This window comes from Enterobacter sp. 6722112 (genome assembly GCF_058661685.1).
Genome location: NZ_JBZWGR010000007.1, coordinates 972561 through 1086369, shown reverse-complemented (window position 1 = coordinate 1086369; position 113809 = coordinate 972561). Strand labels below are relative to the sequence as shown.

Sequence of the window (113809 nt, the reverse complement as noted above, 5' to 3'; positions counted from 1 at the left end):
GTACTGATGAGCCTGCGTCAGCGTCGTAAATAACCTTACCTTCTGTTGCCGGGTGGCGGCTACGCCTTACCCGGCCTACTCTCCGCCGCCCCCACCCGACAATTTCCTCCCAAACTTCAATTCTGGCACGCCTGTTGCTTTGTTTATTCATATCAACGCTGTCTGGCTTAACGTGCAACTTTGTCGCACCAGCGTAGATCATCGGTAGCACCGAAACGGTGCAACGAGGGATTATTGCCTCTGAATGGTGCGGCGCGCTTCGCAAAAATAAACAATAACGCAGCAAAATCTTTACATTAAGCCAGACTAAATGTTAACAAGCTTGCATAACACTGCACTCGCATTGCGCGAGATATAACAACATCACAATGGGTATCTATGCGTCACTGGCGCTGATAAGAAAGGAGTTGGGTATGCAATTACGTAAACTGGCCACAGCAATGCTGGTTATGGGAATGTCTGCGGGGGTTGTCCACGCTGAAGACGCTCCGGCAGCAGGAAGCACTCTCGACAAGATTGCCAAAAACGGCGTGATCGTGGTCGGCCACCGTGAATCTTCTGTCCCGTTCTCTTACTACGACAACACGCAAAAAGTCGTGGGCTATTCACAGGATTACTCCAACGCCATCGTTGAAGCCGTGAAGAAAAAGCTGAACAAACCTGACCTGCAAGTGAAGCTGATCCCCATCACTTCACAAAACCGTATTCCTCTGCTGCAAAACGGCACATTTGATTTTGAATGTGGCTCAACCACCAACAACCTTGAGCGTCAGAAACAGGCCGCTTTCTCGGACACCATCTTCGTTGTGGGCACCCGCCTGCTGACGAAGAAAGGCGGCGACATCAAAGATTTTGCTGACCTGAAAGGCAAAGCGGTTGTCGTGACCTCCGGTACCACGTCCGAAGTGCTGCTGCACAAGCTGAACGACGAGAAGAAAATGGACATGCGCATCATCAGCGCGAAAGACCATGGCGACTCCTTCCGTACCCTGGAAAGCGGCCGTGCTGTCGCGTTTATGATGGATGACGCCCTGCTGGCGGGCGAACGCGCGAAAGCGAAGAAACCAGACAACTGGGAAATCGTCGGTACCGCCCAGTCGAAAGAAGCCTACGGCTGTATGCTGCGTAAAGGTGACGAGGACTTCAAGAAACTGATCGATGACACCATCGCTCAGGCGCAAACCTCCGGCGAAGCGGCAAAATGGTTCGACAAATGGTTCAAGAACCCAATTCCACCAAAAAACCTGAACATGAACTTTGAACTGTCTGACGACATGAAAGCGCTGTTCAAATCACCAAACGACAAAGCTCTTAACTAATTAGAACGACAGGGGCGGGATCTCCTGCCCTCTCGATTGTCGGGAAGCATGGACAGACATACGTTGAGTGGTCGTTCCCCACTCAGCGCAAAAATTGAGCTTCTCACCAATCTTCGAGGGTAGCGCTGCTACCCTTTTTTTTCTGGAGTTTACTATGTCAATTGACTGGAACTGGGGCATCTTTCTGCAACAAGCCCCGTTCGGCAACACCACCTATCTCGGCTGGCTGTGGAGCGGCTTTCAGGTTACCGTTGCGTTATCGATAACGGCGTGGATTATCGCGTTTCTTGTCGGTTCGCTGTTCGGTATTCTGCGTACCGTCCCTAACCGTTTTCTCTCTTCGATTGGCACGCTCTATGTGGAACTGTTCCGTAACGTTCCGCTGATCGTGCAGTTCTTTACCTGGTATCTGGTGATCCCGGAACTGCTGCCGGAAGATCTCGGCATGTGGTTTAAGGCCGAGCTGGATCCTAACGTACAATTTTTTGTCTCCTCTATGCTGTGTCTGGGGCTGTTCACCGCTGCGCGCGTCTGCGAGCAGGTACGTGCCGCCATACAGTCACTGCCGCGCGGGCAAAAGAATGCGGCACTGGCAATGGGCCTGACTCTGCCCCAGGCCTACCGTTACGTACTGCTGCCTAACGCTTACCGCGTCATCGTTCCGCCGATGACGTCCGAGATGATGAACCTGGTAAAAAACTCGGCTATCGCCTCAACCATCGGTCTGGTGGATATGGCGGCACAGGCGGGCAAACTGCTGGATTACTCCGCTCACGCCTGGGAATCCTTCACGGCGATCACGCTCGCCTATGTTCTGATTAACGCTTTCATCATGCTGGTGATGAACCTGGTTGAACGCAAAGTACGCCTGCCGGGCAATCTGGGGGGCAAATAAATGTACGATTTTGACTGGAGTTCCATTGTTCCCTCCATGCCCTATCTGCTGGATGGACTGGCAATCACCTTAAAGATCACCGTTATCGCCATTATCGTCGGTATCGTCTGGGGCACCCTGCTGGCAGTGATGCGCCTGTCGAGCTTTAAGCCGCTCGCCTGGTTTGCCACGGCTTACGTTAACGTATTCCGCTCCATTCCACTGGTCATGGTGCTGCTGTGGTTTTATCTGATTGTTCCCGGCTTTTTACAGAACGTACTGGGACTGTCGCCAAAGACCGATATCCGCCTGATCTCTGCCATGGTGGCGTTTTCCATGTTTGAAGCCGCCTACTACTCAGAGATCATCCGCGCAGGTATTCAGAGTATCTCTCGCGGGCAGTCCAGCGCTGCGCTGGCGCTCGGTATGACGCACTGGCAGTCCATGAAGCTCATTATTCTGCCGCAGGCGTTTCGCGCCATGGTTCCGCTGCTGCTGACGCAGGGCATCGTCCTGTTCCAGGATACCTCCCTGGTCTACGTGCTGAGTCTGGCAGACTTCTTCCGTACCGCCTCCACCATTGGCGAACGTGACGGAACGCAGGTTGAGATGATCCTCTTCGCGGGCGGGGTCTATTTTGTGATTAGTTTAAGCGCATCGCTGTTGGTCAGCTGGCTGAAGAAAAGGACGGTATAATGATTTCCCTGAAAAATGTTTCTAAATGGTATGGGCACTTTCAGGTGCTGACCGACTGCTCAACAGAAGTAAAAAAAGGCGATGTGGTAGTGGTATGCGGCCCGTCCGGTTCCGGTAAGTCCACGCTTATCAAAACCGTTAATGGGCTGGAACCTGTCCAGCAGGGCGAGATTGTCGTTAACGGCACCAAAGTAAATGACCGCAAAACCAACCTTGCCCAGCTTCGCTCCCACGTAGGGATGGTGTTCCAGCATTTTGAGCTGTTCCCTCACCTGTCCATCATTGAGAACCTGACGCTGGCGCAGGTCAAAGTGCTGAAGCGCGACAAAAAAGCGGCGCGCGAAAAGGGGCTGAAGCTGCTGGAACGCGTCGGGCTGTCTGCGCATGCGAATAAGTTCCCGGCCCAGCTTTCGGGCGGCCAACAGCAGCGTGTGGCAATCGCGCGTGCGCTGTGCATGGATCCGGTGGCAATGCTGTTTGATGAGCCGACGTCCGCGCTCGACCCTGAGATGATCAACGAAGTGCTGGACGTCATGGTGGAGCTGGCGCACGAAGGGATGACCATGATGGTGGTGACGCACGAAATGGGCTTCGCCCGTAAAGTGGCCAACCGCGTGATCTTCATGGATGAAGGGAAAATTGTTGAAGACTCACCAAAAGAAGAGTTCTTCGCAAATCCTAAATCTGAACGTGCAAAAGACTTCCTCGCCAAAATCCTGCATTAATCTTTTTAGTGCGCAATCTGCGGATTGCGCACTGCTTCACGCTTTAGATCTCTTTTTCTATTCGGCGTCACATCGCAGCGTTAACCTTGTCACAAATAATGCTGAGAATGGAGAACGCTATGGCACAGCCAATTATTCTCGACTGCGATCCGGGTCATGATGACGCGATCGCACTCGTCCTTGCTCTTGCTTCCCCTGAACTGGACGTAAAAGCTGTCACCTCCTCCGCCGGGAACCAGACGCCGGATAAAACCTTGCGAAACGTGTTGCGCATGTTGACGCTGCTGAAACGCACCGATATTCCGGTCGCAGGTGGCGCCGTTAAGCCACTGATGCGCGAGCTGATCATTGCGGATAATGTTCACGGTGAAAGTGGGCTGGATGGCCCGGCGCTACCGGAGCCGAATTTCACACCGCAAAACTGCACTGCCGTCGAGCTCATGGCGAAGGTGCTGCGTGAGAGCGCAGAGCCCGTGACGTTGGTGGCGACCGGCCCGCAGACCAACGTAGCGCTGCTGCTGAACAGCCATCCTGAACTGCACAGCAACATCGCCCGTATCGTCATCATGGGCGGGGCAATGGGGCTGGGGAACTGGACGCCAGCAGCAGAGTTCAACATCTTCGTTGACCCGGAAGCCGCGGAAATCGTCTTCCAGTCGGGCCTGCCGATTGTGATGGCGGGGCTGGACGTGACGCATCGGGCACAGATTATGACAGACGATATTGAACGCTTCCGCGCCGTGGGCAACCCGGTTGCAACGACCGTGGCCGAGCTGCTCGACTTCTTTATGGAGTATCACAAAGCCGAGAAGTGGGGCTTCCACGGCGCCCCGCTGCATGACCCATGCACCATCGCCTGGCTGCTGAAGCCGGAAATGTTTACCACGGTCGAGCGTTGGGTTGGTGTGGAAACACAGGGGAAATATACCCAGGGAATGACGGTGGTGGACTATTACTCATTGACGGGAAACAAGCCGAATACCACGGTAATGGTGGATATCGATCGGGAAGCGTTTGTGGATTTACTGGCGGAGCGGCTGGCTTATTATTCTGCGGCCTGATGCCCTCACCCCGCCCCTCTCCCACAGGGAGAGGGTGCAAACAGTTTTGCTTTTACCTACGGCTCAAATGGCCGACGCTGGAACTGGTCGTGCCCGCACTTCGGACACAGCGACAACACCTCCGGCGTATAAACGGCGATATGATGGTGGCACTTCTCACACACCAGGTTCCCCAACCCCACTACTTCGCCGCTGTGATAGACACCGTGGTGGTTTAAATCCTGAAACACCTCACGCCATTCCAGCTGAGTTTTATCGGTAATATCCGCCAGCTCCTGCCACAGGCTCTCTTTGATGACCCGCATAAAAACGCTGTCGGCGATCTCGTCCTGGCTCTCTTCATAGCTTCGCGCAAACTCCTCCAGGTCACGGCGCACGGCGCGCGTCACCTCTTCCACTTCGGTTCGCGTTAACTCACCCGTTTGCGTCACGCGTGCGCGTGCCTGTTCGACCAGCGCGTCGATATCACGCTCGCCGTTACGCAGCCGTTCCGTCAGAGTCGCTACCAGTTCACGGTAAAATTGAGCAACCTTGTTCATCATTTTGCCTCCCGGGTAAGTAACTGTCTCTAATAATAGACCTTATTTCGCCGCCGCTTTGTCAGGTGAAGCACAGACCCGGTAAATTCCTGCAAAGTGCATTTGCGTGAAAGGCTGTTTTGACGCGGGCGTTTGGGCTATGCTATGCGGATCTGAATTACCACATCCATTGGCTACATTTGTAGCTGTATTGAACACAGGACCACTGGCTGCCATGCAAGAGCAATACCGCCCGGAAGAGATAGAATCAAAAGTCCAGCAACACTGGGACGAGAAGCGCACCTTTGAAGTAACCGAAGACGAGAGCAAAGAGAAGTATTACTGCCTGTCGATGCTTCCCTATCCTTCTGGTCGACTACACATGGGCCACGTGCGTAACTACACCATCGGTGACGTGATTGCGCGCTACCAGCGTATGCTGGGCAAAAACGTTCTTCAGCCAATCGGCTGGGATGCGTTCGGCCTGCCTGCTGAAGGCGCGGCGGTGAAAAACAACACGGCACCGGCTCCGTGGACGTACGACAACATTGCGTACATGAAAAACCAGCTGAAAATGCTGGGCTTTGGCTATGACTGGAGCCGCGAGCTGGCAACCTGTACCCCGGAATACTACCGCTGGGAGCAGAAATTCTTCACCGAGCTGTATAAAAAAGGCCTGGTGTACAAGAAGACCTCTGCCGTTAACTGGTGCCCGAATGACCAGACCGTTCTCGCGAACGAGCAGGTTATCGACGGCTGCTGCTGGCGCTGCGACACCAAAGTAGAGCGTAAAGAGATTCCGCAGTGGTTTATCAAAATCACCGCCTACGCTGACGAACTGCTGAACGATCTGGATAATCTGGACCACTGGCCAGATACCGTTAAGACCATGCAGCGCAACTGGATCGGCCGTTCCGAAGGTGTGGAAATTACCTTCAACGTTGAGAACTACGACCAGACCCTGACCGTCTATACCACCCGTCCGGACACCTTCATGGGCGCGACCTACCTGGCCGTGGCCGCAGGTCACCCGCTGGCGCAGAAAGCGGCAGAAAACAATCCGGAACTGGCGACCTTCATCGACGAATGCCGCAATACTAAAGTGGCCGAAGCCGACATGGCGACGATGGAGAAAAAAGGCGTTGATACCGGCTTTAAAGCCATTCACCCGCTGACGGGCGAAGCGATCCCTGTCTGGGCCGCCAACTTCGTACTGATGGAATACGGCACAGGCGCAGTGATGGCCGTGCCGGGTCACGACCAGCGCGACTACGAATTTGCCACCAAATACGGCCTGACCATCAAGCCTGTTATTCTTGCTGCTGACGGCTCTGAGCCCGATCTCTCTGAGCAAGCGCTGACTGAAAAAGGCACCCTGTTTAACTCCGGTGAGTTCAGCGGCCTGAGCTTCGAAGAAGGCTTCAACGCCATCGCCGACAAGCTGGCCTCCCTGGGCGTGGGCGAGCGTAAAGTGAACTACCGTCTGCGCGACTGGGGCGTTTCCCGTCAGCGTTACTGGGGTGCGCCAATCCCAATGGTGACTCGGGAAGATGGCACCGTGATGCCAACACCGGAAGATCAGCTGCCGGTGATCCTGCCGGAAGACGTGGTCATGGACGGCATCACCAGCCCGATCAAAGCCGATCCTGAGTGGGCGAAAACCACCGTCAACGGTCAGCCAGCGCTGCGTGAAACCGACACCTTCGACACCTTTATGGAATCCTCCTGGTACTATGCGCGCTACACCTGCCCGCAGTACAAAGAAGGCATGCTGGATTCCGATGCAGCAAACTACTGGCTGCCGGTAGACATCTACATCGGTGGCATTGAACACGCCATCATGCACCTGCTCTACTTCCGCTTCTTCCACAAACTGATGCGTGACGCAGGCCTCGTCAACTCCGACGAGCCGGCAAAACAGCTGCTGTGTCAGGGTATGGTGCTGGCAGATGCGTTCTACTACGTTGGCGCGAACGGCGAGCGTAACTGGGTTTCTCCGGTTGATGCGATTGTGGAGCGCGACGAGAAAGGCCGTATCGTGAAGGCGAAAGACGCCGAAGGTCATGAACTGGTGTATACCGGCATGAGCAAGATGTCCAAGTCGAAAAATAACGGTATCGACCCGCAGGTAATGGTTGAGCGTTACGGCGCTGACACCGTGCGTCTGTTCATGATGTTCGCCTCCCCGGCAGATATGACGCTGGAATGGCAGGAATCCGGCGTTGAAGGGGCAAACCGCTTCCTGAAACGCGTCTGGAAACTGGTGTACGAGCACACCTCTCAGGGTGATGCGCCAGCGCTGAACGTGGCTGCACTGAGCGAAGATCAGCAGGCGCTGCGTCGTGATGTTCATAAAACCATTGCGAAAGTCACCGATGATATTGGTCGTCGTCAGACCTTCAATACCGCAATTGCGGCTATTATGGAACTGATGAACAAGCTGGCGAAAGCCCCGCAGGACGGCGAGCAGGATCGCGCCTTAATGCGTGAAGCGCTGCTGGCGGTCGTTCGCATGCTTAACCCGTTCACGCCGCACGTTAGCTTCACCCTGTGGCAGGAGCTGAAAGGCGAAGGCGATATCGACAACGCGCCGTGGCCAGTGGCGGATGAATCCGCTATGGTGGAAAACACCACGCTGGTGGTGGTGCAGGTTAACGGTAAAGTGCGCGGTAAAATTACCGTCGCGGTCGACGCAACCGAAGAACAGGTTCGCGAGCGCGCAGGCCAGGAGCATCTGGTCGCGAAATACCTTGAGGGCGTTACCGTACGTAAAGTGATCTACGTACCTGGTAAACTGCTGAATCTGGTCGTTGGCTAAGCGCGGGAGGAAACGTGCGACAACTGGCAACAATACTCTTATCTCTGGCGGTGCTGGTCACCGCTGGCTGCGGCTGGCACCTGCGCAACACCACGGCAGTGCCTGCTCAGATGAAAACAATGATCTTCGACTCATCCGATCCGAACGGACCGCTGAGCCGGGCCATTCGTAACCAGCTGCGTTTGAACGATGTTGAGCTGATCGAGAAGGGAACCCTGCGTCAGGATGTTCCTTCGCTTCGCGTCCTGAAATCAACGCTGGCAAAAGACACTGCGTCAATTTTCCAGGATGGGCGGACGGCGGAATATCAGATGGTGCTGACCGTTAGCGCGGCTGTTCTGATACCGGGTAAAGATATTTACCCTATCAGTACCAAAGTCTACCGTTCGTTCTTCGATAACCCGCAGACGGCGCTGGCGAAAGACGCCGAAGAGCAGATTATCATCAAAGAGATGTACGATAAGGCTGCGGAGCAGCTGATCCGTAAGCTGCCTACCATTGCCGCGTCGACGAAAAAAGGCGCTGACGTCATCGAAACACCGGATGCCCGCACGCCGGATATGCCAACGTCTCTGGGTAACTGATGATCAGGTTGTATCCTGAACAACTCCGCGCGCAGCTCAACGAAGGGCTGCGCGCGGCCTATCTGCTACTCGGCAATGACCCCCTGTTACTTCAGGAAAGCCTTGATGCGGTTCGCCATGCGGCAGCCGCACAGGGTTTCGATGAGCATCATACGTTCCAGATCGATAACAGTACCGACTGGAACGCTATCTTCTCGCTTTGTCAGGCCATGAGCCTGTTTGCCTCTCGTCAGACAATCCAGATCCTGCTGCCGGAGAATGGTCCTAACGCTGCCATCAATGAACAGCTGGCTATGCTGGTGAGTTTGTTACACGGCGATCTGCTGCTTATCGTACGCGGCAACAAACTCACAAAAGCGCAGGAAAACGCGGCCTGGTTTACCCGGCTAGCCCCCAGTGCGGTGCTGGTCACCTGCCAGACGCCAGAGCAGGCGCATCTGCCAAAATGGGTTGCCGCGCGAGCAAAGCAGCACAATTTGCAGCTGGATGAGGCCGCCAGTCAGCTCCTGTGCTACTGCTACGAAGGCAACCTTCTGGCACTGGCGCAGGCGCTGGACAGGCTCGCCCTGCTGTGGCCCGATGGTAAGCTGACGCTGCCGCGCGTGGAACAGGCGGTGAATGATGCCGCGCACTTTACCCCCTTCCACTGGGTTGATGCGCTGCTGTCGGCGAAAAGTAAGCGTGCTCTGCACATCCTGCAACAGCTGCGCCTGGAAGGGAGTGAGCCGGTCATCCTGCTCCGTACGCTCCAGCGCGAATTACTGCTGCTGAACAACCTTAAACGCCAGTCAGCACACACGCCCCTGCGCGCCTTATTCGACAAACATCGCGTCTGGCAAAACCGTCGGGCGATGACCACGGAGGCGATAAACCGCCTGAGCCAGGAGCAGTTGCGTCAGGCAGTACAACTTCTGATGCGCGCCGAACTGACGTTAAAACAGGATTACGGCCAGTCTGTCTGGGCGGAGCTGGAGAGCCTCTCTTTGCTGCTCTGCCATAAGGCGCTGGCAGACGTATTTATCGATGGGTGATATGCATTCTTTACAGGCAATGTATGGCGGGACCTTCGACCCGGTACACTATGGGCATCTTAAGCCGGTAGAAATCCTCGCGAATTTGATTGGGTTGCAGCGGGTAATCATCATGCCCAACAATGTTCCGCCGCACCGTCCTCAGCCAGAAGCAACCAGCGAGCAGCGTAAAGCGATGCTCGCGCTGGCTATCGCCGATAAGCCTCTCTTCACGCTGGATGAGCGTGAACTGCGCAGGGATACCCCTTCCTGGACATCGCAAACGCTGCGGGAGTGGCGCGCTGAGCAAGGGCCCATGAAACCGCTGGCGTTTATCATCGGCCAGGATTCCTTGCTCAACTTTCCCAGCTGGTACCAGTACGAAACCATTCTGGAAAACAGTCATCTGCTGGTCTGCCGCCGTCCGGGCTACCCGCTGACCATGCGCGACGCACAGCATCAGCAGTGGCTTGACGCGCATCTGACGGACAATATAGAAGACCTGCACAGTCTCCCCGCCGGGAAAATTTATCTCGCTGAAACGCCGTGGTTTGATATTTCCGCAACCCTCATCCGCGAGCGTCTCCAGCAGGGTTTAGACTGTGACGATCTCCTCCCCTCGCCCGTGCTGGCCTATATCCATGCGCACGGTCTGTATCAGAAAAGTACAGATGCCTGAGCATCGCCGGCGAAATTGTCCGTTAATGATTATCCTGCCTTGACAGGCTAAGCCATACTGATATCCTCCGCTGCCAGACTTTCCCGCCGATCGCTGCTTTACAGAAATTGTTTTACAAAAATGGCGATGCAATCTCAGGCGGAGGGTGGGATGATACCCGCCTTCAAAAGCCGGGCGGTGACATTTGTCCCGCGACTGGCGTCAGTTCAGGTATACTGACTGACCACGAATTCATAGTTGTACAATCTCATTCACCCAGGGGGAAAACTTGCAGGGTAAAGCACTCCAGGATTTTGTTATCGACAAAATTGATGACCTGAAAGGTCAGGACATCATCGCTATCGACGTTAAGGGTAAATCCAGCATCACCGACTGCATGATCATCTGCACCGGGACCTCAACTCGTCACGTTGTTTCGATTGCTGACCATGTTGTTCAGGAATCGCGCGCGGCAGGGCTGCTTCCGCTGGGCGTTGAAGGTGAAGCGACCGCTGACTGGGTGGTTGTCGATCTCGGCGATGTGATTGTCCATGTCATGCAGGAAGAGAGCCGTCGCCTGTATGAGCTGGAAAAACTCTGGGGTTAATGCGTGAAGTTGCAACTGGTCGCCGTCGGCACCAAAATGCCGGACTGGGTACAAACCGGTTTTACTGAGTATCTGCGTCGTTTCCCAAAAGATATGCCGTTCGAACTGGTGGAGATCCCAGCAGGAAAGCGCGGCAAGAACGCAGATATCAAACGTATTCTCGATAAAGAGGGAGAGCTGATGCTGGCTGCCGCAGGCAAAAACCGCATCGTGACCCTCGATATCCCGGGCAAACCCTGGGATACGCCGCAGCTGGCGCACGAACTGGAGCGCTGGAAGCAGGATGGTCGGGACGTCAGTCTGTTGATTGGCGGACCAGAGGGGTTATCTCCCGCCTGCAAAGCGGCAGCAGAACAAAGTTGGTCACTCTCGGCGCTGACGCTGCCCCACCCGCTTGTGCGGGTTCTCGTGGCAGAAAGTTTGTATCGCGCATGGAGCATCACTACCAACCACCCTTATCACCGCGAGTAATGACTGACCAGGGTAATTTAAGCAGCGGATGAAACTACAGAATTCTTTTCGCGACTATACGGCTGAGTCCGCGCTGTTTGTGCGCCGGGCGCTGGTCGCCTTTACGGGGATTTTGCTGCTTACCGGCGTGCTGATCGCCAACCTCTATAATCTGCAAATTGTCCGCTATACCGATTACCAGACCCGCTCAAACGAAAACCGTATCAAGCTGGTGCCCATCGCGCCCAGCCGCGGCATTATCTACGATCGTAACGGCACGCCGCTGGCGCTTAATCGCACCATCTACCAGATAGAGATGATGCCCGAGAAAGTGGATAACGTGCAGGATACCCTGAACGCGCTGAGAAGCGTTGTCGACCTGACTGATGACGATATCGCTGCGTTCAAAAAAGAGCGCGCACGTTCTCACCGCTTCACCTCCATTCCGGTAAAAACCAACCTGACGGAAGTGCAGGTCGCCCGTTTTGCCGTTAACCAGTACCGTTTCCCCGGTGTGGAAGTGAAAGGCTATAAACGCCGCTACTATCCTTACGGCTCCGCGCTGACGCACGTCATTGGTTACGTCTCCAAAATCAACGATAAAGACGTCGAACGCCTTGATAAAGACGGCAAGCTGGCTAACTACGCCGCAACCCATGATATTGGCAAGCTGGGGATCGAACGTTATTACGAAGATGTGCTGCACGGTCAGACCGGGTATGAAGAGGTTGAAGTTAACAACCGTGGCCGCGTGATCCGTCAGCTGAAAGAGGTTCCCCCGCAGGCGGGACATGACGTCTATCTGACGCTCGACCTGAAGCTACAGCAGTATATCGAGACGCTGCTGGCGGGTAGCCGTGCGGCGGTTATCGTGACCGACCCGCGTACCGGCGGCATTCTGGCGATGGTTTCCATGCCAAGCTACGATCCGAACCTCTTCGTGGATGGCATCTCCAGCAAGGATTACTCCGGCCTGCTCAACGATCCAAACACGCCGCTGGTGAACCGCGCGACGCAGGGGGTTTATCCTCCAGCTTCAACGGTTAAACCGTATGTCGCCGTGTCTGCGCTGAGCGCGGGCGTCATTACCCGTAATACCAGTCTGTTTGACCCCGGCTGGTGGCAGTTGCCTGGCTCTGAGAAACGCTACCGCGACTGGAAAAAATGGGGCCACGGCCATCTGAACGTGACCAAATCACTGGAGGAGTCGGCGGACACCTTCTTCTATCAGGTCGCCTACGACATGGGTATTGACCGTCTGTCTGAATGGATGAGCAAGTTCGGCTACGGGCATTACACCGGTATAGATTTGGCGGAAGAGCGTTCCGGCAACATGCCAACCCGCGAATGGAAGCTGAAGCGCTTTAAAAAACCCTGGTATCAGGGTGACACCATTCCGGTGGGGATCGGCCAGGGCTACTGGACGGCAACGCCGCTGCAAATGAACAAGGCGATGATGATCCTCATCAACGATGGCGTCGTGAAAGTGCCGCACCTGCTGCAAAGCACCGTTGAAGACGGCAAAAAAGTGCCGTGGATACAGCCGCACGAGCCGCCGGTGGGTGACATTCATTCCGGCTACTGGGAAATCGCGAAAGACGGCATGTACGGTGTAGCCAACCGCCCTAACGGGACGGCGCACAAATATTTCGCTGGCGCACCGTATAAGGTAGCCGCGAAATCAGGTACGGCTCAGGTCTTCGGTCTGAAAGCGAATGAAACCTATAACGCACATAAAATTGCCGAACGTCTGCGTGACCACAAGCTCATGACGGCGTTTGCCCCTTATGATAACCCGCAGGTTGCGGTGGCGATGATTCTGGAGAACGGCGGCGCAGGCCCGGCGGTGGGTACCATCATGCGTCAAATCCTCGACCACATCATGCTGGGTGACAACAACACCGAACTGCCAGCTGAAAACCCGGCAGCCGCTGCGGCGGAGGACCAATAATCATGACGGATAATCCGAATAAAAAATCGCTGTGGGACAAGATCCACATCGACCCTGCCATGCTGCTGATCCTGCTGGCTCTGCTGGTCTATAGCGCCCTCGTTATCTGGAGCGCCAGCGGCCAGGATATCGGCATGATGGAGCGTAAAATCGGCCAGATCGCCATGGGTCTGGTCATTATGGTGGTGATGGCGCAAATACCGCCGCGCGTGTACGAGGGCTGGGCGCCCTATCTCTATATTTTCTGTATCATTTTGTTGGTGGCAGTAGATGCTTTCGGCGCCATCTCGAAGGGGGCACAGCGCTGGCTGGATCTGGGGATTGTTCGCTTCCAGCCGTCGGAAATCGCCAAAATCGCCGTCCCGCTGATGGTGGCGCGCTTTATTAACCGCGACGTCTGCCCGCCGTCGTTGAAAAATACCGCCATTGCGCTGGTGCTGATTTTCCTGCCGACGCTGCTCGTGGCCGCACAGCCGGACCTCGGTACTTCTATTCTTATCGCCCTCTCCGGCCTGTTCGTCCTTTTCCTGTCCGGCCTGAGCTGGCGTCTGATCGGTATCGCCGTGGTGCTGGTTGCCGCGTTTATCCCTATCCTCTGGTTCTTCCTGATGCATGATTACCAGCGTCAGCGCGTTATGATGCTGCTCGATCCCGAGACCGATCCGCTGGGCGCAGGCTATCATATTATTCAGTCGAAGATTGCGATTGGCTCCGGCGGCCTGCGCGGTAAAGGCTGGCTGCACGGTACGCAGTCGCAGCTCGAATTTTTACCGGAACGCCACACCGACTTTATCTTTGCCGTTCTGGCTGAGGAGTTAGGGCTGGTTGGCATCCTGGTGCTGCTTGCACTCTACGTGCTGCTGATCATGCGAGGTTTGTGGATCGCCGCGCGCGCGCAAACCACCTTTGGTCGCGTGATGGCAGGCGGATTAATGTTGATTTTGTTCGTTTATGTCTTCGTAAATATTGGTATGGTGAGTGGTATTCTGCCGGTTGTTGGCGTACCGCTGCCGCTGGTGAGTTACGGGGGCTCGGCACTGATCGTGTTGATGGCCGGGTTTGGTATCGTCATGTCGATCCATACCCACAGGAAAATGTTGTCCAAAAGCGTATAAAAATAAGGGGATCGCAATGCGTAAGCAGTGGCTGGGGATCTGCATCGCAGCAAGTTTACTTGCCGCCTGTACAAGTGATGATGGTCAGCAACAGGCAACCGTCGCGCCGCCGCAGCCTGCGGTCTGTAATGGCCCGATTGTTGAGATTAGCGGTGCCGATCCCGTTTATGAACCGCTGAACGCCAGCGTGAATCAGGATTATCAGCGCGACGGTAAAAGCTATAAAATCGTTCAGGATCCTTCCCGTTTCAGCCAGGCTGGCTTTGCTGCCATCTATGACGCTGAGCCCGGCAGCAATCTGACCGCGTCGGGTGAAACCTTCGATCCGATGCAGATCACGGCGGCACACCCGACGTTGCCTGTCCCGAGCTATGCACGCATCACTAACCTGGCGAATGGCCGAATGATCGTGGTGCGTATCAACGATCGCGGTCCTTACGGCACCGATCGCGTGATCTCCCTGTCCCGTGCGGCGGCCGACCGTCTGAACACCTCAAACAATACTAGAGTGCGTATCGACCCGATTATCGTGGCGCAGGATGGTTCACTGTCTGGCCCGGGCACGGCCTGTACCACGGTCGCGAAACAGACCTATGCCCTGCCCGCTCGCCCGGATCTGAGCGGTGGTATGGGGGGCGCTTCAACGCCGGCAGAGCCCGCACAGCCGCAGGGTGAAGTGCGCGCTATCAGCAACGATACGCTGCAAAGTGAAGACGCGACAGGCGCCCCGGTGAAAAGCAGTGGTTTCCTTGGCGCACCCACCACGTTAGCGCCGGGCGTGATTGAATCAAATGAACCTGCCCCAGCGCCCGTCGCTGCTGCACCCGCTACACAACCCGCCCCGGTGACCGCGCCTGCTGCTACGCAGACGGCGGCGCCTGCGACGGCGAGCGGCAGCTACGTGGTTCAGGTTGGCGCCGTCAGCGATCGGACCCGTGCAGAGCAATATCAGCAGCGTTTAAGCAAGCAGTTTGGCGTGCCAGGCCGCGTTGAGCAAAACGGTGCGGTATGGCGTATCCAGATGGGTCCATTTGCCAGCAAATCGCAGGCAGCGTCCCTGCAACAGCGTTTGCAGAGCGAGGCGCAGCTCCAGTCGTTTATCGCTGTTGCAAAATAATTATTCGGTGGTATCCGAAATGTCAGTTTGTGTAAAGCACGTTAACACTCTCATGATGAAAGTCGGATGCCTGCCCGTATAGCATTTGCTATAGTAAGGCACTTTTTTTAATTCCATCACGGATGTCGTAGTTCTGACCATGAAGACCACTTTTTCTGCTCGTTTTGTGCAGCGCATGGCGCTGACCACGGCCCTTTGCGCTGCTGCGTTCTCCGCAGCTCACGCGGACGACCTGAACATCAAGACCATGATCCCTGGCGTTCCGCAGATCGACGCGGAATCCTACATCCTGATTGATTACAACTCCGGCAAAGTTCTGGCAGAACAGAACGCCGATGCCCGCCGCGATCCGGCCAGCCTGACCAAAATGATGACCAGCTATGTTATCGGCCAGGCCATGAAAGCAGGCAAATTCAAAGAAACCGACCTGGTGACCATCGGTAACGATGCGTGGGCAACCGGCAACCCGGTGTTCAAAGGTTCATCGCTGATGTTCCTGAAGCCAGGCATGCAGGTTCCGGTCTCTCAGCTTATCCGTGGCATCAACTTGCAGTCCGGTAACGACGCCTGCGTGGCCATGGCCGATTTTGCAGCGGGCAGCCAGGACGCGTTCGTGGGCCTGATGAACAGCTACGTCTCCGCCCTGGGCCTGAAAAACAGCCACTTCCAGACCGTTCACGGCCTGGACGCCGAAGGTCAGTACAGTTCCGCGCGTGACATGGCGCTGATCGGTCAGGCGCTGATCCGCGATGTGCCAAACGAGTACTCTATCTACAAAGAGAAAGAGTTCACCTTCAACGGCATTCGTCAGACCAACCGTAACGGCCTGCTGTGGGACAACAGCCTGAACGTCGACGGCATCAAAACTGGCCACACCGATAAAGCCGGCTATAACCTGGTGGCCTCCGCCACTGAAGGCCAGATGCGTCTGATCTCTGCCGTGATGGGGGGGCGTACGTTTAAAGGCCGCGAAACGGAAAGCAAAAAGCTGCTGACCTGGGGCTTCCGCTTCTTCGAAACCGTGAACCCGCTGAAAGCCGGTAAAGAATTTGCCTCTGAACCTGTCTGGTTTGGCGATAACGACCGCGCTTCCCTGGGCGTGGACAAAGATCTCTATCTGACGATCCCACGCGGTCGTATGAAAGATCTGAAAGCCAGCTACGTGCTGAATACCACCGAGCTGCACGCCCCGCTGCAAAAGAATCAGGTCGTGGGTACTATCAACTTCCAGCTGGATGGCAAAACCATCGATCAGCGCCCGCTGGTGGTGCTGGAGGAAATTCCTGAAGGCAATTTCTTCGGCAAAATCATTGATTACATTAAGCTGATGTTCCATCACTGGTTTGGTTAAAAATTGAACACTTGAAAGTGTGATTTTGATCCCCATATACTACGTATCAGTAAAACTCCCGCCCCGTGGCGGGAGTTATTATTTTTTACACACACGCCGGAGCTGACATGAAAACCAAACTTAACGAACTGCTTGAATTCCCTACCCCTTTTACTTACAAAGTAATGGGTCTGGCGAAACCTGAGCTGGTTGATCAGGTGGTTGAAGTGGTACAGCGCCATGCGCCGGGCGACTACTCTCCATCAGTCAAACCGAGCAGCAAAGGTAACTACCACTCGGTCTCAATCACCATCACTGCGACACACATTGAGCAGGTTGAGACGCTGTACGAAGAGCTCGGCAATATCGAAATTGTTCGTATGGTGCTGTAGTCCCTCAGCGGTTACCCGGTTTGCCGGGTAACCCACTCCCCCGCTGTGATATACTCCCCGTTACCTATTCTCCCTTGTCTTCGGAGACGTCCTTTTGTACCAGGATAAAATTCTTGTCCGCCATCTTGGGCTACAGCCTTACGAGCCAGTCTCTCAGGCTATGCATGACTTTACCGATATGCGCGATGACACTACCCCTGATGAAATCTGGCTGGTTGAACACCTGCCGGTGTTTACTCAAGGCCAGGCAGGAAAAGCCGAACATTTATTGATGACGGGTGATATCCCGGTGATCCAGAGCGATCGCGGTGGACAGGTAACCTACCACGGCCCGGGCCAGCAGGTAATGTATGTCCTGCTTAACCTGAAACGCAGAAAGCTGGGCGTGCGTGAGCTCGTGACCTTACTGGAACAAACCGTGGTGAACACGCTCGCTGAGTACGGTATCGATGCTCACCCTCGCGCCGATGCCCCGGGCGTCTATGTTGGAGAGATGAAGATCTGTTCGCTGGGGCTGCGTATCCGTAAAGGCTGCTCGTTCCACGGGCTGGCGCTGAATATCAATATGGATCTGACCCCTTTCCAGCGGATCAACCCATGCGGGTATGCCGGTATGGAAATGACGCAAATGCGCCAGTGGGTCGATACCGCCACCCCTGAGAATATCCGCCCCGTGCTTCTGAAGAAGTTTTTAGCGCTGCTTAACAATCCTGACTACGAATATATTGCTGCTTAACACACTTCCGGCAGTGGTTCGGTTATTTGACCAGCCACTGCTTAATTGCCGCATTTACGCTTTACAATAAACCGCATATTCTATATTTTCGAGTCGCCCATATATTAGCGTCCCATATTAATTAGAACCTTAATAGTACCATCACCGGGTATCGTGTAACGTGCGTGATAATCATCCAACTGCTTGTTTTCGATAAACAAGGGAAACTTGCGAAACACTTTACGAATCTCTGCAAGCATAATAAATAAATTCAACTATCATTCATATTGTGAATGGATACGGAGTAAGAGCGTGGAGCCTACTAATTTACCAGCCAAACGCCTGAATGAAACCAGCGGCGAAGATAAGCCGCAAATTTTCCGGACTTTACGTAATATTGATCTCAATTTATTGACTATTTTTGAGGCGGTATATGTCCACAAAGGTATCGTTAATGCTGCGAAAATTCTTAATCTCACGCCCTCCGCTATTAGCCAGTCAATTCAAAAATTGCGCGCGATATTTCCCGATCCCTTATTTATTCGTAAAGGCCAGGGCGTAACCCCCACCGCGTACGCCACCCATCTGCATGAGTACATCAGCCAGGGTCTGGAATCGATTCTGGGCGCGCTGGATCTCACCGGCAGTTACGATAAGCAACGAACCATCACCATAGGCACCTCTCCCTCTGTGGGCGTTCTGGTCATGCCCGCTATTTACCAGGCTGTTAAACAGCATGCGCCACAGCTGCTGATCCGCAACGTGCCCGTTAACGATCCGGAAACTCAGCTGGCACAATTCCAGACGGACCTGATCATCGATAGCAACAGCTTCGCGGCCAGGGCATTAGGGCATAACGTTCTCTATACCGACTCTCTGGCGCTCGTTTGTCGTCAGAATCATCCTGCTTTGGGCGCAGCTTTGACGCCTGAAAATTTGCGTCATTACGAACATGCAACCTTTATGTCCGAGGGGCAGGGTCCGGATCCGCTGCGCCAGCGTATTGACGAACTGTTCCCGGACCGTCTGATCAGCTTCAGCAGTTACAATATGTTTACCCTCGCGGCCCTGATTGGCAGCAGCGATTTGCTCTGTATTATGCCTGTGCGTCTCTTCACTCTGCTTCAAAAGTGCTGGCCGCTGGAGAGCATTCCATTGAGTCAACTTACGACGGAATCTGTTGAAATCTCACTGCATTACAACAAGCTAAGCCTGCGCGATCCGGTGCTGGAAAACGTCATTAACGTGATCCGCCAGACATTCTGATCCCGCCTTTCAGCACAAGCCCCTGCCGCAAGCGGGGCAAAAGGCACAAAACAACAACTATTTTACAAATTGGCGACCTGGCAGGCTGCTTTATCGCCCCTTTAAATGATATACTGCCTGTCGTTCGTTCAAAAATAGTTGATAATTACAACATTCCCTTGAATTGAAACGCTTTCCTTCGATATTCGCAACTGGAACACGCACGCTATGAGTAAACCCATTGTGATGGAACGCGGTGTTAAATACCGCGATGCCGATAAAATGGCCCTTATCCCGGTTAAAAACGTGGCTACAGAGCGCGAGGCGCTGTTAAGAAAACCGGAATGGATGAAAATCAAACTTCCGGCCGACTCTTCGCGTATCCAGGGGATCAAAGCGGCGATGCGCAAAAATGGCCTTCACTCTGTCTGTGAAGAGGCCTCCTGCCCTAACCTTGCTGAATGTTTCAATCACGGTACCGCGACATTTATGATTCTGGGTGCCATCTGCACCCGCCGCTGTCCGTTCTGTGACGTTGCCCATGGCCGTCCTGTTGCGCCTGACGCAAACGAACCGCAAAAACTGGCGCAGACGATTGCCGATATGGCGCTGCGTTATGTTGTTATCACCTCCGTTGACCGTGACGATCTGCGCGATGGCGGTGCTCAGCATTTTGCTGACTGTATTACCGCCATCCGCGAAAAAAGCCCGAACATTAAGATTGAGACGCTGGTGCCGGACTTCCGTGGCCGTATGGATCGCGCGCTTGATATCCTGACCGCGACGCCACCAGACGTGTTCAACCACAACCTGGAGAACGTACCGCGCATCTACCGTCAGGTACGTCCCGGTGCAGACTACAACTGGTCGCTGAAGCTGCTGGAACGCTTTAAAGAAGCCCATCCGCATATTCCAACCAAGTCTGGCCTGATGGTCGGCCTGGGTGAAACCAACGCTGAGATCATTGAAGTGATGCGCGATCTGCGCCGCCACGGCGTCACCATGCTGACGCTGGGCCAGTACCTCCAGCCAAGCCGTCACCACCTGCCTGTACAGCGTTACGTGAGCCCGGATGAGTTCGATGAAATGAAAGCCGAAGCGATGGCGATGGGCTTTACCCATGCCGCGTGCGGTCCGTTTGTTCGCTCCTCTTATCACGCCGATATGCAGGCGAAGGGCGAAGAAGTGAAATAAAGCTGTAAAATTTATTTACAGTAAAACAAAAAACCGGCCTCGTGAGCCGGTTTTTTTATGCAAGCCTTGCAGCATTGCCATTACTCTTTGTGTGAAAGCTTCTGCGCAGTGATGTCATCTTCGGCGCTTTTCTTTGCTGCCGCGTCGTCATCGTTCATTGCTTTCTTAAAGCCCTTAATGGCAGCACCCAGGTCTCCACCCAGCGTGCGTAACTTCTTGGTACCGAACAGCAGGACGACCAGTGCGGCAACCACCAGCAGTTTGGTAATACTAATCTCACCCATAAATACCTTCTTTACATGAAACAGGCTGCATTCCGCCAAAAAACCTGAACGTATTAACGGTCATTTGGCGCGTGCACACAATAGCAATCTGTAACAAGGTGAATCAAGCATTGTTGAAAAAAACATCACATTAATTGCGGTGGCGCAAACCTGCGGTTGCGCAGAACAGGTAATTGCTGACGCGCAAGCGCTATTCGGGCTGAAATTATCTCCGTCAGCAATAAAGCAGGCGTCTCTGCCGCCGCCGCAACCGTCACCCCCAGCGGATCGACAACCCTGCTCTGCCCGATATTTTTGTTACCACATTCACCCGCGGCTACTACGTAACAGGTGGTATCCAGCGCGCGTGCTGCCAGCAGCGTCGCCCAGTGATGCTCATTAAGCGGTCCTTTGACCCACGCGGCGGGCAGAACCAGCACCTCGGCCCCCTGCAATGCCAGGTTTAGCGCCAGCTCGGGAAAACGGATATCGTAGCAGGTCATCAGGCCAACCTTAAAACCCGCCACCTCAATCAACGGCGGAATGACACTCCCCGGATCGACCAGGCGCGACTCCTGAACGCTGAACGCATCATACAGATGAAGTTTGGCGTAACTCGCGACGATGGCACCCTCACGTATCGCCACCAGCGTGTTTACCGCGCGCCCCGGCGAGGACGGAACATGGACCGTCAAGATGGTGGTGAGCGTGTTGCCAACGCTTTCGGCCAGCAGTCGTTTCAGAAACGCCCCTTCCAGCGTTTGCGCAGACTTTACCGACAGGTCTGGATCGCCATCATCACGGGCCAGTAACGCCTCGGGAAGTACCAGCAACGACGCCCCTTTTTGCTTCGCCTGATGCATCAGGGAGACGCATTTTTCCGCGTTTTCATTCCAGTCCGGCGTCACCGCGAACTGCCCTACTGCAACATACATAATTGTCTCCCGGTTAAAAACAGCGTTACACTCGACGCACTTACACAGCAAATAGCAGGTATTGACAGTGTTACAACTACTTATAGCCGTTTTTATTGGTGGAGGCACGGGTAGCGTTGTGCGGTGGCTCTTAAGCATGCGGTTTAACCCCCTGCATCAGGCCATTCCGATGGGGACACTGGCGGCAAATCTGATCGGGGCGTTTATTATTGGGATGGGGCTGGCCTGGTTTAATCGCATGACCAACATCGACCCTATGTGGAAGGTTCTGATTACAACTGGTTTCTGCGGCGGCTTAACAACGTTTTCTACCTTCTCTGCGGAGGTGGTGTTTCTGTTTCAGGAAGGCCGGATGGGCTGGGCGCTGACGAACATTGCCGTTAACATGCTTGGCTCGTTTGCGATGACTGCGATCGCATTCTGGTTATTTTCCTCCGCCAGCGGACATTAAGCGCGGCAACCTTAATGTTGGCTTAATTTTTCTCTGTCACTCTTGGCTCAATATTGAACGAGGGTGATAGCATGAAAGAAACTCTGTCAGGCGTGGGTATGGTATTGCTAAGCGTCGCGATCGTCGCCAGCTTCCTGAAGATCTATCTTATTGGTTGATTCAGAACGAAAAAAACCCGCTCATTGAGCGGGTTTTGAAATTCTTGCTGACGCGTCTGAATTACAGAGCGATTACGTTAGCAGCAGAAGGGCCTTTGGCACCGTTAGTGATTTCGAACTCTACGCGCTGACCTTCAGCCAGAGTTTTGAAACCATTAGACTGGATTGCAGAGAAGTGTACGAACACGTCTTTGCTGCCATCTTCAGGAGTAATGAAACCGAATCCTTTGGACTCATTAAACCACTTAACGTTACCTTTAATCTTAGACATCAAAATTACCTTTACATTAAAAAACGACACAAATGCTGTGTCGGGTATCAGTACAACAATTGTGAGGCGTTTTGTCCAGCGGATCTTTGATAAAAAGTGACAAAAGTCGCGTTAATTTTCGCTGTTCGATTTTTATCCTTTACATTTCAATGTCTGTGCGTTTTTTGGCCGATTTAGCAGAAAAATTCAGTTAAAACTGAAACCGCATCCAGGCAAAGTAAACGTTACCGTTGTTATAGGTACCCGGTATGTAGGTCATCTGAAACGTTGCCGGACCATAGCCGATGGAGGCAAGCGGCAGCAGTACCGGAACAGGAATGTATTTCCAGTTATCACGCGCCGTGAACCCTGCCGTATAGCCCAGCCCCAGACGGAAGTTGTCGTCTGATAACGGACGCCAGGTTTTTTCCCAGCCGTAGCCACCAATAGGCTCCCATTTATTGTAGGAGTCCTTAAACGCCATCAGGTACAGGCCATGCCAGTTACCTTTTTCATCCCAGCGAGACTGACCGAAGCCGGCCCCCCACGGACGCTCGTTATAACGGTCAGTTTTTTCTTTATCGTAGGCAAAACGTGCATGCCACGTAATGGCCGGAATATAGAGATCGTAATGCTCAGGTTCGTTCCATGTTTGCGCCACGTTATCCGTGAAGGTGGTGAACCAGCCTTTATCCGCTGTATTGCTGTCTGCATTAACCGCAGACGCAAACGATAACTGCCCAATAATAAACAACAAAATCAGGGGGAATTTAATTCGTACAATCACAATGCCATTACCATATTTAGTATTCGGTGCAGACCTTAACACAGAATACTTGAATGAACGCTTAACAGCATGAGTGTTATTCCTAATTACCATCCCGTTCCTGGGAATAATCTGAGGATACATAAACTGCATGCCTGAATAAGCACATGCAGTTGACATATTTAACGTTGATGTAACAATTTGTAGAGTGCGGGAATAACTAACATCGATAATAACGGTGCCGTTACCATGCCACCAATCATCGGCGCGGCAATACGTTGCATCACCTCTGAGCCACTCCCACTGCCCCACATGATGGGCAGCAGTCCCGCCATAATAGTGGCGACCGTCATCACCTTCGGACGCACGCGCAGAACGGCACCTTCGTGGATCGCACGCATCAGCACCGTATTTCCCCCTTCTGGCTCCAGCCTGTGATATTTATCGAGCGCATGATTCAAATAAAGAACCATAATTACGCCGAATTCTGCCGCCACCCCGGAAAGGGCGATAAAGCCAACGGCCCCCGCCACTGACAAATTATATTCAAGCAGCCACAGTAACCACACGCCCCCAATAAGCGCGAAAGGCAATGTCCCCATTATTATCAGGACATTTGATATCCGCCTGAAGGTTAACCATAAAAGGACGAATATAATCATCAGCGTGACAGGTAAGACTATTTTGAGCGTCGCGGTCGCCCGTTCCAGATATTCAAACTGCCCGGACCAGGAGAGAGACACGCCCTGCGGCAATACCACCTTCTCCTCCACCCGTTTTTGCATTTCATCCACGGCGGACTTCAGATCGCGCCCGCGCAAGTCCACGTAGATCCAGCTGGAAAGGCGCGCGTTTTCACTTTTTAGCATCGGTGGGCCTTCCGTCACGACGATATCGGCCAATTCCCCCAGCGCCACCTGGCTACCGCTGGCGGTCACTACCGGCAACACCCGCAACGTGTCGACGTTATCACGCAAATCGCGGGGATAACGCAGGTTGATGGGATACCGCTCGCGTCCCTGGATCACCTCGCCAATGTTATCACCCCCGACCAGCGTGGAGACCAGGCTTTGCAGTTCATCGACGGAAACGCCGTAGCGCGCGGCTTTTTGCCGGTCGATACGTATATCCACGTAGCGCCCGCCTTCCAGACGCTCCGCCAGCGCAGAGGAGACGCCAGGAACGTCCTTCACCACCTGCTCAATCTGCCGGGCCACGCGCTCAATGTCGGCAATATTATTGCCGTTCACCTTAATGCCGACAGGGCTTTTGATCCCGGTTGCCAGCATGTCCAGGCGGTTACGGACAGGCGGCACCCACACATTGGCAATACCCGGCAGCGACACGGTTTTATCGAGCTCCTCCACCAGCTTTTGCGGCGTCATTCCTGGCCGCCACTGCTCGCGGGGCTTAAAGTGAATGGTTGTTTCCAGCATGGTTAATGGCGCGGGATCGGTTGCCGACTCCGCGCGACCGGCTTTGCCAAACACGCTCGCGACCTCCGGTACGCTTTTGATCAAGCGGTCCGTCTGCTGAAGCAGCCGCGATGCCTCGCGAGCAGAGATCCCCGGCAGCGTGGAGGGCATATAGAGTAAATCCCCTTCATCCAGCGGCGGCATAAATTCGCTGCCCAGGCGGCTCAGCGGCCAGAGCGTGGCGATCAGCAGCAGACATGCCAGTGCCAGCGTCATTTTCGGGAAGGTCAGTACCTTGTCCAGCAGCGGCTCATACAGGCGGATCAGGAGGCGGTTGATCGGGTTTGCCTTCTCATCCGGGATTTTCCCGCGAATGAAAAAGCCCATTAGCACCGGCACCAGGGTGATCCCAAGCCCGGCGGCCACGGCCATCGACCAGGTTTTGGTGAACGCCAGCGGCGAGAACATTCGCCCCTCCTGCGCTTCCAGCGAAAAAACCGGTATAAATGACAGCGTGATGATTAACAGGCTGCAAAACAGCGCTGGTCCCACTTCAACCGCCGCCTTTTCCGCCAGACGCCAGTATTCCCCCGGCGCGGGCTCCTTGCCCGGATTATCATGCCGCCACTGCTCCAGCACCTTGTGCATGTTTTCAATCATCACAATTGCCGCATCCACCATCGCCCCGATGGCAATGGCGATCCCGCCGAGCGACATCATATTCGCGTTAATGCCCTGATAGTGCATCACCACAAAAGCACCGAGGATCCCCAGCGGCAGAGAGACCATCGCCACCAGCGCGGAGCGCAGGTGGAACAGGAAAAGCGCGCACACCAGTACCACCACGGCAAACTCTTCGAGCAGCTTGTGCGTCAGCGTTTTGACCGATTCCTCAATCAGCGTGGAACGATCGTAGACCGGAACAATCTCGACGCCCTGCGGCAGCGTTTTTTGCAGCTCGCTCAGTTTCGCTTTTACCGCACGAAGCGTTTCCAGCGCATTCTGCCCGTAGCGCATCACGATCACGCCGCCAGCGACCTCCCCTTCACCGTTAAGCTCTGCCACGCCCCGGCGGATCTCCGGGCCAATGCCAATGGTGGCGACATCTTTCAGCAGGACAGGTACGCCATCGCGGGTGGCGATCACCACATTGCGAAAATCCTCCAGCGAGCGCAAATAGCCCGTTGTCCGCACCATATACTCCGCTTCGCTCATCTCCAGCAGGGCGCCGCCGCTCTCTTTATTGGCGGCCTGCACCGCGCCCGATAGCTGGCTGTGGGTAATATTCAGCGCGCGCATCTTCGCCGGGTCCGCCACGATCTGATACTGACGCACCATTCCGCCAATGCTTGCCACTTCAGATACATTCGGTACCGTCTTAAGCTCGAACTTAAGCGTCCAGTCCTGAAGGGCCCGCAGATCTGCCAGGCTGTGTTTTCCACTACGGTCGATCAGCGCATATTCGTAGATCCAGCCCACGCCCGTCGCATCTGGCCCCAGCGACACCTTCACGCCTGGCGGAAACTGCGCCTGTACCTGGCTTAAATATTCCAGCACCCGGGATCGCGCCCAGTAGAGATCGGTGCCATCCTCAAACAGCACATACACATAAGCGTCACCAAACATTGAAAAACCACGCACGGTTTTAGCTCCCGGCACAGACAACATGGAGGTTGTCAGGGGCCAGGTCACCTGATCTTCAATCACCTGCGGCGCTTTTCCGGGGTAACTCGCTTTGATAATGACCTGCACATCAGACAGATCGGGCAACGCGTCCAGCGGCGCGCGCTGCACCGCCCACCAGCCCCAGCCGGCCATCATCAGCGCGGCCAGGATCACCAGCAGGCGGTTACGCAACGAGGCGCGAATCACAGCGGCAATCATGGCGTCACCTCCGGCATCACGCTACGCAGGCTGGCTTCGGAATCAATGAGGAATTGCCCGGACGTCACCACCTTATCGCCCTCTTTGACCCCGGACAGGATCGCCGTCCAGCCCTGCGCCGTCAGGCCGGTTGTCACCGTCACAGGCTGGAAATAACCGTCCCCGGTGGCCAGCAGCAGACGCGCAGACTCTCCGCTGTTAATCACCGCCTCTTCCGGCACCGCCAGCACCGGCGGGCCTTTCATCTCTTCCGCACGCCTGACGGAGAGGTACATGCCTGGCTTCAGCTTATGTGCGGTATTTTCCAGCACGATACGGGCTTTCAGGGTTCGCGTGGTCGCCTCCATCTGCGGCAGCAGTTCGCTGACCGTGCCGTGGAATTGCTCCCCCGGCCAGCTTTCTGACGTTGCTACCACGTTGCTGCCCACTGCCAGAGACTGCGCCTGCGTTTGCGGGTAGTCGACCACCAGCCAGACCGGATCGAGGCTGGCGATCTCAAACAGCGGCGCCGTTGCGGTGATTTGCGCCCCTTCCCGCACGTCCAGCTTCACCACATACCCCGCCCGGTCAGCGCGCAGGGTGAGCGTGGTCTGCGGCTTACCGCTACGCTCCAGCAAACGAATGACCTCTTCCGGCATAAACTGCAACGCCAGCCGCTCGCGTGCGGCGCGGGTCAATGCGGCATCGCCAAGCTGACGAACCGCGAGATACTCCTGCTGGGCGGTGGTCCATTGCGGGATCCACAGTTGCGCCAGCGCTTCTCCGGCTTTCACCTGCTGCTGCGGCGCATTAACAAACAATTTTGACACCACGCCATTGGCCGGGGCTGACACCACCGAGACGTTACGTTCATCCGTTGCAACCGTGGCAAAGGCCGAGAACGGCGAAACCAGCTGGCGCATCTCAACGTTGGCGGTTTTCATCCCCAGGTTTTGCTGCTGTTGAGTGCTGATGGCCACGCCCGACGCCGCCTGTGCTTCATCGGCGTAGCGCGGGACCAGATCCATATCCATAAAGGGGGATTTACCCGGCTTATCGAAGCGCTGACCGGGCACCATAGGGTCGTACCAGTAAAGCACCTTACGTTCAGAGGGTTGTGCAGCCGCAGCCGGCTGATGCGTCTGCTTCTTTCCGACAAAATAGCCGCCAGCGGCAGCTATCGCGATGGCAATCGCCATTAACGTTGTTTTTTTCATTGCGCCAGCTCCTGCGGGATCAGCCAGTTCACGGCAGCCCAGGTTCGCGCCATTTCGCGCTCCGCCTGGTTCACCGCCAGTTCCGTATCCAGTACGCCACGACGCGCCTCCAGCAGGGCCGGAAGCGCCGACTGTCCAGAGCGATATTGCGCCGTCAGTACCGCCAGCCGTTGACGCTGCAACGGTAGTACCTCGTCCCGCTGTCGCTGCCACACCGTTTGCGCAGCCTGATACTGCGCCACCAGCGTTTGCACCTGGGCAATGTGTTCACGTTTGAGCAGCGTCAGTTGATCCACCGCCTGCATTGAGCGGGAAACATCGGCGGCGTAATCCTTGTCCTGACGTTTTGACTTGAACAAAGGCAGATCCACGCTGAACATCACGCCAGCCATATCGTCATAGCCTTCGGCGCGGTGGGCGTAATAGACCTCCACATCCACATCGGGTATCGCCGCCACGGCAGATTGCGCTGAACGCGCTTTCGCGGTCTCGGCTTCACGTCGTGCGGCCTCCACTTCCGGGTGCCTGACGATCCCCTCCTGCAACGTTTTTTCATCGGCAGGAAGACGCTGATAGCGCGGCAGCGGACCGCGAACCGCCGTAATCGCGTGCCCCGTAAGCTCCAGCAGACGGCTTTGCGCCAGCTGCACATCCCGCTGCGCCAGCGTCTCTTTGTCGCGCATGGCGCTGAGGATCATTTGCAGGGCCAGTACGCTGTCCGGCGTGGCGCTTCCCGCCCCGACGCTCGCCTTCTGCACGCCCCGCTGGCGTTCCGTTTCGCGGACCAGCGTTCTGGCCGTGTTCAGCGCCTGCTGGGCCAGCGCCAGATCCAGCCAGGCCTGGGCGGTATCACGCTGAAGCGCGGCGCGGACGGCCTCGGATTTTGCCAGCACGCTTCGCGCCTGCGCCTGAAAGGTCTGCGCTTTACGTTCCCGCTTCTCTGAGCTGACGTAGCTTTGCATGATGCCAACCTTCTGCATGGTCATCCCTTCGCGCGTCAGCCGCCGATCGTTGCTGCCCTGTACCGGCACGTTTTCGATACCGAATTTCAGTTTTGGGTCAGGTAATTGCGTGGCGGAATCCGCCATCGCATCCAGCGCCTGCGCTTCATTACGGCTGGCAGAGAGTTCTGCCGAGTAGCGCTGGGCTTCGGTCAGGGTGTGTTCGAGCGTCCACGGCTCCGCCTGCGCGGCGGAGGTTAACAGGCCGAACAACACCCCACCGAGCCACAGGCTCAGTGTGTGTTGTTTCATGGTGACCTCGCTTAGCGTGCTGGCGTCAGCGAGATAATCTGGAAACCGTCACCCGCACGCTCAAGCGTGAAGGTCACTTCATCCCCTGGTTTGGCGTCATTCAGCGTGGCGCCGGCAGATAAAGTAAACGGCATGGTCATTGCTGGCCATTTTAGTTCCGGTATGGCCTCGTGCCGGAGCATGACGGCGCCGTCAGAGATCGACTGAACCACGCCGCGGCCCTGCCAGGTCTGGTTTGCCTGAACGGTATAAGAAGCGAAAGAGACGGACGCGCCAACCAGCGCGGAAAGGAATACGGTACGCATGATAAAACTCCTGTTAAACGTTAAGTAAATAAAATCAACGAATTAACAGGTTTTTACTCCCGAAACCGGCAGTAGCGGATCGTTGCCGGCGGCCCCACAGCAGGAGGGGAACGGACCACGCAGAATGGCTAGCAGACGAGCACTCTGGGGTCGTTAAGGTCAGGGTCATGGCGGCAGGCAGCGCCACCAGATGCGGCTGGGCAGGATCTTTTTGTACCTGATCCGGCACACAATGCTTTTCACACAGCGGTGAAGCACCGGCAGCATAATGCGGCCCCGGTTGCGCCATCATCTCCATGTGCTGGATAGTGGCCACCTCACCGCGCAAATCCATTGAACATTGATGGGAGGCGACGGCCACCTGACTCTGGATCAACAGCCAGCCAAACGCCAGCAAAAACATCAGCAGATGTTTTTTGATAAAGCGCAGGCGATATGTCCAGCTGGCGTGCATATTCAGATCGTCGGATAGGGTAAAAGTGAACCGAGTATAAGCAGGCAAAAGAATGAAAGAGAAGTGGTTTTAAAGAGATTTACGTTTTAAATCGATTGTCGGCAAGTAATACTCAAAACCTTAACACTTCACCATCATTTTAATGACATATAATATCTATTCATCAGGTCAATAACGTCTTAATATAAATGACGCAGGGTTAGCAAAAATATCGTCATCAGTGCCTTTAGTAGTCTCTTTCTTGATTTTAATCAGCAAGGACTGGACATTTATTCGGCACATTTCAGCTTCTTTTTTATTGATTATTTGTCTCTCGGGCAGCAAGGATACAGGGGAAATCATGCTTACTTTTCTCGAACTCCTCATTGGAGTCGTGGTCATTGTTGGTGTAGCACGCTACATCATTAAAGGTTACTCAGCCACCGGCGTGCTATTTGTCGGCGGCCTGACGCTGCTGATCATTAGCGCGCTAATGGGTCATCAGGTTTTACCCGCCAGCGAAGCCAGTACCGGATATACCGCTACCGATATTGTGGAATATATAAAAATTCTGCTGATGAGCCGCGGCGGCGATCTGGGCATGATGATCATGATGCTCTGCGGATTTGCTGCCTATATGACCCATATCGGCGCGAATGATATGGTGGTAAAGCTGGCTTCTAAGCCGCTGCAATATATTAATTCCCCCTATCTGCTGATGGTCGCGGCCTATTTCCTGGCCTGTCTGATGTCATTAGCCGTTTCCTCAGCAACGGGCCTTGGCGTGCTGTTAATGGCAACGTTGTTCCCGGTAATGGTTAACGTCGGGATCAGCCGTGGCGCAGCGGCGGCTATTTGCGCCTCTCCGGCGGCGATTATTCTCTCCCCTACTTCCGGTGACGTAGTGCTGGCCGCAAAAGCCGCGGAAATGTCGTTGATTGACTTCGCCTTCAAAACCACACTGCCGATCTCCATCACCGCTATTCTCGGCATGGGCGTGGCGCATTTCTTCTGGCAGCGCTATCTCGATAAGAAAGAGAACGTCAGCCATGAAATGATAGACGTCAGCGAAATCACCACTACCGCCCCGGCGTTTTATTCCATCCTGCCCTTCACGCCGATTATTGGCGTGCTTATTTTCGACGGCAAATGGGGCCCGCAGCTGCACATCATCACTATCCTGGTGATCTGTATGCTGCTGGCGGCCATCCTGGAATTCGTTCGTGGTTTTAACACCCAGAAAGTGTTCACGGGTCTGGAAGTTGCCTTCCGCGGTATGGCGGATGCCTTCGCGGGCGTGGTAATGCTGCTGGTTGCCGCGGGGGTGTTTGCCCAGGGGCTGAGCACCATCGGCTTTATTCAGAGCCTGATCTCTATCGCCACCTCGTTCGGCTCGGCCAGCATTATCCTGATGCTGGTGCTGGTGGTGCTGACCATGCTGGCGGCGATGACCACCGGCTCCGGTAACGCGCCGTTCTACGCCTTTGTTGAGATGATCCCGAAGCTGGCGCACTCCTCCGGCATCAACCCGGCTTACCTGTCCATTCCGATGCTTCAGGCCTCCAACCTGGGGCGTACCATTTCTCCGGTATCGGGCGTGGTGGTTGCGGTTGCGGGGATGGCGAAAATCTCTCCGTTTGAAGTGGTAAAACGCACGTCAGTGCCGGTGCTGGTTGGCCTGATTATCGTTATTATCGCCACCGAAGTGCTGGTTCCCGGCGCTGCCTAAGCGAAATTCCTGATTTCCAAAAAGCGCCTGCGGGCGCTTTTTGTGCTTTAATAACCCCCAAAAATTAATCGCGCCCAACCAATCAGGAAAACAAATGTTCAGGAAGGATATCGTTATCCCGTCTGGCGCAGTAGCGCTTGCACTCTGTGTCTTCTCAATTCAGGCAGATCCGCTTAAGCCAACCCAGTACGGCGATTTCGATCGCTACGTTCTGGCCCTTTCCTGGCAAACCGGATTTTGCCAGAGCATGGTCGAACGTAACCGTGACGAACCGGAAGAGTGTCGCCTGCAAAAAGAGAGCAGCAACAAAACCGATTTTCTGACCGTCCACGGCTTATGGCCCGCGCTGCCGAAATCGATTGCCGCTCGCGGAGTGGATGAACGCCGCTGGATGCGCTTCGGCTGTGCCACTCGTCCGGTTCCGAATATGCCGGAAGCAAAAGCCAGCCGCAAATGTGACGCCGCAGAGACCGGACTATCGCTAACCGGCGCGGCGAAGCTGAACAGCGTGATGCCCGGCGCGGGCGGCAACTCCTGCCTTGAACGTTATGAATACGCGAAACACGGCGTCTGCTTTGGTTTTGATCCCGACGCTTACTTCGGCACCATGGTGCGCATGAACCAGGAAGTGAAGCACAGCGCGGCAGGAAAATTTCTGGCGGAAAATTATGGCAAAACCGTCCGCCGCAGCGACTTCGATGCAGCCGTGGCCAAAAGCTGGGGGAAACAGAGCGTAAAAGCGTTCAAGCTTACCTGCCACGGCAATCCGGCTTATCTGACCGAGATGCAGATCTCGCTGAACGCCAGCACCATCAACAACCCGCTCTCTGCCGGCTCCTTTGCGCCACAGCCGCATCCGGGCAACTGCGGCAAACAGTTTGTCATTGATAAAGCCGGTTACTGATGCTGCGCCGGGCACCTTTTTGCCCGGTTTTTCATTGATTTCCGTGATATGACGATTAACCTCACACTTCCGCTCACACGCATCATTTTTCCAGCTAAAGCATTATTAATCCGGTAAACATCACTGAAACCTCCCCGCCATAATCATGGCGTTATCTACAGGAGGAATTTCACATGGCTAAAAAACTGATTGCACTGTGCGCCTGCCCGATGGGCCTGGCACATACCTTCATGGCAGCCCAGGCGCTGGAAGACGCGGCGACGGAAGCCGGTTATGAGGTAAAAATTGAAACCCAGGGCGCGGACGGGATCCAGAATCGCCTGACCCCGCAGGATATTGCCGACGCTGACATTATTATCCACGCCATCGCGATCACCCCGGAAGACAATGAGCGCTTCGAAACGCGCGACGTGTATGAGATTACGCTTCAGGACGCCATTAAAAACGCGGCAGGCACCCTGAAAGAGATCGAAGAGATGATTGCAGCAGAACAATAATAATCCTCACACCCAGGGGTTTTCGTCATGGCTATTAAAAAACGCAGCGCGGTTCGCCCGGACAGTCACGAGGGTGACACACTTGCCATCAAATCCGCACCGGTTGCCGCCGGTGCGTCTTTCTGGAAAGAGCTTCCACAGCACATTATGTCGGGGATATCCCGCATGGTGCCAACGCTTATCATGGGCGGGGTTATCCTCGCCATTTCACAGCTCATCGCCTACGTCTGGCTGGAGATCCCGCCTGACACCGGTATTCTCGACGCGCTTAACTCTGGCAAATTCACCGGTTTCAATCTCTCGGTATTGAAATTTGGCTATCTGACCGAATCGTTCGGCGGGCTGCTGTTCAGCTTCGCCATCCCGATGTTTGCCGCCTTTGTCGCCAACTCTATCGGCGGAAAGCTGGCCTTCCCGGCCGGGTTTATCGGTGGCCTTGTCGCCACGCAGCCGACGCTGGTGCTGAACTTTGATGCGGAAAAACTGACCTGGCTTGCCACCAAACCCGTGCCCTCCACGTTTATTGGCGCGCTGATTATCGCCATAGCCGCAGGCTATCTGGTCAAATGGCTGAATAGCCGTATTAACGTACCGCAGTATCTGCTGGCCTTTAAAAGCACCTTTCTGATCCCAATCCTCTCGGCGCTGTTTGTGATGCTGGCGATGTATTACATCATCACGCCGATTGGCGGCTGGCTGAATGCAGGTATGCGGACCGTACTGCTGGCGGCGGGTCAGGCGGGCTCCATGATGTATGCCATCGGGATGGCGGCGGCCACGGCGATCGATCTCGGCGGCCCCATTAACAAAGCGGCGGGATTTGTTGGCCTGGGGCTGACAACCGATCATGTCCTGCCCATCACCTCCCGCGCCGTGGCGATTGTTATTCCGCCCATTGGTCTGGGGCTGGCCACGCTGATTGACCATCGTCTGACCGGCAAACGACTGTTTAGTTCGCAGCTTTATCCGCAAGGCAAAACGGCCATGTTCCTCGCCTTTATGGGCATCAGTGAAGGGGCCATCCCGTTCCTGCTGGAAAATCCGCTTGCGACGCTGCCGGCGTATATGGCGGGTGCGATCGCGGGTGCGATGACCGCCACCGCGCTCGGTGCCGTGCAGTGGTTCCCTGAATCGGCGATCTGGGCGTGGCCGCTGGTCACCAATCTGGGGGCGTACATGCTCAGTATTGTGGTCGGGGCGGCGATCACCGCGCTGTTGGTCGTGATTATTCGTAACAGTTTGCACAAGCGCGGAAAACTCGCTATCGACACGCTGTAACGGGGTGAACCATGGAATTACTGAGAAGGCTTCATGCCTGGCTGGCTGCGGAAAAACTGGACGGCGTGCTCATCTCTTCGCGCCAGAATAAACAGCCGCACCTGGGCATTTCAACCGGTTCGGGATATGTGCTGGTGACACAAACCGCGGCACATATCCTGGTGGATTTCCGTTACTACAGCGATATCGCTTCACGAGCGGCGGGCTATGAGATGCACCTGCTTAACACGGAGAACCCGTTTGCGCAGGCGGTGAACCAGATTATTGCGAAGGACAATCTCGCCCGTCTTGGCTTTGAGGGTGAATACGTGAGCTGGCAAACAGGCGTGCTGTGGCGCGATACGCTGAATACTACCCTTTGCAGCACCTCGCTCGACGCGCTGCGGCAGATAAAAAGCGCTGACGAAATCGACCGTATCCGTGCAGCATGCGGCATTGCCGACCGCGCCGCACGACACATCCGGCGTTTCATTCAGCCCGGTATGCGCGAGCGTGAAGTCGCTGCCGAGCTGGAGTGGTTTCTGAAGCAGGAGGGTGCGGACAAGCCCTCTTTCGACACCATTGTCGCCAGCGGGCCGCGCGGTGCGCTGCCCCACGGCAAAGCCTCTGACAAAGTGATTATGCCTGGCGAGATGATCACCCTTGATTTCGGCGCCCAACACCAGGGGTATTGCTCGGATATGACAAGGACCTTTCTTGTCGCCGGGCAAAACACGCCGCCGGAGGAGCACCCTCTCTATGCGGTGTACCAGATCGTTCTGGCGGCACAACAGGCGGCCATTGATGCCATCCGCCCCGGCGTTTCCTGTCATCAGATCGATAGCGCCGCACGTTCCGTGATTGAACGTGCAGGTTACGGTCCGCAGTTCGGGCATAACACCGGTCATGCCATTGGTATTGATGTCCATGAAAATCCACGTTTTTCCCCTACCGACCGCACCCCGTTGCAGCCCGGCATGGTGCTGACCGTTGAACCGGGGATCTACCTTGAACACCAGGGCGGGGTACGAATTGAAGATGTGGTGCTGGTGACGGAAACGGGCGCCGAGGTGCTTTATACCCTCGACAAACGGCTATTGCTGACGGGAGAACAAGAGTGGACAGAGATTTACTGCGCGCCCTGAGCGAAGCAGACGCCATTGCGGCCTCAGAGCAAGAGGTGCGCGACATCCTGCTCAGTGAGGCGCAAAAATACCATAAAGAGGTTCAGTTTGATGGGCTGGGTTCCGTGCTTATCCGCGTCAACCAGAGCCGGGGCCCGAAGGTGATGGTCTGCGCCCATATGGATGAAGTCGGTTTTATGGTGCGTAGCGTCTCGCGCGAAGGGGCCATTGATGTCCTGCCCATCGGCAACGTGCGCATGATGGCCCGTACCCTTCAGCCGGTGCGCATCACCACGCGTAACGGGGAAAAAATACCGGGACTGCTGGATGGGGATCTGAAAGGAGAAAACGTTGACAATGTACATGTCGACATTGGCGCGACGTCGGCGGAGGAGGTGTTCGCCGCCGGTATCGACGCAGGCGACCGCGTGGCGTTCGATACACCCTTTCAGACCCTTCCCCACAATCGGGTGATGGGTAAAGCCTTCGACGATCGTCTCGGCTGTTACCTGCTGATCGCGCTGCTGCGTGAGCTGCACCAGACGCCGCTCGACTGCGAGCTTTGGCTGGTGGCCAGCTCAAGTGAAGAGGTCGGCCTGCGCGGCGGCCAGACCGCCACGCGCGCCATTCATCCTGATATCGCGCTGGTGCTGGATACCGCCTGCTGGTCAAAAAATTTCGATTATGGCAGCGCCAACCATCGCCAGATCGGTGCGGGCCCGATGCTGGTGCTGTACGACAAAACGCTCATCGCCCCAGCCAAACTGACTGCGCTGGCTGAGACGATCGCGCGCTCGCAAGGGATCCCGCTGCAAAAAGACATGTTCAGCAACGGCGGAACGGACGGCGGGGCGATCCATCTCTCCGGCACTGGCGTGCCGACTCTTGTGCTTGGTCCCCCGACCCGACACGGGCACTGCGCGGCATCCATTGCCGACGAAAAAGACATTCATCACACCCAACAACTGCTTGTCGCGCTTGTGGCAGGCATGAACCGTGAGACCGTGGATCATCTGACGGACTTCAGATGCTGATCTCACGCGGCCTGGAGGAAGTATGCTTTCAATTGAATTTTTCTGCCCACTGCCCAACGGCCTGCATGCGCGTCCGGCCTGGGCGTTAAAAGAGCAGTGCAGCGCATGGCGCAGCGACATCCGTTTTATCAACAGACGGCTTAACACTCACGCGGATGCCAAAAGCTCGCTGGCGCTGATCAGTACCGGTACGCTGTTTAATGACAGCTGCGTGCTGGAAATTAACGGCAGCGACGAGGAGCAGGCCCGACGCGTGCTGGAGGCGTATCTCACCGGCGCGTTTATCGACAGCGACAGTATTCCCTCCGGCGACGCGCCGCACGTTGCGCATCCCCTGCCCCGTTCGCTTGTAAGGCTTGCTCCCCACCTTCAGCACGGCATTACGCTCGCCAGTGGCATCGGGGCTGGCACTCTGCGAGGCTGGCAGAGCGATAACCTCAAACGTTATTGTCAGATCCCCGCCTCGCCGGAAGATATTACCCGCCTGGAACACAGCCTGGCGACGCTGGCTGAACAGCTCAACCACCGTCTGCGCGGGCTGGACGGCGAGAGTAAAACCATTCTCAGCGCGCATCTTTCGCTGATCCAGGATGAGGAGTTTGGCGGCACCATACGCCGACTGATCGCCGAGGAGCGGCTAAGCCTTGCGGAGGCGATCATTCGTAATATGGAGCTGATCTGCGACAAGCTGTCGCTCTCCGCCAGCGACTACCTGCGTGAACGCGTCAGCGATATTCGCGACATCAGCGAGCAGCTTCTTACCATTACCTGGCCGGAGTTGCAGCAAACCTCCGCATTCACCCTCAGCGCCCCCACTATTCTGGTGGCGGAAGATCTGACGCCCAGCCAGTTTCTCAGCCTCGACACGCAGTACCTGAAAGGCATGGTGCTTGAAAAAACAGGCAGGACGTCGCATACGCTGATACTGGCACGCGCGGCCTCCGTGCCTGTGCTGAGTGGTTTAACGGTCGCCTCGCTGGCGCCGTTGATGGGAAAAGAGGTCATTCTGGACGGCATCTGTAGCGTGCTGGTCGTTGAACCCAACGACGCGGTGAATGATTACTATAGCGTGGCGCAGCGCCTTGCCGACCGACGCCACCAGCAGCAGATCAAAGATGCGGGTCTTCCAGCACTCACCCGCGACAACGTACCGGTAGAGATTGCCGCCAACATCGGCAGCGCGCTGGAAGCGCCCGGGGCGTTTACCTGCGGCGCGCAGGGTATCGGGCTGTTTCGCACTGAAATGCTGTATATGGACAGAGACTCCGCGCCGGACGAGCAGGAGCAATTCGAAGCCTATCAGCAGGTGCTGCTCTCCGCGCAGGGCAAGCCGGTCATCTTTCGCACAATGGACATCGGCGGCGATAAGCAGATCCCTTACCTGAACATTCCCCAGGAAGAAAACCCGTTCCTCGGCTATCGTGCCGTTCGTATTTATCCCGAATTTGCCGATCTCTTCCGCACCCAACTGCGCGCGATCTTACGCGCAGGTGCCAGCGGCAATGCGCTGTTGATGATCCCGATGGTGCACAGTCTCGATCAGATTTTATGGATCAAACAGGAGCTGCAAAACGTTCGTGACGCCCTGGCCTCACAGGGGTTACGTCACACCGCGCACCTGCCGCTGGGGATCATGGTTGAAGTGCCTTCAGTCTGCTTTATCATCGATCACTTCTGCGAAGAGGTGGATTTCTTCAGTATCGGCTCGAACGATATGACTCAGTATCTCTACGCTGTCGATCGCAACAACCCGCGCGTTTCGGCGCTGTATAACCCCATCACACCATCTTTTTTACGCATGGTTCGCCAGATAGTCACCGCAGCGCATCGTCACGGGAAATGGGTCGGCATTTGCGGGGAACTTGGCGGAGAGCAGCGCTACCTCCCTCTTCTGCTTGGTCTGGGCTTAGATGAGTTCAGCATGAGCGGGCCGCGCATCCCTGCGGTAAAAACCCAGCTGCGTCAGCTGGACATGGCGGCCTGCCGGGCGCTGGCAGATAAGGCCTGCGACAGCCGCAGCGCAGAGGAAATTGAAGCCCTGCTGGCGGATTTCACACCGGAAGCGCCGCCGCGTCCCTTGCTGGCGCTGGAGACTATCGTGGTCAATGAGCCGCTGACCTCAAAAGAGCAGGTGCTTCAGTTCTTATGCGGAAATCTTGCGATTCATGGCAGGACCGAAAACCCGCTGGAGCTTGAAGAAGATCTCTGGCAGCGCGAAGAGATTGTCACCACCGCCGTCGGGTTTGGCGTGGCGATCCCTCACACCAAATCGCAATGGATACGCCACTCCAGCATCAGCATTGCACGCCTGGACAGGGCGATTGACTGGGAGTCGGATTTGGGCGACGTCGAGCTGGTGATCATGCTGACGCTCGGCGCTCAGGAAGGGATTAATCACGTGAAGGTCTTTTCCCAGCTGGCGCGGAAGCTGGTCAATAAAACGTTTCGCGAGTCGCTGTTTGCAGCAACGACGCCGCAAAGTATCCTGGATCTGCTGAACGCTGAAATCACGTTCTGACTGTCACTGAAAGCGTGCGCGATACTCCCCCGGCGTCAGGCCAAACTGGCGCCGGAACAGACGGCTAAAATAGTCGCTATCGGCATAGCCGCAGCGCTTCGCCACTTCCCCCACCGGCAGGTGGTATTTTTGCAGGATGGTTCTCGCCTTCGCCATACGCACCCAACGAACGTAATCCACAAAACTCATCGTCCCCTGTTGGGAGAACAGGCGTGACAGATGGTTAGCCGAAATATTAAACAGCGCGGCGACGCTGTCCCGCGACAGGGATTCAGCATAGTTTTCCTGCACCCAGTTACAAATGCTCTGATAGAGGAAATCCCCGCGCGACAGTCCCGGTTCAGGCAGCGAAGACACCACTTTCCGGCACCAGTGCAGCAGGCTCAGCACCAGCGGTTGAATAATGGCCTGATCCTGCGGGGAAGCGCTCAGGTGCGTCAGGGCCATCAGCATCGCAGCACATTCGCCTCGTTCAGGGTGAGGAAGCTCAACGTGTCGCTGTGCAGGCACCGATTGGCCGTGACGGGAATCATGAAACACCAGCCCCAGCCACGACGGCGCAAAAAGGATGCTCAGCAGCATGACCGGTCGTTCAAACACCGGGACGCTGGCGGCCTGGGCGGGAAGGAACAGCATTTCCCCCTGGCGGAGGGTCTGCTGCCCGGCAACCAGTCTGTTGCCATATTCCCCGCGAAGAACGACGTCAAGCCGTGGCCAGTCGCGGCTCACGCTTCCGACAGCGTCAGACGCGCCACGATGAGCAAACCAGACTCGCCCCAGCTGCTGTGGGTTGAGCACCAGGCCGCTCAACAGATCGGCAAAAAACTGCTGATCGGCGGGCAACAGGGTTGCGCGCATATCACCCCCTGCGCGCATCCGGGCGTACCAGGTCGAAGCGATGGCTGTCACTGATGGCGTAGTAGGCCGTCGGTCCACCCGCACGCAGAATGGGCTGCGCTTTCGCGGTCTGGTAAATCCCCTCTTCCAGCAAACTTTCGGCGATATGGACGCCCACGACTTCGCCGAGCACCAGCCAGGTATCAATCGGCGTCCCATCCGCGCCGGTAAGCTGAATGCACTGTGACAATAGACACTCGAAATTCACCGGGCTTTCCGCCACGCGCGGCGAGCTCACAAGCTGGCTGGCTACGGGCGTCAGGCCTGCAAAGGTAAATTCATCCTCGCCATGAGGGAGCGTGGCGGAGGTTTCATTCATCGCCTCGGCCAGATCGCGCGTTGCGAGGTTCCAGACAAACTCCCCCGTTTCGGTAATATTCCGCACGCTATCCTTCCAGCCGTTGCTGGAAAAACCAATGATCGGTGGGCGATAGTTAAAGCAGTTAAAGAAGCTGTACGGGGCAAGGTTCAGTTGACCGGCCTTATCACAGGATGAGATCCAGCCAATCGGACGTGGACCGATAATGGCGTTCAGCGGGTCGTGCGGCAGGCCGTGCCCCTGAGACGGTTGGTAAAAGTACATATCGCTCTCTCTACGCTGGGGCTGCAACGCGCATTGCCCGGGTTCAGTTTTTCCAGCGTAACGAAATTTCCGTTCAGCGTGAATCGGGACGCCGGGTTTATTGCCAAAAATTCATATGGCGCATGATTGTGACCTTCATCACTTCAAACTTACGGTTTCAGACAGTATCATCAGATAAGTTAAACCCTCGCTGCCAGACGGCGAGGGTTTTCTTTTGGATTGGTTTCTGCGTTACACGCAGCATTAACGACATGGAGTAAAAATGTCCAGACCTACGATTATCATCAATGAACTCGACGCAGAACGTATTGACCGACTGTTGGAGAAACCAGAATTCGCCTCGCTGCCGGTAGCCGATGCGCTGAACGAAGAGCTCGACCGGGCGCAGATGTGTACGCCTGAGACCATGCCGCATGATGTGGTCACCATGAACAGCCAGGTGAAGTTCCGCAACCTGACCACCGGAGAGGAGCTCACTCGTACGCTGGTCTATCCGGCGCAGATGACCGATAGCAGCACGCAACTGTCGGTGCTGGCACCCGTGGGCGCAGCGCTGCTTGGACTGCGCACGGGCGATACCATCCACTGGGAACTCCCGGGCGGCGCCTCAGCTCACCTGGAAGTGCTTGAGCTGCTCTACCAGCCCGAAGCCGCTGGCGATTACCTGCGTTAATCCCTTCTGAACAAGCGACCCCGCTTTGCACAGAGGATGCACCCGCATCCTCTTTCCGCAAATTCACCCTATTGTGCTATACCGGACAAAAACCGCTTAATCCACGCTTAGTCTGTTGTAGTGCCGTGGGGACGGTCATGGGTGAGATACTTGTTATCACACTGGTTTTTCTCATCATCCTGGCGATCCTCGTCGTGGCGGTGCTGTATCTTGAGCGCCACTGGTGAGTGAGGAACCTCACACAACGCCGCCGGGGAAGGCATTCACCAGTCCCTTCACTTTCTGCTGCGCTGCCTCCGGGGTGTCTGCGCCAGGCACCAGGATCACCTTGCGGCACTCCTCCTCCCGTTTTTCGAAGATCTTATAGGCGCGTTCCGCATCAGCCAGCGGAAGATAGTGGGTCACAATATCTTCTGGGGTAAGCAGCCCTTTTTCGATGAGCGGCAGCAGCTCTCCCAGCCAGGCATGGACGTGGGTCTGCCCCATCTTAAAGCTCAGCCCTTTATCGAAGGCATCGCCAAACAGGAAGCCGTGAATAAAACCGGCGTACACGCCCGGCACGCTGACCACGCCGCCGCGCCGCACCGCAGCAATGCACTGGCGCAGGGCTTTGCCGCTGCTGCCTTCAATTTTCAGGTTACTGAGGATCGTTTCCGTGGTGCTGCCTTTGGCCTCAAACCCGACGGCATCAATCACCGCATCCACTCCGCGCTGTCCGGCCGTTTGCTCAATGATTTTCTCCGCCGCGTCGTTATCGTCATCAAAGTTAATCGGGATCGCGCCGTAGCGCTCCTGGGCAAACCGCAGTCGATAGGGATGATGGTCAACCACGAAAATCTGCTCTGCGCCGAGAAGCCGCGCGCAGGCAATGGTCAGTAACCCCACCGGCCCGGCCCCGAATACGGCGACGCTGGAGCCTTTCTGGATCTGCGCATTTTTTACCGCCTGCCAGGCGGTAGGCAGAATATCTGACAGGAAAAGCGCTTTGTCGTCAGACAGCAGCTGGGGCACTTTAAACGGCCCCACGTTGCCTTTCGGGACGCGCACATACTCCGCCTGTCCGCCCGGCACGCCGCCGTAAAGATGGCTGTAGCCAAACAGCGCGGCAGGGGCGGGAATTTGCTTTTTGTTCAGCGCCGCGCCCTGCCCGCGATTCGTGTTTTCGCAGGCCGCGTACTGTTGCATCTGGCAAAAGAAGCAGTCACCGCAGGCAATCACAAACGGGATCACCACCCGGTCACCTTTCTGCACGTTTTTCACTTCGCTCCCGCACTCCACCACCTCGCCCATAAATTCATGACCAAAGATATCGCCGTGCTGGACCTTGGGAATTTTTCCGCGATAAAGATGCAAATCAGAACCACAGATCGCCGTGGCCGTTACGCGCAGGATGATATCGTCAGGCTGTTCGATGCCCGGATCGGGGACATTATCGACCCGAACATGATGTGGACCGTGATAGGTGAGAGCTTTCATGCAACCTCCGAAAGGGTGTGGGTAAGCTTATAAAAGGGTAGCTACCTCTCGGGATCTGCCCCGGAATCCGGCTGTTTTGAGATTTATCCTGGCGAGATAAAAAAGTGCTGTCGGGATTACAGAAACCTTTTATATTTTGTGGTTGAATGATTACAGCGTTTATAAACAAGGAGAAACGGTTATGTATCAAACAATCATTATGCCGGTTGATGTTTTCGAAATGGAACTGAGTGATAAGGCTGTACGTCACGCGGAATTTCTCGCGCAGCAGGACGGAGTTATTCATCTTCTGCATGTTTTACCGGGCTCTGCCAGCCTGAGCCTGCATCGTTTCGCTGCTGATGTGCGTCGTTTTGAAGAGCATTTACAGCATGAAGCCGAGACACGCCTGCAAACCATGGTCGGGCACTTCAGCATCGATCCTTCCCGCATCAAAACCCACGTCCGGTTCGGTAGCGTGCGCGACGCCGTTAATGAGCTGGCGGGGGAATTAAATGCCGACGTGGTAGTGATTGGTTCACGTAACCCTTCCATCACCACTCACCTGCTGGGGTCGAACGCCTCCAGCGTGATCCGCCACACCCACATTCCGGTGATGGTCGTGAGATAAAAAAAGAGGCCACCTTTTGGTGGCCTCTGGCATTGCAGGTGTCGTCTTGCTTTCTTTTATTATGCGGTTTTGGTGCGGATCAGATAATCAAACGAGCTCAGCGACGCTTTCGCACCTTCGCCAGTGGCGATGATGATCTGTTTGTACGGCACGGTGGTGCAGTCGCCCGCCGCAAATACGCCCTTCACGCTGGTTTCGCATTTCGCATCAATGATGATCTCGCCCATGCGGTTGCGCTCAATCGCGCCTTCCAGCCAGGTGGTGTTTGGCAGCAGGCCAATCTGAACAAAGATCCCTGCCAGCGCCACGCTGTGAATATCGCCACTCACGCGGTCACGGTATTCCAGACCGGTCACTTTGCTGCCGTCGCCTTTCACTTCTGTCGTCTGGGCATTGAGCACAATATCGACGTTATTCAGGCTACGCACCTTATCCTGCAACACCTGGTCCGCTTTCATCTCCGGGGCGAATTCCAGCAGGGTAACGTGTTCAACAATTCCCGCCAGATCGATAGCCGCTTCCACGCCGGAGTTACCGCCGCCGATCACCGCTACGCGTTTACCTTTGAACAGCGGGCCGTCACAGTGCGGGCAATAGGTCACGCCTTTGGTGCGATACTGATCTTCGCCCGGGACGTTCATGTTGCGCCATTTCGCGCCGGTGGCAATGATCACGCTGCGCGCCTTCAGCACCGCGCCGGACGCCGTTTCAATCTGGTGCAAACCACCCTCGACCGCGGCCGGAACCAGTTTGCTGGCGCTCTGGCTATCAATGACATCCACGTCGTAGTCGCTGACGTGCGCTTTCAACGCCCCGGCCAGCTTCTGGCCTTCGGTTTTCGGCACGGAAATGTAGTTTTCAATGTCAACGGTATCCAGAACCTGACCACCGAAACGCTCGCCCATCAGACCGGTACGGATCCCTTTACGTGCGGAGTACACCGCCGCCGCTGCGCCCGCCGGGCCGGAGCCAACAATCAGTACGTCGTACGCATCGCGTTGGTTCAACTCTTCCGCCGCACGTTTTTCTGCGCCGGTATCCACTTTGGCGACGATTTCGGTCAAGGTCATACGCCCCTGGCCGAACTCCTGACCATTCAGGTAAACCGCCGGAACGCCCATCACGTTGCGCTCGGTGATTTCGTTCTGGAACGTACCGCCGTCAATCGCCGTGTGCTTAATGCGTGGGTTGAGGACTGACATCAGGTTCAGCGCCTGCACCACGTCCGGACAGTTATGGCAGGAGAGTGAGTAATAGGTTTCAAACTCAAAATCACCGTCGATATCGCGGATCTGCTCCAGCAGCGCCTGCGCTTCTTTTGACGGATGACCACCGGTCCACAGCAGCGCCAGCACCAGGGACGTAAATTCGTGCCCCAGCGGAGAGCCCGCGAAACGCGGCCCCTGGTCAGACCCTGGGTTGGCGATCAGGAAAGAAGGCTTACGGACTGCCAGCGTGTTGTCTTCTTTGAAGGTCACCTTCGGCGACAGCTCAGCAATCTCTGTCAGCAGCGCTTTGATTTCTGCCGATTTCGCGCTGTCGTCCAGCGTGGCAATCAGCTCAACAGGTTTGGTCAGTTTCTCAAGGTAGGCCTTGAGCTGGGTTTTCATGTTAGCGTCGAGCATTATTCTTCCCTCTCTTAAAACGTCATCATGCAAGCCGCCTTATACGGGCTGCCTGAATGCAACTTGCATCATGGTGCTGGAATGAAATGGGCGCGGGGAGCGCCCATTGATTGCCGGGTGGCACTTCGTTTACCCGGCCTACGATACTGTAGGCCTGTGCAAGCGTAGCGCCGCCAGGCTTTACAGACTTAGATCTTGCCGACCAGGTCCAGAGATGGAGCCAGCGTCGCTTCGCCTTCTTTCCATTTCGCCGGGCACACTTCGCCTGGGTGAGAAGCAACGTACTGAGCCGCTTTCACTTTGCGCAGCAGGTCAGATGCATCACGGCCGATACCTTCAGCGGTAACTTCGATAGCCTGGATAATGCCCTGCGGGTCAACAACGAAGGTCGCGCGGTCTGCCAGGCCTTCATCTTCACGCATGTTGTCGAAGTTACGGGTCAGGGCGCCAGTCGGGTCGCCGATCATCGCGTATTTGATTTTCGCGATAGTTTCAGAGCTGCTGTGCCACGCTTTGTGGGTGAAGTGGGTATCGGTAGAAACAGAGTAAACGTCTACGCCCAGCTTTTGCAGTTCTTCGTAGTGGTCTGCCACGTCGCCCAGTTCGGTCGGGCAAACGAAGGTGAAGTCAGCCGGATAGAAGAAGAACACGCTCCAGCGGCCTTCGGTATCTTTCTCAGTTACTTCGATGAACTCACCGTTTTTGAACGCCTGGTTTTTGAAAGGTTTAATTTTGGTGTTAATCAAGGACATCTGTACTTCCTCCGTGTTTTCGTTGAGATGTAAGGTAACCAACTTTGTTCATCGGGGCTAATGCGTATGCTTTATCAAATCAATCAGCCAAACCTTACAACAGCAACAAGACAGCAAGGTGAACCTTTTACAGGAAAGCCTGAAAGTAAAAAGGCCGCCTCAACGGGCGGCCCTGATACCTGAATTCCCCGCAGGTACATTCAGTGCCAGCCGAAGCTGGCGTTGCGTTGCGCTCTACATACCTTGTATCAAGGCCGTAACAGCGGTTTGATTACAGCATCCGTGCGCGCATTGAGCAATGCATAAGAGGGATAGTCCTGCCTATGGTTGTGATAGGCAGAATCGAACAGGTCTCAGAAACGTTATAAATTTAATTTCATTATAAATTTCGCGCTATATATAAATGCCAGTTGTCATTCAAATAATTCAATCACACTTTAAAGATAAAATTATCTTAATAAATCTTGAAGTTGTGTTTCAATAATCCAAAGCCGTGATATATTAAGATCACTTAATTTTTAAATTAAGCGAGTTACCCCCACGGATTGTTAAAGGTAACTTCCCTCTGTCGTACTCCATGATGTGATAACGACAGCAAACACAGCACACTCAGGACGAAACATGGCCAACCTCTACGACCTAAAAAAATTCGATCTCAATCTGTTAGTCATCTTCGAATGCATTTACCAACATCTCAGTATCAGTAAGGCTGCCGAGACACTTTATATCACGCCATCCGCCGTGAGCCAGTCGCTGCAACGTCTGCGTGGCCAGCTCAATGACCCCCTGTTCATCCGCTCAGGTAAGGGAATTACGCCGACCACGGTGGGCACCAACCTGCATCATCATCTTGAACAGAATCTCAACCAAATTGAGCAGACGATCAACATGATGCATCACTCGGACATCAAGAAAAAGTTCGTTATCTATTGCTCTCAAATGATGTCGCCCGGCTATATGCTCGAACCAATGAAGCTGCTAATGTCAGAGGAAAATTACGAGATAGAACAACGAGATATGCTTATCCCTCCGGAATCCGCAGAGGACCTGCTCGCCTACCGTAAAGCCGACCTGATCTTTACTATTGCCCCAATTAAGAATCGCTCTGTGGTGTGTTCTCACTTTGCCACGGTGCCAATAGCGTTAATCTGCCGAGAAAACCATCCAAGACTCGCCGATACGGTCAGTCTTGAAGCGTTATACCGGGAAAAATTCACCTTTTACCAGAGTGCGCACCCGGGCGTTAAAGAGTTCCAGAATCGCGCCAATGACCTTTTCCCGGAAAGAGATATTGCTTTTCGCACGGACTCCATCAGCTCGCTTATCTCCATGGTCAGTTCATCTGATCTGTTAGGCTTTATACCCGTATCAATCTATGAAGCCTATAAAGAGACGTTAAAAATAAAACGGATCGCCGCCCCATTTGAATTGCCCGAAATACATGTCTATATGCTTTACAGCCGTTCATCGCTGAACAGCAGCGTTTTTTCAACGTTCATTGAGAAAATGCATAAACTCTGTCTTTCCGCTCCATCTGCGTAAAATCATTTATATGATGAATATAAAAATCGCAAACTGAAAAAATGATCCCGTGAAAATAATGAAAAATGATTTCATAATATCGTCTTAATTTTTTCCAGACATTTAACACGCAGGATGCGATTAACCATGTCGATCTATAAAATCCCTTTACAGGAAAATGTTTTAGACGCTTCAGCGGAACGCATAGACTGGACGCTAAACAATTTCTCCAGGGTATGCGTTTCCTTTTCCGGTGGAAAAGATTCTACCGTGATGCTGCATCTCGTTGCCCAGCAAGCACGGCAATTAAAGCGAAAAATAGATGTCATCTTTCTGGACTGGGAAGCGCAATTCTCCTCAACCATTCAGCATGTTGACACGATGAGAACGCAGTATCGGGATGTTATCCATCAGTTCTGGTGGGTAGCGCTTCCGCTCACGACCCAGAACGCCCTGTCACAGTTTCAACCTGAATGGCAGTGCTGGGAACCCGGGACAAACTGGGTTCGCCAGCCACCGGAAGATGCCATTACCGATTATCACTATTTCGATTTTTATCAGCAGGGAATGACGTTTGAAGTCTTCGTGCGAGAGTTTGCCGAATGGTATGCGCAAAAACGTCCTGCCGCCGTCATGGTGGGGATCCGCGCCGATGAATCCTACAACCGCTTTCTGGCTATCGCGTCGGCACGTAAGCAGCGCTTTTCTGACGATAAACCCTGGACGACCGTCGCACCGGGCGGGCACACCTGGTATATCTACCCTTTGTACGACTGGAAAACCGCCGACATCTGGACGTGGTTCGCGAAATCGAAATGTTGCTATAACCCGTTATACGACCTGATGTACAAGGCGGGGGTGCCGCCGCGTTATATGCGCATCTGCGAACCGTTTGGCCCGGAACAGCGTCAGGGCTTGTGGCTCTATCATGTCATTGAACCCGAACGCTGGGCGGCGATGTGTGAGCGTGCCTGCGGGGTGCGCAGCGGCGGTATTTATGCCGGGCACGATAACCATTTTTATGGCCACCGGAAGATCCTGAAACCAGACCATCTTGGCTGGCGCGAATACGCCATGCTGCTACTCGACAGCATGCCGCAAAATACGGCGGAACATTACCGCAATAAAATCGCGGTTTATCTCCACTGGTATCAAAAGCGAGGCATGAACGATATTCCCGATACGCAGGAGGGTGACATTGGTGCAAAAGATATCCCCTCCTGGCGACGCATTTGTAAGGTTTTACTCAACAATGACTATTGGTGCCGGGCACTTTCGTTTAGCCCAAATAAGCCCAAACACTATCAGCGCTACAGCGACAGAGTGAAAGCAAAACGCAAGGAATGGGGGATTTTATGCAACAACGAATAATCACCGAAATGGAAACGTACCTTCAGGCACTTTCTGAGGAAGAGCGAATAGCCGCTATTAATGCGTTTCGTCAGGCATTACATGAAATCAGCCCTTTTCGCGATCAGCCCGTCGATTGCGTATTGTGGATAAAAAAGACAAACATCAGCGCTAACGATTACAACCCAAATAACGTCGCGCCACCGGAAAAGCGGCTGCTCAGCAAGTCACTGGAGCTGGATGGATTCACACAGCCTATCGTGGTGACGGAAAATGCGCCACAGCACTACGAAATTGTCGATGGTTTTCACCGCCATGATATCGGCAGTAACCGGGCGACCCTGAAGCGCCAGCTTAAGGGTTACCTTCCTGTCACCTGCCTGCGTAAAGCGCGGCAGGAAAAGTTCGACCGCATGGCTGCGACCATTCGCCACAACCGCGCGCGCGGACGCCACCAGATCAACGCCATGTCAGAAATCGTGCGCGAGCTGGTGCTTATGGGCTGGAGTGAGCAGAAAATTGGCCAGGAGTTGGGTATGGACAGCGATGAAGTACTGCGTCTGAAGCAGATCAACGGTCTGCTCGAACTCTTCGCAGACCGTCGTTTTTCTGAAGCCTGGACGGTGAAATAGTCAGAGCGCGTTTAACCGCGCTGCCGCTGCCAGCAGCGTCGATTCCTGCTTCGCAAAGCAAAGTCGGATCAGCTTATGCGGGAAGGGATCGGCGCAGAACACCGACAGCGGAATGGCCGCCACGCCCACCTCTTTCGTCAGCCACTGGCAGAAACTCACGTCGTCCAGATCGGAAATCGCGCTGTAGTCGGCCAGCAAGAAATAGGTCCCTTCACAGGGTAAAATCTCCAGACGGCTTTTGCTCAACGCAGCCACAAACCGATCCCGACGCGCACGGTAGAAATCCGGTAGCTCACGGTAGTGTCCGGGTTCGCTGCGCAGCATATCCGCCAGCGCCAGCTGAGCGGGTGTGTTCACCGCAAACGTCAGATACTGATGCACTTTACGCAGCTCAGCGCTGATGGCGGCGGGCGCCACGCAGTACCCGACCTTCCAGCCGGTCATATGGTAGGTTTTGCCAAATGACGATACCGCGATTGCACGCTCACGAAGCTGCGGATGCGCCAGCACGCTGGCATGCCCCTCTTCGGCGAAGCAGATATGCTCATACACCTCGTCGCTCAGAACATAGATTTCACGTTCGGCGATGGCCTGCCACAGGGCGGCAAAATCGCTCTTCTGCCACACCGTCGCCGATGGGTTGTGCGGCGTATTCAGGATCACCAGCCGGGTTTTATCGCTCAGCAGCGCGGCAAACGCCTGCCAGTCCGGACGAAAATGCGGCGGCTGGAGCGCCACGCGTTTCACTACGCCGCCGGCCAGTTCAATCGCCGGGGCGTAGCTATCGTAGCTCGGGTCAAAACAAATCACCTCATCGCCCGTACGCACCAGGGCGGTTATCGCCGCATACAGCGCTTCGGTCGCCCCTGCGGTTACCGTGATATCGCTGTTCGCATCAGGTTTATAGCCATACAGCTCAGCCGTTTTATCCGCAATGGCTTCACGCAACGCCTGCACGCCGGTCATCGGCGCGTACTGGTTGGCTCCCTGCGCCACGTGGTACGCCAGACGCTCCTGCAAATATTTCGGCCCGTCAAAATCCGGGAAACCTTGTGAGAGGTTAATGGCGTTGTGCTGCTGCGCCAGGGCGCTCATCTGGGTAAAAATCGTCGTGCCGAGATTTGGAAGTTTACTCTGTGGGATCAACGGGTTATTGCTCATTGTAGTGTGCCTGCCTGTAATACTTATGTTGCTGACACTATAACACGATGTTAGTCTTTGGCAATCAAGACGCTTAGACGTCTAAACGATATAAATATTCCTGACCGAGAGGGTAAAAGGAAATGACAGACAACCTGCAACTCACACACCTGGTCGAGGCCTGCCGCTGGATTGGCGCTAAAGGCTGGGCGCCCGCTACCGGCGGCAATATGTCCGTGCGTCAGGATGAACACCTGTGCTGGCTGAGCGAATCCGGAAAAGATAAAGGCAGCCTGACCACCGCCGATTTTCTACAGGTTGAAATCGCCACCAACCGTGCGCCGTCTGGCCGTAAACCGTCGGCAGAGACCGGGCTGCATACCCTCATCTATCGCCTGTTTCCCGAGGCTAACGCCGTCCTGCACGTTCACACTGTCAATGCCACGGTGCTGTCGCGTCTGGTCAACGAGGCCGAGCTGAAGATCACCGGTTTCGAGATGCAAAAATCCCTTACCGGGCAGACCACGCACCAGGATACGGTGGCCATCCCGGTGTTTGATAACGACCAGGACATCGACGCCCTCGCCTCGCGCATCGCCCATTACGCGCAGGAACGCCCGCTTAATTATGGTTTTCTTCTGCGCGGTCATGGCTTAACCTGCTGGGGACGCGACGTGGCCGAAGCCCGCCGTCATCTGGAAGGGTTAGAATTCTTATTTGAATGCGAAATGCGTTTACGACAATGGGAGAGAGTATGATTCGCGCGATTGTGACGGATATTGAAGGGACCACCAGCGATATCCGTTTTGTCCATGATGTTTTGTTCCCCTACGCGCGTGAGCGGCTGGCGGCCTTCGTGACCGCGCAGCAGTACGCCGAGCCGGTCAAATCGATTCTGGACAACCTGCGCGATGAAATCAGCGCTCCGCATGCCAGCGTCAGCGATCTCATCAACGTACTGTTTACCTTTATGGATGAAGACCGCAAATCGACGGCGCTCAAAGCCCTGCAAGGCATCATCTGGCAGGACGGTTACGTCAACGGTGACTTTACCGGACACCTCTATCCTGACGTACTGCCCGCGCTGGAAAAATGGAAGGCGCAAGGGATTGATCTCTATGTTTATTCCTCTGGCTCCGTCACCGCGCAGAAACTGTTATTTGGCTACAGCGACGAAGGTGATATTACTCATCTGTTCAGCGGCTATTTTGATACCCACATTGGCGCCAAGCGCGAGATGCAGTCTTATCAAAATATTGCGGCGCAAACGGGCATTGCCCCGTCGCAGATCCTGTTTCTGTCGGATATTCATCAGGAGCTGGACGCAGCTGAGCAGGCGGGTTTTCGCACCCTGCAACTGATTCGCGGTGAAGATGACGGCGCAAGCCATCATCATCAGATCCACCAGTTTGACGAGATTAATCCGGAGCAAATCCCTTCATGAGCGCATTGACCATTTATTCCGATAAAGACGCCAGTCAACACCAGTGGCACAGCGCCGACGCCGCCGAGATTGCCCAACAGCTCAACGCCAAAGGCGTGCGGTTTGAACGCTGGGCGGCGGATCGCGATTTAGGGCACGATCCCGCGCCTGAAGCCGTGATCGCGGCCTATCAGCATGCGATCGACAAGCTGGTGGCAGAGAAAGGTTACCAGAGCTGGGATGTGATCAGCCTGCGCGCCGACAATCCGCAGAAAGAGGCGCTGCGCGCGAAGTTTCTGAACGAACACACTCACGGTGAAGACGAAGTGCGCTTTTTCGTGGAAGGGGCGGGATTGTTCTGCCTGCACATCGGCGATGAAGTGTATCAGGTGCTGTGCGAGAAAAACGACCTGATTTCCGTTCCCGCGGGCACGCCGCACTGGTTTGATATGGGCTCAGAGCCGAACTTTACGGCGATTCGTATTTTCGATAACCCGGAGGGTTGGGTGGCGCAGTTTACCGGGGATGCGATTGCGGATGCATACCCACGCCTAAAATAATATCCAAATAAACAAGTACAGTTCCTTCAAGATGAAGGAACTTTTATAAATTATATCTTATTCTTAAATTTGCGAAGCAAATCACAAATACTTTACTTCATTCAATAAAAAACACAACTAATATTCTATAAAAATAAATTATCGTTAATGATTATTACTTATTCCCAAAGAGATTAACATGGCAAAAAATCCAATAATAATACGACAAAACTTGAGGATTGGCGAACTCGATGCCGAATCCGATACACAATTACTTGATGAATGCTTTGTAGATAGTGGATATCTATCAAAATTACTAGATACTAATGATACATCGTCTATTGTTGTAGGAAGAACTGGAGCAGGGAAAAGCGCATTATTGCACAAAGTAATGAATAAAGCATATAGATACAAGAAGCTTGATCCTAACGATATATCAATCCGTTTTCTTGAGCACTCTGATATTATTTCTTTTTTTGAAGCGCTAGACATAAATTTAGATTTATTCTATAAAATACTCTGGCGACACATACTTATAATGGAGTTTTTAAAAATACGTCATGATATAAGCAGCGAGAGTGACACAAGAAATTTCCTCACCAGCTTAGCTAGTTTTTTAAGAAAAGATGAAATCAGGAAACGCGCATTAGAATATTTTAGAGAATGGGGTGATAAATTTTGGATTGACACAGACACACACCTGAGAGAAATAACAAAAAAACTTGAGAATGACACTAAAGCCAAAATAGGAGCAGCACTTCATGGCATTGAATTAAATGCTGAGGCAGCCAAGAGAATATCTGAGGAAGATAAGCATGAAATAAAGAAAAGAGCTTCTGAGGTTGTTAGTGGAATGCAAATTCAAGGTGATGCTGCCAACTTACTGATTTAGTGTATGATGGTGTTTTTGAGGTGCTCCAGTGGCTTCTGTTTCTATCAGCTGTCCCTCCTGTTCAGCTACTGACGGGGTGGTGCGTAACGGCAAAAGCACTGCCGGACATCAGCGCTATCTCTGCTCTCACTGCCGTAAAACATGGCAACTGCAGTTCACTTACACCGCTTCTCAACCCGGTACGCACCAGAAAATCATTGATATGGCCATGAATGGTGTTGGATGCCGGGCAACCGCCCGCATTATGGGCGTTGGCCTCAACACGATTTTACGTCACTTAAAAAACTCAGGCCGCAGTCGGTAACCTCGCGCATACAGCCGGGCAGTGATGTGATTGTCTGCGCTGAAATGGACGAACAGTGGGGCTACGTCGGTGCTAAATCACGTCAGCGCTGGCTGTTTTACGCGTATGACAGGATACGGAGGACGGTTGTGGCGCACGTATTCGGTGAACGCACTCTGGCCACACTGGAGCGTCTTCTGAGCCTGCTGTCGGCCTTTGAGGTCGTGGTATGGATGACGGATGGCTGGCCGCTGTATGAATCCCGCCTGAAGGGAAAGCTGCACGTTATCAGCAAGCGTTACACTCAGCGCATTGAGCGACATAACCTGAATCTGAGACAACATCTGGCAAGGCTGGGACGGAAGTCACTGTCGTTCTCAAAATCGGTGGAGCTGCATGACAAAGTCATCGGGCATTATCTGAACATAAAACACTATCAATAAGTTAGAGTCATTACCCAAATTCAAAAATTAAATGAAGTTCTCGATATGCTTGCAGAACATTCATTCTCAGATCTTCAAAAGAAACATTACATTGTTATAGATCAGCTTGATGAAAACTGGGCCGAAAACAACACTCGATATAAATTCATAAGAGCATTAATTGAAGAGATAAAAGTATTCAGACGTATCAAGAACGTCAAGATAATAGCTGCTTTAAGACATGACCTTCTTAAATCTGTATTCAATATCACAAGAGGCTCTGGATTTCAAGAGGAGAAGTACGAATCATATATTCTTGATCTTCAATGGACCGCAAATCAACTTAATGAGTTAGTTTCAAAGAGAATCCAAGAGGTTTTCAAAAAACAATATACAAGAGAAAACGTCGAAATTAATGATCTTTTCCCATCCCCCAAAGGAGGGAGTAAGGGAATGTTGCCAATCGAGTATATTATAGAGAGAACACTATATCGGCCAAGGGATGTTTTACAGTTCGTAAATGAATGTTTTAAAATAGCACTCAACAGAGAACGAATCTCCTGGGATTCCATTCATAAAGCTGAAAGTGTTTATTCAGAAAAAAGATTGCGTTCTTTAAAAGAAGAATGGGGAGATATATATCCATCTTTCGAAGAAACTATAGAAATCCTCAGAGAGGTTCCAGAAAAATTCACCCGAACACTTATTCCTAAAAACAACATAGAATCTGTAGCATCGGAACTCGCCATTCAAAATACTAATGACCCATGCGCAATCATCGCTTCTAAAATGCTCAATAGCGAAGTAAGAGAATCTGATGTCATTAACGAGATATTTTTATGCTTATACAATATTAGTGCGATAGGATTCAAAGTTAGCCCCTTAACTCCATATAAATGGTCTTTCAGAGATAGTGGTCCTGTAAATAAAGCTGAAATAAAGAGGGCAAGTCATATCAAAGTACATAAAATGTTGCATAAAGCATTAGATATAAAAATTGCGATATCTGATATTTATAATAAAGATGATAGAGATGACGAGATAGATTGAGTAATTTTTGAGTTAGGGCGCTAAAAATATAATGCGCCCATAATTTTAACATATTAAAGATTGTAAAATAGTAAGGACCTCTTCGTTACTTAAGCTAAGTAATCTCGCCAGATGCACAAACTCCACCACGTCTAACCTGCGTTCACCACTTTCCACTTTAGCGATAAACGATTGGGGTTTCCCTAAAGCCTCCGCAAGCTGGGCCTGAGTAATCCCCTTCTCTTTACGAGCTTTCTTCAACGCATTGATAACACGCTGGTATTCATCCGAGTAAACTGAGGCCATTGTTCCGATTCCATACAAATATCCTGAAATCGAATATCCTCCCGTTGTGTTTTTATCCCAAAACAGGATAATTGAGTGCGTAACAAACACACCTAAGGAGGACAAAATGCGTCAGCAGAACTGGCACTCAGCCGATATTATCGCCGCACTAAAGAAACATGGAACAAGCCTCGCAGCCTTGTCTCGAAAGGCTGGGCTTTCATCATCCACACTGGCAAATGCGCTTACCCGACCATGGCCTAAAGGTGAATTGCTTATCGCTCAGGCGCTAGACATTCCGCCTGATGTGATATGGCCGGAAAGATATTTTGATGAAAAGGGAGCGCCAGTATTTCGTCAGATGAGGAATACAAAAAAGAGAAATCTGTCTTCAACATGATCAACGCCTTCTCCCCCTCACCCCAACCCTCTCCCTCAAGGGAGAGGGGGTTGAAGAGACTTCACATACCCCACCAGCTGATCCAGCACCACGCCCCACCCCTCGTGGAAGCCCATTTGCTCATGCTGCTCACGGATTTCCTTCGTCGGATGACGCGCAATCGCCGTGTAGCGGGTTTTGCCCTCCCCAACGTCCTCCAGCAGCAGGATCGCCGTCATAAACGGCTTTTCGGCAGGCTTCCAGCCCTCGGTATAACCGTCGGTAAAGACCAGCTTGTTCCCCGGGTCGATTTCAAGAAACACGCCCCGGTTATCCATCCGCTGCCCATCCACCTCAAATATGGTATTGAACCGCCCACCCACGCGCAGATCGAGGTCGCAGTCGATCACCTTATGCGGTGCAGGGATGAAGAAGTTTTTGATGTGGTCCGGCGTGGTCCAGCAGAGCCACAGCAGGTCGCGCGGTGCATCCACCACGCGCTCCAGTTTTAAGTCTGTGTCAGGATCGAGCGTCACGATGTTGTCCTCTCAGGGAACGCCCTTAAAGGATAGCCGGACTCAGGCAAATTTCCCTTTCGCTACCTCGTCCGGTGTGACCACGCCTGTATCCAGCACCCAGCCGCTAATCAGCGAGGCGGGGGTGACGTCAAACGCCGGGTTATAGACCTGCGCCTCTTGCGGCGCCCACTGCACCGCGCCAAAGCTCCCCGCCACGCCCGTCACTTCACTGGCCGCGCGCTGCTCAATCGGGATTGCGTCACCGTTCGGGCAGTCCGGGTCGAGGGTCGTTTGCGGGGCAGCGACGTAGAACGGAATGCCGTGAAACTTCGCCAGCACCGCCAGGGAATAGGTGCCGATTTTGTTCGCCACGTCGCCGTTGGCGGCAATGCGGTCTGCACCCACCCACACGGCGTCCACCTGCCCTTTTGCCATCAGGCTGGCGGCCATGGAGTCGGTAATCAGCTGATACGGTACGCCCAGCTCGCCGAGTTCCCACGCGGTCAGCCTGCCGCCCTGCAATAGCGGACGGGTTTCATCCACCCAGACGTTGCTTACCTTGCCTTCCTGATGCGCGCGAGCAATCACCCCCAGCGCGGTACCGACGCCCGCCGTCGCCAGCCCGCCGGTGTTGCAGTGGGTCAGCAGACGGCTGCCGGGCTTCACCAGCGCGCTGCCCGCACTGGCAATAGCGTCACAGAGCCGTTTGTCTTCGTCAATCAGCCGCAGCGCTTCAGCCACCAGCGCCGGAATATAATCTTCCTGCCACAGCGCAATCTTCATGCGATCGAGGTTATTCATCAGGTTCACCGCCGTCGGGCGGGAGGCGCGCAGGGTTTCCAGCGCCACCGCCAGCTCGTCGCGGCTTTTGCCGCTTTCCGCTAACAGCGCCAGCAGCAGGCTTGCAGAGAGTCCAATCAGCGGCGCGCCGCGCACCCGCAGGGCGTGGATGTGCCCGACCAGCGCCTCGACCGTCGAGGCATCCAGCCAGCGTTTCTCCTGTGGAAGCGCCTGCTGGTCGAGAATAAAGAGCTGATTATCCGCCACCCGCAGGCTGGTCGTCTGTAATGTCTGCATGTCGTTAATTCCCTGTTGCGTTGTTGTAGCACATTGTGTCAGGATGAAATCCAGATGTATAGACGTCTACATGTCTTAATTAGCAAAACTGAGGAGCAGTCCATGTCGCAATACCGTACCTTTACCGCTCAGGACGCCGTGGAGTATGCCAGGCAGTTTGGCGGACTTGACGATCCTTCATCGCTGGTAGAGGCGCAGGAAATCGGCGACGGCAACCTCAACCTGGTCTTTAAAATTTTCGACCGCGCGGGCGTGAGCCGCATCGTCGTTAAGCAGGCGCTGCCCTATGTACGCTGCGTCGGCGAATCCTGGCCGCTGACGCTGGATCGTGCCCGTCTTGAAGCGCAAACCCTGGTCGAGCATTACCAGCACAGCCCGCAGCACACGGTGAAAATCCACCACTTTGACCCGGAACTGGCGGTGATGGTGATGGAAGATCTCTCCAGCCATCGCATCTGGCGCGGCGAGCTGATTAACAACATTTACTACCCCCAGGCGGCGCGTCAGCTGGGGGAATATCTGGCTCACACCCTGTTTCACACCAGCGATTTTTATCTGCATCCGCACGATAAAAAAGCGCAGGTAGCGAAATTCATCAACCCGGAGATGTGCGAGATCACCGAAGATCTGTTCTTTAACGATCCGTACCAGATCCACGCGCGCAACAGCTACCCGGCCGAGCTGGAAAACGACGTTGCCGCCCTGCGCGACGACGCCCAGCTTAAAATCGCCGTGGCCTCCCTCAAGCACCGCTTTTTCTCGCACGCCGAAGCCCTGCTGCACGGAGACATTCACAGCGGTTCGATTTTTGTGGCCGACGGCAGCCTGAAGGCCATCGACGCTGAGTTCGGCTATTTTGGGCCGATTGGCTTTGACGTTGGCACCGCCATCGGCAACCTGCTGCTGAACTTCTGCGGCCTGCCTGGGCACCTCGGCATTCGCGATGCCGCCGCCGCGCGCGAGCAGCGCCTGACCGATATTCAGGAACTGTGGAACACCTTCGCGGAGCGCTTCCAGGCGCTGGCAAACGAGAAAGCCCGCGACGCGGCACTCAGCGCGCCGGGCTATGCCTCCGCGTTCCTGAAAAAGGTCTGGCATGACGCCATCGGGTTCTGCGGCACCGAGCTGATTCGCCGCAGCGTCGGGCTTTCACACGTGGCGGATATCGATACCATCCAGGATGAAGCCATGCGCCACGAATGCCTCCGCCATGCAATATCCCTCGGTAAAGCGCTGATTGTCATTGCCGACCGCATCGACAGCGCGGAAGAGCTGGTGGCGCGAGTGCGGCAGTACAGTTGAGAACGTTTGCCCGGTGGCACTGCGCTTACCGGGCCTACGGGTGCAAAATGTAGGCCGGGTAAGGCGAAGCTGCCACCCGGCAAAAACTCACCCCAGATACTCAATCACCGACATCCCGCCGTTATAGTCCGTGCTGTAAATAATCCCCTGCGCATCCACAAACACGTCGCACGACTGGATCACCTGCGGGCGGTTGGGCCGCGTATCCATCATCTTCTCCGGCGCGGCGGGCACCAGCGCCCCCGTTTCCACCGGTCGATACGGGTTCGAAATATCGTACGCCCGCACGCCCGCGTTCTGATACGTCGCAAAAATTAGCGTTGAGCTGACGAAGCTCCCCGGCCGGTTTTCGTGCAGGTTGTGCGGGCCGAAATGCGCCCCTTTCGCCACGTAGTCGGTTTCATCCGGCTGCGGGAAGGTCGAGATGCTGACCGGGTTCGACGGCTCGCGGATATCAAACAGCCAGATCAGCTTTTCGCCGTCTTCCTGATTGTCGAGCACCGCTTCGTCCAGCACCACCAGCAGGTCGCGGTCCGGCAGCGGCAGCGCGGTGTGCGTTCCGCCGCCAAACGGCGGGCTCCAGTTGCGATGGCTAATCAGCTTCGGCTGCGCGCGGTCCTTCACGTCCAGCAGCGTCAGGCCGCCGTCGCGCCAGCTGCCGTAGGCGGTGTCGCCGGCAATAATCGCATGGTGCAGGGCGTAACGTTTTCCTTCCGGCCAGTCCGGCTTCTCACCTTCGGCCTGGTTCATCCCGGGCAGCCACCAGCGCCCCGCGACTTCAGGCTTACGCGGGTCCGCCAGATCGATAGTCAGGAAAATGTAATCGGTAAAGCCGTCGATCAGCGCTGAAACGTAGGCCCAGCGGCCACCGACGTACCAGATGCGGTGAATGCCGATGCCGCTCAGCGACAGAAAGCCGATTTCGCGTGGCCTGTCCGGCGTGGAGATATCAAAGACGCGAAGCCCGGCGCTCCAGCCTTTATCCTGCACGTCGCTGACGGTCTCCCCCACCTGGCGGGTGTAGTAGACCTTCTCATCGGCAAAACGCGCATCGGCAAACAGATCCCGGGCGTTGATCACCAGCAGCAAATCGTCGTGCGCCTGGAGGTGTACGTTCCAGGTACCCGGCGGCGCGGGCACGTAACCTGCGGCTTTTGGTTTTTTCGGATCGCGCACGTCAACAATGGAAAAGCCCTGCGACACCATATGACCGATATAGGCGAAACCACGGTGCACCATCAGCTGTACACCGTCCGGACGACCGCCCTGGTCGCTATGGCCAATCAGCCGCATATTGCGGCTGTATTCGGGAGGGGGTAATTGAGACACCTTATGCTCCTTACGCCCGGTGGCGCTACGCTTACCGGGCCTACGGGTGCGAAATGTAGGCCGGGTAAGGCGCAGCCGCCACCCGGCTTGGTTTACTTGTTTTTAGCGGCAAGCGTCGCAAACCACGGCGCGATAAAATCTTCCGTCTGGCCCCAGCCCGGAATGATTTTCCCCAGAGACGCCACGTTCACCGCACCCGGCTGGGCGGTCAGCAGCGCCTGCGGAATAGCCGCCGCCTTGAAATCGTAGGTGGCAGGCGTCGCTTCTCCGGCAATCTTATTGGCGATCAGGCGTACGTTGGTCGCGCCAATCAGCTTCGGATCTACCGCCACGCTCACCTTCCACGGGCTACCCGGCTCGCGCATCAGCTGGAGATCCTGGTTGGAGATGTCGATGCTGTAGAGCTTGATCTCGGTGCGGCCGTTCTCTTTCAGCGCCTTATACGCGCCCTGACTGAAGGCATCCCAGGTCCCCCAGATGGCGTCGATTTTACCTTTCGGGTATTTCGCGAGGATCGCCCCCACCTTGTTGGCGGTGTCGCCCTGCACGTCAGAGGAGACCGCGCCGATGGACTCCAGCTCTTTAATCTCCGGATACTGTTTTTGCAGTTCTTTGTAGGCCGCCTGACGGCGCTCCATCGGCGGGAAGCCCGCGACCCACAGCTTGACGATATTGGCCTTGCCGTTGAAATCTTTCGCCAGTTGACCAAAAGAGAGGTTGGTCAGGGAGGCATCGTCCTGCTGGGTAACGGTTACGCCCGGGATCTCGCCGTTCACGGCGGTATCAAACACCGAAACTTTAATCCCGGCATCCACCGCCTTCTTTACCAGCGCGGTGGAGTACGGATCGCGCCCCTGAGAGAGAATAATCCCGTCGTATTTCTGGCTGATGGCCTGGTTCACGAAATCCTGGAATCTGGCGTCGTCCCCGTTACTTAAAAACGTGCTGACCTTAAAGCCGAGCTTTTTCCCTTCCTGAATCGCCCCGGCAACAAACTGCGTGGTGTTGTCGTCCGAGCCCAGGTTGCGGATCACCGCAATGCGAATGGGGCCGTCATGGCTGGCAATGGCGGCCGGAACCGGCGCGGGGGTAGCCGCCAGGCCCGGCAAAGAAGTGAGTAATCCAAGAGCTACCAAAGAGAGCGCAATCTTTTTCATTTATTATCCCGTTGTGTTGTCAGCGTTTTTGTATGTAAGTAATCGCCAGTGCCATCGCGAGCACCAGCCCTTTTATAATGTCCATGGCGTAATACGGCACGGAGAGCATCACCAGCCCGTTCGACAGCACGCCGAGGATCACCGCCCCCACCAGCGTGCCCAGCGCGTTCGGCTTGCCGGACCCGGCCAGCGAGAACCCGATCCACGCCGCCGCCACCGCATCCATCAGGTAGCCGCCCCCCGCATTCACCTGCGATGAACCGATACGCGAAGCCAGCAAAATTCCGCCCAATCCCGCCAGCAGCGAGGCGATCACGTAGGCCGCCACCTTGTAGCGCGTGGTGCGAATACCGGAGAGACGCGCGGCTTCCGGGTTGCCGCCAATGGCGTACATCCGGCGTCCGTGGGTGGTCAGCGACAGGCCCAACTGCGCCAGAATCGTCACCACCAGCATGACGATCACAATGGTCGGCACCTGCCCCAGCAGGCTGAACGCCGCCGGAATGGTCCCTTCCGCCATGTCGCCGCTCGGCAGCACCATGTTCTCGGTAATCGACCCGCCGTAGCTGTAGGTCATCGCCACGCCCTGGATGACAAACAGGCTGGCAAGGGTCGCGAGCATGTCCGGAATGCGCAGGATGACGATCAGAAAGGCGTTAAACAGGCCGACCAGCGTGCAGAGCGCAAGGGTCAGCAGAATCGACTCGGTGGTGCCGAAGCCGTGCCAGACGAAAAGCGAAATCACCAGCGCGTTCGCCAGCGACGCGGTTGACCCCACCGAGAGATCGAACCCACCGACGGTCAGCGAAATCGAGACGCCGATGGCAATCACCGTCACGATGGCAATCGCGCGCAGAATGTTGATGATGTTGTTCGGATCGAGGAAGCTGTCCGACGCCAGGCCAAACACCGCCACCAGCGCGACGACGGTCAACAGCATGCCCCACCTGTAGAGAAAATCGAAAATCTGCTGACGGCCAGACGCCGCCGCGATCACTGAAAGGGCCTTGCTCACGACGCCGTTCCTCCGGTTGAATAATAAAGTAGTGTCTCTTCCCGGGCCTCGGCTCCGGCGATTTCCGCCACGATGCGTCCGTCCCACAGCACGCAGATGCGGTCGCACAGCCCGACCAGCTCGGCGAACTCGCCCGAGGCGTAAATGACCCCTTTGCCCTCGCGCGCCAGGCCGTCGATCAGCTGAAACAGATCGGTTTTGGCCTTCACGTCCACGCCTTTGGTCGGCTCGTCGAATATCAGCACGCTGGCGTCATTGCGCAGCCATTTGCCGATGGCGACCTTCTGCTGGTTACCGCCGGAAAGCCGACGCAGCACCTGCCCCGGCCCGCGCGTGCGCACACCGACGCGGGCGATCACCTCTTCTGCCCAGCGCCACGCCTGACGATGACCAAACAGGCTCCAGCGCGAGAAGCTGTTATCGGCACACACGGCAAGGTTCATGCTCACCGGCTCGTCGATAAAAATGCCCTCTTTGCGCCGCTCCTCCGGCACCAGCGCCAGACCGCGCAGTACCGAGTCTGCCGGATCGCGCGGTTTCCAGGCCTGATGGTTCAGCTCGCCGCGCGCGACGCGGCTTTTGCTGGCGCCAAACAGCGCCTTGCAGAGTTCCGTTTTCCCCGCCCCCGCCAGCCCGGCAATGCCGAGGATTTCACCTTTGCGCAGGTGCAGGGAGATATCTTTCAGCAGCGCATCGTCGTGCAGCCCTTCCACCCGCAGCAGCGTCTCCTCACCGTGCGGCGGGCGCGGGGGCGGATAGATATCGCTCAGCTCGTGGCCGAGCATCTTCTCAACAATCGCTTCGCCGCTCAGATCCGCCATCGGGCCGGACTCAATCAGCCTGCCGTCGCGCAGCACCGTCAGGGTGTCGCAGATGGCCTTCAGCTCGTGAATGCGGTGAGAGATAAACACCACGCCGATACCCTGCTGTTGCAGACGTCTTACTACCGCAAACAGACGCTCACTCTCGTGCGCGTCCAGCGGCGCGGTGGGCTCATCAAGGATGAGAAAACGGCAGTGGTGCGACAGCGCCCGCGCCAGCAAAATCTGCTGTTTTTCAGCCAGCGTGCAACTGTCGATGGAGCGGCGTACGTCGAGCGAAACATCCAGCTGCGCCAGCGCCTGCCGCGCCTGCTGGCGGATGTCGCGCCAGCTGTAGCGATGCCCCGGATGCGCCAGCTGGTCGAGCATGATGTTTTCGGCAATGCTTAACCCGGGAATGAGCGCAACATCCACCTCCTGCTGCACAAGGTGGATACCCAGCCGTTTGGCGTCCAGCGGCTCGCGGATACTTACCGGCTGGTTGTTAATGCAAATTTCGCCTTCATAACGATCGTGCGTCCCGCACAGCACCGCCATCAGCGTCGATTTCCCCGCGCCGTTGGCGCCGGTCAGCGCATGCACCGACCCGCCGTTCAGGGTGAAATCCACGCGCGACAGGGCCTGAAAGCCGGAAAAGGCCAGGCTGATACCGCGCATCTCAAGGCGACTGGAAACCATCCGCGTAAATCCTTCATTACTCTTCTGATTTAGCGAATTTTTCACAGCTCTTGTTGACTGACAACGACGTAAAAGGCATAAGTTAAAGCAAAATATTATTAGCCATCCGGATGTCCAGACATAACATCGGGTTAGCGCTTGCTAAAAAAGGACAACTTCATGAGCAACACCGATATCCGCGTCGTGCCCGGCCCGGCGAACTACTTCTCTCATCCGGGAAGCCTTGCCCACCTGGATGATTTCTTTACTCCGGAACAGCTTTCCCGCGCGGTGTGGATCTACGGCGAGCGGGCAATCGAGGGCGCACGCCCTTATCTGCCGCAGAGTTTTAACGCGACGGGGGCAAAACATCTGCTGTTTAAGGGCCATTGCAGCGAGCGTGACGTCACCCATCTGGTGAACGAGTCGGGTAGTGAAACCAGCGTGGTGATTGGCGTGGGCGGCGGTGCGGTAATGGATACCGTCAAGGCCGTGGCGCGTCGTCTGGGCGTGCCGTTCGTAGGCATTCCCACTATCGCCGCCACCTGCGCGGCGTGGACCCCGCTCTCCGTCTGGTACAACGATGCCGGTCAGGCGCTACAGTTTGAGATTTTTGACGACGCCAACTTTCTGGTGCTGGTGGAGCCGCAGATCATCCTTAACGCCCCGGCGGAATATCTGCTGGCGGGCATCGGCGATACGCTGGCGAAGTGGTACGAAGCGGCGGTGCTCGCCCCTCAATCTGAGAGTCTGCCGCTGACCGTGCGTCTTGGCCTGAACGGTGCGCTGGCGATCCGTGACGTGCTGCTGGCACGCAGCGAAGAAGCGCTTGCGGATCAGCAGCGCGGCGAACAGACGCAGGCGTTCCGGGACGTGGTGGATGCGATTATTGCCGGAGGCGGAATGGTCGGCGGTCTGGGTGAGCGCTATACCCGCGTGGCGGCGGCGCACGCGGTGCACAACGGCTTAACCGTGCTGCCGCAGACGGAAAAATACCTGCACGGCACCAAGGTGGCCTACGGCATTCTGGTGCAGAGCGCCCTGCTCGGTCAGGACGACGTGCTGGCGCAGCTGGTGGCGGCGTACCAGCGCTTCAATCTGCCGACCACGCTTCGCGAGCTGGACGTCGATATTCACAACCGCGACGAGCTGGATAAGGTCATTGCCCACACCCTGCGCCCGGTGGAGTCGATTCACTATCTGCCGGTGACGTTAACGCCTGAGGTTCTGCGCGCCGCGTTTGCGAAGGTGGAATCCTTCAGCCGTTAATCGCGCCGACGGGCTATACCTAATGATGATTCTCTCCACTCTTGCAACGAGGTCATCATGCAGATCGATTTAACAGGTAAAAAGGCGCTGGTTACTGGCGCCAGTCGTGGGCTGGGTCGGGCGATTGCGCTGTCGCTGGCACGCGCCGGTGCCGATGTGGTTATCACCTACGAAAAATCCGTCGATAAAGCCCAGCAGGTTGTCGATGAGATCAACGCGCTGGGGCGACACGGCGAGGCGATTCAGGCCGACAGCGCCAGCGCGCAGGCGATTCAGGATGCGGTCACGCAGGCGGCGCGCTCCCTCGGCGGGCTGGATATTCTGGTCAATAACGCCGGGATTGCGCGCGGCGGCCCGCTGGAGTCCATGACCCTGTCGGACATCGACGCTCTGATCAACGTCAACATCCGCGGCGTGGTGATCGCCATTCAGGAAGCGCTGGTGCATATGTCTGACGGCGGACGCATCATCAACATCGGTAGCTGTCTGGCGAACCGCGTGGCACAGCCGGGGATCGCCGTCTACTCGATGACCAAGTCTGCCCTTAACTCCCTCACCCGAGGTCTGGCCCGCGATTTAGGCCCGCGCGGCATTACCGTCAACCTGGTCCACCCCGGCCCGACCAACAGCGATATGAACCCGGAAGACGGCGAGCAGGCTGACTCTCAGCGTCAGCTTATTGCCCTGGGCCATTACGGCCAGCCGGAGGATATCGCAGCGGCGGTCACCTTCCTCGCCAGCCCGGCTGCGGGGCAAATTTCCGGCACCGGTCTGGATGTCGACGGCGGTCTGAACGCCTGATCGCAAATTTACTGTATGCCTCTGTCGCCCGGCAGAGGCCTGTTCGAGCCGCCTCGACGATTCGCGGTTTGCCGCTTTCTCGCGGTTTTTCTCCGCTCTACAGTAACCCATAAGAAATTCGGAATTTATCTAATAGTCTTATTATTTCCTTATAATTTGTGTGGGCGTACAGTGGAGGTACGGATGAAGATTGTCTGGTCAAAGAATGCAAAGAAAGAGTTTTCCAAAATCGATGGCCGATATCAGCGAAGAATCAAAGCAAAACTTGCTGAGCTGGACGATCGCTCAGCTCCCCGGCCCGATATCAAAAAAATATCGGCAACAGAAAATCATTTCCGGCTACGCGTTGGCGATTACCGCATTCTGATTACACTTCGGGACGATCCCGATAACCATTGTTATGTTTTGGCCGTCAAGCGCAGAACATCAACGACCTACCTTCACGAGGAGAAAGCCCCCTATGGCTGTTCAGCTAATTAAGGACGATGACGGAAAAGCGCAGTACGTCGTTATTCCCTATGATGAATACTTTCGTATGTGCTTACAGATGGCAGAAATTGACGACGAAACCGATGATGATCTAGAGGATATTGAAGTCGAACACGATTGTTATGATGACGTAGGATTACCTGGTGAAGTATGCGACATCATGCATAGCGAGAACGTCAGCCTACAGGCCGCCTGGCGCATTTTACGCGGCATGTCCCAGCAGGAGGTGGCGGAGAAGCTTGACATCAGCCAGTCCGCCGTATCACAGCTTGAGGCGCTGGACTCCCGACCGCAAAAGCGCACCCGCGAAAAGCTGGCGGCAATTTACGGCTGTAAACAGGAGCAGATCAGCCTCTATTTACCAAAAGAGGGTTAACAGCACTTCGCCCCGCCCTTGCCGCCGTAGCGGGCGTCCTGACGGTCGCGGAAAAATTCTTCGTAGGTCATGGGCGTCTGGTCCGGGTGGTTGACGCGCATATGCTCGACGTAGTTGTCGTAATCCGGCACGCCAATCATCATTTTAGCGGCCTGGCCCAGGTATTTACCTGCTTTGGAAAGGGTGTCGAACATAGTTCTGATCTCACAGGAAATGTAGGCCGGGTAAGGCGAAGCCGCCACCCGGCACACGGGTTAATGCGCCCCTTTCGCCTGGGTGACAATCTCGTCCAGGTTCTCAGGCATTGGCTCATACGGCGTCTCTTTCGCCGTCGGTTTGTCGACTTTCAACGCCGCCAGCGCGGTTTTCAGAGAATACAACGCCAGCACCACAACCACCACCATAAAGAAGATGGTCAGCCCGGCGTCCAGACGGTTGTTAAACACCAGCTGCGACAGTTGAGATTCGGTGTACTGTGCCGGGATCTTACCGCTGTCGATCATCGCCTGGAACTTGTTGGCGATCGCCAGGAAGCCCACCTTATTGTCCGGGCTGAAGGCTTTCTGCCAGCCCGCGGTCAGGGTACAGATCAGCAGCCACGCCGTTGGCACCAGCGCCACCCATGCGTAACGCTGGCGCTTCATCTTGAACAGGACTACGGCACAGAGCATCAGGGCCATGCCCGCCAGCATCTGGTTGGCGATACCGAACAGCGGCCACAGGGTGTTAATCCCGCCGAGCGGATCGACCACGCCCTGATGCAGGAAGTAGCCCCACGCCAGCACGCACAGCGCCGTCGCCAGCAGGTTAGCCGGGAGTGAATCGGTACGCTTCAGGTTCGGGGAGATCACCCCCAGCAGATCCTGCAACATAAAGCGCGCCGCACGCGTACCGGCATCCACCGCCGTCAGAATAAACAGCGCCTCGAACAGAATGGCGAAGTGATACCAGAACGAGACATCCATCAGCCCGCCCAGCGCGCCGTGCAGAATGTAGGCCATGCCCACCGCCAGCGTTGGCGCCCCGCCTGCGCGGGAGATAATTGACTGCTCGCCGACCTCATTAGCGATATGCGTCAACGTTTCAGGGGTAATCGTAAAGCCCCAGCCGCTGACCACCTGCGCGGCAGAGGCAACCACGTCAACGGTGCCGGCCGGGGCCAGTACCGCCATTGGGCTGTTCATCGCAAAGTAAACGCCCGGGTCAATAATACAGGCCGAAACCAGCGCCATAATCGCCACGAAGGATTCCATCAGCATGCCGCCGTAGCCAATCAGGCAGGCCTGATTTTCATTCGCCAGCATCTTCGGCGTGGTTCCGGAGGCGATCAGCGCGTGGAAGCCCGACACCGCGCCGCAGGCGATGGTGATAAACAGGAACGGGAACAGGTTACCGGTCCAGACCGGGCCGGTGCCGTCAATAAATTTGGTCAGCGCAGGCATGGTCAGGGTCGGGCGCATAATCAGAATGCCGATCGCCAGCCCGACGATGGTGCCGATTTTCAGGAAGGTGGAGAGGTAGTCACGCGGGGCCAGCAGCAGCCACACCGGCAGCACCGCCGCCACAAAGCCATAGCCCACCAGCATCCAGGTCAGCTGCACGCCGGTGAAGTCGAAGAACGGCGCCCAGGTCGGGCTTTCCGCTACCCAGCCGCCGGAGATAATGGCAAACACCAGGAACACCAGGCCAATAACTGAAACTTCACCAATGCGCCCCGGACGCAGATAGCGGATATAGATCCCCATAAACAGCGCCAGCGGAATGGTGAAGGCGACGGTATAGGTTCCCCACGGGCTGTGGGTCAAGGCTTTCACCACGATCATCGCCAGCACCGCGAGGATGATCACCATGATCATAAAGGTCGCCACCAGCGCAATCACCCCGGCGGTTGCGCCCATCTCCTCTTTCACCAGCTCACCCAGTGAACGACCTTCGCGGCGGGTGGAGACGAACAGCACCATGAAGTCCTGCACCGCGCCCGCCAGCACCACCCCCGCGAGGATCCAGATCATCCCTGGCAGGTAGCCCATCTGCGCGGCCAGTACCGGCCCCACCAGCGGGCCTGCCCCGGCAATCGCCGCGAAATGGTGACCGAACAGCACTTTTTTATCGGTCGGCACGTAGTCCAGACCGTCGTTATGACGCACGGCCGGCGTCATGCGCGTGCCGTCTACGCCCAGTACCGTCTTAGCGATATAGCGGCCATAAAAACGGTATGCGATCAGATAAATGCAGACGGAGGCGACGACGATCCACAGCGCGTTGATCTGCTCCCCCCGGTTGAGGGCGATATAGCCCAGGGCAAAGGCTCCCACCACGGAGAGCACCGCCCACGTAAGGTATTTCCCTGAGTTGTTCATAGTTGTTGTCCGTTGTTGTGAAACAGTGAGATGTTACATTTTGTTTCTAGAACAACGGATAAAATTTAACAACTTTGAAACGCAATAATGCGTGGTCAAACCAGAGATTTACACCACAGTGTTAAGCCGATCACTTTCAGCTGAATGACTTACCCCAACACCATCGTACTCAACCGACAGGTACAGCACCGCCGCCCCTGCTCGTCGAACACCACGATCTCCCAGCTCTGGCTGGAACGGCCCAGATGCAGCGGCTGACACACGCCGCGTACCTTACCGTGAGAGACCGCGCGGTGGTGCGTGGCATTCAGTTCCGTGCCCACCACGTTCTGCCCGTCACGGGTCATCAGAAAACCGGCCATTGAGCCCAGCGTTTCCGCCAGCGCCGCCGAGGCGCCGCCATGCAGCAGGCCAAACGGCTGGTGGGTGCGGGCATCCACCGGCATCTCTGCTTCCAGCGTATCGTCCCCGAGGCGGGTATAGACGATGCCAAGGTGCCCCACCATCGTATTCAGGCTGGTGGCGTTCAGCTCCTCGAGCGTTAAATGACGTTTCCAGATCATTACGCCCCCAGCGTGGAGCCGCCGTCCACCACGATATCCTGCAAGGTGATATGGCTGGCGGCATCGGATGCCAGGAACAGCACGGTCGCAGCAATCTCCTGTGGACGGGCAATTTTACCGAGCGGAATGCCGAGCTTGAACTGCTCGCCAAAGCCGCGAATGCGCCGCTGTTCCGCATCATCGCTGGTCCACAGGGTGCGCTGCATGTCGGTATCCGTTGAACCCGGCGACACCAGGTTACAGCGTACGCCGCTGCCCGCCAGTTCCAGCCCGACGGTCAGCGCCAGGCTTTTCAGCGCCGCTTTCGACGCGCCGTAGGCGCTCATGCCGATGCGCGGCGTGTGCGCCGCGTCAGAGGCCACCGTCACAATCGCCCCCCCCTGCTGATGACGGAACTGGCCCATCGTCTGCTGGAACAGGTTGAACGCGCCGCCGACGTTGACCGCAAAGGTCTGCTGCCAGTCCTCCTGCGAGAGCTGATCCGTCGCGCCCATACGCAGAATGCCCGCCGCGTTAACCAGCACATCGAGCCGCTCAAGGCTGCTGAGCAAACGCCCGCAGACGTCACTCGCCTGCGCCGCATCCGCCACGTCCAGCGTTTCGGTGGCAAACGGATATTCGCCGTGAGGGAAAGCCAGATCGAACCCGGTCACCTGCGCCCCGGCCTCCACAAATGCCAGCGCGGTCGCATAACCAATGCCCTTACCCGCGCCCGTCACCCAGACCGTTTTACCGGTGAAATCAAAAGCCATCACTTCACCTCGCGGGAGAGCAGCGCCCACCAGGCATCGAGGGTCGGATTTTTTGCCAGCATCACGAAATCAATGTCGCCGTGCACTTTGCGCCAGCGGGCGGCCAGCGCCATCATCCTCACTGAATCCAGACCGTAGTCGATCAGGTTTTCGTCATCCATCGGCTCGTCGGACTCGTCCAGCAGCGGCAGGATCAGCTCACGCAGCGCGGCTTTCGTTGTCGGAACGGACGGCAGCAGTTCGTCGGTCATCACCACGCGGCCCGAACGTCCTGCCACGTATTTCAGCGACATCAGGTGCTCGTCGCGGGTGAAATCCGCCAGCGCGTCGGCGATAAAGAACGGTTTGATGTCGCGCATAAAGGCGTCGGTGGCGGTGGTCATGCAGCCGATGTGGGCGTACACGCCGGTGATCAAAAGCTGGTTGCGCCCGGTCTCTTTAAGCATCTGCTCCAGCGGCGAGCGGTGAAACGCGCTGTAGCGCCACTTCACCAGCACGGTGTCCGCTTCGTCCGGGGTCAGCTCAGCGACGATGCGCTGCTGCTCCGGCGAGCGAGTCAGGCCCGGCCCCCACATATCGTTCAGCAGGGCGCGGTCTTCATCGCTCTGATCTTTCGGCTGCGCGGTGTAGTACACCGGAATATTGTGCTCTTTGCAGTACGCGCGCAGTTTAGCGATGTTCGCCACTACCTGCTGCATCATGTCGCTATTTTCGCCCCAGAAGTTCAGGAAGTACTCCTGCATATCGTGGATCAGCAGCGCGGCGCGCTCCGGTTCAAACGCCCAGTTCACTTTACTGGTCGGCAGTTCGGCGGCGGTTGGCAGCGCGTATGCGGTTAATTTTGGAATGGCCATTCTCTGTTCCTCAGCCCCGGGCGCGTTCAGCAAGCCACAGGCGCAACTGTTTCTTATCAACTTTGCCGACCGGCGTGAGCGGAAGCGCATCCACGCTCTCCACGCGGTCCGGCAGCTTAAATTCGGCGACGCCCTGCTCGCGCAGGAAGCGGCGCACCTCCACCGCGCGCAGGGGCTGTTTCACCACCAGGTACGCGCAGCTTTTTTCGCCCAGCAGGCTGTCCTCCATGCTCACCAGCGCGGCGTGGATCACCGCGTCGTGGCGCAGCAGCAGGTTTTCGATCTCTTCGGCGGCGATCTTCTCGCCACCGCGGTTGATCTGATCTTTCTCGCGCCCCTGCACGGTGATGTAACCCTGCTCATCGATGGCGATCAGATCGCCCGAGCAGTAGAAACCGTTGGCATCAAAGGCGCTGGCGTTGTGTTCCGGGCTATTGAAATAGCCGCGGAAGGTGTAAGGGCCGCGCGTCATCAGACGCCCGACTTCCCCGCGCGGCAGCGGGTTGCCGTCCTCGTCCGCCACCCACACTTCATCGTCCGGGCACATCGGGCGGCCCTGGGTATTGATGATGCGCTCCGGCGCATCGTCGAGGGCGGTGTAGTTCACCAGCCCTTCCGCCATGCCAAACACCTGCTGAAGCTGGCAGCCAATTTCCGCCGGAATACGTGCCGCAAGCGTGGCGGAGAGACGTGCGCCGCCTACCTGGAGCAGTTCGAGGGATTTCAGCTGGGCGTTCCCCGCGCCGTCGGCAATCGCCTGCAACCACAGGCTGACCGCGGGCGGCACCAGTGAGGTGACGTTTATCTGATGCTGCTCAATCAGCGGGAAGCAGAGCGTGGCGCTCGGATCGTTCGCCAGCACCACGCAGCCGCCCGCCGTGAAAACGCCTAACGATCCCGGCGAGCTCATGGCGTAGTTATGCGCCGCGGGAAGTGCGTTCAGATAGCGGGTGTGCGCAGTGATTCCGCAGATTTCGTTGCTGCGACGGATGCTGTAGTCGTAGTCGTTGTGCGTACGCGGGATCAGCTTCGGCGTGCCGGTGCTGCCGCCGGAGAGCTGGAAGAACGCCACTTCGTCGGCGGGCGTCGGGTTCGGGATGAAATTGTCCGCCGGGCGTGCAATCGCCGCCTCCAGCGCGTGTTCGCCCTTATCGCCGCGTAGCAGCACAACGCGTACCGAGCGATGCGCATCCACAAAGGTATTGAGAAAATCATCACCCGCGAACAGCGTGTGGTCGCGGTCGGCAATCAGCACGGCGGGTTTGATCTGCTCCGCGTAGGCGTTGAGTTCGCTGCGCTGATGGCTAAAGAGCGCGTTGACCGGTGCGACGCCGATTTGCAGCAGCGCGAAGAAGGTGATGTAGAACTCGGCCACGTTGCCGAGCTGCACCAGCGCTGTCTCGCCGCGATGCAGCCCCTGCGCCTGAAGGACAGACGCCAGATTCGTCACCGCCTGATTAAACGCGCGGTAGGTGATGCGGCGATCGCCGTCAATTATCGCGACCGCATCGTTGTCCGCATGGTCCGTCAGGATGTGGGTCAGCGGCAGATCCTGCCAGTAGCCTTTTTCACGGTAGCGGCGGGCAAAATCCTCAGGCCAGCGGGTAAAAGGGATGGTCATGAGTATTCCTTAGTGCAAACCAAACACGTTGAGCATGGTGGAGAGCTTCACGCCCGTCTCGCGCCACTCGCCCACCGGGGAGGAAGCAGGCACAATGCCCGCGCCGGCAAACAGGCGAACGGTATTCTGATGCAGCCGCGCGCAGCGGATAGTTACCACCCACTCGCCGTTACCTTCGCTGTCGCACCAGCCGACGATGCCGCCGAACAGCTCACGATCGAACGGCTCCAGCTCGGCAATCAGCTCTTTTGCCGCCTGATGCGGGAAGCCGCTCAGCGCTGGCGTCGGGTGCAGCAGGCAGGCCAGCGTCAGGGCGTTCTCGTTTTCACGCGCGTCACCTTCTACCGGCGTCGCCAGATGCCACAGCGTCGGGGTGGTGATGAGCTGCGGGGAAGCCGGCATGGTCAGATGATGGCTGCGCGGTTCCAGAATGGTTTCCATCGCCTGCGTTACCAGGTCGTGCTCGTGACGGTCTTTTTCGGAGGCCAGCAGCTTAGTGCCCGCTTCGCGATCCAGCACATCGTCCGGCTGACGGCGCGCAGAGCCCGCCAGCGGCAGCGAGCTAAAGTGCGCGCCCTCTTTACGCAGCAGCAGTTCCGGGCTGGCGCCCAGCAGCACGCCGCCGTCTTCCAGCGGTACGTGGAAGTTAAAGCTCGCCGGGTTCTGGGCGATAAGACGCTCCATCAGCGCGCTGCTATCAATCTGTTTGTCGGTGGCGATATCAATCAGGCGCGACAGCACCACCTTATTCACCTGCGGCGTGGCGGTGAGCGACGCGGCGCGAGCGACCATCTCCTCGAAAACCGGCTGCGGCGGGATCTCGGTGCGTTGTTGCACGTTCAGCGTCTGCGCGCCGGAGGCGTAGCGTGCGGACTGCTGACGCGCCGGGCGAGAGAAGGTTTGCCAGCGTTGCGGAATAAACAGCGATGACGGTTTGCGGGTATCGAAGGGGATCGCCCCTACCATCACCGGATGGGCAATGCCGCTGTTTTTCGCATTCTGGAAAGCCTGAGCTAATTTCTGCTGAAAGGGGCCCGCCGGATCGTCACCGCCAACGGCGGGTTCAGAAAAACGGGCAAAACAGCCTGACGTGGTAAAACTGCGATAGGGCGACATAAAGAAAAAGCTGTCTGATTGCAGCGTGGTCGCGGTGTGCTGAAGGTCCTCAGCCAATGACGTATCCATATCATCCTCCTAAAATGATAAAAGCAGTAATAATGATTATCATTTATATTTTCGTCGGCTAACCTAATCCCACATCGCCCTGGTGTCAACCGCAGAGCAAACAACTTGTGCGACTAACGCTTGCATACCTTCCCCGCAAACATGAAAATGAGAAGCATTAACTTCAACAAAAACAGGATGCCGCTCTGTGAAACTCCCTGCCGTTTGCCGTAATGCCTTTCTTTTAACAGGACTTTTTGTTTTAGGACTAACCTCAGCGACGGCCGCCGACTGGCCGCGTCAGGTCACAGACAGCCGCGGCGTTCATACGCTTGAGAGCAAACCGACGCGCATTGTTTCCACCAGCGTGACCCTAACCGGCTCCCTGCTGGCCATTGACGCCCCGGTTACTGCCAGCGGAGCCACCACGCCAAACAACCGCGTGGCGGATGCACAGGGCTTTTTACGTCAGTGGGGCGATATCGCGAAACAGCGTAAGGTTGCCCGGCTGTACATCGGCGAGCCGAGCGCCGAAGCCGTCGCGGCCCAGATGCCGGACCTGATTTTGATCAGCGCCACCGGCGGGGATTCCGCGCTGGCACTCTACGATCAGCTTTCCGCCATCGCCCCGACGCTTATCATTAACTACGACGACAAAAGCTGGCAGGAACTGCTGACCCAGTTGGGGACGATCACCGGGCAGGAAAAACAGGCCTCAGAGCGCATCGCTGCCTTCGATAAACAGCTCGCCCAGGTGAAGCAGCAGATGAAGCTGCCGCCGCAGCCGGTGAACGCCATCGTCTACACCGCCGCGGCGCACACGGCGAACCTGTGGACGACAGACTCGGCTCAGGGCAAGCTGCTGCACCAGCTGGGCTTCACGCTGGCGGCGTTACCTGATGGATTGCACACCTCGAAAAGCCAGGGCAAGCGTCACGACATTATTCAGCTGGGCGGGGAAAACCTGGCGACGGGGCTGAACGGCGAAGGGCTGTTCGTGTTTGCCGGCGACCAGAAAGACGTGGACGCGATTTACGCCAATCCGCTGCTGGCGCATCTGCCGTCGGTCAAGAACAAGCGTGTCTGGGCGCTGGGAACGGAGACGTTCCGCCTGGATTATTACAGCGCGATGTTGGTGTTGCAGCGTTTGAATTCAATTTTTAAATAAGAGGCACGTTTCCCGTAGGCCCGGTAAGCGCAGCGCCACCGGGCTTTTTGTCGGGTGGCGGCTACGCCTTACCCGACCTACAGGTTCTGCCTGAACCGACGCAACTCCACCAAAACCGCCAATAAAATTACGCCAACCACGGCTAACACAAACCCGCTGCTGCTCGCCGACGCCACCGGGGTCATTATCGCCCCCAGCCCGCCGAGGATCGCTGCGCCAATCGCATCGCCCGTGACGTTCTGCGCCGTCCACAGGCCGTTAATGCGCCCGAGCATCCCTTCCGGCGTCTGGGTCTGGATCAGGGTGTACTGTAAAAGAGAGCTGACCGCGCTCAGCCAGCCAAAAATCACCAGACACATCACCCCCAGCGCCCACACCGGCATCAGGCTGAAGAAACCAATCGCGATAAACGAGGCCAGCGTCGCCACCAGCATGATTAACCCCGGTCTCGCGCTCTGCGCCAGGTTTCCGCTGGTCAGCGCCCCGCACGCGGCGCCGAGCGGAATGGCGGCGTACAGCACGCCAATCTCTGAGGCGCTCATCTGCCACTCGCCCGCCAGCGCCGGGTACAGCACGCGCACGGCGCTCGCCATCGTCAGCAGGCCGCCGAGCAGCGCAATGCCGCCAATCAGCGGGTTGCTGAACAGAAAACGAATCGCGGCCATCAGGGACTTCAGCGGATGCTCGCGCGGCTGCGGCGGCGGTGGCAGGAGCGGCAGACGCAGCAGCGTCAGGGTGGTGATAAAGGTTCCCGCCGCGGCAAGGCCGTAGTTCCACGCCACGTTGCCGGTCGCCAGAAGCAGGCCGCCGACCATCGGCGAAATCACCGATCCCAGACGCACGGTGAGCATGGTGATCGCCCCCGCCTGCATCAGGTTTTCGCGCCCGACCAGCGCGGGCGTGGCCGCCAGCAGCGCCGTCACGCCTAACGAGGCAAAAAAGCCGTCCCACAGGCCCAGGGCATAAATCGCCATCAGCGACGGCTCCGGCAGCATTGCGTTCAGACACAGCCCGACAAAGCCCACCCCGCAGGTGCCCCGCGCCAGCAGGATCAGTTTTTTACGCTCGTAGCGGTCCGCCAGTACGCCGCCCACCATCAGGCCGATAAACATCGCCCCGCCGGTTAAGGTGACGGATAACCCCACCAGCCAGCTGGAGTGGGTCATGGTCTGGATCTGTACCGGCACGGCGACCCCGAGCAGGCCGAGGGATAAAATGGAGATAAAGCGGGCGATAAAAACCGCTCGAAACGCCGGGTGCGTTTTCAGCAGGCTGAGGTTGAGCAGCCAGGATTTTTGATTCATGACAAGGCCTTGAGGTATCGGTCTACCATTTCCATGGGCGCACATGCTAACATAGCCAAATAAGATAGATAACGATAATTACTATCATTATCACATCATGGACGTTGCTATGTCGTTTTCCTCTTCCGCGGTGCGCGCCGTAGCCGTGCCCGTTTTATTGCTGCTGTTGATCCTTGCGATTGCACTCAGTTTGCTGGTTGGCGCGAAGCCGCTGCCCGCGTCCGTTATTGTCGATGCGCTCTCCGGTACCTGCCAGAGCGCCGACTGCATTATCGTGCTCGACGCCCGCCTGCCCCGCACCCTTGCCGGCCTGCTGGCTGGTGGCGCACTCGGGCTTGCCGGTGCCCTGATGCAAACCCTCACCCGCAACCCGCTGGCGGACCCTGGCATTCTCGGCGTGAACTCTGGTGCCAGTTTCGCCATTGTGCTCGGCGCGGCGCTGTTTGGTTTCACCTCTCCGTCTGAACAGCTGGTGATGGCCTTCTGCGGCGCGCTGGCCGCCTCGCTGGTGGTGGCCTTTACCGGCAGCCAGGGCGGCGGACAGCTCAGCCCGGTACGTCTGACACTGGCGGGCGTGGCGCTCGCGGCGGTGCTGGAAGGCTTATCGAACGGCATCGCCCTGCTCAACCCGGACGTGTATGACCAGCTGCGCTTCTGGCAGGCCGGTTCGCTGGATATCCGTACCCTTGATACCCTGAAAGTGGTGGCATTCCCGGTGTTTATCTCTGCCGCCGTAGCGCTGTGTTTAAGCCGGGCGCTCAACAGCCTGAGCCTCGGCAGCGACACCGCGACCGCCCTCGGCAACCGCGTGGCGCGCACGCAGCTGACGGGCCTGCTTGTCATCACCGTGCTGTGCGGCAGCGCGACCGCCGTCGTCGGGCCGATTGCCTTTATCGGCCTGATGATGCCGCACATGGCGCGCTGGCTGGTGGGGGCGGATCACCGCTGGTCACTGCCGGTCACGCTGCTGGCGACCCCTGCCCTACTGCTGTTTGCCGACGTACTGGGCCGCCTGCTGGTGCCGGGTGAATTGCGCGTCTCGGTGGTCAGCGCCTTTATCGGCGCGCCGGTGCTGATCTTCCTGGTACGACGCAGACGCGGGGGTGGCGCATGATGGCCCCGTCCCGTCGATTACTCACCAGCGTCGCCCTGCTGGTCGTCGCCAGTCTGCTGCTGGCGGTCTGGAGCCTGCAAAGCGGTGCCGTAACGCTTGATTTCGCGCAGGTCTTTCACGCTCTCACCGGCAGCGCGCCACGTAACATCACCATGGTGGTCACCGAATGGCGACTGCCGCGTGTGGCGATGGCGATCCTGGTTGGCGCAGCGCTTGGCGTCAGCGGCGCAATATTCCAGTCGCTGATGCGTAACCCCCTCGGCAGCCCGGACGTGATGGGCCTGAATACCGGCGCGTGGAGCGGCGTGCTGGTGGCGATGGTGCTGTTCGGGCAGCATCTCATGGCCATTACCTTTACGGCGATGGCGGGCGGCATTCTCACCTCCCTGCTTATCTGGGCCCTGGCCTGGCGCAACGGCATCGACACCTTCCGCCTGATCATCATCGGGATCGGCATCCGCGCGATGCTGATGGCGTTTAACACCTGGCTTCTGCTACAGGCGTCGCTGGAAACCGCACTCTCCGCCGGGCTGTGGTACGCCGGTTCCCTCAACGGTCTGACGTGGGGAAAAACCTGGCCCGCCGCGCCGCTGATTATCCTGATGTTTATTGGCGCGCTGCTGCTGGTCAGGCGCATGCGGCTGCTGGAGATGGGCGACGACAGCGCCTGCGCGCTGGGCGTGAGCGTAGAGCGCTCGCGCCTGATGCTGATGCTGGTGGCGGTCTTGCTGACCGCAGCGTCTACCGCCATCGCCGGGCCGATCTCGTTTATTGCCCTTGTCGCGCCGCATATCGCGCGGCGACTTAGCGGCACCGCGCGCTGGGGATTAACCCAGGCAGCGCTGTGCGGCGCAGTATTACTGCTGGCCGCCGATCTCTGCGCTCAGCGGCTGTTTACGCCTTATCAACTGCCGGTGGGCGTGGTGACCGTCAGCCTCGGCGGGATTTACCTCATCGTCTTGCTCGTTCAGGAGTCACGCAAGAAATGACAGATTCAACACCCCGCTTGCGCGGCGAAAACTTGACCCTCGGCTACGGTAAAAAAATCATTGCCCGGGACTTATCCGTTGCCATTCCGGACGGCCACTTCACCGCCATTATCGGGCCAAACGGCTGCGGCAAATCGACATTGCTGCGCACGCTGAGCCGCCTGATGTCGCCGGTTGAGGGCAGCGTGTTCCTCGACGGGGAGCAGATCCAGCGCTTCGCCAGCAAAGAGGTGGCACGCCGTATTGGGCTGCTGGCGCAAAACGCCACCACGCCGGGGGATATTACCGTGCAGGAGCTGGTCTCCCGCGGGCGCTACCCGCACCAGCCGCTGTTTACCCGCTGGCGCAAGGAGGACGACGAGGCCGTGAAGCGCGCGATGCAGGCGACGGGCATCACCGATCTGGCCCGGCAAAGCGTCGATACCCTCTCCGGCGGACAGCGCCAGCGCGCGTGGATCGCGATGGTGCTGGCGCAGGAGACCTCCATCATGCTGCTGGACGAGCCGACGACCTGGCTGGATATCAGCCATCAGATTGACCTGCTGGAGCTGCTGAGCGAACTGAACCGCACGCAGGGCTACACCCTGGCAGCGGTGCTGCACGATTTAAACCAGGCGTGCCGCTACGCTACGCATTTGATTGCGCTGCGCGACGGCGAGATTGTGGCGCAGGGCGCGCCGAAGGAGATTGTGACGCCGGATCTGATCGCGCGGATCTACGGCATGCGCTGCATGATTATTGACGATCCGGTGGCGGGTACGCCGTTGGTGGTGCCGTTGGGCAAGCGTGCGGTCTGATGCCCTCACCCCGGCCCTCTCCCACGGGGAGAGGGAGCAAACCATCCCCTCTCCCCGTGGGAGAGGGTTAGGGTGAGGGGCTTTAAACGTTACCCCAAAATTTCCTTCAGTACCGGCCCAATCTTTTCAAACGCCTGCGGTGAAATGATATCCACGTGGGCGCAGTCCTGGCTGTACACCTCCAGCTCACCCACCCACGGTGCCCACGCGGCCTGCGGATCCAGGGTTCGCGTTCGCTCGGCGACAAACAGCGTCGCTTTACCGTCAAACCGCGCGCTATGTGCCGTGGTGAGCAGCCGCACCGCGTCCGCATAGTTGCCTTCAATGGCGTTAAACAACTCGCTGGAGCCCTGCCCCTGCTGGGCAGCGATAAACGCCTGGCGTTCGCGCTCAATTTCCGCCAGCACCTCCGGATCGAGGCCGTTGGCCTCTTTCTCCGCCCAGTTCTGGGTTTCCGGTGGCCAGGTATCCAGCAGGCCGAGGAACGCTACGTCTTCACCCTGCTCGCGCAGACGCGCCGCAATACCCTGCGCCAGCGTGCCGCCGAGGGAATAGCCGAACAGATAATACGGCCCCTGCGGCTGTTGCTTACGCAACGTGTTCAGATGATGTTCGATCACCGCATCGAGATCCGCACACTGCTGCATCGGCCCCTCAGGCCGGGGAGACTGAATGCCGACGATTGACCAGCGCGGGCTGAGGTAGCGCGCCAGGACGCTAAACTGCCAGGCAAAGCCGGACGCCGGATGGAAGCAGAACAGCGTGGGGCCGTTGCTTTCACGCAGCGGGAGAACGGTTTCATACCCCAGACGCTGCGCCTGCTCGTCGCTCATCTGCGAGTCCAGCAGGGCGCTAAGCTTGCTCACCGTCGAGGCGACCATAATCTGCCCCGGCGTGACCTTGCGGCTGAACGCACGGCTGAGCTGAGCCGCAAGGCGCATCGCCAGCAGCGAGTGGCCGCCGAGGGCAAAGAAATCGGCCTCGATATCGTTCACCGCGCAGCCCAGCAGGGCAGAAAACGCCTGCGCCACGGTGACTTCAGTTTGCGTCTCGGGCGCGCGACCGGAAGTTTTGCTGGTCAGCTCCGGCAGCGGCAGCGCCTTGCGATCCAGCTTGCCGTTGGCGCTTAACGGCAGCGCGCTGATTTGCAGCAGCACCACCGGCACCATATGCGGCGGCAGCTGGGCTTTGAGTGATGCAAGCAGCGCGTCGCGATCCAGCGGTAAGCCGGATTCAGAGACAACGTATCCCACCAGCTGGCGGGCATCGCCGCCCGTGGCAGCCGCCTGGTTGAACACGCAGGCGTGCGCCACCGCCTGGGCCACATCCGGCAGCGCGAGCATCGCCCGGTCGATTTCGCCCAGCTCGATGCGCTGACCGCGGATTTTCAGCTGATCGTCGCTGCGGCCCAGATATTCCACCGCGCCGTTGTCCAGCCAGCGGGCAACGTCCCCGGTGCGGTACATTCGCTCGCCGGGGGCAAACGGATCGGCGATAAAGCGGCTGGCGGTAAGGTCGGGGCGTCCCAGATACCCCTGCGCCAGCTGAATGCCGGTGAGATAGAGATCCCCCGCCACGCCGAACGGCACCGGGCGCATCATCGCGTCCAGAATGCGCAGCCCCGTATTCCACACCGGGAAGCCGATCGGCACGCTGTTGCCTTCCACCGCCGCCAGCTCGGGGCCAAACGCCGGATACCAGCTCACATCCACCGCCGCTTCGGTCGGGCCATAGAGGTTGTGCAGCGGCGCATGGGTGAGCTGTTCCCACTCGCGACACAGCGCAGTCGGCAGCGCTTCGCCGCTACAGAACACCTGCTTAAGGGTTTTGCAGCACACAGCGTTTTCCGGGGTCAGCGAGGCGACAAAGGCCGCCAGCATCGACGGCACGAAGTGGGTGGTGGTTACGCCATATTCTGCGAAGAAGCTCTGCATCGCCTGCGGATCGCGGTGCGCGTCCGGCTCGGCCATCACCAGCTTCGCCCCGGCGATAAACGGCCACCAGAACTCCCACACCGACACGTCAAAGCTGCACGGCGTTTTCTGCGCCACCACATCATGCGCCGCCAGTGGATAATGATCCTGCATCCACTTCAGGCGGTTAACGATGGCGGTATGGCCGACCATCACCCCTTTTGGACGCCCCGTCGAACCGGAGGTAAAGATGATGTACGCGGTCTGCTCCGGCTTCGCCAGGCGCAGAGGTTCAGCATCGGTGGCGGGTAATAGTGTGTTGTAACTAAAAGTAGCGATTGGCAGATCGTTAAAGCGCGGAAGCTGCTCGTCGGTGGTAATGAGCAGTGACGGCTTCGCGTCCTCCAGCATCATCCGCAGACGGTCATCCGGGTAACCGGTATCCAGCGGCAGCCAGGCGGCGCCAGCTTCAACAATCCCGTGCAGCGCCAGGGTCAGGAACACCGAGCGCGGGAGCGCCACCGCCACGCTGTCGCCCGGCTTCACGCCGCGCGCGCGCAGCAGGTTTGCCAGCGCGACCACCTGCTCGCGCATCTGGCGGTAGTTCAGTTCAGTATGGGCATCCGCCAGCGCGGGGGCGTCCGGCGTTTTGCTCGCCTGCTCCGCCACAAGATCCGCCAGCGTGGTGGACGGCAGCGCCAGCCCGGTATCGTTGATGCGCGCCAGCCGGGCGTATTCCTGCTCTGATACGGTTTCCACGTCGCCACAGCGCAGGTCCGGATTGGCGGCAAACTGCGTCAGCATTGCGTTCAGGCGCGCCGCGTGCCCCTTCAGCGTCGCCTCGTCGTAACGCTGCCCGTTGGCGAGGATCTCAATGCTCAGTCCGCCCTGCTCGTCCGGGAACAGCGCCAGCTCCAGATCGTTCACCGGGCCGGTTGCCAGCGTGTGGGTAATGGCCTCCACGCCGTCGATATTCAGCTGATAATCGAACACCTTGACGTTCAGCACCGGACCAAAAAGGGCTTCGTCGCCTGCGGCACGTCCGCTGTCGCGCACGATCTGCTCGGCGTCGTAACGCTGATGGCGGCGCATCTTTTTCAGCTGATTCGCCAGGCGCAGCGCCAGTTCCGGCAGGCTCTCCTGCGGGCGAATATTCACCGCCAGCGGCAGGACGTTGAGCACCGGTCCGGTCGCGGTCAGCGCGGCGGAGCCCATACGGCGCATAAAGATAAACCCGGCGGCGTAGTCCAGCCGTCCGGTCAGGCGGCCCAGCCACAGCGCCACCAGCGCAAGGGCCAGATCGGTACGCTGCGCCTGGCCTGCCTTCTGTGCAAGCTGGCTGAACGCACGGCCGTCCATCGCAATTTTCAGGCGCAGGATATCGGTGGTGGCGGCGCGTCCCGGCAGCGGCGCGGAAGAGAGCGAGACCGGAGAAGGAAGCTGTTTGCGTTGTTCGGCCCAGAAAGCACCGTCGCGCTGATACGCCTCGCTGTCGCGATAGCGCTGATACTCCACCACCACCTCGGCGAACGGGGTGAACGGCGAGGCCGGCGTGGATTCACCTTTCTGCCACGCAGCGTAAATGGCGGTGATCTGACGGGTAATAGCCGGGAAGCTGAAGCCATCTACCACCAGATGATGATACCGCTGATACCAGTACCAGTGGCTTTCTCCCACCTGGATCAGCTGGTGAAACGCCAGCGGCTGACCGCTGTCGACGCGCAGGTTCTGGTTGAGATCGGCCTCCATCAGCGCCACGGCGGCGTCGTGGGAGTCAACGCGCACGATGGACGGCTCCGGCAGGAGCATGGCCTCATCGATCCACTGCCACACCTCACCGTTATCTTCGGCAAAACGCATCCGCAGGGTGTCGGCCTGCATCATGCCTTCAGCGATGGCTTTTGCCAGCAATGGCGCATCGATAGCGCCTTTCAGCTCGGTGTAGTGCGCGACGCTCCAGGCGTTTGGCAGGGAGGAAAGCTGCTCTGCCATCCAGATCCCGGGCTGGGCGGCGACAAGAGGGAGACGGTTCATGCGCGCTCCCCCGCAAAACATGACGGCTCAAGCGTCTGCCACTGTTCCGCCAGCCACTGCTGGCACGCCTCCTGAGATTGCGGTTCGCAGACCACGCGCCAGCCCGCGGGCAACTCGCACTGCTGCGGCCACAGGCTGTACTGCCCCTGGTCATTTTGCAAAATGGCGAACTGTCCCTGCGGATTATCGAAAGGATTGCTGAATTCCATACAGACTCCGTTATTGAATAAGCGGCTGCCAGAGGGTCATCAGCCCCTGCGTCAGCCCACCGCGCCAGCAAAGCGCATCGTGTCCGCCGTCAACCTGACGCCAGAAAACCGGTTGCTGAGTGTGTAGTTCGGCGAGGATCGCCTGGTTTGCGCGCAAAATAAGCGGCTCGTTGCGCCCGGCCTCAAGGACGATGCGCAGCCCGCGAGCGGTTTTGTCACCCGCTTTGAGTTGTTCGATGAGCAGCCCGTCCTGCTGCGCGCCGCGGTGCGGCCACCAGTAGGAGCCGGACTGGCTGAGGATGCAGCCAAAACGCTGCGGCCAGTTGAGGCCCGCGTAGAGGGAGGAAAGACCGCCGAAGCTCTGGCCCGCCACCACGGTATGGTCGGCGCGGTCACTGAACGGGGCCATGCTTTTCACCTGCGGGAGGAGTTCGTCCTGCACCGCCAGCCAGAAATCAGGGTTACACGGCAGCTCGCGGCTGCGGTGTGCGGTGTCAATCACGTCGATTAAGACATAGACCGCAGGCGGCAGTTTGCCTTCAAGGGTGAGCGACGCCAGCGCAGGCCAGACGGGCATGCTTTCGGCCCAGAACTGCCCGTCGAGCAGCACCGCCAGCGGGCGCTCGGGGCTTTCATCCCCGGTGGTAAAAATCCACACGCGGCGACGGTTCTTCAGACGCGCGCTGTGCCACTCAATGCAGACAGGCTTTTTGTAAGGGGTATCGGGATGGTTCCAGCCGGGCTGTACAGGCGCCTCCGGCATCTCCAGCGCCGAGACTGCGTGCCCGCGCCCGCCGCGCCAGCTCTGGGCGTTCAGCGGGTCGGACACCGCGTGCGGCAACAGTTTGCGCCAGCCTTCGCGCAGCGCCATGCGGTCCGGCTGATCGCCTTCAAACACTGCGCTGGCAAAATCGTTTTCATTGTCGGAGGGGATAAAACAGTAGCTGCCGCGCCATTCGGGGCTGAACTCGCCCTGCCACTGCCAGACGTCGGTATCCGGGATACGTTCAAGGGACTGCGGACGGGCATTTTGATGGTGATCGGTCACACCGGTGACGTAGAGCCAGACGCGTTTAACCGTCGACGTTTTCTGCGTTCCCGCCGGGTCCCGCCACCAGAATGTCACGCGATAGTTTTCCTGATGACGTTCCCGTTCCGGCCCGTCTTTCGCCTGCCACCACGCTTCACTTCCGGTTGTTAACGCCGTCACCCTTATAACCCCATGTTTAACAGTCTTTTTTGTTTCAGAGCAAATTTTATTGATAATATTATTGATAACTATTTGCATTTGCAATAGCGTAATGCCCGCGCTGTGGGAAGCGCGCTCATTAAATAACCATAAAAGCGGGACGTACAATGAATAAGAAGATTCACTCTCTGGCCTTGCTGGTCAATTTAGGGATTTATGGTGTCGCGCTGCCCGTCATGGCAGACGACAACACCGCCTCCGCGCAGCATGAAGACACCATGGTGATCACCGCCGCCGAGCAGAATTTGCAGGCGCCGGGCGTGTCGACCATCACCGCCGACGAGATCCGCAAAAACCCGCCCGCGCGGGACGTGGCGGAAATCATCCGCACCATGCCGGGCGTTAACCTGACCGGCAACTCCACCAGCGGCCAGCGCGGGAATAACCGTCAGATTGACATTCGCGGCATGGGCCCGGAAAACACCCTGATCCTGATCGACGGCAAGCCGGTCACCAGCCGCAACTCCATCCGTCTGGGCTGGCGCGGCGAGCGTGATACCCGCGGCGATACCGGCTGGGTCCCGCCGGAGATGATCGAGCGCATCGAAGTGATCCGTGGCCCGGCTGCTGCCCGCTATGGTAACGGTGCGGCGGGCGGCGTGGTGAACATCATCACCAAAAAATTTGACGACCAGTGGCACGGCTCCTGGAACACCTACCTGAATGCGCCAGAGCATAAAGACGAAGGTTCCACCAAACGCACTAACTTCAGCCTGAGCGGCCCGCTGGGCGGGGATTTCAGCTTCCGCATGTACGGTAACCTGGATAAAACCCAGGCCGACGCCTGGGACATTAACCAGGGCCATCAGTCTGACCGTACCGGCGCATATGCCGACACGCTGCCGGCAGGCCGTGAAGGGGTCGAGAATAAAGACATCAACGGCGTGGTGCGCTGGGACTTTGCGCCTATGCAGTCCCTGGAGTTTGAGGCGGGATACAGCCGCCAGAACAACCTTTACGCGGGCGATACCCAGAATACCAACAACGACAACAGCTCAAGCGGGCTGGTGAAGAAGAACTACGGTAAAGAGACTAACCGTATCTATCGTCAGAACTTCGCGGTGACCTGGAACGGCGGCTGGGATAACGGCATTACCACCAGCAACTGGGCGCAGTACGAGCACACCCGCAACTCTCGTCTGGGTGAAGGGCTGGCGGGCGGTCTGGAAGGCCTGTTCAACAGCAATAAATTCACCGATACCGACCTGGCCGACGTGATGCTGCACAGCGAAATCAACCTGCCGATTGATTTCATTGTGAATCAAAACCTGACGCTCGGCACCGAGTGGAACCAGCAGCGCATGAAGGACTCGACCTCCTTCACGCAAACCCAGCAGGGCGGCACCATTCCGGGCATGAGCGAAGACCGTAGCCCGTACACTTCAGCGGAGATCTTCTCCCTGTTTGCCGAAAACAACATGGAGCTGACCGACAGCACCATGCTGACCCCTGCCCTGCGCTTCGACCACCACACCATTGTGGGTAATAACTGGAGCCCGTCCCTGAACCTGTCGCAGGGTCTGGGGGATGACTTCACCCTGAAGATGGGCATCGCGCGCGCCTATAAAGCGCCAAGCCTGTATCAGACCAACCCGAACTACCTGCTGTACAGTAAAGGCCAGGGCTGCTACGCCAGTTCCGACGGCGTGGGCTGCTACATGATGGGTAACGACGATCTGAAAGCGGAGACCAGCATCAACAAAGAGATTGGTCTGGAGTGGAAACGCGATGGCTGGCTGGCGGGTGTGACCTGGTTCCGCAACGACTACCGCAACAAGATTGAAGCGGGCTACGCGCCGATTGGCCAGACGTCCACCGGCAAAGTCACCACCGATATCTACCAGTGGGAAAACGTGCCGAAGGCGGTAGTAGAAGGTCTGGAAGGCTCCCTGAACGTGCCGGTTAGCGACACCATCAACTGGACCAACAACATCACCTACATGCTGCAAAGCAAGAACAAGGAGACCGGCGATCGTCTGTCGATCATCCCGGAGTATACGCTGAACTCTACCCTGAGCTGGCAGGTACGTCAGGATGTCTCATTGCAGTCGACCTTCACCTGGTATGGCAAGCAGCAGCCGAAGAAGTACAACTACAAAGGTCAGCCGGTGACCGGGTCTGAGAAAGACGAAGTCAGCCCGTACAGCATCGTTGGCCTGAGTGCGACCTGGGACGTGACCAAAAACGTCAGCCTGACCGGCGGCGTGGACAACGTCTTCGACAAGCGCCAGTGGCGTGCGGGTAACGCCCAGACCACGGGTAATACCACCACCGGCGCGTATATGTACGGTGCGGGCGCGTATACGTATAATGAACCGGGCCGTACCTGGTATATGAGCGTGAATACGCGTTTTTAAGGCACTGAAGTCAATCCTTCCCTCTCCCCTCTGGGGAGAGGGTCAGGGTGAGGGGAAAAACCATGCACACCACCCACAGCACATTTTCTCTCGCCGGCCACACCCTCCACCGCATCACTTTCGACCCCGCCACCTTTACCGACGCCGATCTCCTCTGGCTCCCCCACCACGCCCAGCTCGCTGACGCCGGACGCAAACGCAAGGCCGACCACCTGGCAGGCCGCATCGCCGCCGCGCACGCCTTACCTGACCACACCATGCCCGCCATCGGCCCCAGCGGGGAACCGCTCTGGCCGCAAGGTATTTCCGGCAGCATCACCCACAGCGGCACGCAGGCGATAGCCGTCGTCACGCAATACCCGGCGCTTATCGGCATCGATTGTGAAACGATCCTCTTCGAAAACGAAGCCAGGGAAATCAAAGACGGCATTATTGATACGCAGGAAGAACCTGTGCTTTCCCGCCTGGGATACCCGTTCGCCCTCGCCCTGACGCTGGTCTTCAGCGCCAAAGAGAGCCTGTTTAAGGCCCTCTTTCCGCAGGTACAGGCCTGGATGGGTTTTGACTGCGCCCGCGTTACCAAGCTCGACGACAAGACGCTCACGCTGGCGTTGACCCGTCAACTGGCAGGCTTTGAAGAAGGCACCGCCTTCCGCCTGCACTGGCAGCAGCACGGCGAACAGGTCATCACCCTGCTGTCACACGCTCCTGGCGACGAGCCTTCACGCTGGTCACCACAAACGTCACGATAAACACCATCGCGAACAGGACCACAATGGTCGGCGCAGGCGCGCTGTCGAGATAAAACGAGGCATAAACGCCGCTTACCGACACCAGCGCTGAAACGGCGACCGCCACCAGCAGTGCCATGTGAAAGCGTCGGGTAATCAGCACCGCCACGGCGCCGGGAGCAATCAGCAGGGAAATCGACAGAATGATCCCCACCGCTTTCAGCGTCGCAACGATGGTCAGCGAAACCATGCACAGTAAGCCGTAGTGCAGCCAGCGGGTGCGCAAGCCACTCGCCTGAGCCTGCTGATAGTCAAAGCAGAACAGCAGAAAATCGCGCCACTTCAGGCCAATCACCAGCGCAATCAGCCCCGCGACGAGACCGCTTTGCAGAATGTCCATCCCGTTAATACCCAACATATCGCCGAACAGAATGTGGTCGAGATGCACCTCAGGTTTGACGGCGATATAGAGGATCAGCCCGGCGCCGAACATGCCGGAAAAGACGATCCCCATGACCGTATCCTGTTTGATGCGGCTGTTATCCTTCAGATATCCGGTGGCGACCGCGCAGAAAAGACCGGCTACGAATGCACCCAGCGCCAGCGGCAGGCCCATCATCCAGGCCAGCACGACGCCGGGAAACACCGCGTGGCTCATGGCGTCGCCCATCAGCGCCCAGCCTTTCAGCACCAGAAAAACCGACAGCAGCGCACAGGGCACGGCCACCAGGAGTGAAATCAGCAGCGCGTTGTTCATAAACGCAAACTGGAACGGTTCGAGAAGCAGCGTCAGCATGGGTGTGCCTCCCGCGCCCGACGGCGGCTGGCAAGCAGCCCGTGCTTCGGCGCAAAGACGAACGCCATCAGGAACAGCAGCGTCTGGGCGACCACGATAATGCCGCCGGTGGCGCCGTCCAGGTAATAGCTGGCCCACGCGCCGAGGAAGCTGGTGATGCTGCCAATGGCGACGGCAATCATCAGCAGGCGCGGGAAACGGTCGGTCAGCAGCCACGCGGTCGCGCCGGGCGTGACCACCAGACAGATCACCAGAAATGCGCCGACGGTTTGCAGCGCCGCCACGGTAGAGACCGCCAGCAGCGTGAAGAAGAGGATTTTCAGGCGTTCAGGACGCAGACCGATGGCGCGGGCGTGGTTCTCATCAAAAAAGGTCACCATCAGATCTTTCCATTTGAACAGCAGGATAACTATCGACACCACGCCGATAATCGCCAGCTGGACGATATCTTCCGGGGCGATAGTCAGAATATTGCCGAGGACGATGGTCTGAATGTTCACCGAGGTCGGGTTGAGCGAGACCATAAACAGCCCCAGCCCGAAAAACGAGGAGAAGATCAGCCCGATAATGGCGTCCTCCTTCAGGCGGCTGCGCTGGTTGAGAAACAGCATGCTGCCCGCCGCCAGCCCGCCCGATAAAAACGCCCCCAGCGAGAACGGCAGCCCGAGCATGTAGGCCCCCGCTACGCCCGGCACGATGGAGTGCGACAGCGCATCGCCGATCAGCGACCAGCCTTTGAGCATCAGATAGCAGGAGAGAAACGCGCACAGCCCGCCCACCATCGCCGAGACCCACATCGCGTTGAGCATGTACTCGTAGCCGAAGGGTTCGAGAAGCACGTTCATTTGGCCTCCTGACGGTGCGTGACGAAGGGGCGTTCGTCGTCGGTAATAATGCGATCTTCCGAGCCGCTGAGCACCACGTGGCGCAGCACGCCGCTAAAGGCGCGCTCGAGATTCTCGGCGGTAAAGGTGGTTTCCGTCGGGCCGCTCGCCAGCACGGTGCCTTTGACCATCACCGTGTAATCGCAGAATTCCGTGACCGAGCCCAGGTTATGGGTCGAGACCAGCATCGTTTTGCCCTCGTCGCGCAGCTCCCGCAGCAGGCTGATGATCCTGGCTTCGGTTTTGACGTCCACGCCGGTAAACGGCTCGTCGAGCAGGATCACCTCGCCCTGCTGGGCAATCGCCCGCGCCAGAAACACGCGCTTCTTCTGCCCGCCGGACAGCTCGCCAATCTGCCGATGGCGCAGCTCGAGCATATCTACACGCTTCAGGGCGTCGGTGACGATCTGCTTATCGCATTCTTTGGGACGACGCAGAAACCCCATATGCCCGTAGCGGCCCATCATCACCACGTCCTCGACGAGCACCGGAAACGACCAGTCGACCTCTTCCGACTGCGGCACGTAGGCGACCAGGTTCTGACGCAGCGCCCGGTGAGGCGGCAACCCCAGAATGGAGATAGTGCCGCTCGCCGCCCGCACAAAGCCCATCACCGCCTTGAACAGCGTGGATTTGCCGGAACCGTTTACGCCAACCAGGGCGGCAATCGATCCGCCCGGCACGCTGAACGACGCGTCGCGCAGCGCCGTGTGGCCGTTGCGGTAGGTCACGGTGACGTCTGAGACAACAATCCCATCGTGCATGGTTACTCCTTCATGCCGTCACGGATGCCCTGCACCAACGTGCGGGTGGTGACGTTCAGCAGATCGATATAGGTCGGCACCGGGCCGTTTTCCGCGCTCAGGGAGTCGACGTACAGCACGCCGCCGTAGTGGGTGTCGGTTTCCCGCGCCACCTGACGCGCGGGCTTATCGGAGACCGTGCTTTCGCTGAACACCGCCGGGATATGATATTTTTTCACCTGGTCGATCACCTTGCGCACCTGCTGGGGCGTGCCCTGCTGATCGGCGTTGATCGGCCACAGGTAAAGCTCTTTCATCCCCAGATCCCGCGCCAGATAGGAGAAGGCCCCTTCGCTGGTTACCATCCAGCGCTTGTCTTCCGGGATCTCCGTGACCTGCTTGCGCAGCGGTTCGAGAGTGGCGGTGATCTTCTGCTTGTAGGCTTCCGCATTGCGCTGGTACGTCTGTGCGTTGGCCGGATCGTACTTCACCAGCGCGTCGCGGATGTTATCGACGTAAATCAGGGCGTTGTCCGGCGACATCCACGCGTGCGGATTGGGCTTGCCGTTATAGGGCCCTTCGCTGATGCCCATCGGGGTGATGCCTTTGGTGACAATCACCTCCGGCACGCCGTTCAGATGCTGATAAAAGCGCTGGAACCACAGCTCCAGATTCATGCCGTTCGCCAGGATCAGCTGTGCCTTCTGCGCGCGTTTGATATCGCCCGGGGTGGGCTGGTATTCGTGAATTTCCGCGCCCGGTTTGGTGATGGAGGTGACCTCTGCGGCATCCCCCGCCACGTTTTTCGCCATATCAGCAATAACGGTAAAAGTGGTGATGACCTGGAACTTTTCAGCCGCCAGCGCGCCGGTCGTGGTCGCAGTCATGAGCAGCGCGCCGAGCAACAGACGCTTCAATCCTTGCCGTGGATGCATCGCAGAAGTCTCCTGAGGTGATTAAATTCAAAGCAAAATTAGCCTGTGCTATAAGGTATAGCACAGGCTATATTTAAATGAAAATAATTATCATTAAAGTTGTGTCAACCTGGACTGTCAGGCGGAATTTTTAGGAAATGTGCTTTCTTTTTTCTCTCACGGTCAGGAGTATTATTTACGGCCAATACCCATATTAACAAAAGGGAATTGACATGCCGGTTAATGAAAGAATTCACCCCACTTCGGGAACCCCGATTAATCCGGGCGGGATCCGACAGCTCACAATTGGTGAAATCGCCCTTGCGAAGACGCTTTACGGTTACAGCATCCGTTATCATCTGGTGTGGGTACACAGGGAAAGCTATCTTCCTTTTAATCTGCAACCCATTGATGTGGCGATGAGTCCCAATGGGGAGATGTGGTACCGAGAGGAAACGTATTCGCCGGATTTTTCGCTAGAGGATGACATTGTTAAAAAACATCGATTCATGCATGAGATGATGCATGTCTGGCAAACTCAAAAAGGGATGTTTGTCAGAACAAGAGGATTATTTCCCGGTATTGCTGACTATACTTATAGCTTAGATAAAGTAGATTTATTGCATTATGGGTTAGAGCAGCAAGCATCAATTGTAAGCGATTACTGGTTATTGAAATACTTTGGTTTGGAGAGGAATGAAGAATTATTACAATACAGAGACTTAAAACTTAGGGAAAGCTTGTATTTCCTTCTGCAAAAATACAAAAATGTCTTAAAGGGATTTCCAGGATGAAGAACATATTTGTCATCTTTATCCTCTGCATTTTAATCACTGGATGCCCGGGAGGTAATCGAGCCCCCAAAAATAGATTTACATTTATTAATGGTAACCGCCTATGTTTTAGCATAGATAAAAATGACGTCCTGAACTTTTACACTATTTATTCAAGTAAAGATCATAAAATCACTATCGTAACAGGGTCGGGATATAATAATTTAGACATCTCCTACCCGGATACATGTTTAAATATAAAATGGAAAAATGGTCGTACTTACGTTATTCATTACGGATTAAACAATAAAAAATATGTACACCAATTCGATGTTGATAATAACGGAAAACAAATCAACTTAGGAGAATTATAATGTCATTACCCGCTTACTTATTTCTCTACGATGAGAACGGAATGCAGGTTCAGGGCGACTGTATGATGCCAGGCCGGGAAGGTGCTATCGAAATTATGAACAGCAGTTACGGCATAAAACAGGCAGTGGACAGCCATACCGGGAATATGACCGGAACACGGCAGCATGGTCCCGTTACTGTGCATAAGCAATTAGATAAAGTGAGCCCTTATCTTGCCGTTGCCGCCTGCGAGGGCAGACGGCTGCAAAAAGCCATTATCAAATATTATGAAATTGTTGAAGCGGGAGCAGAAAGAGAGATCTACACCATTACGCTTGACAGCGTGGTGATCGCATCTCTGGATTTCACGCATGTTTATTACCCGGGCAGTTCAGCCCCGAATATGCATGAAGTGGTGGGACTTCGATTCCGGGGCATTCAGTGGAATTATGTGAAAGGCAATATTCTTTATGGCGATGCATGGATGAAACCTGCACAGAAAGAGAAGAGTAACGCATAATTTACCTGGCTCATAAAGATCATTGCATGCTGCCGCTCAGAAACGGCGATCCTGGCATTCCCTGGATCGCCTGGTTAATCTTAAGCGCTACCCTTTTCCACTTTCGTTCACGGGCAAATCCCCCGTATCAATTAACGCTCCCGGAAACGTCTCCAGCCACTTCATCATCTTCAGTTTGTTGGTATACGTTGCACTGACGCCTTCCAGACAGCCCCACAGCTCACGGGAATTTTGCGGCGTAATCACAATACAATCCGGCATCACGCGGATCTTCACGGCTATTCCTGCTTTAAACCCTGCGCGGGTTAACCACGCGCCGGTTAACGGCAGATAGTTGCGCTCCATTCGAGTATAAAGTTCCACACAGGCGGAATCCGCCTCTCCTCTTTCATGAAGATACGCAGAGTGAACCGGCTCGTCATGCAACGCCCGGATGCGTTTTTTGCGTAGCTTCTCGCGATTTTCTTGTTGAATATCTAAATCTGCATTTTCTGTTTGGGCAATAGCCCGCTCTGGCATAGAATTCTTCGCAGCCATAATCAACTCCGTGTTAGTTGTTTGTGGTTAGCGGTATGGAGGTGGTCGCACACCTTTGTACCGCGATTCCTTTTCTTACCTTTTTACCTATTCTTTCAAGATCTCAGTGCTGGGTTAACTGGCGCTATTATACTGCCATGGATAAATGTACAGGGGTCGAATATTAGGGAAATGCGAGGCGGCTCGAGTAAATAAAGAAAAATAAAATGGTGAATATAAAGAAAGGAAATATTGCCCTTCAGATCCAATGCTCATTAAACGCCTGATGGCGCTTCGCTTATCAGGCCTACGATAAACCGGTTTTGTAGGCCGGGTAAGGCATCGCCGCCACCCGGCATGAGGGCAGCGGCGCTGCCTTTGTAGGTTCTTCAGATCAAGCCTCAAACATCCGGAAACATCACGCTATTCCCCGGCGCTTCCCTGTGCAGATGGATAAAGTTCAGGTGCCGTTCATACTGATCCAGAATGTCCGTGATCACCTGCTCCTTGCTGTAATCCATCAAATCATTCCCCTGGCTGCCCTCCAGCAGGAAGGTCTCCAGCCGGTAGTAGGTCGACTTCCCGCTGCGCGCCCGGTAGGTAAACCCGGGCACCGAATACTGCTGCGGCCAGATTTGATAGACAAAGTTCTGCTCGTCGCCCATGTGCACCAGCAGATCCAGGTGCCCCAGGGTTTCGCCCTCCTCCGGCGGCAGGTTTTTCAGCTCGACGTAGGCACCGCGCAGGCGCAGCTCCTGCGCCACCTCTTCCATCGCCGGGAAGCACACCGTCTCCATCATCTGGCTGGTGTAGCGCGTGCCGGGGTAGTTCATCAGGCGCGAGAGGCGTTTCTTCCAGCTCAGCCTGTCCTGCGCGCCCAGCGGACGCGGGGCGGTGTCGCGGCTGGCGCTGACGCGGCGGTAGTCTTCCACCTTAAGCGATTTATACAGCCCGGCCATCACGAAGAAGATCACGAAGCTGAACGGCAGGCCCATGATCACCGTGGTGTTCTGCAACGCCGAGATACCGTTGGTCATCAGCATGCCGAGCGTCAGCAGGCCGATGGCGACGGACCAGAAGATGCGCAGCCAGTTCGGCGCGTCGCTGTTAATGTCCTTGAGCTTCGAGGTGAAGTTCCCCAGCACCAGCGCGCCGGAGTCCGCCGAGGTGACGTAGAACAGCAGGCCGGTAATGGTCGCTACGGACGCGCTAAAGGTAAACGCCGGATACTGCGCCAGCAGGCTGTAGAAGCCGCGCTCCGGGTGCGCCATCGCTTCCTGGGCAAAAGTCGCATTGCCGTGGATGATCTCGTGCAGCGCGCTGTTGCCGAAAATCGACAGCCACAGCAGGGTAAAGGTGAACGGGATGATCAGCGTGCCCATCACGAACTGACGGATGGTGCGCCCACGCGAAATACGCGCCAGGAACAGGCCGACAAACGGCGACCACGCCACCCACCACGCCCAGAAGAAGAGCGTCCAGTTGTTCATCCACTCTGTCGGACGGTCAAAGGCGAAGCTGTTCAGCGTCATGCCCATAAAGCGATTTACGTAATCACCTACGTTCAGCACTAACGCATTCAGCAGGAACGAGGTGTCGCCCATAAACAGCACGAACAGGATCAGCCCCAGCGCCAGCGCGACGTTCAGCTCGGAGAGCACGCGAATCCCTTTATCCACGCCGGAGGTCACCGAGATGGTGGCGATAATCACCGACAGCGCAATCAGCGCCGCCTTCGCCGCCATCGAATCCGGGATGTCAAACAGCACGCTCAGCCCGTAGTTAAGCTGCACCACGCCAATTCCGAGCGTTGTCGCGATACCAAAGATGGTGCCGATCACCGCCGCGATGTCTACCGTGTGCCCAATAGGGCCGTTGATCTTTTTGCCGAAAATCGGGTACAGCGCGGAGCGGATGGTAAGGGGCAAATTATAACGATAGCTAAAGTATCCGAGCGCCATGCCCATCAGGGCGTACATCGACCAGCCCGTCAGGCCGTAGTGGAAGAGCGTCCAGACCATCGCCTGGCGCGCAGCCTCCATCGTCTGCCCTGCCCCTTCCGGCGGCTGCATATACTGCGTGACCGGTTCCGCCACGGAGAAGAACATCAGGTCGATGCCGATGCCGGCGGCAAACAGCATTGCGGCCCAGCTCAGCAGGCTGAACTCGGGCTTAGACTGCTCTGGCCCGAGCTTCACCGAACCGAAGCGCGAGCAGGCAATGCAGACCACGAAGACGATATAGAGCGTCGCGGCCAGCAGATAGTACCAGCCGAAGGTCTTCGACACCCAGTTCAGGGTGCGCCCAATCCACTCGGCAGAAAAATCACGAAAGAAAATGGTCGTCAGGGAAAACAACAAAATCAGCCCGGCGGACGTATAAAAAACGACCGGGTTGATTTTGTCTTTTTCTCTGTCCTGTGAAAGGTCTGTCATCCAGTATCCCCACTGTTTTTGTAACTATTGAAATCCAAATACGCAACAATTAAGACACATTTTATATTGAACGTCCAATCAAAAACCGCTTTAATAGTTAACCAACGCTGATGAATGGAGTGGCAAAAATGCCCAAAGTGGGGATGCAGCCGATCCGGCGCAGGCAGCTAATCGATGCCACGCTGGAAGCAATTAATGAAGTGGGAATGCATGACGCAACCATCGCGCAAATCGCCCGTCGGGCGGGCGTGTCCACGGGGATCATCAGCCACTATTTCAAAGATAAAAACGGTCTGCTGGAAGCGACCATGCGTGACATCACCGGTCAGCTGCGCGACGCGGTATTAAGCCGTTTACGCGCCCTGCCGGACGGCAGCGCAGAGCAGCGATTGCAGGCGATTGTCGGCGGCAATTTTGATGAAACCCAGATCAGCGGCGCGGCGATGAAGGCCTGGCTGGCCTTCTGGGCCAGCAGCATGCATCAGCCGATGCTCTACCGTTTGCAGCAGGTCAGCAGCCGCCGATTGCTCTCAAACCTGGTGTACGAGTTCCGCCGCGAGCTGCCGCGTGAACAGGCTGAAGAGGCGGGCTACGGGCTTGCCGCACTGATTGACGGGCTATGGCTGCGCGCTGCGCTCAGCGGCAAACCGCTGGATAAAACCCTGGCCCAGTCGCTCACCAGCCACTTTATCAGCCAGCATTTACCGACCGATTAACCGAGGAGAATTTATGTCCCGAATGGCAGAACAGCAGCTTTATATCAATGGTGGTTATACATCCGCCACCAGCGGTCGCACCTTCGAGACCATCAACCCGGCGAACGGTGAAGTTCTGGCAACCGTGCAGGCCGCCGGGCACGAAGACGTGGACCGCGCCGTGGAAAGCGCACAGCGCGGGCAGAAGATCTGGGCGGCGATGACCGCCATGGAGCGCTCGCGCATCCTGCGTCGCGCCGTCGATATCCTGCGCGAGCGCAACGACGAGCTGGCAACGCTGGAAACCCTCGACACCGGTAAAGCGTATTCCGAAACCTCGACCGTCGACATCGTTACCGGCGCGGACGTGCTGGAGTACTACGCGGGGCTGATCCCGGCGCTGGAAGGCAGCCAGATCCCGCTGCGCGACACCTCGTTCGTCTACACCCGCCGCGAGCCGCTGGGCGTGGTGGCGGGCATCGGCGCGTGGAACTACCCGATCCAGATCGCCCTGTGGAAATCGGCCCCGGCGCTGGCGGCGGGCAACGCGATGATCTTCAAGCCGAGCGAAGTGACTCCGCTTACCGCCCTGAAACTGGCGGAGATCTACACCGAAGCAGGCGTGCCGGACGGCGTGTTTAACGTCCTGCCGGGCGTGGGCGCAGAGACCGGCCAGTTCCTGACCGAACATCCGGGCATCGCCAAAGTCTCCTTCACCGGCGGCGTGGCCAGCGGCAAAAAGGTGATGGCGAACTCGGCGGCCTCGTCCCTGAAAGAGGTGACGATGGAGCTGGGCGGTAAATCTCCGCTGATAGTGTTTGACGACGCGGATCTGGATCTCGCGGCAGATATCGCCATGATGGCGAACTTCTTCAGCTCCGGTCAGGTGTGCACCAACGGCACCCGCGTGTTCGTGCCCGCGAAGGTCAAAGCCGCATTTGAGCAAAAAATCGTTGAGCGCGTGGGCCGCATCCGCGCGGGCGACCTGTTCGATGAAAACACCAACTTTGGCCCGATGGTCAGCTTCCCGCACCGCGACAGCGTGCTGCGCTACATCGCCAAAGGCAAAGAGGAAGGCGCGCGCGTGCTGTGCGGCGGCGACGTGTTGAAGGGTGACGGCTTTGATAACGGCGCGTGGGTGGCCCCGACCGTGTTCACCGACTGCACCGACGAAATGACCATCGTGCGCGAAGAGATCTTCGGCCCGGTGATGTCCATTCTTACCTATGACACTGACGAAGAGGCCATTCGCCGCGCCAATGATACCGACTACGGTCTGGCGGCGGGCATCGTCACCGCCGATCTGAACCGCGCCCACGGCGCTATTCATCAGCTCGAAGCGGGCATCTGCTGGATCAACACCTGGGGCGAATCCGCCGCAGAGATGCCGGTCGGCGGCTACAAACACTCCGGTATCGGCCGTGAGAACGGCGTCATGACGCTTCAGAGTTACACCCAGGTGAAGTCCATCCAGGTTGAGATGGGTAAATTCCAGTCCATATTTTAACCGGGAGGTTTATTTGCAATTTGACTACATCATTATCGGGGCCGGCTCTGCCGGCAACGTACTGGCAACACGACTGACTGAAGATCCGAACACCACCGTCCTGCTGCTTGAGGCGGGCGGGCCGGACTACCGCTTTGACTTCCGCACCCAGATGCCTGCCGCGCTGGCCTTCCCGTTGCAGGGCAAGCGCTACAACTGGGCGTATGAAACCGGGCCAGAGCCTTTCATGAACAATCGCCGCATGGAGTGCGGACGGGGTAAAGGGCTGGGCGGCTCGTCGCTGATCAACGGCATGTGCTACGTGCGCGGCAACGCACTGGATCTGGACAACTGGGCGAAACAATCGGGTCTGGAGCACTGGAGCTACCTCAACTGCCTGCCCTATTACCGCAAGGCAGAGACCCGCGACGTGGGGCCGAACGACTACCACGGCGGCGACGGTCCGGTGAGCGTCACCACCTCTAAGCCGGGCGTGAACCCGCTGTTTGAAGCGATGGTAGAGGCGGGCGTGCAGGCGGGCTACCCGCGCACCGACGACCTTAACGGCTATCAGCAGGAAGGCTTTGGCCCGATGGACCGCACGGTCACGCCGCAGGGCCGACGCGCCAGCACCGCGCGCGGCTATCTGGACCAGGCCAAACCGCGCCCGAATCTGACCATCCGCACCCACGCCATGACCGATCACATTATCTTTGACGGCAAGCGCGCGGTGGGCGTCGAGTGGCTGGAAGGCGAAAGCACCATTCCGTCAAAAGCGACGGCGAAGAAAGAGGTGCTGCTGTGCGCGGGCGCCATCGCGTCTCCGCAGATCCTCCAGCGCTCCGGCGTGGGCAACGCTGAACTGCTGAAGCAGTTTGATATCCCGCTGGTACATGATTTACCCGGGGTGGGTGAAAACTTGCAGGATCACCTGGAGATGTACCTTCAGTATGAATGTAAGGAGCCGGTCTCCCTCTACCCTGCCCTGCAATGGTGGAACCAGCCGAAGATTGGCGCGGAGTGGCTGTTTGGCGGCACAGGCGTGGGCGCTAGCAACCACTTCGAAGCGGGCGGGTTTATCCGCAGCCGCGAGGAGTTCGAGTGGCCGAACATTCAGTATCACTTCCTGCCGGTGGCGATTAACTACAACGGCTCGAACGCGGTGAAAGAGCATGGTTTCCAGTGCCACGTTGGCTCCATGCGCTCGCCGAGCCGCGGCCACGTGCGCATCAAGTCGCGCGATCCGCACCAGCATCCGGCGATCCTGTTCAACTACATGTCCCACGAGCAGGACTGGCAGGAGTTCCGCGACGCGATCCGCATCACCCGCGAGATCATGCACCAGCCTGCGCTGGACAAGTATCGCGGTCGTGAAATCAGCCCAGGTGTCGAATGCCAGACCGACGAACAGCTGGACGAGTTCGTGCGTAACCACGCCGAAACCGCCTTCCACCCGTGCGGCACCTGCAAAATGGGCTACGACGAAATGGCGGTGGTTGACGGCGAAGGCCGGGTTCACGGGCTGGAAGGGTTACGCGTAGTGGATGCGTCGATTATGCCGCAGATTATCACCGGCAACCTGAACGCCACCACCATCATGATTGGCGAAAAGATTGCCGACGCCATTCGCGGGCGCGAGCCGCTGGCGAAGAGCACGGCGGCGTATTATGTGGCGGATGGGGCGCCGGTTCGCCGCTGAGTGCGAACTTCTCCCCTCACCCCGGCCCTCTACTAAAGGGAGAGGGTGTCATCGTCCCCTCTTCCCCTCTCCCTCTGGGAGAGGGTTAGGGTGAGGGGAAATTATTGCCGAAATGCTTCAAGCCGCTTAACCTGCCGTCCTTCCCCGTCAAAATTCTCCGCCGCCAGCCAGGCGCGCAGCTCTGCATCGCGCTGCGGCCATTCGCCGTCAATAATCGAAAGCATATCGCTGTCGCGGTTGCGTCCTTTACGCACCAGCTTCTGGCGCAGGCGCCCTTCCCAGACAAACCCCAGCCGCTCCGCCGCGTTGCGTGAGGCGATGTTCATCGAATCGCACTTCCACTCCAGCCGGCGATATTGATGCTCAAAGGCATTTTTCAGCAGCAGCCACACCGCTTCGGTACCCACGCGGGTGCCCTTCATTCTGCGCGACCAGGTGACGTGGCCGATCTCAACCGAGCCCTGAAAGCGTTCTATCGCCATATAGCTGACCAGCCCTACCGCCTTTTCGGTGCGCAGATCGATAACGGCAAAGGGCACCAGGTCGTCATCCAGCACCTTTCCCAGCACCCAGTGCGCAGTGGCCTCAACGCTCCCAGGCTGGGTGCTGGCAAGCCACGTCCAGTCGCTGTCGTCACCCAGCGCATAGGCTTCAAACAAATCAGCCGAATGGCGGTCGGCATCCAGCGGCTCCAGGCGGCAATACTGCCCGGTGAGCAGGGTACGGGTTAACGCGCGGGCGCATTTCCAGTCCGGGACAATATCATTAACGGTTTGACCATGTTGATTGATTTCGGGCACGGCGGTGACTCCCTGAAAGGTAAGGAGTTTGTTATAGCAGGTTAAAAAGCGAACGAAAAGAGAGGTGATTCATAACCAGACCGAATGCGTTATTCCCGGAGGGCATAAGCAAAGCAGAATTTCGACTTTGAGGAAATCCTCAGCCAGCCTACCGTAACGGTGCATAAAACAATCACAATATATTTTCTTCAGGGATCGCTATGAATAAAAAACTGCTGCCGTTACTGGTGCTGGCTGCGCTCTCAAGCGCTGCTCACGCCGCTACCCCGCCCAACACGCTGGTTGTCGCCCAGGGTCTGGATGATATCGTGAGCCTTGACCCGGCCGAAGCCAACGAACTTTCCAGCATCCAGACCGTACCGAGTTTGTATCAGCGTCTGGTACAGCCGGACCGCGATAACCCGGAAAAAATCACCCCGGTTCTGGCCGAAAGCTGGGAAGCGGACGCGGCAGCAAAAACCCTGACCATCAAACTTAAGCCCGATGCAAAATTTGCCTCCGGCAACCCGCTGCGCCCGGAAGATGTGATCTTCTCATATACCCGCGCCGTGACGCTGAACAAATCCCCGGCGTTTATCCTCAACGTACTGGGCTGGGACGCCAGCAACATCGCCAGCCAGCTCAAGAAAGTGGACGACCATACCCTCACGCTTCGCTGGACGGCGGACGTCAGCCCGTCGGTAGCGCTGAATATACTCTCCACGCCGATTGCCTCCATCGTCGATGAAAAGCAGGTTGCGGCGAACGTGAAGGATAACGACTTCGGCAACGCGTGGTTAAAAATGCACTCTGCGGGCAGCGGCGCGTTCAAAATGCGCGTTTACCAGCCGCATCAGGCCATCGTGCTGGAAGCCAACGAATCCGCACCCGGCGGCGCGCCGAAGCTTAAAAGCATCATCATTAAAAACGTCCCCGATCCCGCTTCCCGCCGCCTGCTGATCCAGCAGGGTGATGCGGACGTGGCGCGCGATCTGGGTGCAGACCAGATAATCGCCCTCAGCGGCAAGCCGGGTGTGAAGGTGCTTAGCATCCCTTCTGCCGAGCAAAACTATCTGGTGTTTAACACCGGCAACAGCGCTAACCCGCTGCTGAATAATCCAGCGTTCTGGGAAGCCTCGCGCTGGCTGGTGGATTATGAAGGCATCACCAAAGATCTGCTGAAAGGCCAGTATTTTGTTCATCAGAGCTTCCTGCCGGTCGGCCTGCCGGGCGCGCTGGAGGACAATCCGTTCACGTTTGACCCGGCAAAAGCAAAAGCGATCCTCGCCAGGGCGGGCATCAAAGACGCGCATTTCACGCTGGACGTAGAGAATAAACCGCCGTTCATCACCATCGCGCAATCCATGCAGGCGAGCTTCGCTCAGGGCGGCGTGAAGGTGGATCTGCTGCCCGCGGCGGGTAGCCAGGTGTACGCCCGCGTGCGTGCGAAACAGCATCAGGCGGCCATACGTCTGTGGATCCCGGACTACTTCGATGCACACTCCAACGCCAGCGCCTTCGCATGGAATGACGGGAAATCCAGCACCGTGGCCGGGCTTAACGGCTGGAAAATTCCGGAGCTGAACAACGCTACGCTGGCGGCGGTTGCCGAGCCGGATCCGGCAAAACGTCTGGATCTGTATAAGAAGATGCAGGAACAGTTACAGCATAACTCGCCGTATGTGTTCGTTGACCAGGGCAAAACCCAGATCGTGGTGCGCGATAACGTGAAGGGGTATCAGCAGGGGCTGAACGCGGATATGGTCTGGTACGATCGCGTTACGAAGTAGCCCTTGTTGCCGGGTGGCGCTGCGCTTACCCGGCCTACGTTCCTGGTTTTTGCAGGCCGGGTAAGGAGAAGCCGCCACCCGGCATAAAGAGATTTCCCATGCCACATCTTTCCACCCGCGTGCTTCAGGGTCTGCTGACTCTCCTGCTCACGCTGTTCGGGCTACTGCTGGTCACGTTTGCGCTCTCTGCCTTTTCCCCGGTCGATCGCGTATTGCAGATCGTCGGCGATCACGCCAGCCAGTCCACTTACGATCAGGTTCGCCACCAGCTTGGGCTGGATCGGCCTCTTCCCGTACAGTTCTGGCACTACCTGCAAAACCTCGCTCACGGTGATTTAGGCACCGCCAGCGCTACCGGTCAGCCGGTATTGCAGGACCTGCTGCACGCCTTTCCCGCCACGCTGGAACTGGCAACGCTGGCGCTAATTATCGGCACGGTACTCGGCGTGATTGCGGGTGTACTGTGCGCCCGCTACGCCGGTTCGCCACTGGACTTAGCGATCAGAACGCTCACCCTGCTCGGCAATTCGGTGCCAATATTCTGGCTCGGACTGCTGATGCTGGCTCTGTTCTACGCGAAACTACAGTGGAGCGCTGGCCCCGGCAGGCTGGACGACATCTGGCAATTCACCGTTGAGCCACGAACCGGATTTGCGCTGGTTGATACCTGGCTTTCCGGCGACCGCGAGGCGTTCCGCAACGCCATCAGCCACCTGGTGCTGCCGGTACTGCTGCTGGCCTACTACTCGCTGGCAAGTATCACCCGACTGACGCGCTCCGCCTGTCTGAGCGAGATGAACAAAGAGTACATATTGCTCGCCCGCGCCAAGGGCGCTGGAGAGATGACCATCCTGCTGCGTCACGTGCTGCCGAACATTCGCAGTACCCTATTGACGGTGATTGCGCTGGCCTACACCAGCATGCTGGAGGGCGCGGTATTAACCGAAACCGTCTTCTCGTGGCCGGGCATCGGGCGCTACCTCACCACGGCCCTGTTCGCCGGTGACACCACCGCCGTGATGGGCGGCACGCTGCTGATTGGCGTCTGCTTTGTTCTGATCAATAACCTTACCGACCTGCTTGTGCGGGCGACCGATCCCAGGGTGCGCTAATGCCGTTTTATCTCTTCTTACGCCGCCTGCGCCGCTCCCCTGCCGCGTTTTGCGGGCTGATCGCCATCGCGCTGCTGGTGCTTATTGCCCTGTTCGCGCCGTGGCTTGCGCCGCATGATCCCAACTGGCAGGACGCCGCCGCGCGTCTGCAACCGCCCAACGCGCAGCACTGGCTGGGTACCGACAGCTATGGGCGGGATCTGCTCTCCCGATTAATCTACGGCACCCATCCGGCACTGGGGCTGGTGGCCTTAGTCACCGTTATTACCCTCCCCGCCGGTCTGCTGGTGGGGATTTTGTCAGGCTACTACGGCGGCTGGATGGAGCGCATCCTGATGCGCTTTACCGACGTGGTGATGTCGATGCCGCGCCTGATCCTCGCCTTCGCGTTTGTCGCGATGCTCGGCCCCGGTCTGGTGAACGGCGCGCTGGCGCTGGCCTTAACGACCTGGCCTGCCTATGCGCGCCAGGCGCGCAGTGAAATCCAGCGTCTGCGCCACAGCGATTATCTGGCCGCCGCGGAGATGATGGGCATTCGCGGTCCGCGCCTGCTGGTCGGCCATATTCTGCCCCTGTGCCTGCCCTCCGCGATTGTGCGGCTGGCGCTGGATCTGGCCGGGATCATTCTGGCCGCCGCCGGGCTGGGTTTCCTTGGCCTGGGCGCACGTCCACCGATGGCGGAATGGGGCGCGATGATCGCCGACGGCATGCAGGTCATTTTTGACCAGTGGTGGATTGCCGCCATTCCAGGCGGGGCGATTCTGTTTGCCAGCCTGGCCTTTAACCTGCTGGGCGATGGCCTGCGCGACGTACTGGAGCCACAGCATGACTGAACACCGCGTCATCGTCGATGCGCTGAATATCGACTACCCCGCCGCGCGCGTGGTCCACAACCTGAGCTTTACGTTAGGCAACGAGCGGCTGGCGCTGGTGGGAGAATCCGGCTCCGGCAAGTCCATGTCTGCCCGCGCCCTGATGGGGCTGGTGCGCAAGCCCGGCATCGTGAGCGCTAAGCGGCTTAACGTGCTTGGCAACGACCTGCTGACCCTAAACAGCCGCCGCTGGCAGGCGCTGCGCGGCAACGGCATTGCGATGGTTCTACAGGACCCGCGCTACGCGCTAAACCCGGTGAAAACCGTCGCCGCCCAGCTTGATGAGGCGCTGACCCTCCATCAGCGCCTGCCCCGCGCCGAACGCCTGGCGCGCATTCACGATATCATCCGCGCCGTGGGGCTGAACGAGCACGTGCTCCAGCGCTATCCCGGCGAACTCTCCGGCGGCATGGGCCAGCGCGTGATGATCGCCATTGCGCTCGTCAACAACCCGCAGGTGCTGATCGCCGACGAACCGACTTCCGCGCTGGACGCACGCCTGCGCAACCAGATCCTGGAGCTGCTGGTACAGCAGTGCGAGGCGCGGCAGATGGCGATGCTGTTAATCAGCCACGACTTGCCGCTCGTCGCGGAACACTGTGACCGCGTGCTGGTGATGTATCAGGGTGAGAAAGTTGATGAAATGGCGGCGAGCCAGTTGCCGCAGGCAACCCATCCTTACACGCGCACGCTCTGGACCTGCCGCCCGAACGCCGGGACGTTCGGCCAGATGCTGCCGACGCTCGACCGTTCGCAACCGTGGAAGGAGGCCGACAATGGCACTCGTTGAGGTTAACCAGCTCCGGGTGAGTTTTGGTGAAAAAACGGCGGTTTCCGCCGCCAGTTTTGCCATCGAAAAAGGCGAAACCTTCAGCCTGATCGGTGAATCCGGCTGCGGCAAATCGACTCTTCTGCGCGTGCTGGCGGGGCTGCTGCGCGAGTGGAATGGCCACATTTCCGTCCTCGGGGAAAATTTACGGCCAGGACGACGTTTTGAAGGCGCGCTTCGCCGTAACGTGCAGATGGTGTTCCAGGATCCGTGGGCGTCTTTGCACCCGAACCACACCATTGCCCGCACCCTGTCGGAGCCGTTAAACATCCACGGCGAAACCCAGGTTGCCGAAAAGGTGGCGGATGCGCTGCAACAGGTGGGTCTGGCTGCCGACGCGGGCAGGCGTTACCCGCATCAGCTTTCCGGCGGACAGCGTCAGCGCGTGGCCATTGCCCGCGCGCTGCTGCTGCGCCCGCAGCTTCTGCTGCTGGATGAACCGACCTCGGCGCTGGATATGTCGGTACAGGCGGAGATCCTGAACCTGCTCAACCGCCTGAAGGCGCAGCACGGCATGACCTACCTGCTGGTGAGCCACGATGCGGACGTGATTGCGCATATGTCCGACCGGGCGGCATTTATGGCGCACGGGGAGATCCAGCGGGTATTTGACCGTGAAGCAATGTTGCGGGGCGAGCACAGGATGGGGTAAACCGTGCGGCGGCGAGTGCCGCACGCATTTCGTAGGCCGGGTAAGGCGTAGCCGCCACCCGGCAAAACGTTACTTCAGCAGCTTCACCGTGGCATCGATGTCGATCTCATCTTCAGTGAAGATCAGCGTCGTGTTCTGGAAGGTAGTGATCGCCAGCTTCTTCACCGTGCGCATTTCGCCCGGCTTTTTCTCGGTTTTGGGTTTGATGCTGTTCATCAGCAGCCCCACCGACAGCACCGCATTCTCTTTGTCGATTTTGGTCTCAACGGGCTCTTCCTCGCTGAACACCACGAAGGATTTAATTGAGGTGAGCTTCACGCGCTCGCCCGCAATATAAAGATGCTTACTCTCCGGGATCACCTTCACCGCATACGCGGAAAGGCCTTTGCTGTTGGTGGTTGGCTCGAAGGTCACCGCCGCATCTTTCTTAATCAGATCAGGGTTGGCGACCTTAATCACATGAAAATAGCGGTTGTCGCCGTTTTCATCTTTGATAAATCCAAAGCCTTTATCTTTAAACCACGTTGTGATTGTACCGTTCATCGCTGTTACCGCCTGTCAGATCTCAAGACTAAAGTTTTGCAGCGCGCAGTGTAATGCACAATGGCTGACGAGACAAAAAAAAGCCCCTGCACGGGAGCAGGGGAAAGTTCATGTCAGAGCTTTTTAGTATTGTGTATTTAGTTGAACACCATCCCACCATCAATCAGCAGCGACTGACCGGTCATGTAGTCGGAATCCGGCCCGGCGAGGTAAGAGACGCAGGCGGCCACGTCTTCCGGTTCGGACAAACGGCCAAGCGTGATGCGTTTGGCAAAGGTTTCCGTCCCGTAGCCAAGCGGTTTACCCGCCGCCTCGGAGACCTGACGGTCGATTTCCGCCCACATCGGCGTTTTGACGATCCCCGGGCAGTAGGCGTTAACGGTGATCCCCAGCGGCGCGAGATCCCGCGCGGCGGTCTGGGTTAAGCCGCGCACCGCGAATTTACTGGAACTGTAGACGGCCAGCTCCGGGTTACCGGTGTGGCCCGCCTGGGAGCAGGCGTTGATGATCTTGCCGCCGTGCCCCTCTTTACGAAACGCGTCAATTGCGGCCTGAATGCCCCAGATCACCCCTTTCACGTTGATGTTGTAAACCTTGTCGACAATCTCCGGCGTGATGGATTCTATGGGCGTGGACGGCGCCACCCCGGCGTTATTGACGATGACGTTAAAACCGCCCAGCGCGGTGCGGGCTTTTTCCACCGCCGCGAACACCTGCTCGCGGTCAGAGACGTCCACCTTCACGGCGACGGCCTTCCCGCCGTTACGGGTGATCTCATCCGCGACCGCTTTCGCCGTCTCTTCGTTGTAATCCGCAATAGCAACGGCAAAACCATCCTTCACCAGGCGAAGCGCGATCGCTTTGCCAATCCCCTGGCCGGAGCCGGTTACGAGAGCCACTTTTTGCATTTCTCTGTCCTTATATTGATTCACAAAATCTGGCTGAGATGGAGCTGGCCCATCAGCAGCGGGTTATCGCTGTAGTCGACGGGAATGGCCACCACGGCCGGGCCATCGATATCCATTGCCGCACGCAGCGTCGGTTCGAGCGCATCGGCGCTCTCGACGGCAAAGCCTTTCGCACCGAACGCGTCGGCATAGGCTTTGAAATCGACCGGGCCGAACTCGACGCCGGAAAGCCTCTGGTATTTTTTCTCTTCCTGGATGGCCACCATGTTGTAGGCGTTATCCACCCAGATGATGTGCAGCACGTTGGCGTTGAGGCGTACGGCGGTTTCCAGCTCCATGCTCGACTGCAAAAAGCCGCCGTCCCCGGAGACCGAGACCACCTTGCGCCCCGGGTTGACCAGCCACGCGCCAATCGCCCACGGCAGCGCCACGCCCATGGTCTGCTGACCGTTGGAGATCATCACCTGACGCGCCCGGAAGCTGTAGAGGTAGCGGGCGATCCAGATATGGAAGCTGCCCATGTCCACGGTGAGCGTCACGTCGTTGTTCACGATGTCCTGCATGGCGCGCACGATGCGCAGCGGATGCAGAGCAAACTGGTTAAGCGATGCGCCGCGACGGTCGAGGAGGTCCCGCTGATGCTGGCGATCGACAAGAATTTCCGAGGCGCGCTGGCTGAGTTCAAGTTTGTGCTCGATTCGACTGGCAAGCAGATTCAGCGTGGCGGCAATATCCCCGACCAGTTCCAGATCGGGAACATACTTGCGCTCCTCATAGGCGGGCAGCACGTCAATGTGCACCAGCGTCGCGTCGCCGCTGTTCCACATGGACGGCTCGTACTCCACCGGGCTGTAGCCGATGCAGATAATCAGGTCCGCCAGATGCAGCAGCCGGTCGCCCGCCTGGTTGTTAAAGAGGCCGACGCGTCCGGCGAAGCGGGTGAAGTGTTCCTGATTCACCGCCCCGGCGGCCTGATAGGTGCTGGTGACCGGAATACGGCTTCTCTCCAGCAGCTTATGCAGCGCGGCGCTGTTGGCGGGCTGGCTGGCCATCAGGCCGAGTAAGATGACCGGGTTTTTGGCCTTCGCGATAAGATTCGCCACGTCGTTGATGGCTGACTCCGGCGCCGGGCCCATCAGCGCCGCGGTGCTGGCGGGTAAAATCGCCCCCGTGGTGGGCTGGTCGACAATATCCTGCGGCAGGCTGACAAACGCCCCGCCCGGCCTGCCCTGCTCGGCAGCGCGAAACGCGTTCGACACCACCTCGGCAATCGCGTCCGGTGAATTAACTTCGACGGCGTATTTGGTGACCGGGCTGAACATGGCGACGGTATCCATGCTCTGGTGCACCAGTTTCGCTTTATCTGCCCGCTTCACCGCCCCGCCCAGCGCGACCACAGGGTCACCTTCGCTGTTGGCGGTGGCGATGCCGGTGATCAGGTTGGAGCAGCCCGGCCCGGAGGTGACCAGCGCGACCCCGGCCTTGCCGGTTAACCGTCCTACCGACGCCGCCATAAACGCCGCGTTCGCCTCGTGACGCACCGGGATAATCTCGATGGAGGAGTCCAGCAGGGAGTCAAAGACCTTGTCGATTTTTGCGCCCGGTATGCCGAACACCTGCTTCACACCCTGCGCTTCCAGCTGGCCGACAACCATATCGGCGCCGTGCGCCCACTGACGTGACTGTTTCTCACTGTTCACGGTAGTTCTCCTGTTAGTTTTCGACGGCGCGGATAGCCGCATCAAGGTTGCTGGGGTGCAGGTTGGCCTGTAAAAACGCGCTGTCGGCGGGCAGGTCAATCATCAGCTTGTGGATTTCGCCGAAGGTGAGCACGCCGTTCTCCAGCTGATAGTCGAGCAGGTGGCCCCCGCCCTGACGGTCGTCGGTGATAAAGTGTTCGTGATAGCCCGCCACGTTAATGCCCTGCATATGCTGCGGGGTGCGGAACCCGACCAGTACGCCCTCGCGCTGGTTAAAGCGGAACACCGGCTGGTCATCCAGCACGTCGGTCATCGCCCGGTACGGCGGTCTCTGGCGCGGTACGGTGCGGGTGTGCGCGTGGCGGAAATTGCCGTCGATGCGCAGCGCGCAGAACAGGTTATCGGAGGGGATTTGCTTGTCGATCACGTCGTGGATCTGCTGACGGCTGACCGGCCCGTCGAAGGCCTTGCGGTACTGCGGCTGGAACCAGGTCATCACCGCGAACGGCGTTTTTTGCTCCGGCTTCGCGGCGCGGGCGCTGCCGTCGGCGCGCAGCTGGTACACCTGGCTGCTGAAGGCAATCATTTCACCGTCCAGCTCGTTAAAGGTACCGAGACCAAAATCACCGTGTGCCAGCAGGTCGGCGATGGTCGTCTCCCCTTCGTAGACGCCGCTTAGCAGGGCGCTCATTAGCGATGTCTGATAGATCACGCTGTCAGGATGCTGAGCCGAGAACCCACGCAGGGTCTCGCATAAACTCGCCTCACAGTCGCATGCAGATGAATGCATCATCATGCCCGTCCTCTTCAACTTTATTTATAAAGGTTAAATAAATGTTGACCCGATTCAGCAGAGAGTTCCAATATAGAATCCATGCTGGTTTGAGACGTTTTTGATATGGAACTTCGTTATCTGCGCTATTTTGTCGCGGTAGCACGCGAGCGACACTTCACCAGGGCGGCCAAAGCGCTGGGTATTTCACAGCCTCCTCTGAGTCAGCAGATCAAACGGCTCGAAGAGGAAGTGGGCACGCCGCTGTTCAGGCGCCTGACACGGGGCGTGGAGCTGACCGAAGCGGGAGAGGCCTTCTATGAGGACGCCTGTAAGATACTGGCGCTGAGCGATGCCGCGCTGGAGAAAGCCCGGGGCATCGCGCGCGGGCTGAACGGCAGCCTGTCGATTGGCATCACCAGTTCAGATGCTTTTCATCCCAAAATCTTCGCCCTGATTCGCCAGTTTCAGGTGCAGAACATGGCTGTGCAGGTTCACCAGGTGGAAGCCAATATGTCGTCGCTGACGACGATGCTGGCGGAGGGTGAGCTGGATATCGCCTTTGTGCGCCTGCCGTGCGAAAGCAGTAAGGTGTTCGAATTAAAAATCCTCGATCGGGAGCCGATGGTGGTGGCGCTGCATCGCGATCATCCTCTGGCGGCATGTGGCGATCTGGCGCTGGATGAGCTGCGGGATACGCCGGTGGTGCTGTTCCCCCAGGAGGTAGCACCGGGGCTGTATGACCGCGTTTACGGCAGCTGCGAGCGGGCCGGGATCGATATGCAACACACGCTGCAATCCTCACAACTTTCCTCTTCCCTGAGCATGGTCTCCGCTGGCGGCGGGTTCGCGCTGGTGCCGAAATCCATGGCCGCTATTTCTCCGCCGAATGTCACCTACCATGCGCTGCGCTCACCGGAGCTTTATACCGATATCGCGCTCTGCTGGCGGCGTTTTGAGCGTTCGCGGACGGTGAAGCGGTTTCTGGCGATGATGAGCGAGGGGTAGCTACGGTGTGGCTGTGCCCGGCGGCGCTGCGCTTGCGCGGGCCTACGGTTCGTGTCGCGGGTTGGTTGGCTTGTTGGCGGTTTTGTAGGCCGGGTAAGGCGCAGCCGCCACCCGGCAATGCCCTTTGGAAGCCGCCTCGCAAACTTTTAAGCAACCTTATGTAATTCAGGGGCATCCCTTTTCATCCCTTCTCCGCGGTCGTAAAGTGCCTGCGTTGCGGCACATCCGTAACCGGGCGTAGGAACCCGTTAGCATGACATGACATTTTTTTTGGACAACGAGGATGCTAAATGGCGACTACCCCTGGATTTTCATACGTACACGCTGAAGAAAGCGCTGTTCATCACCTTCTTCACCTGCAACTTCCCGATTCTGCGGATCTCTTTGAACTGGCTGGCACCTGTGCGGCGTACGTGAGCGTACTGGTGGAAACGGACGATGCGGTGACATTTGCCACGCTCTGTAAGCAACTGCTGGGTTGTTAGCGGAGTTTGTGAAGGAGCCTTATATAACGGCTCACTGAGTCGGCCTTACACAAAGGACAACGTTGTTTGATGAATGACTGTTAAGAGCGTTCAGCAGGCTTCGATGCCAGATCGACTTTCAGCCATCTCATGACTAAAAATTACTGTTCGTGCCGGGTGGGGCATGCAATTGTTAGAGGAATGCACAGGAAGGCGGTCACGCCACAGAGGGCGTGACATAAAATCAGGCCTGGTCGTCTTCTTTACCGTAGTAAAGCTTACCGATCTGAATGAGAGGACGGCCCTGGGATTTGCGGTGCAGGTTGCTGTCACGCAGTGAATAAACACAGCCGCAGTATTCCTGCTGGTAGAACTGCTCGCGCTTGCTGATTTCAATCATGCGCGACGAACCGCCCTGTTTCCGCCAGTTATAGTCCCAATAGACCATACCCGGATAGTGGGCGGCGGCTCGCTGACCGCAGTCGTTGATTTGCTGCATATTTTTCCAGCGAGAGATGCCCAGTGAGCTGCTAATCACGTTGAAGCCATTTTCAGCGGCGTAAAGCGCAGTCCGCTCAAAGCGCATGTCAAAACACATGGTGCAGCGAATGCCGCGCTCGGGTTCCCATTCCATGCCTTTGGCGCGCTCAAACCAGTTATCTGTATCGTAATCCGCATCGATAAACGGTACGCCGTGCTGTTCGGCAAAGCGAATATTCTCATCCTTACGAATCAGATACTCTTTCTGCGGATGAATGTTCGGATTGTAGAAGAAGATGGTGTAGTCGATCCCTGAGGCCTGGATCGCCTCCATTACCTCACCAGAACACGGAGCGCAACAGGAGTGCAGCAGCAGTTTATCTGCCCCGTTTGGGAGTTCTAGTTTAGGGCGTTTGAAATCAGCGGTAGTCATAAATTTATTTGTTGAGGTAATGAGGACTGAAAACAGTGTAGCATCAGAGCTGTGCTATCGGGAATGGCGGCCAGTCTCATACATATCCCGCAATGCCTGTTATTGACACATAGCGGACGCATCTTTCACACGTTTCTATATAACCTGGTTAGCAAAACTATCTCCGCTGCACTTCTTCTCAGCAAGCAATTCCTGAATACGCTACGCAAATTAAACAAATATTTCAGGCCAAGATAGATCAGGCACGTTAACGCTGGATCATATGCGCGCTGGCGAAGCGTTTTGGTTTGCCGGTGAGCGCATTTGTGGGGAACTGATGCGAGGTTTTCACCCAGACCAATTCCCCAGACGTTAATACCACTATCTCTCTCACCCCTGCCCCTCACTCCCCGCCGCCAGCAGCGGCACCACCACATCGCTGATGGGCACCGCAATCCCGTGCCTGCGGCCGTAGCGCTGGATCACGCCGTTGCGGATGTCCCACTCCATCAGGCGATCCGCCTGACGGTCGGACAGGATCGACAGCATTAAAGATCTGCACTGGGACATTCGCCCCAGCCCGCACATTAGCACCGTGCAGGTGCGGTCGACGGATAAGCCGCTGACGCTCAACAACGCGATTAATATCGCCTGGCTGATCCAGGCCACGTCACACTGGCTGCTGACCACGCGGCCTTATAAGCATCAGGAACGGGATTTTCTGCGGTACCTCTTTACCGTTTTCAGGGGTGTCGCCACGGATAGGTGGATATTCAGACGAGCCGTTATGCGTTTTTGAACAATTAATAAAGAGTCAAATAGACAGAATACCCAATAAACATTCAAGTATTTATTACATCTTCAATTAATATTCACTTAATTATTATTTAAGCAAAACCACCGTATTAATCATTAACAATTTATCCAGATCCAAACCATAAGCCCCCATACTTTCTTAATTTGCATCAACGAAACCGCAGATCGTTTTATATCCACCCTGTACAAAATTGACGGCCAATTTTGTACGCGCTAGCGTTGCACTAGTTACGTAACAAGCTAAACCATAAGGTCTTTTCAGGATTTCCTTAAATGGAGTTTTAAACAAATGGCTATTCCCGCTTATTTATGGCTTAAAGATGACGGCGGCGCCGATATAAAAGGCTCTGTCGATATATATGGACGTGAAGGTAGCATCGAGATTATCGCCTTAAATCACGGCATAATGCAGCCCACGGACAAGCATAACGGCAAGGCGACAAGTCTTCGCATCCATTCCCCCTATTCTTTCGATAAAGAGATCGACGCTTCCAGCCCCTATTTGTACAAGGCTGTTAGCACGGGCCAGAAGCTAAAATCCGCAGAGATAAAGTTTTACCGTATCAACGATGCTGGTCAGGAAGTGGAATATTTTTCCACCCTTCTGGAAGGCGTGAAGATCGCCAGCGTCTGTCCAATGATGCTTGATATCAAAGATCCTGACTATGAGAAGCATAACCATCTTGAGCTGGTAGAGCTGCTCTATGAAAAAATTACCTGGCGCTACGTGGACGGTAACATCATGCATTCAGATAGCTGGAATGACCGTAAGACGGCATAAGGAGAACGTTATGGGATGGAAGTATGAGCAATCAACTGGCAAGATGTATAAAGACGGCAAATTAATTGAGACAGGATATTCCGGTGCCCTTACCAATAAAAATAATCCGGACCGTCAGCATGTGAAGGGTCTGGGTCCATTGCCGCGCGGAACATATAAAATTGCGGGACATTCGAATTCTAAAGGACCCATTACCATTATCCTTGAGCAAACTTCGGGAGAGAGTTTTGGTCGTTCAGAGTTCCGCATTCATGGTGACCATAAGTACGGTCCAGCCGGATTTGCTTCGGAGGGGTGCATTATTCTCTCACTGTCAACGCGACGTAAAATCCTTCGTGACGGCGGTGAGCTTGAGGTTGTGCGATGAAATACCCAATCGTCCTGCTGCTTTGTGCGCTCACTGTCCCAGCCATTGCAGCCAGCACTGACTGGCCATCAGCACTTCATGGAATCGCCTCAGGTGACACACACTGGATTGAGCAAGCCCCAACGCTGGCTGCCACGGCTGACGTCAGGCAGGCGCAACTGCTGGAGGATGCTTTGGCCGCAGCGCTCACAACAAACACCAGCGCCACACTGAAAGCGCTCCAGACCATTGACGCGGGAAAGTGGCCGCACATGGTTGGCAGCGATATCGTCTGCACGCCGCCTCTAGAGAAATCCCCCGCCGAAGTCGACGCGTTCTATCAGCGCACCCGCCGGGCGCTGCTGGATACGGTTGAGGGTGCTCAGTGCCTCTGGATCCTGGAAGCAACAATGGAAGAGCTAAACGCTGAGAAAGCCCGTCAGGGTAAGTAAGAGAGTTACCCGGCGCACAACGGCCG

Annotated in this window: 113 protein-coding genes and 3 pseudogenes (1 of these 116 running past the window's edge); 69 read left to right on the top strand and 47 right to left on the bottom strand. The window is 57.0% G+C overall.

What is annotated here, in order from left to right:
* The 6 genes from lnt to rihA form a co-directional block, all read left to right on the top strand.
* On the top strand, positions 1–33 hold the final stretch of the coding sequence (lnt, locus tag AC4OVU_RS06695) for an apolipoprotein N-acyltransferase (RefSeq protein WP_017382463.1). The gene continues 1506 nt to the left of window position 1, outside the view; only the last 33 of its 1539 coding nucleotides appear in the window; its start codon lies off the left edge, out of view; it ends in the stop codon at positions 31–33.
* A gap of 380 nt (positions 34–413) precedes the next feature.
* On the top strand, positions 414–1319 hold the full coding sequence (locus AC4OVU_RS06690) for an amino acid ABC transporter substrate-binding protein (RefSeq protein WP_003858681.1): 906 nt from the start codon (positions 414–416) through the stop codon (positions 1317–1319).
* 154 nt (positions 1320–1473) lie between these two features.
* Positions 1474–2214: a glutamate/aspartate ABC transporter permease GltJ gene (gene gltJ, locus AC4OVU_RS06685; RefSeq protein ID WP_015571133.1), complete on the top strand. Its 741-nt coding sequence runs from the start codon at positions 1474–1476 to the stop codon at positions 2212–2214.
* A complete protein-coding gene (gltK, locus tag AC4OVU_RS06680) occupies positions 2215–2889 on the top strand; it encodes a glutamate/aspartate ABC transporter permease GltK (RefSeq protein ID WP_003858686.1) in 675 nt (224 codons plus the stop codon).
* Positions 2889–3614 (top strand): amino acid ABC transporter ATP-binding protein, encoded by a 726-nt coding sequence (locus AC4OVU_RS06675; RefSeq protein WP_017382465.1) that lies wholly within the window; start codon positions 2889–2891, stop codon positions 3612–3614. The genes gltK and AC4OVU_RS06675 overlap by 1 nt, the downstream gene beginning before the upstream one ends.
* Positions 3615–3733: 119 nt before the next feature.
* The gene (gene rihA, locus AC4OVU_RS06670) at positions 3734–4675 is read left to right on the top strand and encodes a pyrimidine-specific ribonucleoside hydrolase RihA (protein ID WP_033486406.1); all 942 of its coding nucleotides are present in this window, start codon (positions 3734–3736) and stop codon (positions 4673–4675) included.
* A 56-nt stretch (positions 4676–4731) separates the two neighbouring features.
* On the opposite strand, the gene AC4OVU_RS06665 is transcribed toward rihA, so the two are convergent.
* Positions 4732–5214 (bottom strand): zinc ribbon-containing protein, encoded by a 483-nt coding sequence (locus AC4OVU_RS06665; protein WP_003858689.1) that lies wholly within the window; start codon positions 5212–5214, stop codon positions 4732–4734.
* 214 nt (positions 5215–5428) lie between these two features.
* Between AC4OVU_RS06665 and leuS the strand changes: the two genes are divergently transcribed.
* The 14 genes from leuS to lipA all read left to right on the top strand — a co-directional run bounded on the left by leuS (position 5429) and on the right by lipA (position 20379).
* Positions 5429–8011, top strand: coding sequence for a leucine--tRNA ligase (gene leuS, locus AC4OVU_RS06660; protein ID WP_491928647.1), 2583 nt, complete (start codon positions 5429–5431; stop codon positions 8009–8011).
* A gap of 14 nt (positions 8012–8025) precedes the next feature.
* Complete coding sequence (lptE, locus tag AC4OVU_RS06655) at positions 8026–8595, top strand: LPS assembly lipoprotein LptE (RefSeq protein WP_045615085.1); 570 nt, start codon at positions 8026–8028, stop codon at positions 8593–8595.
* Entirely contained in the window at positions 8595–9626 is a 1032-nt protein-coding gene (holA, locus tag AC4OVU_RS06650; protein WP_032671314.1) for a DNA polymerase III subunit delta, read from the top strand. Before lptE ends, holA begins: the two co-directional genes overlap by 1 nt.
* Complete coding sequence (gene nadD / locus AC4OVU_RS06645) at positions 9619–10284, top strand: nicotinate-nucleotide adenylyltransferase (RefSeq protein WP_045910648.1); 666 nt, start codon at positions 9619–9621, stop codon at positions 10282–10284. Before holA ends, nadD begins: the two co-directional genes overlap by 8 nt.
* Before the next feature lie 268 nt (positions 10285–10552).
* Positions 10553–10870, top strand: a complete 318-nt coding sequence (gene rsfS, locus AC4OVU_RS06640) for a ribosome silencing factor (RefSeq protein WP_003858696.1) — start codon at positions 10553–10555, stop codon at positions 10868–10870.
* 3 nt (positions 10871–10873) lie between these two features.
* Positions 10874–11341, top strand: coding sequence for a 23S rRNA (pseudouridine(1915)-N(3))-methyltransferase RlmH (rlmH, locus tag AC4OVU_RS06635; RefSeq protein WP_003858701.1), 468 nt, complete (start codon positions 10874–10876; stop codon positions 11339–11341).
* A gap of 28 nt (positions 11342–11369) precedes the next feature.
* Positions 11370–13271, top strand: a complete 1902-nt coding sequence (mrdA, locus tag AC4OVU_RS06630; RefSeq protein ID WP_015571138.1) for a peptidoglycan DD-transpeptidase MrdA — start codon at positions 11370–11372, stop codon at positions 13269–13271.
* Positions 13272–13273: 2 nt separating this feature from the next.
* Positions 13274–14386, top strand: a complete 1113-nt coding sequence (mrdB, locus tag AC4OVU_RS06625; protein WP_015571139.1) for a peptidoglycan glycosyltransferase MrdB — start codon at positions 13274–13276, stop codon at positions 14384–14386.
* Between the two features lie 16 nt (positions 14387–14402).
* Complete coding sequence (gene rlpA / locus AC4OVU_RS06620; protein WP_110292863.1) at positions 14403–15503, top strand: endolytic peptidoglycan transglycosylase RlpA; 1101 nt, start codon at positions 14403–14405, stop codon at positions 15501–15503.
* Between the two features lie 139 nt (positions 15504–15642).
* Positions 15643–16854, top strand: a complete 1212-nt coding sequence (gene dacA / locus AC4OVU_RS06615) for a D-alanyl-D-alanine carboxypeptidase DacA (protein ID WP_003858714.1) — start codon at positions 15643–15645, stop codon at positions 16852–16854.
* A gap of 107 nt (positions 16855–16961) precedes the next feature.
* Positions 16962–17225 carry a DUF493 family protein YbeD gene (gene ybeD / locus AC4OVU_RS06610; protein ID WP_003858718.1) on the top strand — a complete coding sequence of 88 codons (264 nt, stop codon included), beginning with the start codon at positions 16962–16964 and terminating at the stop codon, positions 17223–17225.
* A 94-nt stretch (positions 17226–17319) separates the two neighbouring features.
* Positions 17320–17961: a lipoyl(octanoyl) transferase LipB gene (lipB, locus tag AC4OVU_RS06605; protein ID WP_017382471.1), complete on the top strand. Its 642-nt coding sequence runs from the start codon at positions 17320–17322 to the stop codon at positions 17959–17961.
* Between the two features lie 291 nt (positions 17962–18252).
* Positions 18253–19206, top strand: coding sequence for a YbeF family transcriptional regulator (locus tag AC4OVU_RS06600; protein WP_049134529.1), 954 nt, complete (start codon positions 18253–18255; stop codon positions 19204–19206).
* Positions 19207–19413: 207 nt separating this feature from the next.
* Positions 19414–20379, top strand: coding sequence for a lipoyl synthase (lipA, locus tag AC4OVU_RS06595; RefSeq protein WP_006809637.1), 966 nt, complete (start codon positions 19414–19416; stop codon positions 20377–20379).
* 80 nt (positions 20380–20459) lie between these two features.
* Here the strand turns inward: lipA and tatE are convergent, their stop codons facing one another.
* Together tatE and AC4OVU_RS06585 are read right to left on the bottom strand one after the other, a co-directional pair.
* Positions 20460–20663, bottom strand: coding sequence for a twin-arginine translocase subunit TatE (tatE, locus tag AC4OVU_RS06590; protein ID WP_003858723.1), 204 nt, complete (start codon positions 20661–20663; stop codon positions 20460–20462).
* 125 nt (positions 20664–20788) lie between these two features.
* Complete coding sequence (locus AC4OVU_RS06585) at positions 20789–21577, bottom strand: deaminated glutathione amidase (RefSeq protein WP_110292864.1); 789 nt, start codon at positions 21575–21577, stop codon at positions 20789–20791.
* A gap of 67 nt (positions 21578–21644) precedes the next feature.
* Here AC4OVU_RS06585 and crcB point away from each other — a divergent pair, with 67 nt between their 5' ends.
* Complete coding sequence (gene crcB / locus AC4OVU_RS06580; protein ID WP_045328948.1) at positions 21645–22028, top strand: fluoride efflux transporter CrcB; 384 nt, start codon at positions 21645–21647, stop codon at positions 22026–22028.
* Positions 22029–22247: 219 nt separating this feature from the next.
* Here the strand turns inward: crcB and cspE are convergent, their stop codons facing one another.
* The 7 genes and pseudogenes from cspE to AC4OVU_RS06545 all read right to left on the bottom strand — a co-directional run bounded on the left by cspE (position 22248) and on the right by AC4OVU_RS06545 (position 29709).
* Positions 22248–22457: a transcription antiterminator/RNA stability regulator CspE gene (gene cspE, locus AC4OVU_RS06575; protein WP_002439184.1), complete on the bottom strand. Its 210-nt coding sequence runs from the start codon at positions 22455–22457 to the stop codon at positions 22248–22250.
* Positions 22458–22647: 190 nt separating this feature from the next.
* The gene (gene pagP, locus AC4OVU_RS06570) at positions 22648–23223 is read right to left on the bottom strand and encodes a lipid IV(A) palmitoyltransferase PagP (protein ID WP_017382475.1); all 576 of its coding nucleotides are present in this window, start codon (positions 23221–23223) and stop codon (positions 22648–22650) included.
* 161 nt (positions 23224–23384) lie between these two features.
* Complete coding sequence (locus AC4OVU_RS06565) at positions 23385–26501, bottom strand: efflux RND transporter permease subunit (RefSeq protein ID WP_058700497.1); 3117 nt, start codon at positions 26499–26501, stop codon at positions 23385–23387.
* Entirely contained in the window at positions 26498–27697 is a 1200-nt protein-coding gene (locus AC4OVU_RS06560) for an efflux RND transporter periplasmic adaptor subunit (RefSeq protein ID WP_023303290.1), read from the bottom strand. The genes AC4OVU_RS06565 and AC4OVU_RS06560 overlap by 4 nt, the downstream gene beginning before the upstream one ends.
* Positions 27694–28950, bottom strand: a complete 1257-nt coding sequence (locus AC4OVU_RS06555; RefSeq protein WP_110292865.1) for a TolC family protein — start codon at positions 28948–28950, stop codon at positions 27694–27696. The genes AC4OVU_RS06560 and AC4OVU_RS06555 overlap by 4 nt, the downstream gene beginning before the upstream one ends.
* 11 nt (positions 28951–28961) lie before the next feature.
* Positions 28962–29255 (bottom strand): copper-binding protein, encoded by a 294-nt coding sequence (locus AC4OVU_RS06550; protein ID WP_047732889.1) that lies wholly within the window; start codon positions 29253–29255, stop codon positions 28962–28964.
* Positions 29256–29308: 53 nt separating this feature from the next.
* A pseudogene (locus AC4OVU_RS06545) lies at positions 29309–29709 on the bottom strand (hypothetical protein).
* A gap of 340 nt (positions 29710–30049) precedes the next feature.
* Here AC4OVU_RS06545 and dcuC point away from each other — a divergent pair.
* The 7 genes from dcuC (at position 30050) to ptsP (ending at position 38751) form a co-directional block, all read left to right on the top strand.
* Complete coding sequence (gene dcuC, locus AC4OVU_RS06540) at positions 30050–31417, top strand: anaerobic C4-dicarboxylate transporter DcuC (protein WP_110292866.1); 1368 nt, start codon at positions 30050–30052, stop codon at positions 31415–31417.
* Positions 31418–31511: 94 nt separating this feature from the next.
* On the top strand, positions 31512–32321 hold the full coding sequence (rna, locus tag AC4OVU_RS06535) for a ribonuclease I (RefSeq protein ID WP_003858741.1): 810 nt from the start codon (positions 31512–31514) through the stop codon (positions 32319–32321).
* 173 nt (positions 32322–32494) lie between these two features.
* Positions 32495–32818 carry a PTS fructose transporter subunit IIB gene (locus AC4OVU_RS06530; RefSeq protein WP_017382483.1) on the top strand — a complete coding sequence of 108 codons (324 nt, stop codon included), beginning with the start codon at positions 32495–32497 and terminating at the stop codon, positions 32816–32818.
* A gap of 27 nt (positions 32819–32845) precedes the next feature.
* The gene (locus AC4OVU_RS06525) at positions 32846–34096 is read left to right on the top strand and encodes a PTS fructose transporter subunit IIC (RefSeq protein WP_110292867.1); all 1251 of its coding nucleotides are present in this window, start codon (positions 32846–32848) and stop codon (positions 34094–34096) included.
* 11 nt (positions 34097–34107) lie between these two features.
* Entirely contained in the window at positions 34108–35220 is a 1113-nt protein-coding gene (gene ypdF, locus AC4OVU_RS06520) for an aminopeptidase (RefSeq protein ID WP_110292868.1), read from the top strand.
* Positions 35193–36233 carry an aminopeptidase gene (gene ypdE, locus AC4OVU_RS06515; protein WP_110292869.1) on the top strand — a complete coding sequence of 347 codons (1041 nt, stop codon included), beginning with the start codon at positions 35193–35195 and terminating at the stop codon, positions 36231–36233. Before ypdF ends, ypdE begins: the two co-directional genes overlap by 28 nt.
* A 22-nt stretch (positions 36234–36255) precedes the next feature.
* Positions 36256–38751, top strand: coding sequence for a phosphoenolpyruvate--protein phosphotransferase (gene ptsP / locus AC4OVU_RS06510; protein ID WP_110292870.1), 2496 nt, complete (start codon positions 36256–36258; stop codon positions 38749–38751).
* A 3-nt stretch (positions 38752–38754) separates the two neighbouring features.
* Here ptsP and AC4OVU_RS06505 read toward each other — a convergent pair whose 3' ends face one another.
* Together AC4OVU_RS06505 and AC4OVU_RS06500 are read right to left on the bottom strand one after the other, a co-directional pair.
* A complete protein-coding gene (locus tag AC4OVU_RS06505; protein WP_023303284.1) occupies positions 38755–39609 on the bottom strand; it encodes a helix-turn-helix domain-containing protein in 855 nt (284 codons plus the stop codon).
* Position 39610: 1 nt separating this feature from the next.
* Entirely contained in the window at positions 39611–40231 is a 621-nt protein-coding gene (locus tag AC4OVU_RS06500) for a flavin reductase family protein (protein ID WP_110292871.1), read from the bottom strand.
* 262 nt (positions 40232–40493) lie between these two features.
* Here AC4OVU_RS06500 and rnk point away from each other — a divergent pair, with 262 nt between their 5' ends.
* The gene (gene rnk / locus AC4OVU_RS06495; protein WP_006809650.1) at positions 40494–40904 is read left to right on the top strand and encodes a nucleoside diphosphate kinase regulator; all 411 of its coding nucleotides are present in this window, start codon (positions 40494–40496) and stop codon (positions 40902–40904) included.
* A gap of 137 nt (positions 40905–41041) precedes the next feature.
* On the top strand, positions 41042–41131 hold the full coding sequence (yldA, locus tag AC4OVU_RS06490; protein ID WP_015571155.1) for a small membrane protein YldA: 90 nt from the start codon (positions 41042–41044) through the stop codon (positions 41129–41131).
* A gap of 10 nt (positions 41132–41141) precedes the next feature.
* Here the strand turns inward: yldA and AC4OVU_RS06485 are convergent, their stop codons facing one another.
* Complete coding sequence (locus AC4OVU_RS06485) at positions 41142–42380, bottom strand: zinc-dependent alcohol dehydrogenase (RefSeq protein ID WP_023303283.1); 1239 nt, start codon at positions 42378–42380, stop codon at positions 41142–41144.
* Positions 42381–42561: 181 nt separating this feature from the next.
* On the opposite strand from AC4OVU_RS06485, the gene uspG reads away from it, so the two are divergent.
* Positions 42562–42990, top strand: coding sequence for a universal stress protein UspG (gene uspG, locus AC4OVU_RS06480; RefSeq protein ID WP_006809652.1), 429 nt, complete (start codon positions 42562–42564; stop codon positions 42988–42990).
* 59 nt (positions 42991–43049) lie between these two features.
* On the opposite strand, the gene ahpF is transcribed toward uspG, so the two are convergent.
* Positions 43050–44615, bottom strand: coding sequence for an alkyl hydroperoxide reductase subunit F (gene ahpF / locus AC4OVU_RS06475; RefSeq protein WP_017382489.1), 1566 nt, complete (start codon positions 44613–44615; stop codon positions 43050–43052).
* A 188-nt stretch (positions 44616–44803) separates the two neighbouring features.
* On the bottom strand, positions 44804–45367 hold the full coding sequence (gene ahpC, locus AC4OVU_RS06470) for an alkyl hydroperoxide reductase subunit C (RefSeq protein WP_014882974.1): 564 nt from the start codon (positions 45365–45367) through the stop codon (positions 44804–44806).
* Positions 45368–45988: 621 nt separating this feature from the next.
* Between ahpC and citR the strand changes: the two genes are divergently transcribed.
* From citR to AC4OVU_RS06455, 3 genes are all read left to right on the top strand, one after another.
* Positions 45989–46909, top strand: a complete 921-nt coding sequence (gene citR / locus AC4OVU_RS06465; RefSeq protein ID WP_491928646.1) for a DNA-binding transcriptional repressor CitR — start codon at positions 45989–45991, stop codon at positions 46907–46909.
* 126 nt (positions 46910–47035) lie between these two features.
* Positions 47036–48259: a phosphoadenosine phosphosulfate reductase gene (locus tag AC4OVU_RS06460; RefSeq protein WP_032103104.1), complete on the top strand. Its 1224-nt coding sequence runs from the start codon at positions 47036–47038 to the stop codon at positions 48257–48259.
* The gene (locus AC4OVU_RS06455; protein ID WP_023303279.1) at positions 48244–48870 is read left to right on the top strand and encodes an IbrB-like domain-containing protein; all 627 of its coding nucleotides are present in this window, start codon (positions 48244–48246) and stop codon (positions 48868–48870) included. Before AC4OVU_RS06460 ends, AC4OVU_RS06455 begins: the two co-directional genes overlap by 16 nt.
* Here the strand turns inward: AC4OVU_RS06455 and AC4OVU_RS06450 are convergent, their stop codons facing one another.
* Positions 48871–50031 carry a pyridoxal phosphate-dependent aminotransferase gene (locus AC4OVU_RS06450; protein ID WP_032620087.1) on the bottom strand — a complete coding sequence of 387 codons (1161 nt, stop codon included), beginning with the start codon at positions 50029–50031 and terminating at the stop codon, positions 48871–48873.
* A gap of 122 nt (positions 50032–50153) precedes the next feature.
* Between AC4OVU_RS06450 and AC4OVU_RS06445 the strand changes: the two genes are divergently transcribed.
* The 6 genes from AC4OVU_RS06445 (at position 50154) to AC4OVU_RS06420 (ending at position 54619) form a co-directional block, all read left to right on the top strand.
* A complete protein-coding gene (locus AC4OVU_RS06445; protein WP_017382494.1) occupies positions 50154–50768 on the top strand; it encodes a methylthioribulose 1-phosphate dehydratase in 615 nt (204 codons plus the stop codon).
* Positions 50765–51454: an acireductone synthase gene (gene mtnC, locus AC4OVU_RS06440; RefSeq protein WP_017382495.1), complete on the top strand. Its 690-nt coding sequence runs from the start codon at positions 50765–50767 to the stop codon at positions 51452–51454. The genes AC4OVU_RS06445 and mtnC overlap by 4 nt, the downstream gene beginning before the upstream one ends.
* Positions 51451–51993: a 1,2-dihydroxy-3-keto-5-methylthiopentene dioxygenase gene (locus AC4OVU_RS06435; RefSeq protein WP_017382496.1), complete on the top strand. Its 543-nt coding sequence runs from the start codon at positions 51451–51453 to the stop codon at positions 51991–51993. The genes mtnC and AC4OVU_RS06435 overlap by 4 nt, the downstream gene beginning before the upstream one ends.
* A gap of 178 nt (positions 51994–52171) precedes the next feature.
* Positions 52172–52864 (top strand): hypothetical protein, encoded by a 693-nt coding sequence (locus tag AC4OVU_RS06430; protein ID WP_491928645.1) that lies wholly within the window; start codon positions 52172–52174, stop codon positions 52862–52864.
* 28 nt (positions 52865–52892) lie between these two features.
* Positions 52893–53590, top strand: a protein-coding gene (locus tag AC4OVU_RS06425) for an IS1 family transposase (protein WP_223429336.1) whose coding sequence is annotated in 2 segments (ribosomal slippage) — positions 52893–53142 and positions 53142–53590 — 699 coding nt in all. Because the reading frame shifts where the segments join, the coding sequence is not laid out codon by codon here.
* Positions 53591–53599: 9 nt separating this feature from the next.
* The gene (locus AC4OVU_RS06420; protein ID WP_491928797.1) at positions 53600–54619 is read left to right on the top strand and encodes a P-loop ATPase, Sll1717 family; all 1020 of its coding nucleotides are present in this window, start codon (positions 53600–53602) and stop codon (positions 54617–54619) included.
* A gap of 45 nt (positions 54620–54664) precedes the next feature.
* Here AC4OVU_RS06420 and AC4OVU_RS06415 read toward each other — a convergent pair whose 3' ends face one another.
* The gene (locus AC4OVU_RS06415) at positions 54665–54904 is read right to left on the bottom strand and encodes a helix-turn-helix domain-containing protein (protein ID WP_017382498.1); all 240 of its coding nucleotides are present in this window, start codon (positions 54902–54904) and stop codon (positions 54665–54667) included.
* Positions 54905–55010: 106 nt separating this feature from the next.
* Between AC4OVU_RS06415 and AC4OVU_RS06410 the strand changes: the two genes are divergently transcribed.
* The gene (locus AC4OVU_RS06410) at positions 55011–55283 is read left to right on the top strand and encodes a helix-turn-helix domain-containing protein (protein ID WP_017382499.1); all 273 of its coding nucleotides are present in this window, start codon (positions 55011–55013) and stop codon (positions 55281–55283) included.
* Positions 55284–55318: 35 nt separating this feature from the next.
* On the opposite strand, the gene AC4OVU_RS06405 is transcribed toward AC4OVU_RS06410, so the two are convergent.
* On the bottom strand, positions 55319–55798 hold the full coding sequence (locus AC4OVU_RS06405; RefSeq protein WP_017382500.1) for an SRPBCC family protein: 480 nt from the start codon (positions 55796–55798) through the stop codon (positions 55319–55321).
* Positions 55799–55840: 42 nt separating this feature from the next.
* Complete coding sequence (gene mtnA / locus AC4OVU_RS06400) at positions 55841–56857, bottom strand: S-methyl-5-thioribose-1-phosphate isomerase (RefSeq protein WP_017382501.1); 1017 nt, start codon at positions 56855–56857, stop codon at positions 55841–55843.
* Between the two features lie 102 nt (positions 56858–56959).
* On the opposite strand from mtnA, the gene mtnK reads away from it, so the two are divergent.
* On the top strand, positions 56960–58159 hold the full coding sequence (gene mtnK, locus AC4OVU_RS06395; protein WP_017694331.1) for an S-methyl-5-thioribose kinase: 1200 nt from the start codon (positions 56960–56962) through the stop codon (positions 58157–58159).
* An 87-nt stretch (positions 58160–58246) separates the two neighbouring features.
* On the opposite strand, the gene AC4OVU_RS06390 is transcribed toward mtnK, so the two are convergent.
* The 4 genes from AC4OVU_RS06390 to AC4OVU_RS06375 all read right to left on the bottom strand — a co-directional run bounded on the left by AC4OVU_RS06390 (position 58247) and on the right by AC4OVU_RS06375 (position 63159).
* A complete protein-coding gene (locus AC4OVU_RS06390) occupies positions 58247–59488 on the bottom strand; it encodes an LVIVD repeat-containing protein (protein ID WP_023303275.1) in 1242 nt (413 codons plus the stop codon).
* Between the two features lie 92 nt (positions 59489–59580).
* Complete coding sequence (locus AC4OVU_RS06385; protein WP_015571167.1) at positions 59581–60645, bottom strand: sugar ABC transporter substrate-binding protein; 1065 nt, start codon at positions 60643–60645, stop codon at positions 59581–59583.
* Positions 60646–60664: 19 nt separating this feature from the next.
* On the bottom strand, positions 60665–61660 hold the full coding sequence (locus tag AC4OVU_RS06380; RefSeq protein ID WP_017382505.1) for an ABC transporter permease: 996 nt from the start codon (positions 61658–61660) through the stop codon (positions 60665–60667).
* Positions 61657–63159, bottom strand: coding sequence for a sugar ABC transporter ATP-binding protein (locus tag AC4OVU_RS06375; RefSeq protein ID WP_015571168.1), 1503 nt, complete (start codon positions 63157–63159; stop codon positions 61657–61659). Before AC4OVU_RS06375 ends, AC4OVU_RS06380 begins: the two co-directional genes overlap by 4 nt.
* Before the next feature lie 159 nt (positions 63160–63318).
* On the opposite strand from AC4OVU_RS06375, the gene AC4OVU_RS06370 reads away from it, so the two are divergent.
* The 4 genes from AC4OVU_RS06370 (at position 63319) to AC4OVU_RS06355 (ending at position 66073) form a co-directional block, all read left to right on the top strand.
* The gene (locus AC4OVU_RS06370) at positions 63319–64407 is read left to right on the top strand and encodes an oxidoreductase (RefSeq protein ID WP_023303274.1); all 1089 of its coding nucleotides are present in this window, start codon (positions 63319–63321) and stop codon (positions 64405–64407) included.
* A gap of 57 nt (positions 64408–64464) precedes the next feature.
* Positions 64465–65208, top strand: a complete 744-nt coding sequence (locus tag AC4OVU_RS06365) for an SDR family NAD(P)-dependent oxidoreductase (RefSeq protein WP_110292428.1) — start codon at positions 64465–64467, stop codon at positions 65206–65208.
* 183 nt (positions 65209–65391) lie between these two features.
* Positions 65392–65688 carry a type II toxin-antitoxin system RelE family toxin gene (locus AC4OVU_RS06360; RefSeq protein ID WP_023303272.1) on the top strand — a complete coding sequence of 99 codons (297 nt, stop codon included), beginning with the start codon at positions 65392–65394 and terminating at the stop codon, positions 65686–65688.
* Positions 65669–66073, top strand: a complete 405-nt coding sequence (locus tag AC4OVU_RS06355) for a helix-turn-helix domain-containing protein (protein ID WP_023303271.1) — start codon at positions 65669–65671, stop codon at positions 66071–66073. Before AC4OVU_RS06360 ends, AC4OVU_RS06355 begins: the two co-directional genes overlap by 20 nt.
* On the opposite strand, the gene AC4OVU_RS06350 is transcribed toward AC4OVU_RS06355, so the two are convergent.
* The 7 genes from AC4OVU_RS06350 to entC all read right to left on the bottom strand — a co-directional run bounded on the left by AC4OVU_RS06350 (position 66070) and on the right by entC (position 73408).
* On the bottom strand, positions 66070–66267 hold the full coding sequence (locus AC4OVU_RS06350) for a YbdD/YjiX family protein (protein WP_006809671.1): 198 nt from the start codon (positions 66265–66267) through the stop codon (positions 66070–66072). The two genes, AC4OVU_RS06355 and AC4OVU_RS06350, sit on opposite strands and share 4 nt — an antisense overlap.
* A gap of 60 nt (positions 66268–66327) precedes the next feature.
* Positions 66328–68433: a pyruvate/proton symporter CstA gene (cstA, locus tag AC4OVU_RS06345; protein WP_110292427.1), complete on the bottom strand. Its 2106-nt coding sequence runs from the start codon at positions 68431–68433 to the stop codon at positions 66328–66330.
* A gap of 149 nt (positions 68434–68582) precedes the next feature.
* The gene (gene entH, locus AC4OVU_RS06340) at positions 68583–68996 is read right to left on the bottom strand and encodes a proofreading thioesterase EntH (RefSeq protein ID WP_015571173.1); all 414 of its coding nucleotides are present in this window, start codon (positions 68994–68996) and stop codon (positions 68583–68585) included.
* Positions 68996–69748 carry a 2,3-dihydro-2,3-dihydroxybenzoate dehydrogenase EntA gene (gene entA / locus AC4OVU_RS06335; protein ID WP_015571174.1) on the bottom strand — a complete coding sequence of 251 codons (753 nt, stop codon included), beginning with the start codon at positions 69746–69748 and terminating at the stop codon, positions 68996–68998. Before entA ends, entH begins: the two co-directional genes overlap by 1 nt.
* On the bottom strand, positions 69748–70602 hold the full coding sequence (locus AC4OVU_RS06330) for an isochorismatase (protein WP_015571175.1): 855 nt from the start codon (positions 70600–70602) through the stop codon (positions 69748–69750). Before AC4OVU_RS06330 ends, entA begins: the two co-directional genes overlap by 1 nt.
* A 10-nt stretch (positions 70603–70612) precedes the next feature.
* Complete coding sequence (gene entE, locus AC4OVU_RS06325; protein ID WP_017382511.1) at positions 70613–72223, bottom strand: (2,3-dihydroxybenzoyl)adenylate synthase EntE; 1611 nt, start codon at positions 72221–72223, stop codon at positions 70613–70615.
* A 9-nt stretch (positions 72224–72232) separates the two neighbouring features.
* Complete coding sequence (gene entC / locus AC4OVU_RS06320) at positions 72233–73408, bottom strand: isochorismate synthase EntC (RefSeq protein WP_110292426.1); 1176 nt, start codon at positions 73406–73408, stop codon at positions 72233–72235.
* 187 nt (positions 73409–73595) lie between these two features.
* On the opposite strand from entC, the gene fepB reads away from it, so the two are divergent.
* The gene (gene fepB, locus AC4OVU_RS06315; protein ID WP_491928644.1) at positions 73596–74555 is read left to right on the top strand and encodes a Fe2+-enterobactin ABC transporter substrate-binding protein; all 960 of its coding nucleotides are present in this window, start codon (positions 73596–73598) and stop codon (positions 74553–74555) included.
* A gap of 77 nt (positions 74556–74632) precedes the next feature.
* Here fepB and entS read toward each other — a convergent pair whose 3' ends face one another.
* The gene (entS, locus tag AC4OVU_RS06310) at positions 74633–75859 is read right to left on the bottom strand and encodes an enterobactin transporter EntS (RefSeq protein WP_017382514.1); all 1227 of its coding nucleotides are present in this window, start codon (positions 75857–75859) and stop codon (positions 74633–74635) included.
* Positions 75860–75968: 109 nt separating this feature from the next.
* Between entS and fepD the strand changes: the two genes are divergently transcribed.
* Genes fepD through fepC form a run of 3 tightly spaced genes read left to right on the top strand, consistent with a single transcriptional unit; the run spans position 75969 to position 78759 of the window.
* Entirely contained in the window at positions 75969–76973 is a 1005-nt protein-coding gene (gene fepD, locus AC4OVU_RS06305; RefSeq protein ID WP_017382515.1) for a Fe(3+)-siderophore ABC transporter permease, read from the top strand.
* Positions 76973–77962, top strand: coding sequence for an iron-enterobactin ABC transporter permease (gene fepG / locus AC4OVU_RS06300; RefSeq protein ID WP_026094382.1), 990 nt, complete (start codon positions 76973–76975; stop codon positions 77960–77962). Before fepD ends, fepG begins: the two co-directional genes overlap by 1 nt.
* The gene (fepC, locus tag AC4OVU_RS06295; RefSeq protein ID WP_017694340.1) at positions 77959–78759 is read left to right on the top strand and encodes an iron-enterobactin ABC transporter ATP-binding protein; all 801 of its coding nucleotides are present in this window, start codon (positions 77959–77961) and stop codon (positions 78757–78759) included. The genes fepG and fepC overlap by 4 nt, the downstream gene beginning before the upstream one ends.
* 89 nt (positions 78760–78848) lie before the next feature.
* Here the strand turns inward: fepC and entF are convergent, their stop codons facing one another.
* From entF to fes, 3 genes are read right to left on the bottom strand one after another with little or no spacing between them, the layout of a single operon-like run.
* Entirely contained in the window at positions 78849–82706 is a 3858-nt protein-coding gene (entF, locus tag AC4OVU_RS06290; protein ID WP_491928643.1) for an enterobactin non-ribosomal peptide synthetase EntF, read from the bottom strand.
* Positions 82703–82915, bottom strand: coding sequence for an MbtH family protein (locus AC4OVU_RS06285; protein WP_015571182.1), 213 nt, complete (start codon positions 82913–82915; stop codon positions 82703–82705). Before AC4OVU_RS06285 ends, entF begins: the two co-directional genes overlap by 4 nt.
* 10 nt (positions 82916–82925) lie before the next feature.
* Complete coding sequence (fes, locus tag AC4OVU_RS06280) at positions 82926–84125, bottom strand: enterochelin esterase (protein WP_017694342.1); 1200 nt, start codon at positions 84123–84125, stop codon at positions 82926–82928.
* A gap of 146 nt (positions 84126–84271) precedes the next feature.
* Between fes and AC4OVU_RS06275 the strand changes: the two genes are divergently transcribed.
* Together AC4OVU_RS06275 and entD are read left to right on the top strand one after the other, a co-directional pair.
* Positions 84272–86521, top strand: a complete 2250-nt coding sequence (locus AC4OVU_RS06275; protein ID WP_015571183.1) for a TonB-dependent siderophore receptor — start codon at positions 84272–84274, stop codon at positions 86519–86521.
* Between the two features lie 62 nt (positions 86522–86583).
* Positions 86584–87273, top strand: a complete 690-nt coding sequence (entD, locus tag AC4OVU_RS06270) for an enterobactin synthase subunit EntD (RefSeq protein ID WP_017694344.1) — start codon at positions 86584–86586, stop codon at positions 87271–87273.
* On the opposite strand, the gene AC4OVU_RS06265 is transcribed toward entD, so the two are convergent.
* The 4 genes from AC4OVU_RS06265 to AC4OVU_RS06250 are packed head-to-tail and all read right to left on the bottom strand — an operon-like array spanning position 87209 to position 90610.
* A complete protein-coding gene (locus AC4OVU_RS06265) occupies positions 87209–88048 on the bottom strand; it encodes a metal ABC transporter permease (RefSeq protein WP_017382522.1) in 840 nt (279 codons plus the stop codon). The two genes, entD and AC4OVU_RS06265, sit on opposite strands and share 65 nt — an antisense overlap.
* A complete protein-coding gene (gene sitC, locus AC4OVU_RS06260) occupies positions 88042–88893 on the bottom strand; it encodes an iron/manganese ABC transporter permease subunit SitC (protein WP_017694345.1) in 852 nt (283 codons plus the stop codon). The genes AC4OVU_RS06265 and sitC overlap by 7 nt, the downstream gene beginning before the upstream one ends.
* Entirely contained in the window at positions 88890–89696 is an 807-nt protein-coding gene (gene sitB / locus AC4OVU_RS06255) for an iron/manganese ABC transporter ATP-binding protein SitB (protein ID WP_017694346.1), read from the bottom strand. The genes sitC and sitB overlap by 4 nt, the downstream gene beginning before the upstream one ends.
* 2 nt (positions 89697–89698) lie before the next feature.
* Positions 89699–90610: a metal ABC transporter substrate-binding protein gene (locus AC4OVU_RS06250; RefSeq protein WP_110292424.1), complete on the bottom strand. Its 912-nt coding sequence runs from the start codon at positions 90608–90610 to the stop codon at positions 89699–89701.
* 212 nt (positions 90611–90822) lie between these two features.
* On the opposite strand from AC4OVU_RS06250, the gene AC4OVU_RS06245 reads away from it, so the two are divergent.
* Genes AC4OVU_RS06245 through AC4OVU_RS06235 form a run of 3 tightly spaced genes read left to right on the top strand, consistent with a single transcriptional unit; the run spans position 90823 to position 92236 of the window.
* Positions 90823–91383 (top strand): type IV secretion protein Rhs, encoded by a 561-nt coding sequence (locus AC4OVU_RS06245; RefSeq protein ID WP_110292423.1) that lies wholly within the window; start codon positions 90823–90825, stop codon positions 91381–91383.
* The gene (locus AC4OVU_RS06240; RefSeq protein WP_017694783.1) at positions 91380–91736 is read left to right on the top strand and encodes a putative T6SS immunity periplasmic lipoprotein; all 357 of its coding nucleotides are present in this window, start codon (positions 91380–91382) and stop codon (positions 91734–91736) included. Before AC4OVU_RS06245 ends, AC4OVU_RS06240 begins: the two co-directional genes overlap by 4 nt.
* The gene (locus tag AC4OVU_RS06235; protein ID WP_017694784.1) at positions 91736–92236 is read left to right on the top strand and encodes an Hcp family type VI secretion system effector; all 501 of its coding nucleotides are present in this window, start codon (positions 91736–91738) and stop codon (positions 92234–92236) included. Before AC4OVU_RS06240 ends, AC4OVU_RS06235 begins: the two co-directional genes overlap by 1 nt.
* 87 nt (positions 92237–92323) lie before the next feature.
* Here the strand turns inward: AC4OVU_RS06235 and AC4OVU_RS06230 are convergent, their stop codons facing one another.
* Both AC4OVU_RS06230 and betT read right to left on the bottom strand, forming a co-directional pair.
* Complete coding sequence (locus AC4OVU_RS06230; protein WP_072206709.1) at positions 92324–92773, bottom strand: SymE family type I addiction module toxin; 450 nt, start codon at positions 92771–92773, stop codon at positions 92324–92326.
* A gap of 380 nt (positions 92774–93153) precedes the next feature.
* Positions 93154–95187 carry a choline BCCT transporter BetT gene (gene betT / locus AC4OVU_RS06225; RefSeq protein WP_017694351.1) on the bottom strand — a complete coding sequence of 678 codons (2034 nt, stop codon included), beginning with the start codon at positions 95185–95187 and terminating at the stop codon, positions 93154–93156.
* Between the two features lie 128 nt (positions 95188–95315).
* Between betT and betI the strand changes: the two genes are divergently transcribed.
* Genes betI through betA form a run of 3 tightly spaced genes read left to right on the top strand, consistent with a single transcriptional unit; the run spans position 95316 to position 99067 of the window.
* Positions 95316–95903: a transcriptional regulator BetI gene (betI, locus tag AC4OVU_RS06220; protein WP_017382531.1), complete on the top strand. Its 588-nt coding sequence runs from the start codon at positions 95316–95318 to the stop codon at positions 95901–95903.
* Between the two features lie 13 nt (positions 95904–95916).
* Positions 95917–97389, top strand: a complete 1473-nt coding sequence (betB, locus tag AC4OVU_RS06215; RefSeq protein ID WP_045142672.1) for a betaine-aldehyde dehydrogenase — start codon at positions 95917–95919, stop codon at positions 97387–97389.
* 13 nt (positions 97390–97402) lie between these two features.
* On the top strand, positions 97403–99067 hold the full coding sequence (betA, locus tag AC4OVU_RS06210; RefSeq protein WP_110292969.1) for a choline dehydrogenase: 1665 nt from the start codon (positions 97403–97405) through the stop codon (positions 99065–99067).
* A gap of 101 nt (positions 99068–99168) precedes the next feature.
* Here betA and AC4OVU_RS06205 read toward each other — a convergent pair whose 3' ends face one another.
* Positions 99169–99867, bottom strand: coding sequence for a GNAT family N-acetyltransferase (locus AC4OVU_RS06205; protein ID WP_017694354.1), 699 nt, complete (start codon positions 99865–99867; stop codon positions 99169–99171).
* A 200-nt stretch (positions 99868–100067) separates the two neighbouring features.
* On the opposite strand from AC4OVU_RS06205, the gene AC4OVU_RS06200 reads away from it, so the two are divergent.
* The 5 genes from AC4OVU_RS06200 (at position 100068) to AC4OVU_RS06180 (ending at position 105101) form a co-directional block, all read left to right on the top strand.
* Complete coding sequence (locus tag AC4OVU_RS06200) at positions 100068–101636, top strand: ABC transporter substrate-binding protein (RefSeq protein WP_023303250.1); 1569 nt, start codon at positions 100068–100070, stop codon at positions 101634–101636.
* Positions 101637–101734: 98 nt separating this feature from the next.
* Positions 101735–102748, top strand: coding sequence for an ABC transporter permease (locus AC4OVU_RS06195; RefSeq protein WP_023303249.1), 1014 nt, complete (start codon positions 101735–101737; stop codon positions 102746–102748).
* Positions 102748–103581 carry an ABC transporter permease gene (locus AC4OVU_RS06190; protein ID WP_047728234.1) on the top strand — a complete coding sequence of 278 codons (834 nt, stop codon included), beginning with the start codon at positions 102748–102750 and terminating at the stop codon, positions 103579–103581. The genes AC4OVU_RS06195 and AC4OVU_RS06190 overlap by 1 nt, the downstream gene beginning before the upstream one ends.
* Positions 103574–104410: an ABC transporter ATP-binding protein gene (locus tag AC4OVU_RS06185; RefSeq protein ID WP_023303248.1), complete on the top strand. Its 837-nt coding sequence runs from the start codon at positions 103574–103576 to the stop codon at positions 104408–104410. Before AC4OVU_RS06190 ends, AC4OVU_RS06185 begins: the two co-directional genes overlap by 8 nt.
* Positions 104397–105101, top strand: a complete 705-nt coding sequence (locus AC4OVU_RS06180) for an ABC transporter ATP-binding protein (RefSeq protein ID WP_032103075.1) — start codon at positions 104397–104399, stop codon at positions 105099–105101. The genes AC4OVU_RS06185 and AC4OVU_RS06180 overlap by 14 nt, the downstream gene beginning before the upstream one ends.
* Before the next feature lie 69 nt (positions 105102–105170).
* Here the strand turns inward: AC4OVU_RS06180 and AC4OVU_RS06175 are convergent, their stop codons facing one another.
* The 4 genes from AC4OVU_RS06175 to budA form a co-directional block, all read right to left on the bottom strand.
* Positions 105171–105644 (bottom strand): cold-shock protein, encoded by a 474-nt coding sequence (locus AC4OVU_RS06175; RefSeq protein ID WP_015571193.1) that lies wholly within the window; start codon positions 105642–105644, stop codon positions 105171–105173.
* Positions 105645–105781: 137 nt separating this feature from the next.
* The gene (locus AC4OVU_RS06170) at positions 105782–106552 is read right to left on the bottom strand and encodes a (S)-acetoin forming diacetyl reductase (RefSeq protein ID WP_003858846.1); all 771 of its coding nucleotides are present in this window, start codon (positions 106550–106552) and stop codon (positions 105782–105784) included.
* A 20-nt stretch (positions 106553–106572) separates the two neighbouring features.
* Positions 106573–108294: an acetolactate synthase AlsS gene (alsS, locus tag AC4OVU_RS06165; RefSeq protein ID WP_394337916.1), complete on the bottom strand. Its 1722-nt coding sequence runs from the start codon at positions 108292–108294 to the stop codon at positions 106573–106575.
* Positions 108266–109045 carry an acetolactate decarboxylase gene (budA, locus tag AC4OVU_RS06160; RefSeq protein ID WP_110292971.1) on the bottom strand — a complete coding sequence of 260 codons (780 nt, stop codon included), beginning with the start codon at positions 109043–109045 and terminating at the stop codon, positions 108266–108268. The genes alsS and budA overlap by 29 nt, the downstream gene beginning before the upstream one ends.
* Positions 109046–109150: 105 nt before the next feature.
* Here budA and AC4OVU_RS06155 point away from each other — a divergent pair, with 105 nt between their 5' ends.
* Positions 109151–110032: a LysR family transcriptional regulator gene (locus tag AC4OVU_RS06155; RefSeq protein WP_003858850.1), complete on the top strand. Its 882-nt coding sequence runs from the start codon at positions 109151–109153 to the stop codon at positions 110030–110032.
* A gap of 290 nt (positions 110033–110322) precedes the next feature.
* Entirely contained in the window at positions 110323–110517 is a 195-nt protein-coding gene (locus tag AC4OVU_RS06150; protein WP_226868929.1) for a hypothetical protein, read from the top strand.
* 223 nt (positions 110518–110740) lie between these two features.
* Here AC4OVU_RS06150 and AC4OVU_RS06145 read toward each other — a convergent pair whose 3' ends face one another.
* A complete protein-coding gene (locus tag AC4OVU_RS06145) occupies positions 110741–111409 on the bottom strand; it encodes an epoxyqueuosine reductase QueH (protein WP_023296073.1) in 669 nt (222 codons plus the stop codon).
* Positions 111410–111778: 369 nt separating this feature from the next.
* Positions 111779–111931, bottom strand: a pseudogene (locus tag AC4OVU_RS06140) (ketopantoate reductase C-terminal domain-containing protein); the annotation flags it as partial.
* Between AC4OVU_RS06140 and AC4OVU_RS06135 the strand changes: the two are divergent.
* The 4 genes and pseudogenes from AC4OVU_RS06135 to AC4OVU_RS06120 form a co-directional block, all read left to right on the top strand.
* A pseudogene (locus AC4OVU_RS06135) lies at positions 111927–112150 on the top strand (glutamate-cysteine ligase family protein); the annotation flags it as partial. The pseudogenes AC4OVU_RS06140 and AC4OVU_RS06135 sit on opposite strands and share 5 nt — an antisense overlap.
* A gap of 343 nt (positions 112151–112493) precedes the next feature.
* Positions 112494–112985 carry an Hcp family type VI secretion system effector gene (locus AC4OVU_RS06130; protein WP_003858859.1) on the top strand — a complete coding sequence of 164 codons (492 nt, stop codon included), beginning with the start codon at positions 112494–112496 and terminating at the stop codon, positions 112983–112985.
* A 10-nt stretch (positions 112986–112995) separates the two neighbouring features.
* On the top strand, positions 112996–113352 hold the full coding sequence (locus AC4OVU_RS06125; RefSeq protein WP_006809708.1) for a tlde1 domain-containing protein: 357 nt from the start codon (positions 112996–112998) through the stop codon (positions 113350–113352).
* Positions 113349–113783: a hypothetical protein gene (locus tag AC4OVU_RS06120; RefSeq protein WP_003858863.1), complete on the top strand. Its 435-nt coding sequence runs from the start codon at positions 113349–113351 to the stop codon at positions 113781–113783. The genes AC4OVU_RS06125 and AC4OVU_RS06120 overlap by 4 nt, the downstream gene beginning before the upstream one ends.
* Positions 113784–113809: the final 26 nt, after the last annotated feature.

Bases quoted from the DNA above. Each gene is read 5' to 3' on its own strand.
- sitC (WP_017694345.1), bottom strand. From the start codon at position 88,893: ATGAACGTGCTTCTCGAACCCTTCGGCTACGAGTACATGCTCAACGCG.
- entD (WP_017694344.1), top strand. From the start codon at position 86,584: ATGCACACCACCCACAGCACATTTTCTCTCGCCGGCCACACCCTCCAC.
- budA (WP_110292971.1), bottom strand. From the start codon at position 109,045: ATGATGCATTCATCTGCATGCGACTGTGAGGCGAGTTTATGCGAGACC.
- leuS (WP_491928647.1), top strand. From the start codon at position 5,429: ATGCAAGAGCAATACCGCCCGGAAGAGATAGAATCAAAAGTCCAGCAA.
- mtnA (WP_017382501.1), bottom strand. From the start codon at position 56,857: ATGCAGACATTACAGACGACCAGCCTGCGGGTGGCGGATAATCAGCTC.
- AC4OVU_RS06360 (WP_023303272.1), top strand. From the start codon at position 65,392: ATGAAGATTGTCTGGTCAAAGAATGCAAAGAAAGAGTTTTCCAAAATC.
- AC4OVU_RS06375 (WP_015571168.1), bottom strand. From the start codon at position 63,159: ATGGTTTCCAGTCGCCTTGAGATGCGCGGTATCAGCCTGGCCTTTTCC.
- AC4OVU_RS06355 (WP_023303271.1), top strand. From the start codon at position 65,669: ATGGCTGTTCAGCTAATTAAGGACGATGACGGAAAAGCGCAGTACGTC.
- citR (WP_491928646.1), top strand. From the start codon at position 45,989: ATGGCCAACCTCTACGACCTAAAAAAATTCGATCTCAATCTGTTAGTC.
- AC4OVU_RS06250 (WP_110292424.1), bottom strand. From the start codon at position 90,610: ATGCATCCACGGCAAGGATTGAAGCGTCTGTTGCTCGGCGCGCTGCTC.
- AC4OVU_RS06185 (WP_023303248.1), top strand. From the start codon at position 103,574: ATGACTGAACACCGCGTCATCGTCGATGCGCTGAATATCGACTACCCC.
- AC4OVU_RS06245 (WP_110292423.1), top strand. From the start codon at position 90,823: ATGCCGGTTAATGAAAGAATTCACCCCACTTCGGGAACCCCGATTAAT.
- cstA (WP_110292427.1), bottom strand. From the start codon at position 68,433: ATGAACAACTCAGGGAAATACCTTACGTGGGCGGTGCTCTCCGTGGTG.
- AC4OVU_RS06125 (WP_006809708.1), top strand. From the start codon at position 112,996: ATGGGATGGAAGTATGAGCAATCAACTGGCAAGATGTATAAAGACGGC.
- AC4OVU_RS06195 (WP_023303249.1), top strand. From the start codon at position 101,735: ATGCCACATCTTTCCACCCGCGTGCTTCAGGGTCTGCTGACTCTCCTG.
- AC4OVU_RS06485 (WP_023303283.1), bottom strand. From the start codon at position 42,380: ATGAAAGCTCTCACCTATCACGGTCCACATCATGTTCGGGTCGATAAT.
- betI (WP_017382531.1), top strand. From the start codon at position 95,316: ATGCCCAAAGTGGGGATGCAGCCGATCCGGCGCAGGCAGCTAATCGAT.
- AC4OVU_RS06585 (WP_110292864.1), bottom strand. From the start codon at position 21,577: ATGTATGTTGCAGTAGGGCAGTTCGCGGTGACGCCGGACTGGAATGAA.
- rnk (WP_006809650.1), top strand. From the start codon at position 40,494: ATGTCCAGACCTACGATTATCATCAATGAACTCGACGCAGAACGTATT.
- AC4OVU_RS06690 (WP_003858681.1), top strand. From the start codon at position 414: ATGCAATTACGTAAACTGGCCACAGCAATGCTGGTTATGGGAATGTCT.
- AC4OVU_RS06150 (WP_226868929.1), top strand. From the start codon at position 110,323: ATGGCGACTACCCCTGGATTTTCATACGTACACGCTGAAGAAAGCGCT.
- rihA (WP_033486406.1), top strand. From the start codon at position 3,734: ATGGCACAGCCAATTATTCTCGACTGCGATCCGGGTCATGATGACGCG.
- AC4OVU_RS06565 (WP_058700497.1), bottom strand. From the start codon at position 26,501: ATGATTGCCGCTGTGATTCGCGCCTCGTTGCGTAACCGCCTGCTGGTG.
- AC4OVU_RS06500 (WP_110292871.1), bottom strand. From the start codon at position 40,231: ATGTACTTTTACCAACCGTCTCAGGGGCACGGCCTGCCGCACGACCCG.
- AC4OVU_RS06560 (WP_023303290.1), bottom strand. From the start codon at position 27,697: ATGAAAAAAACAACGTTAATGGCGATTGCCATCGCGATAGCTGCCGCT.
- AC4OVU_RS06350 (WP_006809671.1), bottom strand. From the start codon at position 66,267: ATGTTCGACACCCTTTCCAAAGCAGGTAAATACCTGGGCCAGGCCGCT.
- entC (WP_110292426.1), bottom strand. From the start codon at position 73,408: ATGGATACGTCATTGGCTGAGGACCTTCAGCACACCGCGACCACGCTG.
- AC4OVU_RS06240 (WP_017694783.1), top strand. From the start codon at position 91,380: ATGAAGAACATATTTGTCATCTTTATCCTCTGCATTTTAATCACTGGA.
- AC4OVU_RS06665 (WP_003858689.1), bottom strand. From the start codon at position 5,214: ATGAACAAGGTTGCTCAATTTTACCGTGAACTGGTAGCGACTCTGACG.
- AC4OVU_RS06200 (WP_023303250.1), top strand. From the start codon at position 100,068: ATGAATAAAAAACTGCTGCCGTTACTGGTGCTGGCTGCGCTCTCAAGC.
- AC4OVU_RS06170 (WP_003858846.1), bottom strand. From the start codon at position 106,552: ATGCAAAAAGTGGCTCTCGTAACCGGCTCCGGCCAGGGGATTGGCAAA.
- gltK (WP_003858686.1), top strand. From the start codon at position 2,215: ATGTACGATTTTGACTGGAGTTCCATTGTTCCCTCCATGCCCTATCTG.
- AC4OVU_RS06415 (WP_017382498.1), bottom strand. From the start codon at position 54,904: ATGGCCTCAGTTTACTCGGATGAATACCAGCGTGTTATCAATGCGTTG.
- sitB (WP_017694346.1), bottom strand. From the start codon at position 89,696: ATGCACGATGGGATTGTTGTCTCAGACGTCACCGTGACCTACCGCAAC.
- holA (WP_032671314.1), top strand. From the start codon at position 8,595: ATGATCAGGTTGTATCCTGAACAACTCCGCGCGCAGCTCAACGAAGGG.
- AC4OVU_RS06460 (WP_032103104.1), top strand. From the start codon at position 47,036: ATGTCGATCTATAAAATCCCTTTACAGGAAAATGTTTTAGACGCTTCA.
- cspE (WP_002439184.1), bottom strand. From the start codon at position 22,457: ATGTCTAAGATTAAAGGTAACGTTAAGTGGTTTAATGAGTCCAAAGGA.
- gltJ (WP_015571133.1), top strand. From the start codon at position 1,474: ATGTCAATTGACTGGAACTGGGGCATCTTTCTGCAACAAGCCCCGTTC.
- fepG (WP_026094382.1), top strand. From the start codon at position 76,973: ATGGCCCCGTCCCGTCGATTACTCACCAGCGTCGCCCTGCTGGTCGTC.
- tatE (WP_003858723.1), bottom strand. From the start codon at position 20,663: ATGGGTGAGATTAGTATTACCAAACTGCTGGTGGTTGCCGCACTGGTC.
- AC4OVU_RS06120 (WP_003858863.1), top strand. From the start codon at position 113,349: ATGAAATACCCAATCGTCCTGCTGCTTTGTGCGCTCACTGTCCCAGCC.
- entE (WP_017382511.1), bottom strand. From the start codon at position 72,223: ATGACCATCCCTTTTACCCGCTGGCCTGAGGATTTTGCCCGCCGCTAC.
- AC4OVU_RS06275 (WP_015571183.1), top strand. From the start codon at position 84,272: ATGAATAAGAAGATTCACTCTCTGGCCTTGCTGGTCAATTTAGGGATT.
- AC4OVU_RS06505 (WP_023303284.1), bottom strand. From the start codon at position 39,609: ATGCGCGCAACCCTGTTGCCCGCCGATCAGCAGTTTTTTGCCGATCTG.
- AC4OVU_RS06410 (WP_017382499.1), top strand. From the start codon at position 55,011: ATGCGTCAGCAGAACTGGCACTCAGCCGATATTATCGCCGCACTAAAG.
- AC4OVU_RS06530 (WP_017382483.1), top strand. From the start codon at position 32,495: ATGGCTAAAAAACTGATTGCACTGTGCGCCTGCCCGATGGGCCTGGCA.
- yldA (WP_015571155.1), top strand. From the start codon at position 41,042: ATGGGTGAGATACTTGTTATCACACTGGTTTTTCTCATCATCCTGGCG.
- AC4OVU_RS06145 (WP_023296073.1), bottom strand. From the start codon at position 111,409: ATGACTACCGCTGATTTCAAACGCCCTAAACTAGAACTCCCAAACGGG.
- AC4OVU_RS06385 (WP_015571167.1), bottom strand. From the start codon at position 60,645: ATGAAAAAGATTGCGCTCTCTTTGGTAGCTCTTGGATTACTCACTTCT.
- entH (WP_015571173.1), bottom strand. From the start codon at position 68,996: ATGATCTGGAAACGTCATTTAACGCTCGAGGAGCTGAACGCCACCAGC.
- ahpC (WP_014882974.1), bottom strand. From the start codon at position 45,367: ATGTCCTTGATTAACACCAAAATTAAACCTTTCAAAAACCAGGCGTTC.
- mtnC (WP_017382495.1), top strand. From the start codon at position 50,765: ATGATTCGCGCGATTGTGACGGATATTGAAGGGACCACCAGCGATATC.
- AC4OVU_RS06455 (WP_023303279.1), top strand. From the start codon at position 48,244: ATGCAACAACGAATAATCACCGAAATGGAAACGTACCTTCAGGCACTT.
- betT (WP_017694351.1), bottom strand. From the start codon at position 95,187: ATGACAGACCTTTCACAGGACAGAGAAAAAGACAAAATCAACCCGGTC.
- AC4OVU_RS06430 (WP_491928645.1), top strand. From the start codon at position 52,172: ATGGCAAAAAATCCAATAATAATACGACAAAACTTGAGGATTGGCGAA.
- AC4OVU_RS06230 (WP_072206709.1), bottom strand. From the start codon at position 92,773: ATGGCTGCGAAGAATTCTATGCCAGAGCGGGCTATTGCCCAAACAGAA.
- mrdA (WP_015571138.1), top strand. From the start codon at position 11,370: ATGAAACTACAGAATTCTTTTCGCGACTATACGGCTGAGTCCGCGCTG.
- AC4OVU_RS06435 (WP_017382496.1), top strand. From the start codon at position 51,451: ATGAGCGCATTGACCATTTATTCCGATAAAGACGCCAGTCAACACCAG.
- AC4OVU_RS06180 (WP_032103075.1), top strand. From the start codon at position 104,397: ATGGCACTCGTTGAGGTTAACCAGCTCCGGGTGAGTTTTGGTGAAAAA.
- AC4OVU_RS06450 (WP_032620087.1), bottom strand. From the start codon at position 50,031: ATGAGCAATAACCCGTTGATCCCACAGAGTAAACTTCCAAATCTCGGC.
- AC4OVU_RS06235 (WP_017694784.1), top strand. From the start codon at position 91,736: ATGTCATTACCCGCTTACTTATTTCTCTACGATGAGAACGGAATGCAG.
- AC4OVU_RS06285 (WP_015571182.1), bottom strand. From the start codon at position 82,915: ATGGAATTCAGCAATCCTTTCGATAATCCGCAGGGACAGTTCGCCATT.
- AC4OVU_RS06265 (WP_017382522.1), bottom strand. From the start codon at position 88,048: ATGCTGACGCTGCTTCTCGAACCGTTCCAGTTTGCGTTTATGAACAAC.
- fepD (WP_017382515.1), top strand. From the start codon at position 75,969: ATGTCGTTTTCCTCTTCCGCGGTGCGCGCCGTAGCCGTGCCCGTTTTA.
- AC4OVU_RS06175 (WP_015571193.1), bottom strand. From the start codon at position 105,644: ATGAACGGTACAATCACAACGTGGTTTAAAGATAAAGGCTTTGGATTT.
- entS (WP_017382514.1), bottom strand. From the start codon at position 75,859: ATGAATCAAAAATCCTGGCTGCTCAACCTCAGCCTGCTGAAAACGCAC.
- AC4OVU_RS06330 (WP_015571175.1), bottom strand. From the start codon at position 70,602: ATGGCCATTCCAAAATTAACCGCATACGCGCTGCCAACCGCCGCCGAA.
- fepC (WP_017694340.1), top strand. From the start codon at position 77,959: ATGACAGATTCAACACCCCGCTTGCGCGGCGAAAACTTGACCCTCGGC.
- ptsP (WP_110292870.1), top strand. From the start codon at position 36,256: ATGCTTTCAATTGAATTTTTCTGCCCACTGCCCAACGGCCTGCATGCG.
- ahpF (WP_017382489.1), bottom strand. From the start codon at position 44,615: ATGCTCGACGCTAACATGAAAACCCAGCTCAAGGCCTACCTTGAGAAA.
- AC4OVU_RS06190 (WP_047728234.1), top strand. From the start codon at position 102,748: ATGCCGTTTTATCTCTTCTTACGCCGCCTGCGCCGCTCCCCTGCCGCG.
- AC4OVU_RS06365 (WP_110292428.1), top strand. From the start codon at position 64,465: ATGCAGATCGATTTAACAGGTAAAAAGGCGCTGGTTACTGGCGCCAGT.
- mrdB (WP_015571139.1), top strand. From the start codon at position 13,274: ATGACGGATAATCCGAATAAAAAATCGCTGTGGGACAAGATCCACATC.
- dcuC (WP_110292866.1), top strand. From the start codon at position 30,050: ATGCTTACTTTTCTCGAACTCCTCATTGGAGTCGTGGTCATTGTTGGT.
- entA (WP_015571174.1), bottom strand. From the start codon at position 69,748: ATGGCTTTTGATTTCACCGGTAAAACGGTCTGGGTGACGGGCGCGGGT.
- AC4OVU_RS06445 (WP_017382494.1), top strand. From the start codon at position 50,154: ATGACAGACAACCTGCAACTCACACACCTGGTCGAGGCCTGCCGCTGG.
- mtnK (WP_017694331.1), top strand. From the start codon at position 56,960: ATGTCGCAATACCGTACCTTTACCGCTCAGGACGCCGTGGAGTATGCC.
- AC4OVU_RS06130 (WP_003858859.1), top strand. From the start codon at position 112,494: ATGGCTATTCCCGCTTATTTATGGCTTAAAGATGACGGCGGCGCCGAT.
- rna (WP_003858741.1), top strand. From the start codon at position 31,512: ATGTTCAGGAAGGATATCGTTATCCCGTCTGGCGCAGTAGCGCTTGCA.
- betB (WP_045142672.1), top strand. From the start codon at position 95,917: ATGTCCCGAATGGCAGAACAGCAGCTTTATATCAATGGTGGTTATACA.
- rlpA (WP_110292863.1), top strand. From the start codon at position 14,403: ATGCGTAAGCAGTGGCTGGGGATCTGCATCGCAGCAAGTTTACTTGCC.
- ybeD (WP_003858718.1), top strand. From the start codon at position 16,962: ATGAAAACCAAACTTAACGAACTGCTTGAATTCCCTACCCCTTTTACT.
- AC4OVU_RS06555 (WP_110292865.1), bottom strand. From the start codon at position 28,950: ATGAAACAACACACACTGAGCCTGTGGCTCGGTGGGGTGTTGTTCGGC.
- AC4OVU_RS06155 (WP_003858850.1), top strand. From the start codon at position 109,151: ATGGAACTTCGTTATCTGCGCTATTTTGTCGCGGTAGCACGCGAGCGA.
- AC4OVU_RS06675 (WP_017382465.1), top strand. From the start codon at position 2,889: ATGATTTCCCTGAAAAATGTTTCTAAATGGTATGGGCACTTTCAGGTG.
- AC4OVU_RS06550 (WP_047732889.1), bottom strand. From the start codon at position 29,255: ATGCGTACCGTATTCCTTTCCGCGCTGGTTGGCGCGTCCGTCTCTTTC.
- alsS (WP_394337916.1), bottom strand. From the start codon at position 108,294: ATGCGGCTATCCGCGCCGTCGAAAACTAACAGGAGAACTACCGTGAAC.
- lipA (WP_006809637.1), top strand. From the start codon at position 19,414: ATGAGTAAACCCATTGTGATGGAACGCGGTGTTAAATACCGCGATGCC.
- uspG (WP_006809652.1), top strand. From the start codon at position 42,562: ATGTATCAAACAATCATTATGCCGGTTGATGTTTTCGAAATGGAACTG.
- dacA (WP_003858714.1), top strand. From the start codon at position 15,643: ATGAAGACCACTTTTTCTGCTCGTTTTGTGCAGCGCATGGCGCTGACC.
- ypdF (WP_110292868.1), top strand. From the start codon at position 34,108: ATGGAATTACTGAGAAGGCTTCATGCCTGGCTGGCTGCGGAAAAACTG.
- nadD (WP_045910648.1), top strand. From the start codon at position 9,619: ATGGGTGATATGCATTCTTTACAGGCAATGTATGGCGGGACCTTCGAC.
- AC4OVU_RS06525 (WP_110292867.1), top strand. From the start codon at position 32,846: ATGGCTATTAAAAAACGCAGCGCGGTTCGCCCGGACAGTCACGAGGGT.
- entF (WP_491928643.1), bottom strand. From the start codon at position 82,706: ATGAACCGTCTCCCTCTTGTCGCCGCCCAGCCCGGGATCTGGATGGCA.
- AC4OVU_RS06370 (WP_023303274.1), top strand. From the start codon at position 63,319: ATGAGCAACACCGATATCCGCGTCGTGCCCGGCCCGGCGAACTACTTC.